This is a genomic window from Kitasatospora sp. NPDC057904, from assembly GCF_042887925.1.
Lineage (GTDB): Bacteria > Actinomycetota > Actinomycetes > Streptomycetales > Streptomycetaceae > Kitasatospora.
In genome coordinates this window covers 1-115,343 of the sequence record NZ_JBHVOL010000006.1, presented here as the reverse complement: position 1 = coordinate 115,343, position 115,343 = coordinate 1, and the positions used below count along the sequence as shown (strand labels likewise).

Annotated in this window: 95 protein-coding genes (1 of these 95 running past the window's edge); 62 read left to right on the top strand and 33 right to left on the bottom strand. The window is 73.7% G+C overall.

Annotated elements, in window-relative coordinates:
* Window positions 1-1,304, top strand: the 3' portion of a protein-coding gene (locus ACFVSN_RS17370) for a GAF domain-containing protein (RefSeq protein ID WP_387955763.1). The gene continues 433 nt to the left of window position 1, outside the view; only the last 1,304 of its 1,737 coding nucleotides appear in the window; the start codon falls outside the window, past its left edge; it ends in the stop codon at window positions 1,302-1,304.
* Between the two features lie 82 nt (window positions 1,305-1,386).
* On the top strand, window positions 1,387-1,986 hold the full coding sequence (locus ACFVSN_RS17365) for a cation transporter (RefSeq protein ID WP_387955761.1): 600 nt from the start codon (window positions 1,387-1,389) through the stop codon (window positions 1,984-1,986).
* A gap of 66 nt (window positions 1,987-2,052) precedes the next feature.
* On the opposite strand, the gene ACFVSN_RS17360 is transcribed toward ACFVSN_RS17365, so the two are convergent.
* Both ACFVSN_RS17360 and ACFVSN_RS17355 read right to left on the bottom strand, forming a co-directional pair.
* The gene (locus ACFVSN_RS17360) at window positions 2,053-3,030 is read right to left on the bottom strand and encodes an Acg family FMN-binding oxidoreductase (protein ID WP_387955759.1); all 978 of its coding nucleotides are present in this window, start codon (window positions 3,028-3,030) and stop codon (window positions 2,053-2,055) included.
* Window positions 3,031-3,138: 108 nt separating this feature from the next.
* Complete coding sequence (locus tag ACFVSN_RS17355) at window positions 3,139-3,816, bottom strand: response regulator (protein ID WP_387955757.1); 678 nt, start codon at window positions 3,814-3,816, stop codon at window positions 3,139-3,141.
* Between the two features lie 393 nt (window positions 3,817-4,209).
* Here ACFVSN_RS17355 and ACFVSN_RS17350 point away from each other — a divergent pair, with 393 nt between their 5' ends.
* Both ACFVSN_RS17350 and ACFVSN_RS17345 read left to right on the top strand, forming a co-directional pair.
* On the top strand, window positions 4,210-4,626 hold the full coding sequence (locus ACFVSN_RS17350) for a GNAT family N-acetyltransferase (RefSeq protein WP_387955755.1): 417 nt from the start codon (window positions 4,210-4,212) through the stop codon (window positions 4,624-4,626).
* Between the two features lie 322 nt (window positions 4,627-4,948).
* Window positions 4,949-6,361 (top strand): MBL fold metallo-hydrolase RNA specificity domain-containing protein, encoded by a 1,413-nt coding sequence (locus ACFVSN_RS17345; protein WP_387955753.1) that lies wholly within the window; start codon window positions 4,949-4,951, stop codon window positions 6,359-6,361.
* Between the two features lie 7 nt (window positions 6,362-6,368).
* Here the strand turns inward: ACFVSN_RS17345 and ACFVSN_RS17340 are convergent, their stop codons facing one another.
* From ACFVSN_RS17340 to ACFVSN_RS17325, 4 genes are all read right to left on the bottom strand, one after another.
* Entirely contained in the window at window positions 6,369-7,928 is a 1,560-nt protein-coding gene (locus ACFVSN_RS17340) for an HNH endonuclease (protein ID WP_387955751.1), read from the bottom strand.
* A gap of 110 nt (window positions 7,929-8,038) precedes the next feature.
* Complete coding sequence (locus ACFVSN_RS17335) at window positions 8,039-8,725, bottom strand: HPP family protein (protein WP_387955749.1); 687 nt, start codon at window positions 8,723-8,725, stop codon at window positions 8,039-8,041.
* A gap of 5 nt (window positions 8,726-8,730) precedes the next feature.
* Window positions 8,731-11,448 (bottom strand): GNAT family N-acetyltransferase, encoded by a 2,718-nt coding sequence (locus ACFVSN_RS17330; RefSeq protein WP_387955747.1) that lies wholly within the window; start codon window positions 11,446-11,448, stop codon window positions 8,731-8,733.
* Between the two features lie 571 nt (window positions 11,449-12,019).
* Window positions 12,020-12,187 carry a hypothetical protein gene (locus ACFVSN_RS17325; protein ID WP_387955745.1) on the bottom strand — a complete coding sequence of 56 codons (168 nt, stop codon included), beginning with the start codon at window positions 12,185-12,187 and terminating at the stop codon, window positions 12,020-12,022.
* A gap of 155 nt (window positions 12,188-12,342) precedes the next feature.
* Here ACFVSN_RS17325 and ACFVSN_RS17320 point away from each other — a divergent pair, with 155 nt between their 5' ends.
* The 3 genes from ACFVSN_RS17320 to ACFVSN_RS17310 all read left to right on the top strand — a co-directional run bounded on the left by ACFVSN_RS17320 (window position 12,343) and on the right by ACFVSN_RS17310 (window position 14,134).
* A complete protein-coding gene (locus tag ACFVSN_RS17320; RefSeq protein WP_387955743.1) occupies window positions 12,343-12,519 on the top strand; it encodes a universal stress protein in 177 nt (58 codons plus the stop codon).
* 11 nt (window positions 12,520-12,530) lie between these two features.
* Window positions 12,531-13,508, top strand: a complete 978-nt coding sequence (locus ACFVSN_RS17315; RefSeq protein ID WP_387955741.1) for a universal stress protein — start codon at window positions 12,531-12,533, stop codon at window positions 13,506-13,508.
* Between the two features lie 92 nt (window positions 13,509-13,600).
* Complete coding sequence (locus tag ACFVSN_RS17310) at window positions 13,601-14,134, top strand: flavodoxin family protein (RefSeq protein WP_387955739.1); 534 nt, start codon at window positions 13,601-13,603, stop codon at window positions 14,132-14,134.
* 164 nt (window positions 14,135-14,298) lie between these two features.
* On the opposite strand, the gene ACFVSN_RS17305 is transcribed toward ACFVSN_RS17310, so the two are convergent.
* A complete protein-coding gene (locus ACFVSN_RS17305) occupies window positions 14,299-15,051 on the bottom strand; it encodes a hypothetical protein (RefSeq protein WP_387955737.1) in 753 nt (250 codons plus the stop codon).
* A gap of 451 nt (window positions 15,052-15,502) precedes the next feature.
* On the opposite strand from ACFVSN_RS17305, the gene ACFVSN_RS17300 reads away from it, so the two are divergent.
* The 3 genes from ACFVSN_RS17300 to ACFVSN_RS17290 all read left to right on the top strand — a co-directional run bounded on the left by ACFVSN_RS17300 (window position 15,503) and on the right by ACFVSN_RS17290 (window position 17,504).
* The gene (locus tag ACFVSN_RS17300) at window positions 15,503-16,471 is read left to right on the top strand and encodes a helix-turn-helix transcriptional regulator (protein ID WP_387955735.1); all 969 of its coding nucleotides are present in this window, start codon (window positions 15,503-15,505) and stop codon (window positions 16,469-16,471) included.
* Between the two features lie 197 nt (window positions 16,472-16,668).
* Window positions 16,669-16,833: a hypothetical protein gene (locus ACFVSN_RS17295; RefSeq protein ID WP_387955733.1), complete on the top strand. Its 165-nt coding sequence runs from the start codon at window positions 16,669-16,671 to the stop codon at window positions 16,831-16,833.
* Window positions 16,834-17,231: 398 nt separating this feature from the next.
* Window positions 17,232-17,504 (top strand): dsRBD fold-containing protein, encoded by a 273-nt coding sequence (locus tag ACFVSN_RS17290; RefSeq protein WP_387955731.1) that lies wholly within the window; start codon window positions 17,232-17,234, stop codon window positions 17,502-17,504.
* A 23-nt stretch (window positions 17,505-17,527) separates the two neighbouring features.
* Here ACFVSN_RS17290 and ACFVSN_RS17285 read toward each other — a convergent pair whose 3' ends face one another.
* The 7 genes from ACFVSN_RS17285 to ACFVSN_RS17255 form a co-directional block, all read right to left on the bottom strand.
* A complete protein-coding gene (locus tag ACFVSN_RS17285; RefSeq protein ID WP_387955729.1) occupies window positions 17,528-18,322 on the bottom strand; it encodes a universal stress protein in 795 nt (264 codons plus the stop codon).
* Between the two features lie 38 nt (window positions 18,323-18,360).
* Complete coding sequence (locus tag ACFVSN_RS17280; RefSeq protein ID WP_387955728.1) at window positions 18,361-19,158, bottom strand: universal stress protein; 798 nt, start codon at window positions 19,156-19,158, stop codon at window positions 18,361-18,363.
* Window positions 19,159-19,297: 139 nt separating this feature from the next.
* Complete coding sequence (locus ACFVSN_RS17275) at window positions 19,298-20,068, bottom strand: HPF/RaiA family ribosome-associated protein (protein ID WP_387955726.1); 771 nt, start codon at window positions 20,066-20,068, stop codon at window positions 19,298-19,300.
* Window positions 20,065-21,009: a carbamate kinase gene (locus ACFVSN_RS17270; RefSeq protein WP_387955724.1), complete on the bottom strand. Its 945-nt coding sequence runs from the start codon at window positions 21,007-21,009 to the stop codon at window positions 20,065-20,067. The genes ACFVSN_RS17275 and ACFVSN_RS17270 overlap by 4 nt, the downstream gene beginning before the upstream one ends.
* 2 nt (window positions 21,010-21,011) lie before the next feature.
* The gene (argF, locus tag ACFVSN_RS17265; RefSeq protein WP_387955722.1) at window positions 21,012-22,016 is read right to left on the bottom strand and encodes an ornithine carbamoyltransferase; all 1,005 of its coding nucleotides are present in this window, start codon (window positions 22,014-22,016) and stop codon (window positions 21,012-21,014) included.
* A 22-nt stretch (window positions 22,017-22,038) separates the two neighbouring features.
* Window positions 22,039-23,262, bottom strand: a complete 1,224-nt coding sequence (locus ACFVSN_RS17260) for an arginine deiminase (RefSeq protein ID WP_387955720.1) — start codon at window positions 23,260-23,262, stop codon at window positions 22,039-22,041.
* 41 nt (window positions 23,263-23,303) lie between these two features.
* Complete coding sequence (locus ACFVSN_RS17255; protein ID WP_387955718.1) at window positions 23,304-24,698, bottom strand: APC family permease; 1,395 nt, start codon at window positions 24,696-24,698, stop codon at window positions 23,304-23,306.
* Window positions 24,699-25,059: 361 nt separating this feature from the next.
* Here ACFVSN_RS17255 and ACFVSN_RS17250 point away from each other — a divergent pair, with 361 nt between their 5' ends.
* The 4 genes from ACFVSN_RS17250 (at window position 25,060) to ACFVSN_RS17235 (ending at window position 28,028) form a co-directional block, all read left to right on the top strand.
* Window positions 25,060-25,692, top strand: coding sequence for a hypothetical protein (locus tag ACFVSN_RS17250; protein ID WP_387955716.1), 633 nt, complete (start codon window positions 25,060-25,062; stop codon window positions 25,690-25,692).
* A gap of 63 nt (window positions 25,693-25,755) precedes the next feature.
* Window positions 25,756-26,748, top strand: coding sequence for an Acg family FMN-binding oxidoreductase (locus tag ACFVSN_RS17245; RefSeq protein WP_387955714.1), 993 nt, complete (start codon window positions 25,756-25,758; stop codon window positions 26,746-26,748).
* Window positions 26,749-26,863: 115 nt separating this feature from the next.
* The gene (locus ACFVSN_RS17240) at window positions 26,864-27,541 is read left to right on the top strand and encodes a response regulator (RefSeq protein WP_387955712.1); all 678 of its coding nucleotides are present in this window, start codon (window positions 26,864-26,866) and stop codon (window positions 27,539-27,541) included.
* Between the two features lie 91 nt (window positions 27,542-27,632).
* Window positions 27,633-28,028 (top strand): pyridoxamine 5'-phosphate oxidase family protein, encoded by a 396-nt coding sequence (locus ACFVSN_RS17235; RefSeq protein ID WP_387955710.1) that lies wholly within the window; start codon window positions 27,633-27,635, stop codon window positions 28,026-28,028.
* Window positions 28,029-28,044: 16 nt separating this feature from the next.
* On the opposite strand, the gene ACFVSN_RS17230 is transcribed toward ACFVSN_RS17235, so the two are convergent.
* Window positions 28,045-29,730, bottom strand: coding sequence for a GAF domain-containing protein (locus tag ACFVSN_RS17230; protein WP_387956218.1), 1,686 nt, complete (start codon window positions 29,728-29,730; stop codon window positions 28,045-28,047).
* 249 nt (window positions 29,731-29,979) lie between these two features.
* On the opposite strand from ACFVSN_RS17230, the gene ACFVSN_RS17225 reads away from it, so the two are divergent.
* The 4 genes from ACFVSN_RS17225 (at window position 29,980) to pflA (ending at window position 36,745) form a co-directional block, all read left to right on the top strand.
* Window positions 29,980-30,840, top strand: coding sequence for a universal stress protein (locus ACFVSN_RS17225; protein WP_387955708.1), 861 nt, complete (start codon window positions 29,980-29,982; stop codon window positions 30,838-30,840).
* A gap of 185 nt (window positions 30,841-31,025) precedes the next feature.
* On the top strand, window positions 31,026-33,656 hold the full coding sequence (adhE, locus tag ACFVSN_RS17220) for a bifunctional acetaldehyde-CoA/alcohol dehydrogenase (RefSeq protein ID WP_387955706.1): 2,631 nt from the start codon (window positions 31,026-31,028) through the stop codon (window positions 33,654-33,656).
* Between the two features lie 14 nt (window positions 33,657-33,670).
* On the top strand, window positions 33,671-35,935 hold the full coding sequence (pflB, locus tag ACFVSN_RS17215) for a formate C-acetyltransferase (protein WP_387955704.1): 2,265 nt from the start codon (window positions 33,671-33,673) through the stop codon (window positions 35,933-35,935).
* A gap of 75 nt (window positions 35,936-36,010) precedes the next feature.
* Complete coding sequence (pflA, locus tag ACFVSN_RS17210) at window positions 36,011-36,745, top strand: pyruvate formate-lyase-activating protein (protein ID WP_387955702.1); 735 nt, start codon at window positions 36,011-36,013, stop codon at window positions 36,743-36,745.
* A 75-nt stretch (window positions 36,746-36,820) separates the two neighbouring features.
* Here the strand turns inward: pflA and ACFVSN_RS17205 are convergent, their stop codons facing one another.
* The gene (locus ACFVSN_RS17205) at window positions 36,821-37,495 is read right to left on the bottom strand and encodes a CBS domain-containing protein (protein WP_387955700.1); all 675 of its coding nucleotides are present in this window, start codon (window positions 37,493-37,495) and stop codon (window positions 36,821-36,823) included.
* A 74-nt stretch (window positions 37,496-37,569) separates the two neighbouring features.
* The gene (locus ACFVSN_RS17200) at window positions 37,570-38,019 is read right to left on the bottom strand and encodes a universal stress protein (protein ID WP_387955698.1); all 450 of its coding nucleotides are present in this window, start codon (window positions 38,017-38,019) and stop codon (window positions 37,570-37,572) included.
* Between the two features lie 242 nt (window positions 38,020-38,261).
* Here ACFVSN_RS17200 and ACFVSN_RS17195 point away from each other — a divergent pair, with 242 nt between their 5' ends.
* The 3 genes from ACFVSN_RS17195 to ACFVSN_RS17185 all read left to right on the top strand — a co-directional run bounded on the left by ACFVSN_RS17195 (window position 38,262) and on the right by ACFVSN_RS17185 (window position 41,765).
* On the top strand, window positions 38,262-39,206 hold the full coding sequence (locus ACFVSN_RS17195) for an ABC transporter ATP-binding protein (RefSeq protein WP_387955696.1): 945 nt from the start codon (window positions 38,262-38,264) through the stop codon (window positions 39,204-39,206).
* Window positions 39,203-40,024, top strand: coding sequence for an ABC transporter permease subunit (locus ACFVSN_RS17190; protein WP_387955695.1), 822 nt, complete (start codon window positions 39,203-39,205; stop codon window positions 40,022-40,024). Before ACFVSN_RS17195 ends, ACFVSN_RS17190 begins: the two co-directional genes overlap by 4 nt.
* Window positions 40,025-40,196: 172 nt before the next feature.
* A complete protein-coding gene (locus ACFVSN_RS17185; RefSeq protein ID WP_387955693.1) occupies window positions 40,197-41,765 on the top strand; it encodes an oleate hydratase in 1,569 nt (522 codons plus the stop codon).
* Window positions 41,766-41,870: 105 nt separating this feature from the next.
* On the opposite strand, the gene ACFVSN_RS17180 is transcribed toward ACFVSN_RS17185, so the two are convergent.
* The gene (locus ACFVSN_RS17180) at window positions 41,871-44,255 is read right to left on the bottom strand and encodes a phosphoketolase (RefSeq protein WP_387955692.1); all 2,385 of its coding nucleotides are present in this window, start codon (window positions 44,253-44,255) and stop codon (window positions 41,871-41,873) included.
* A 454-nt stretch (window positions 44,256-44,709) separates the two neighbouring features.
* On the opposite strand from ACFVSN_RS17180, the gene ACFVSN_RS17175 reads away from it, so the two are divergent.
* Window positions 44,710-45,786 carry a hypothetical protein gene (locus tag ACFVSN_RS17175; protein WP_387955690.1) on the top strand — a complete coding sequence of 359 codons (1,077 nt, stop codon included), beginning with the start codon at window positions 44,710-44,712 and terminating at the stop codon, window positions 45,784-45,786.
* A gap of 11 nt (window positions 45,787-45,797) precedes the next feature.
* Window positions 45,798-47,696 (top strand): WD40 repeat domain-containing protein, encoded by a 1,899-nt coding sequence (locus tag ACFVSN_RS17170; protein ID WP_387955688.1) that lies wholly within the window; start codon window positions 45,798-45,800, stop codon window positions 47,694-47,696.
* Window positions 47,697-47,763: 67 nt separating this feature from the next.
* Here ACFVSN_RS17170 and ACFVSN_RS17165 read toward each other — a convergent pair whose 3' ends face one another.
* Window positions 47,764-48,480 carry a flavodoxin family protein gene (locus ACFVSN_RS17165; RefSeq protein WP_380494723.1) on the bottom strand — a complete coding sequence of 239 codons (717 nt, stop codon included), beginning with the start codon at window positions 48,478-48,480 and terminating at the stop codon, window positions 47,764-47,766.
* A gap of 111 nt (window positions 48,481-48,591) precedes the next feature.
* On the bottom strand, window positions 48,592-49,554 hold the full coding sequence (locus tag ACFVSN_RS17160) for a helix-turn-helix transcriptional regulator (RefSeq protein ID WP_387955686.1): 963 nt from the start codon (window positions 49,552-49,554) through the stop codon (window positions 48,592-48,594).
* A gap of 226 nt (window positions 49,555-49,780) precedes the next feature.
* On the opposite strand from ACFVSN_RS17160, the gene ACFVSN_RS17155 reads away from it, so the two are divergent.
* Window positions 49,781-50,308, top strand: coding sequence for a hypothetical protein (locus tag ACFVSN_RS17155; protein WP_387955684.1), 528 nt, complete (start codon window positions 49,781-49,783; stop codon window positions 50,306-50,308).
* A 46-nt stretch (window positions 50,309-50,354) separates the two neighbouring features.
* On the top strand, window positions 50,355-50,756 hold the full coding sequence (locus tag ACFVSN_RS17150) for an SsgA family sporulation/cell division regulator (protein WP_387955682.1): 402 nt from the start codon (window positions 50,355-50,357) through the stop codon (window positions 50,754-50,756).
* A gap of 56 nt (window positions 50,757-50,812) precedes the next feature.
* Here the strand turns inward: ACFVSN_RS17150 and ACFVSN_RS17145 are convergent, their stop codons facing one another.
* Together ACFVSN_RS17145 and ACFVSN_RS17140 are read right to left on the bottom strand one after the other, a co-directional pair.
* Window positions 50,813-51,121, bottom strand: a complete 309-nt coding sequence (locus ACFVSN_RS17145) for a WhiB family transcriptional regulator (RefSeq protein ID WP_380444706.1) — start codon at window positions 51,119-51,121, stop codon at window positions 50,813-50,815.
* Window positions 51,122-51,296: 175 nt separating this feature from the next.
* Complete coding sequence (locus ACFVSN_RS17140) at window positions 51,297-52,289, bottom strand: Lrp/AsnC family transcriptional regulator (protein WP_387955680.1); 993 nt, start codon at window positions 52,287-52,289, stop codon at window positions 51,297-51,299.
* A gap of 258 nt (window positions 52,290-52,547) precedes the next feature.
* Here ACFVSN_RS17140 and ACFVSN_RS17135 point away from each other — a divergent pair, with 258 nt between their 5' ends.
* From ACFVSN_RS17135 to ACFVSN_RS17055, 17 genes are all read left to right on the top strand, one after another.
* A complete protein-coding gene (locus tag ACFVSN_RS17135; RefSeq protein WP_387956217.1) occupies window positions 52,548-54,101 on the top strand; it encodes an MFS transporter in 1,554 nt (517 codons plus the stop codon).
* Window positions 54,102-54,520: 419 nt separating this feature from the next.
* Window positions 54,521-57,520 carry a BTAD domain-containing putative transcriptional regulator gene (locus ACFVSN_RS17130; protein ID WP_387955679.1) on the top strand — a complete coding sequence of 1,000 codons (3,000 nt, stop codon included), beginning with the start codon at window positions 54,521-54,523 and terminating at the stop codon, window positions 57,518-57,520.
* A 376-nt stretch (window positions 57,521-57,896) separates the two neighbouring features.
* Window positions 57,897-61,883 carry a type VII secretion protein EccCa gene (gene eccCa, locus ACFVSN_RS17125; protein ID WP_387955677.1) on the top strand — a complete coding sequence of 1,329 codons (3,987 nt, stop codon included), beginning with the start codon at window positions 57,897-57,899 and terminating at the stop codon, window positions 61,881-61,883.
* Between the two features lie 74 nt (window positions 61,884-61,957).
* Complete coding sequence (gene eccD, locus ACFVSN_RS17120) at window positions 61,958-63,355, top strand: type VII secretion integral membrane protein EccD (RefSeq protein WP_387955675.1); 1,398 nt, start codon at window positions 61,958-61,960, stop codon at window positions 63,353-63,355.
* 13 nt (window positions 63,356-63,368) lie between these two features.
* Window positions 63,369-64,706 (top strand): type VII secretion protein EccB, encoded by a 1,338-nt coding sequence (gene eccB / locus ACFVSN_RS17115; RefSeq protein WP_387955674.1) that lies wholly within the window; start codon window positions 63,369-63,371, stop codon window positions 64,704-64,706.
* 2 nt (window positions 64,707-64,708) lie between these two features.
* A complete protein-coding gene (locus ACFVSN_RS17110; RefSeq protein ID WP_387955672.1) occupies window positions 64,709-67,270 on the top strand; it encodes a hypothetical protein in 2,562 nt (853 codons plus the stop codon).
* Complete coding sequence (locus ACFVSN_RS17105) at window positions 67,267-70,587, top strand: right-handed parallel beta-helix repeat-containing protein (protein WP_387955670.1); 3,321 nt, start codon at window positions 67,267-67,269, stop codon at window positions 70,585-70,587. The genes ACFVSN_RS17110 and ACFVSN_RS17105 overlap by 4 nt, the downstream gene beginning before the upstream one ends.
* A gap of 66 nt (window positions 70,588-70,653) precedes the next feature.
* The gene (locus ACFVSN_RS17100; protein WP_380444696.1) at window positions 70,654-70,995 is read left to right on the top strand and encodes a WXG100 family type VII secretion target; all 342 of its coding nucleotides are present in this window, start codon (window positions 70,654-70,656) and stop codon (window positions 70,993-70,995) included.
* 71 nt (window positions 70,996-71,066) lie between these two features.
* Window positions 71,067-71,354 (top strand): WXG100 family type VII secretion target, encoded by a 288-nt coding sequence (locus ACFVSN_RS17095; RefSeq protein WP_380444695.1) that lies wholly within the window; start codon window positions 71,067-71,069, stop codon window positions 71,352-71,354.
* Window positions 71,355-71,358: 4 nt separating this feature from the next.
* Window positions 71,359-71,961: a hypothetical protein gene (locus ACFVSN_RS17090; protein ID WP_387955668.1), complete on the top strand. Its 603-nt coding sequence runs from the start codon at window positions 71,359-71,361 to the stop codon at window positions 71,959-71,961.
* A gap of 150 nt (window positions 71,962-72,111) precedes the next feature.
* Window positions 72,112-74,997 carry a hypothetical protein gene (locus ACFVSN_RS17085; protein WP_387955667.1) on the top strand — a complete coding sequence of 962 codons (2,886 nt, stop codon included), beginning with the start codon at window positions 72,112-72,114 and terminating at the stop codon, window positions 74,995-74,997.
* Between the two features lie 113 nt (window positions 74,998-75,110).
* Window positions 75,111-75,572, top strand: coding sequence for a YbaB/EbfC family nucleoid-associated protein (locus tag ACFVSN_RS17080; RefSeq protein ID WP_387955665.1), 462 nt, complete (start codon window positions 75,111-75,113; stop codon window positions 75,570-75,572).
* Window positions 75,573-75,574: 2 nt separating this feature from the next.
* Window positions 75,575-75,940 carry a WXG100 family type VII secretion target gene (locus ACFVSN_RS17075; RefSeq protein ID WP_380444688.1) on the top strand — a complete coding sequence of 122 codons (366 nt, stop codon included), beginning with the start codon at window positions 75,575-75,577 and terminating at the stop codon, window positions 75,938-75,940.
* The gene (locus tag ACFVSN_RS17070; protein WP_387955663.1) at window positions 75,937-80,760 is read left to right on the top strand and encodes a hypothetical protein; all 4,824 of its coding nucleotides are present in this window, start codon (window positions 75,937-75,939) and stop codon (window positions 80,758-80,760) included. Before ACFVSN_RS17075 ends, ACFVSN_RS17070 begins: the two co-directional genes overlap by 4 nt.
* An 85-nt stretch (window positions 80,761-80,845) precedes the next feature.
* Entirely contained in the window at window positions 80,846-80,983 is a 138-nt protein-coding gene (locus tag ACFVSN_RS17065) for a serine hydrolase (RefSeq protein ID WP_387956216.1), read from the top strand.
* A gap of 194 nt (window positions 80,984-81,177) precedes the next feature.
* Window positions 81,178-81,303 (top strand): hypothetical protein, encoded by a 126-nt coding sequence (locus ACFVSN_RS17060; protein WP_380444684.1) that lies wholly within the window; start codon window positions 81,178-81,180, stop codon window positions 81,301-81,303.
* 36 nt (window positions 81,304-81,339) lie between these two features.
* Entirely contained in the window at window positions 81,340-81,849 is a 510-nt protein-coding gene (locus tag ACFVSN_RS17055) for a hypothetical protein (protein WP_387955661.1), read from the top strand.
* Between the two features lie 31 nt (window positions 81,850-81,880).
* Here the strand turns inward: ACFVSN_RS17055 and ACFVSN_RS17050 are convergent, their stop codons facing one another.
* The 5 genes from ACFVSN_RS17050 to ACFVSN_RS17030 all read right to left on the bottom strand — a co-directional run bounded on the left by ACFVSN_RS17050 (window position 81,881) and on the right by ACFVSN_RS17030 (window position 84,903).
* Window positions 81,881-82,339, bottom strand: coding sequence for a hypothetical protein (locus ACFVSN_RS17050; protein ID WP_387955659.1), 459 nt, complete (start codon window positions 82,337-82,339; stop codon window positions 81,881-81,883).
* A gap of 81 nt (window positions 82,340-82,420) precedes the next feature.
* Window positions 82,421-83,185: a YqjF family protein gene (locus ACFVSN_RS17045; protein ID WP_387955657.1), complete on the bottom strand. Its 765-nt coding sequence runs from the start codon at window positions 83,183-83,185 to the stop codon at window positions 82,421-82,423.
* Window positions 83,186-83,295: 110 nt separating this feature from the next.
* A complete protein-coding gene (locus ACFVSN_RS17040; protein WP_380494829.1) occupies window positions 83,296-83,649 on the bottom strand; it encodes an arsenate reductase ArsC in 354 nt (117 codons plus the stop codon).
* Window positions 83,650-83,779: 130 nt separating this feature from the next.
* Window positions 83,780-84,526, bottom strand: coding sequence for an aquaporin (locus ACFVSN_RS17035; protein ID WP_387955655.1), 747 nt, complete (start codon window positions 84,524-84,526; stop codon window positions 83,780-83,782).
* The gene (locus ACFVSN_RS17030; protein ID WP_387955653.1) at window positions 84,523-84,903 is read right to left on the bottom strand and encodes an ArsR/SmtB family transcription factor; all 381 of its coding nucleotides are present in this window, start codon (window positions 84,901-84,903) and stop codon (window positions 84,523-84,525) included. Before ACFVSN_RS17030 ends, ACFVSN_RS17035 begins: the two co-directional genes overlap by 4 nt.
* Window positions 84,904-84,992: 89 nt before the next feature.
* Here ACFVSN_RS17030 and ACFVSN_RS17025 point away from each other — a divergent pair, with 89 nt between their 5' ends.
* The 10 genes from ACFVSN_RS17025 (at window position 84,993) to ACFVSN_RS16980 (ending at window position 98,236) form a co-directional block, all read left to right on the top strand.
* Window positions 84,993-85,409, top strand: coding sequence for an ArsI/CadI family heavy metal resistance metalloenzyme (locus tag ACFVSN_RS17025; protein WP_387955651.1), 417 nt, complete (start codon window positions 84,993-84,995; stop codon window positions 85,407-85,409).
* A gap of 156 nt (window positions 85,410-85,565) precedes the next feature.
* A complete protein-coding gene (locus ACFVSN_RS17020; RefSeq protein ID WP_387955649.1) occupies window positions 85,566-86,192 on the top strand; it encodes a hypothetical protein in 627 nt (208 codons plus the stop codon).
* Between the two features lie 76 nt (window positions 86,193-86,268).
* Window positions 86,269-87,279, top strand: coding sequence for a DUF1996 domain-containing protein (locus ACFVSN_RS17015; RefSeq protein WP_387955647.1), 1,011 nt, complete (start codon window positions 86,269-86,271; stop codon window positions 87,277-87,279).
* 57 nt (window positions 87,280-87,336) lie between these two features.
* Window positions 87,337-87,897 carry a sigma-70 family RNA polymerase sigma factor gene (locus tag ACFVSN_RS17010; RefSeq protein WP_380444671.1) on the top strand — a complete coding sequence of 187 codons (561 nt, stop codon included), beginning with the start codon at window positions 87,337-87,339 and terminating at the stop codon, window positions 87,895-87,897.
* Window positions 87,894-88,661 (top strand): anti-sigma factor family protein, encoded by a 768-nt coding sequence (locus ACFVSN_RS17005; protein WP_387955645.1) that lies wholly within the window; start codon window positions 87,894-87,896, stop codon window positions 88,659-88,661. Before ACFVSN_RS17010 ends, ACFVSN_RS17005 begins: the two co-directional genes overlap by 4 nt.
* Window positions 88,662-89,240: 579 nt before the next feature.
* Window positions 89,241-89,471: a DUF5988 family protein gene (locus ACFVSN_RS17000; RefSeq protein WP_387955643.1), complete on the top strand. Its 231-nt coding sequence runs from the start codon at window positions 89,241-89,243 to the stop codon at window positions 89,469-89,471.
* 30 nt (window positions 89,472-89,501) lie between these two features.
* On the top strand, window positions 89,502-94,763 hold the full coding sequence (locus ACFVSN_RS16995; RefSeq protein WP_387955641.1) for an SDR family NAD(P)-dependent oxidoreductase: 5,262 nt from the start codon (window positions 89,502-89,504) through the stop codon (window positions 94,761-94,763).
* Between the two features lie 69 nt (window positions 94,764-94,832).
* A complete protein-coding gene (locus ACFVSN_RS16990) occupies window positions 94,833-95,855 on the top strand; it encodes an SAM-dependent methyltransferase (protein ID WP_387955639.1) in 1,023 nt (340 codons plus the stop codon).
* Window positions 95,856-96,067: 212 nt separating this feature from the next.
* Window positions 96,068-96,910 (top strand): spirocyclase AveC family protein, encoded by an 843-nt coding sequence (locus ACFVSN_RS16985; protein ID WP_387955637.1) that lies wholly within the window; start codon window positions 96,068-96,070, stop codon window positions 96,908-96,910.
* Window positions 96,911-96,946: 36 nt separating this feature from the next.
* Window positions 96,947-98,236 (top strand): NAD(P)/FAD-dependent oxidoreductase, encoded by a 1,290-nt coding sequence (locus tag ACFVSN_RS16980; RefSeq protein ID WP_387955635.1) that lies wholly within the window; start codon window positions 96,947-96,949, stop codon window positions 98,234-98,236.
* A 14-nt stretch (window positions 98,237-98,250) separates the two neighbouring features.
* Here ACFVSN_RS16980 and ACFVSN_RS16975 read toward each other — a convergent pair whose 3' ends face one another.
* Both ACFVSN_RS16975 and ACFVSN_RS16970 read right to left on the bottom strand, forming a co-directional pair.
* A complete protein-coding gene (locus ACFVSN_RS16975; protein WP_380444668.1) occupies window positions 98,251-99,444 on the bottom strand; it encodes an SPFH domain-containing protein in 1,194 nt (397 codons plus the stop codon).
* A 37-nt stretch (window positions 99,445-99,481) separates the two neighbouring features.
* A complete protein-coding gene (locus ACFVSN_RS16970; protein ID WP_380444666.1) occupies window positions 99,482-99,721 on the bottom strand; it encodes a hypothetical protein in 240 nt (79 codons plus the stop codon).
* A gap of 256 nt (window positions 99,722-99,977) precedes the next feature.
* Between ACFVSN_RS16970 and ACFVSN_RS16965 the strand changes: the two genes are divergently transcribed.
* The 5 genes from ACFVSN_RS16965 to ACFVSN_RS16945 all read left to right on the top strand — a co-directional run bounded on the left by ACFVSN_RS16965 (window position 99,978) and on the right by ACFVSN_RS16945 (window position 104,192).
* Window positions 99,978-100,181, top strand: a complete 204-nt coding sequence (locus ACFVSN_RS16965) for a cold-shock protein (RefSeq protein ID WP_359959873.1) — start codon at window positions 99,978-99,980, stop codon at window positions 100,179-100,181.
* A 369-nt stretch (window positions 100,182-100,550) separates the two neighbouring features.
* Window positions 100,551-102,083 (top strand): DEAD/DEAH box helicase, encoded by a 1,533-nt coding sequence (locus ACFVSN_RS16960; protein ID WP_387955633.1) that lies wholly within the window; start codon window positions 100,551-100,553, stop codon window positions 102,081-102,083.
* Between the two features lie 218 nt (window positions 102,084-102,301).
* Window positions 102,302-102,967, top strand: coding sequence for a hypothetical protein (locus tag ACFVSN_RS16955; protein ID WP_387955631.1), 666 nt, complete (start codon window positions 102,302-102,304; stop codon window positions 102,965-102,967).
* A 77-nt stretch (window positions 102,968-103,044) separates the two neighbouring features.
* Window positions 103,045-103,491 carry a hypothetical protein gene (locus tag ACFVSN_RS16950; RefSeq protein WP_387955629.1) on the top strand — a complete coding sequence of 149 codons (447 nt, stop codon included), beginning with the start codon at window positions 103,045-103,047 and terminating at the stop codon, window positions 103,489-103,491.
* A complete protein-coding gene (locus tag ACFVSN_RS16945; RefSeq protein ID WP_387955627.1) occupies window positions 103,488-104,192 on the top strand; it encodes a hypothetical protein in 705 nt (234 codons plus the stop codon). The genes ACFVSN_RS16950 and ACFVSN_RS16945 overlap by 4 nt, the downstream gene beginning before the upstream one ends.
* Before the next feature lie 20 nt (window positions 104,193-104,212).
* Here ACFVSN_RS16945 and ACFVSN_RS16940 read toward each other — a convergent pair whose 3' ends face one another.
* On the bottom strand, window positions 104,213-106,969 hold the full coding sequence (locus ACFVSN_RS16940) for a LuxR C-terminal-related transcriptional regulator (protein ID WP_387955625.1): 2,757 nt from the start codon (window positions 106,967-106,969) through the stop codon (window positions 104,213-104,215).
* 115 nt (window positions 106,970-107,084) lie between these two features.
* On the opposite strand from ACFVSN_RS16940, the gene ACFVSN_RS16935 reads away from it, so the two are divergent.
* Complete coding sequence (locus ACFVSN_RS16935; RefSeq protein ID WP_387955623.1) at window positions 107,085-107,450, top strand: iron chaperone; 366 nt, start codon at window positions 107,085-107,087, stop codon at window positions 107,448-107,450.
* A gap of 40 nt (window positions 107,451-107,490) precedes the next feature.
* Here ACFVSN_RS16935 and ACFVSN_RS16930 read toward each other — a convergent pair whose 3' ends face one another.
* Entirely contained in the window at window positions 107,491-107,913 is a 423-nt protein-coding gene (locus ACFVSN_RS16930; protein ID WP_387955621.1) for a DUF3592 domain-containing protein, read from the bottom strand.
* 271 nt (window positions 107,914-108,184) lie between these two features.
* On the opposite strand from ACFVSN_RS16930, the gene ACFVSN_RS16925 reads away from it, so the two are divergent.
* On the top strand, window positions 108,185-109,648 hold the full coding sequence (locus ACFVSN_RS16925) for a glycosyltransferase family 39 protein (RefSeq protein ID WP_387955619.1): 1,464 nt from the start codon (window positions 108,185-108,187) through the stop codon (window positions 109,646-109,648).
* A 242-nt stretch (window positions 109,649-109,890) separates the two neighbouring features.
* Window positions 109,891-110,913 (top strand): polyprenyl synthetase family protein, encoded by a 1,023-nt coding sequence (locus ACFVSN_RS16920; protein ID WP_387955617.1) that lies wholly within the window; start codon window positions 109,891-109,893, stop codon window positions 110,911-110,913.
* A 110-nt stretch (window positions 110,914-111,023) separates the two neighbouring features.
* Here the strand turns inward: ACFVSN_RS16920 and ACFVSN_RS16915 are convergent, their stop codons facing one another.
* Window positions 111,024-111,668 carry a hypothetical protein gene (locus tag ACFVSN_RS16915; protein WP_387955615.1) on the bottom strand — a complete coding sequence of 215 codons (645 nt, stop codon included), beginning with the start codon at window positions 111,666-111,668 and terminating at the stop codon, window positions 111,024-111,026.
* A 418-nt stretch (window positions 111,669-112,086) separates the two neighbouring features.
* Between ACFVSN_RS16915 and ACFVSN_RS16910 the strand changes: the two genes are divergently transcribed.
* A complete protein-coding gene (locus ACFVSN_RS16910; protein ID WP_387955614.1) occupies window positions 112,087-113,991 on the top strand; it encodes a glycosyltransferase in 1,905 nt (634 codons plus the stop codon).
* A gap of 11 nt (window positions 113,992-114,002) precedes the next feature.
* A complete protein-coding gene (locus ACFVSN_RS16905) occupies window positions 114,003-114,764 on the top strand; it encodes a polysaccharide deacetylase family protein (protein ID WP_387955612.1) in 762 nt (253 codons plus the stop codon).
* A gap of 63 nt (window positions 114,765-114,827) precedes the next feature.
* Here ACFVSN_RS16905 and ACFVSN_RS16900 read toward each other — a convergent pair.
* Window positions 114,828-115,343: IS5 family transposase (locus ACFVSN_RS16900; RefSeq protein WP_387955611.1), on the bottom strand; the 516-nt coding region annotated here is incomplete at its 5' end.

Sequence of the window (115,343 nt, the reverse complement as noted above, 5' to 3'; positions counted from 1 at the left end):
CGATGAACAGCTTCCTGGGCGTGCCCATCCGCATCCGGGGAAATGTGTTCGGCAACCTCTACCTGACCGAGAAGCGCGGCGGCGGCGGCTTCGACGCCGAGGACGAGTCGGTGCTCGCCACCCTCGCCGTCGCCGCCGGCGTGGCGATCGACAACGCCCGGCTCTACGCCAGGGCCCGGCAGAGGGAGCACTGGCTGGAGGCGAGCGCCGAGGTCACCAGCAGGCTGCTGTCGGGAAGTGCCGAGCAGGAGGTGCTCGACCTGCTGCTCGCCCGGGCCACCGAGATCGCCGGCGCCGACCTCGCCGTGGTCGCCGTACCGCTACCCGGTTCCCACGAGCTGGAGGTCCGGATCGCCGTGGGCCTCGGTGCGGAGGAGCACCGCGGGCTGGTGCTGCCGGTGGAGGGGTCGTTCGCCGGCGCGGCCGTCCGCACTGCCGGGCTCGTGGTGAGCCCCGATGTCCAGAAGGACCCGAGGATCACCGCCGGGCCGCCCCGCTGGGAGGGGCTGGGGCCCGCCGTCGCGGTCCCCATCGGCACCACCGAGCGGGGGGTGCGCGGTGTGCTGATGCTCGCCAGGGCGGCCGGCGCACCCCTGTTCGACGAGGGCGAGTCGGGCCCCCTGCTGGGTTTCGCCAACCAGGCGGCGGTGGCGATGGAGCTCGCCGAGCGCCGCCGCGACTCCGAGCAGGTCGCGCTGCTCCAGGAGCGCGACCGCATCGCCCGTGACCTGCACGACCTCGCCATCCAGCGCCTCTTCGCCACCGGCATGACCCTCCAGGGCGCCACCCGATTCATCGAGCACCCCGAGGCGACCGACCGGGTCCTGCGGGCGATCGACGACCTGGACGAGACCGCCAAGACCATCCGGGCCACGATCTTCGGCCTACGCCTTCGCGAGTCCGGCCCGGCCGCGGTCGGCCTGCGCGCCCGGCTCGTCGTGGTCGTCGAACGCGCCGCCCGTGCCTTCGGCTTCACCCCGGCGCTGCGGATGACAGGCCTGCTCGACGTCGCCGTCCCCGCCGAGATCGCGGACGCGACCGTCGCCGTCCTGGAGGAGGCCCTGTCCAACGCCGCCCGCCACGCGGAGGCGAACGCCGTGGAGGCCTCGATCGACGCGGGCACCTCGCTGACGCTCACCGTGACCGACGACGGTGTCGGTCTGCCCGAGGGCGGCCGCCGCAGCGGCCTCGCCAACCTCGCCGACCGTGCCTCCGCCCTGGGCGGGACCTTCACCGCCCGCACGCGCCCCGAGGGCGGCACCGAGCTGGTGTGGCGGGTCCCGTTGCCCGCCGGGGAGCGATGACACCGCATCCGGCCGGGTGCCTGCCCGTGCCCGCGGGCGCCCTGCGAGGCGCACCCGGACGGACTGCTGCGACAATCCTCCGGTGACCGATCTCGACACGACCTCCCGCCAGAGCCTGCTCCGCCGGGGTTTCGCCCTCGAATACACGACCCTGGGCTGGAACGTGGTCGGGATCGTGGTCCTCGCGATCGCCGCGATCGCTGCCCGCTCCGTCGCCCTGGCCGGTTTCGGCCTGGACTCCCTGATCGAGATCGGTGCCTCCACCGTGGTCGTCTGGGAGCTGTCCGGCACCGGCGAGGAGCGGCAGAAGCGGGCGCTGAAGCTGATCGGTGCCGGCTTCGCGCTGCTCGGCCTCTACCTCCTCGTGCAGTCGACCGCCGTCCTGGTCAGCGGCTTCCGTCCGCACCACTCGCCGCTCGGGATCGCCTGGACCGCCGTCACCGCCGCCGTGATGTTCGCGCTCGCCTACGGCAAGGCCCGCACCGGCGCCGCCCTGGACAACCCCGTCCTGAGGACCGAGGGCCGGGTCACCCTCATCGACGGCCTGCTCGCCGCGGCCGTCCTGCTCGGCCTCGTCCTCAACACCACCCTCGGCTGGTGGTGGGCCGACCCGGCGGCCGGCTACGTGCTGGTCTACTACGCCGCCCGCGAGGTCCGGGAGATCTTCTTCGGCGAGCACTGACCCCGGCCGGCCGACCGCCACCGGACATGGATCCTCCCGACCCGGAACGCCCGGGCCGCCCCGCCGCTACGGCTCCAGGACCTCACGGGCCGTGAGGCGGGGAGTGGGCGCGCCCTCGGGGCCGTAACCGAGGCGGACCAGCATCTGGACGTAGCCGGGGCGGTCGCGCGGGTCGCGCGCCTCCCAGCGGAGGTTGGGCCACTCCATCGCCTGGTGCAGGAGGGAGGCCCGGACGCCGTGGATCGTGGCGGCCAGGAGCACGTGCTCCAGGGCGAGGCCGGCGCGCAGCCAGTCCTCGGGCGTGTCGCGGTCGGTGCCGAGGACGGCGATGCGCGGCTCGTGCTCGAAGAGGGCGGGCGCCTGGTGTTCGGCGGCGTGGATGGCGGAGAAGTCGCGCATCGGAACGTGGCCGGCCAGGTCCTGCGGGCCGAGCGCACCGACCGGGATCCCGTACGGCGGCGCCTCGCCGGAACGGATCCAGCTGCGGCTCTCCGTCCGCTGGGCCTCGTCGGTGGTGTTGCGCCGCTCGGCCTCGGCGGTGAGGTGCAGCAGCCGCGCGGTCTCCGTGTGGTCGGGCAGGTGGAGCCCAGCGCCTTCGGCGTGGGCGACGGTGACGAGCTCGTCCAGGACGGCCTTCGGAACCGGCTCGCCGGTGAACGGCAGACGGCTGGAGTGCCGGCGCCAGATCGCCTCGTACAGCCGGTCGTTTCCCGGGGCGGGTGCGGCTGCCGCGGCATCGAGCTCGACGGCCGCGAGGAGGTCCGGCTCGGCCGGGTCGGGCAGCAGGCGCACCTCGGGTGCCCAGCCGAGGTGACGGGCGGCGACGCGCAGGTTGAGGACGGCCGCGCCGACGGAAACGTACAGCGCCCGTCCCTGCGGATCGGCGGCCGGGACGGCGCGGGTCCGGTCCGCCCGGACCTCCACGGTCGAGGTGGCCGGCTCCAGGCGGAAGCGCCAAGGCTGGCTGTTGTGGATCGACGGTGCGGCAACCGCGGCGGAGACGAGCTTCTCCAGTGCGGCGGCGTCGATGGCGAGGGTGGTCATGACCGCCTCCCGGGTGGGTTGGTGGATCACCTCCACGGTGCGGCCGGCGTGCGGCACGGCGCTTGGGCCGTTCGGCCCGGACCCCGGGACCGTCCGGGCCACGGCGCCTCAGTGCGGGCGCTGGTGGTGCTGCTGCCCGGGATCGGCGTGAGCCGCCAGCACGGCGGCCTGGAGCCGGCGCTCGACACCGAGCTTGGCGAGCAGGCGGGACACGTGGTTCTTCACGGTCTTCTCGGCGAGGTAGAGCTCATGGCCGATCTGGCGGTTGGTCTTGCCCTCCCCCACCAGCACCAGGATCTCGCGTTCTCGCGGCGTGAGCCCGGCGAGGACGCCGTCGGTCCCGCTCTCCTCGTGGTGGCGCAGGCTCTCCATCAGCTTGCGGGTGGTGGCCGGGTCGAGCATGGACTGGCCGGAGGCCACCGTGCGGACGGCGCTGACCAGGTCCGCACCCTTGATCTGCTTCAGGACGTAGCCGGCCGCCCCGGCCATGATCGCGTCGAGCAGGGCGTCGTCGTCGTCGAAGGAGGTCAGCATCAGGCAGTTCAGTCCGGGCATCCGGTCCCGGAGCTCCCGGCACACGGTCACGCCGTCGCCGTCCGGGAGGCGCACGTCGAGCACGGCGACGTCCGGGCGCAGCGCCGGCACCCGGGCGAGGGCCTGGGCACAGGTTCCCGCTTCGCCGACCACCTCGATGTCCGGCTCGGCCTCCAGGAGGTCGCGGACGCCCCGGCGGACCACCTCGTGGTCGTCCAGCAGGAACACCCGCACGGGCTGGGGCGTGTCCATGGCCTGCTCCCTGCGGTGCGCGCTCGGTGACACCCCCGATTCTGCGCGTCCGCGCCGCCGGGCGCACCAGCTCGCCCAACGGCCGGCGGCGGCCACGACGGACCGGCCCACGCGGGTCGCCACGCTCAGGCCGGCCCGGGGAGCCGGAGCTCGACGCCGACGGGGAGCCTGCCCTTCCGCGTGACGACGCCGCCGTGCACCGCCACCTGGACGTCGCCCGGGGCGAGCCAGAGCGTCTGGCCTAGTGCCGAATCAGGCAACGTTCGCCCTGCCGAGAAAGCGGTAGGGGTCGGAGCGGTGGGGTTCCGAAGGCCGTGGAGCCGGATTCGGCGTCAGGATCGCTCCACGGCAAAACGGCCGCCACCCGATGCCGGAACGTGCCAGGATCCTCGAATGGAGATCCGTCGTGTCACTCAGGTCGAGGCGGTCAACGCCGCTGGACATCTCTTCGACACCGCCCCAGGGCGGGAGGCCACTGAACGCTTCCTGGCGGACGAGTGCCATCACCTCCTGATCGCCTATGTGGACGACGTCCCGGCGGGGATGGTCACCGGTGTCGAGATGACCCATCCGGACAAGGGAACCGAGATGTTCCTGTACGAGCTGGGCGTGGACGAGTCGTTCCGTGGGCGTGGCGTCGGCCGGGCTCTGGTGTCGGCGCTTGCGGACCTGTCACGCGAACGGGGCTGCTACGGCGTGTGGACGATCACGGACGAGGAGAATGCGGCGGCACTGGCGACGTACCGCCGCGCCGGCGGCGTCCCGGAAACGGGACAGGTGGTACTCACCTGGACATTCGATCAGCTGTAGACCGGTGCAACGGATCCCCTTCCCGCACCGGATGGTTGGCGACCCGGCGTCCGGTCGACTACCTGGGATGTGCGGGTTTCCGTCAAGCTGTCCTGGTGGCTGGACGCGTGCAGGTCCGCGAGGTCGATGATGACGAGGGCAGACGGCTGCTGCGGATGGTCCGCCGGGGCACCGGGTCGGTGGTGACCTGGCGGCACTGGCCGCCCTCCGGAAGCCGGCGCGCAGGGCCGGATGGTCCCCGTCACCAGGTCCTGTCCGGCCCAGGACAGGACGCCTGCGCGGCGCGACGATGGGGGGACCCCGAACCGTCCCGGAGGCGGCCATGACCACGGAGACCCCGACGCCCCGCCCGGGCCTGCTGACCTTCCTCGGCGGCGTGGGAACCGTCACCGGCAGCAAGTTCCTGGTCGAGACCGACCACGCCCGCCTGATGATCGACTGCGGGCTGTTCCAGGGTGTCGCCGAGCTGCGCCGCCGCAACCGGCGCCCGCTGCCGCTCGACCCCGCCGACGTGCAGGCCGTCGTGCTCACCCACGCCCACCTGGATCACTGCGGCTACCTGCCACGGCTCGTCCGCGACGGCTTCCGCGGCCCGGTGCTCACCACCCCCGACACCGCGCGCATCGCCGAACTGATCCTGCGCGACAGCGCCCACCTGCAGCAGGAGGAGGCCGACCACGCCAACGAGCACGGCTGGTCCAAGCACCGCCCCGCCCAGCCGCTCTACGACGACAAGGACGTCGAGAACGCGCTGCGCATGTTCGACCCGGTTCCCCTGGACACCGACGTCGAGGTGACCGCCGGCACCGTGCTCCGGCTGCGCCGCGGGGGACACATCCTCGGCTCCGCCTGGGCCCACCTGACCCTGGAGGACGGCCACACCGTCGCCGCCAGCGGCGACCTCGGCCGCCCCGTCCACCCGCTGCTGCGCCCGCCCGAGCCGTTCACCGGCGCCGACGTCCTGCTCATGGAGTCCACGTACGGCCACCGGCACCACGAGGAGACGGCCGCCCGTGAGTGGTTCGCCCAGGCGCTGGAGCGGACCCTGGCGCGCGGCGGCACCGTCGTCATCCCGTCCTTCGCCGTCGACCGCACCGAGGTCGTCCTGCACCAGCTCGCCGAGCTCCGCCGCGCCGGACGGCTGCCGGCCCACGTGCCCGTCTACGTGGACAGCCCGATGGCGCTGGCCACCCTGCAGATCTACCGGGAGGCCTTCGCGGCGGGCTCCGACCAGCTGCGCCCCGACGTCCTCGCCGAGGGCCCGGCTGCCCTGGACCCCGAGCCGTTCACCCTCGTCCACTCGCTCCAGGAATCACTCGCCCTGGGCCGCGCCCACGGCCCGGCCGTCATCGTCTCCGCCTCCGGCATGGCCACCGGCGGCCGTGTCGTTCACCACCTGCGCCGCCTCCTCCCGGACGCCCGCAACACCGTCGTCGTGGTCGGCTACGCCGCCGAGGGCACCCGCGCCCGGGACCTGGTCGACGGCGCCCGCACGCTGAAGATGTACGGCACCTACGTCCCGGTGCGTGCCGAAGTCGTCAACGTCCCCGCGTTCTCCGCGCACGCCGACGCCGCCGAGATCATCGAGTGGCTCCGCCCGGCAGCACCGCCGAGCACCGTCTACCTCGTCCACGGCGAGCCGGAGGGCTCGGAGGCGCTGCGCGACCGCATCGACCGCGAACTCGGCTGGACCGCCGTGGTCCCCCGCTCGGGCGAGCGGGTGCTCATCCGCTGAGCGGCTGTCAGGCGCGCAGAGCCCGTTCGTGCCGCTCTCCTGCGACACTTCGGAACACCTCGCGCAGTTCCTCCCGCCGTGTTCCACGCGTCTTGACCGCATGACAGTTGGGGCAGAGAGCGATCATGTTCGCCGGGTGATCCGCCCCGCCGGCGGCGTGGTCGTCCACGTGATCCACGTCGAGGATCGGTTCCCCCGTGCGGCTGGATTCCCGGAACGACGGGTTCGCGCAGTGCGGGTTCTCGCAGTGGCCGCCGTTCTGGGCGAGGCACTGTTCGAGGACCAGAGTTCGAGCGAGCGCGTAGCGCCTGCGCCGGACCTGCTTGGACATCGTGCGATCCGCGACTCCCTTGACCTCCAAGGCCTCGACGCGGCTGCGATAGTCCGCGGTCCTCCCCGCGGTGTCCTGTGTGTCGGACGGGTGCACCCCGTCCGCGACGGCGCGACCGAGAGTGTCGGATGCGGGCTCCTGGGACCGCCCGGCAGGGGCGTCACGGCGGGCCCGTTCGCAGCGCTGATGGCGTATCAGGCCGTTGCGGACGGGATTTCGGCAGATCGCGCACAGCACCTCCGGCCGTACACGATCTTCTTCCGGTCGTGGCGATGAATCGCGGACCTCCTCGGCTCGGCCCGGGAGCGATGTCGTCGACGGGGCCGGAGCCGGAGGCGCACCGGCTGCCTCGGGAACCACACGAGCACGGGCGGGATTCTCCTCGGCGCTGCCCGTCGGATCGGTCTGTGCCAACCACACGGACACGTCCACCCCGGAGTGCGCGGCGGCACGAAGCGGCGCCAGGACGTGCCGGCGGAGGTCCCCGGCGGTGGCGACGGCCCAGTCCCTCGCTCTCTCGTCGATCCTGTCCCAACGGAACGGCGGGAAGGGACAATCGGCGCGCAGGAAGGACCGTTTGCCGGTCCACACCAGATCACACCCCAGCTGTCGCGCGATCAGATCCTTGTTCGCGCGCAGGACGGGAAGGTGTCGCCCGCAGGCGCCGGTGGCAGCCACCTCGACCGCGAGACTGTTCGAGCCCGTGAACATCACCAAGAGCAGCCCGTCGGGGTGCGGGGCGATCGACACACCGTCCACCGTGTCGACGGAGTCCGGCAGCGCGTCGGACACCGCACGCATGAACTCCCGGCGTTCGGCCTTCGAGACCGAGAGCGTGCGGACCCAGTTCCCCTGTTCCCCACCGTTGTTGTAGTCGACCGATCCGAGGACGATCCGACGGAACACGTTGATGACGCGGGCCGCCCACTCGACCGCCTCGGGGGCGACCTCGCCCGGCGGGTACGTCGCCCGCACGCACAGCGTGAACCTGTTCCAGTACAAGGCGCTGCCGATGGCCAGCGTGAGGCCTCGCGTCGCACGCGAATGCAGCCGTTCGTAGAGCAGAGTCCCCTGCTCGTCGGCGGCGAATCGGAACTCCACGATCGGATGGCCGCGTTCGCCTACGGCTACCGTGATCCAACCACGAGCCGCGCGGTCCACCACCACCATGTGGTCACCCACGTCCGCGCCCGCATGGAGTCGGGCGACGGCCCGAAAGAACTCGCTGTGCTCCACTGCCGTGCGGCCTCCTTCGTCAGGAAGCGCACGGTACACGCAGCGTGGACCAGCTGACAGGGATTCTACGCGCGATCCGCTGGCCCCGACTTCGATGAGTCGGCGCGCTGTCAGCCGTGCGGCTGCGGGGCGGTGTCGTCGAGGTCCCAGGTGAGGTGGTCGACCACCTCGGCGAGGCCGTCGATGCGGGCGATCTGGAGGCAGAGGGCGGCGGCGTCGCCGCGGGTGCGGGTGCGGCCGGCGATCGAGACCCGGCCGCGCTCGCACCGGACGTGCAGCGAGGTCGGTACTGCGCCGCTTCCGGGGGTGAGGGCGAGGGCCAGTACTTCGGAGCGGATCGCCTCGTCGTCGCGGCGCAGGGCGTCCAGCAGGTCGTGGGAGGACAGCAGGCCGGTCAGGCGGCCGTCGGCGTCGACGACGGGCAGGTGGTGCAGGGAGTGCTCGGCGAGCAGGGCCGCCGCCGCGGCGGCGGTCGTCGTGTCGGTGATGGTGACCGCTGGCGAGGTCATGAGGTCGCGGGCGGACAGCTCGGCCTCGGTGTCCTCGTCGGCGTACGCGGCGAGGAGGTCGGACACGGCGACCGCCCCGGCGACCGATCCGTCCGCCGTGACCACCGGCACGATGCCGCGCCGGGAGGCACTCAGCACGGCGGCCACGGTGGCGAAGTCGGTGCCGGGGGTGACCGCGACACCGGGGTGGCTCACGCAGTCGCGGACCAGCGTCCGGCCCGGTGGGCGGGCGGACTCGGTGTCGGGGAAGGTCAGGGCGGGCGCTCCGTCGAGGATGCTGTGCTTCACGGGGTTCACGTCCCTTCGGCCGCCGCCGGTCGCCGGAGCCGCCGCAGGTAGGGGTCGAAGGAGGGCCGGGGTTCGAGGCGGACCCGGGCGTCCACGCAGACCGCGCCGTCGGGGCGGACGATCACGGGGTTGAGGTCGGCCTCGACGAGCTCGGGGACGTCGTCGGCGAGCCGGGACAGCCGAGCGAGGACGGACCGGACGGCCGCCAGGTCGACGAGCGGTGTCCCGCCGTCGCCCGACAGCAGGGGTGCGCTGCGCAGTTCGGCGGGCATGGTGGTGAGGTCGCGCTCGCTCAGCGGGGCGAGCCGCGCGACCCGGTCGGCCAGGACGTCGGCGGCGGTGCCGCCCAGACCGAGGACGACGAGCGGACCGAAGACCCGGTCCTGGACCACTCCCGCCAGCAGCTCGACCCCGGGGGCCGCCATCGGCTGGACCACCGCGCCGGCCAGTTCCGCGCCGAAGCGCCGGGTGAAGTCGCGGTAGGCGGCGCGTACGTCGTCGTCCGTGGCGAGGCCCGTGCGGACCGCGCCCGCCACGCTCTTGTGGACCTGGCCGGGCCAGTACGCCTTCAGCGCCACCTCGCCGGCGTGCCCGCGGCCGCGCAGCCCGGCGGCGGTGGCGACGGCCGCGTCCTCGTCCCTGGCCCAGACGGACGTGGTCAGTGGCAGCCCGTAGGCCGTGAGGAGGTCGGCGGTGCTCAGCGGGTCCAGCCAGCCGCCCTCCGGGTGGGCGGTGAGGTAGCCGTCGACCAGGCTGCGGGCGGTGCGCCGGTCGCAGTCCGGGGCGTCGGCGGGGGCGGAGGAAGGTTCCGCGAGTCGGCGTGCGCGCTCCCGGGCGTGGCCGAGGGCACGGGCTGCCGCGACGGCGTCCGAGTAGACCGGCAACGCGCCGCCGAAGGCGCAGTCGCGCAGGCGGACGGGCACCTGCTGGTCGAGCAGCACGGCGGCGATCGGGACGCGGCGCCGGGCCGGGCCCTCCAGCAGGGCGTGCGCCGGGTCGCCGTCGCGCGTGAAAAGCGCGGTCGGCACCAGGCACACAAGAATGGCGTCGATGGCCGGATCGCGCTCCAACGCCCGGAGGAAGTGGGTGAGTTCGACCGGGCCGATCGCCGCCGTGGTGTCCACCGGGTTCCGGACGGAGGCGCCGGCGGGGAGCAGCCCGGCCAGCCCCTGCGGGAGTTCGGGCAGTTCGAGGCCGGCTTCCGCGCAAGCGTCGGCGGCCAGGATGCCAATGCCCCCCGCGTTGGACACCACGGCGACCGCCCCGCGCGGGGCGATCAGCGGCTGTGTGTGCAACAGAGCTGCGGCCTGGACGAGTTCGTCGATACTGTGGACGGCGGTGATGCCGGCCTGCCGGAACAGGGCCTCGCGGGTGACTGTGGGGGTGGCGGCCGCCGCGGTGTGCGAGGCCGCGCCGCGGCGGCCCGCGACGGAGCGTCCGGCGTCGACCGTGAGCACCGGGATCGTGCGGGTGACGCGGCGGGCGGTGCGGGCGAAGGCGCGCGGGTTTCCGAAGGACTCCAGGTGGAGCAGGGCGAGGTCGGTGCGGCCGTCCGACTCCCACCACTGGAGCAGGTCGTTGCCGCTGACGTCGTACTTGTCGCCGAGCGACACGAAGCTCGACACCCCGATGCCCAGCCACGCGAGCCGCTGCAACAGGGCGATCCCCACGCCGCCGCTCTGAACGGCCAACCCGGCCGTTCCGGTGCGCGGGAACGCCCCGCCGAACTCGGCGTCCAGCCGGACGGCGGGATCGGCCTGGGCGAGGCCGAGGCTGTTCGGGCCGACGAGGCGCATGCTGTGGCGGCGGCAGGCGGCCATCAGCCGACGGGCCTCCTCGGCCCCGAGCCCCGCGGCGAGCACCACCAGCGCGCGGACCCCGACGGCACCGCACTCCTCCGCCACGCCCGGGACGGCGGCGGCCGGCACGGCGAGCACCACGAGGTCGGGCACCGCGGGCAGGGCGGCGACGGACGGGTACGCGGGCACGCCGTCGATCTCCCCAGCGTGCGGGTTGACCGCCAAGAGCGTGCCGGTGAAGCCGCCCCGGCGGATCTTCCCGAGGACGGTGCGGCCGACCGAACCCTCCCGCCGGGAGGCTCCGACCACCGCCACCGACGCGGGCCGGAGCAGCGCCGCGAGACTGGCCACGTCGGCGCGGCGGCCGCGCTCGTCCACCGCGGCGCGGTAGCGCTCGTCCGTCTCGTCCAGCGGCACCCGGAGGCGGACCTCGCCCTGCTCGAACCGCCGCTCGACCGGCAGGCCGAGATCGGCGAACACCTGGAGGACGGCCCGGTTGCCGAACAGGACGTCGGCCTCGAAGAAGCGGACGCCGTGCGCCCGGGCAGCGTGCACGAGGTGTTCGAGGAGCAGCGTGGCCGCGCCGCGGTGGTGCCACCGGTCGGCCACCGCGAGCGCCAGCTCGGCCGTCTCCGGCGGGTCGTCCAGCAGCTCGCAGTCCGCCTCGCCGATCAGTTCCTCCCCGGCCCAGGCACCGATGGCCAGGACGCCCGGACACTCGCCGCAGAGCCGGTCGGCGGCCTGTGCCGGCGCGTTGCGGCTGACTCCGAAGAACCGCATCCGGCGGCTCTCCTCGGACATCCCGTCGGTGTGCAGGCCGAGGACGGCACGGTGGTCGTTCGGGCCGAGCGGCCGGATCGAGACCGTGGTGCCGTCGGCCAGCAGGGCCTCGGCGGTGGTCCGCGGAAGGTGGACGGTGGACATGGCTCATCTCCTCGGCCGTCGCCGTTCTTCCCTCCAGCCTGCGCACGCCACCGCCTGGACGCGAGGGCCGACCGGCCCCGACCGCCGTGCCGTTCGGCGTGGCGGGCGGGCCCGGAGGGCCTCGGGCATAGGCCCGGTCGAGCGGGCGGCAGAGCGGGTTGTGGTCGTGCCCGGCGGCCCGCCGGAGGTGCTGCCGCAGGGACGCGCCCGGGGCCGGGTGCGGGTGCGTGGTGGCTGTGGCGGACATGGCGCGCCTCCTGGGCTTCCGGGGTGGCCTACGGGCTCGTACCGCCAGCGTTCCTCCGCCGGGGCCGGGGCCCCAGGGCCGGGCGGACCCCACAGGCGGGACCGTCCGGCCCCTGCCACGGATCACCGACGACGGCGTCAGCGACGGCCCCGCTCTGCGCCGCACGGACATCGGCGTGGCCATGGGCCGGCGCGGCACGGAAGTCGCCCCCAGGCCGCCGCACCCGTCCTCGCCCGCCTCGCCGGGTTCGCGGTGGCCCGGCTACGCAAGCAGGGATCTGACTCCCCCATCCAGCTTCCTGGCTGCCGACGGCGGCGGCCGCGATCACGAGCGCTTCAGGAACCTCAGGTAGAACGCGAGGAACACCAGGACGATCCCGGCATTCACCATCAGCCGCGCCCAGAACTGGTGCCTGAAGAACAGGACGTCCACACCGACCACGACGGCCACCATCGCGAGCACGTAGAGCACGGCGACCCACTGTCTTCCCATCCTTTCGTTCTACTACGTGCGGTCGCGACGGGGGAGTGCCGTGGCGCCACCGTTCCCCAACGGACTCCGCCGTCTGGGCCGGTCGGCCCTCGCGCCGGGGGCACCGCCTGCCTAGCGTGGGAGCAGGGTTCGATCGTCCGGCCCGAGGAGGAGCCATGACACCCGTGCGTCCGGACGGCCCGCGCCGTCCCGTCGTCCTCGGCGTCGACGCGCTCGACACCGGCCGGATGACCGCCGCCTGGGCCGCCGACGAGGCCGACCGCCGCGGGCTGCCGCTGCGGCTGGTGCACGCCGTGCCGCCCCTGTTCCGCGAGTTCCCCAGGAGACGCTGAGCACCTACTCGGTGACCGTCCCGGTGAGCGCCCAGTCCCACTACCCGGTTGTGGTCTCCCGCGATCCCGAGCACGTCATCCAGGACCCGGTACCCACTCCCCCGCACCGAACCCGGGCACATCCTGAGGAGGAAGCCGTGGTCGTGAACCCTCCCGTCGTCGTCGGATTCGACGGCTCACCCGAAAGCCTCGCCGCCACCGAGTGGGCCCTCCGCGAGGCGCAACGCCGCGCGTGCCCCCTCACGCTCCTCCAGGCCTGGCCATGGCCACGGCGGGACGTGGTGGGGAGCGACGAGACGTATCACCGTAGCGTGGAACAACTCTCCGTTCGTGAAGCCGAGTTGCGCACCCTGGAGCTCGAGGTGCCGATCAGTTCCTCGCACGTCCGCGCCGAGCCGGCCGAGGCGCTGGGGGACGCCGCGCGCAGCGCCGCCGTGCTGGCGCTCGGCTCGCGGGGGCTGGGTGCCGTACACGGCTACCTGACCGGCTCGGTGAGCCAGGAGGTGCTGGGCCGCGCGGCCTGCCCGGTGGTGCTCGTCCGGGCCGGGGAGAGCGAGGGTGAGGGCGCCGTGCTGACGGGCCTCGACCTCGCGCACCCGGCGGACGAGGTACTGGCCTTCGCCTTCGAGGCCGCCGCCGGCCGCGGCGCGCCGCTGCGCGTCATCCACGCCTGGACACCGCCGCCCCTCCGCGACTACCTGACGTTTGACGCGATCGGCGGGCTGGAGGATGGGCTCTCCGAGGCCGAGCACGCCCGGTTCACCGCGATCGTCGAACCCTGGCGGGCCCGTCATCCGGAGGTGGACGCGACCTGCGAAACGATCCTCGGCAACGCGTCCGCCGTCCTCGTCGCCGCGGCCGGGACGGCCCGGCTGCTCGTCGTCGGCCGACGCGCCCACCACCATCCGCTCGGCTCCCGCCTCGGCCCGGTGGCCCACGCCGCGGTCCACCACGCCCACTGCCCGGTGGCGGTCGTCCCGCACGGCTGACCCGGGGCCGTCCGGCGTCCGGGTCCGGGCCGAACGGCCCGCGCACGACCGGCCGCCCGGCGCGAACCTGGTGGTGACGAAAGGTGGAGACCATGCACACCGTGATCGTGTACGAGAGCATGTACGGCAACACCCGCGAGATCGCCGAGGCGATCGCCGAGGGCGTCCACCAGGCTGACCCCGCCGCGGACGTCGACTGCCTCCCGGTGGCAGAGGCCGGCCCGGACGTGACGCGCACCGCGGACCTGCTGGTGGTCGGCGGCCCGACCCACATGCACGGCATGTCCTCCGGGCTCAGCCGCCGCCTGGCCGCCTCGGCCGAGCACCGCAAGGAGGGGTACGAGGACGCGGCCGCCGAGGCCCGGGAGACCGTCGAGGGACCGGGCCTGCGCTCGTGGTTCCACGGCCTCCCGAAGAGCGAGCCCGGCGCCCATGCCGCCGCGTTCGACACCCGCGGCGCGACCGCCGGCTCCGGCGGCGCCGCCAAGGGCATCGCCCAGCGGCTCTCCCACCACCGCTACGACGTGGTAGCCGAACCCGAAGGCTTCATCGTCGACGGCGTCGACGGCCCGCTGCACACCGGCGAACTCGACCGCGCCCGCGCCTGGGGCGCGGCCCTGGTCTGACGGGTAGTCGGATTCGCGGGCATCGCGCCCCTCACCGAGGGCGTCCGCGAGCCGCAGCTCGTGATCCCCGCGCGATGCGGCTCGCGATCAGCCGCTCGATCTCCGTCACCCCGGACCGCTTCGCCGCCGTGAAGCGGCGGTGGCCGCCAGAGGGGGCGGGAGCGTCAGCGGCGGGCGGCCCGGCGGCGGGCGGCCGCCAGGGTGCCCGTGCCGACGGCGAGCAGCGCCGCGCCGCCGACGCCGTAGGCGAGCGTCCGGCCGCCGTCACCGCCGGTCTGGGCCAGGTTCCCGCCGCCCGGCGCGGGCGGAGCCGTGGACGGGCCCGAGGGGGTGTCGGCGGAGGCGGACGGGGAGGGGGACTCCTCGTTGCCCGGTGCCGTCGACGGGGCTCCGGTGGCCGGCTCCGAGGGCTCGGGGGCGGTGGACGGGACCGGATCCGAAGTCGCGGTCGCGGTCGCGGTGGCCGTCGGGCTCGCGGTGGCGGTCGGGCTCGACGTGGCGGTGGGCGTCGGGGTGGCGCTGGGGATCCCGGTGGGGTCGGTGGTGGGAGTCGCCGTCGGTGACGCCGTCGGCTCCGGCTCGCACCGGGCCCCGCCGCCCCAGCCGGAGATCAGCTGGTCCGCGATGACGGCGTGCGGAAAGCTGGGCAGCGGATTGTCGACGCCGTCGAACTTCTCGTCCCCGGCGTAGAGGTCGATCTGGCCGTAGCACTTCGGCAGGCGGGCCGACACGTCCAGGGTCGCCCCGCGCTTGTCCAGGTCGAGCGTGGCGGTGGCCCACCCGAGGAAGGTCTGGTGGCCCGAGGTGGGCCACGTCGGCCCCTCGGTGTCGTACGAGGCCAGCGAGACCTTGTAGACGCAGCCGGCCCCGGGCTCCCCCGCGAGCCGGACGTCGATGACGCCGTGCGGCTCGCTCATCCGGCGGGCCGCGCTCCAGGTGCGGCCACCGTCCGTTGAGTATTCGACCTTGGCCCCTGAACAGTCGCCCGCGGTCTCGGCGTGCGCAGCGCCGAGGGAGAGGAACGGGGTTCCCGCCGCCACGGCGAGAGCGGTGAGACCTGGAATCGTTCGGCGAAAGGCGTGATGCACGGGGGATGACTTTCTGGTGTTGTACTGCGTGGAATTTCGCGCCTCCATCCATGAAGGCCCGTCAAACCTATCCGTGCACGTATGGGAATACTGGCGGGATACCCCGTCACTTCCTGCAGAACCGGGCCGCAGGCTCCTGCAACGTCCGGGACATTGGTCCTGACCAATACGAGGCGGAGGCCCCTGGGGCCGCTCGGCGCGCCGGGGCACGATCTTCCGGATGGCGGGCCCCACCAGGGCCGCCGCACCTCGCCTCGTCCACGCCGCACCCGGGGGTCCCATGGAAGGCAACGCACTCGCGGTGCTCGGCCTGAGCTCACAGGAGGAGGCGGTCTACCGACTCCTCCTGCGCTCCCCCGGTATCGGACTCGCGGTGATCGCCCACGTCTGCGGGACGGACGAGGACGAGGCAGCCACCGCCGTGGCCCGGCTGCGGGACCTGGGCGTGGTGCGGGCGGCCACCGACCGGAGCGCCTTCAGCGGCGTCGACCCCGCGACCGCGGTCGACCGGCTGGCGCGGCTGCGCATCCACGGACTGCAGGGCGAGATCCGGCAGGTCGCCTCCTCCCGCCACCTGATCGACGCGCTGGCCGAGGACCAACAGGCGGGGCAACGCGCGGCGGTCAACGAGTTGCAGCAGGTCGATGGCCTGGACCAGGTGATCGCCTGCGTCGACGAGCTGTCCTTCTTCGCCCGGGAGGAACGGCTCACCACGCACCCGGGGCCGATCCTCACCGCGGCTCTCGACGCCGTCAGGACCTCGGATCTGAAGTACCTGCGTCGAGGGCTGCGGATGCGGACCATCCTGCACACCAGCGCACTCGACTGCCGGCAGGTCGACCGCTTCGTGTCGGAGCTCGCGGAGCGGGGCGCCCAGGTGCGCGGGACCGCCGGCCCGCTGGAGCGGATGGTGATCTTCGACCGGCGGACCGCCCTGGTGGCGACCGACCCGGACGACATCACCCGCGGCGCCCTGATCGTCCGCCAGCCCGGACTGCTGGCCCACCTCCTGAGCCTGTTCGAACGCCGCTGGTCACAGTCGTGCGCGGTCACGGACGAACTGCCCTCCACGGCCGAGCGACAGGTCCTCCAGGTCATGGCGCGGGCCGACAAGGACGAGGCCGGCGCACGGGAACTGGGCATGTCACTGCGCACCTACCGCGGCCACGTCGCCTCCCTGCTGCGCCGACTGGACGCGCCCAACCGGTTCCAGGCGGCCCTGGCGGCCCGCGACCGGCGTTGGATCTGATCCCCCGCACGAACCTGCAAGGGATCGGACGGCCCCTGCACGAAATTCCGCAGGACCAACGAACCCATTTAATTCCGGTACGGATAGATTAATTCACCGGCGCTCGCTGCCGATGGGTCGGCGAAAGGAAAGCGCTTGACCCAGGCCCTCCACCACAGAACGGCGGGCAGGGCCCGCACATGACTCACAGGGGACGCATGAGGACCGCAATCATCCTGATCTCGTCAGCACAGATCACGCTGGCGGTGGTCGCGGCCAGCACAAAGCGGCGAGTCGATGCCTACCCGAATTGGTACCCCTTGTCGTTGATGGTCACCTGTGTCGGACTCCTCGCGGCCCTGGCCGCGGAGGAGTGGATCTGAGAACCGCCGGGTTCGGTGAGGGCGAGCAGTTCGCGCCGGACAGTCAGCGGCGCGAAGTCGAACCCGGCCACCCAGCGGCATGCTCACCGTCGACGACCTGCTGGGCGACGTCGTCCAGCGACTCTTCGACCTGCTCGTCCCCGTTTCCCGCAGTACGCTGCCCGAAGCGGCGGCCTGACCCACCCCGGAAGTCCGCCTTCATGTGGAGGCTGCCACGGCCGGCTGCCTTCGCAGGACAAGGACGTCACGGTCAGCGTCGACGACCGTGTACTGACCGTCCAGGCCGAACGCGGCAGGGAGAAGTCTGCCTGCAAGATCAAGATCAACCGGGGCGTGGGCTCCTGGCCACCGGCCCGGGGTCCACCGCCCAGGGCCCGACCGGACCCGGGAGGCCCGGCATGACCACGAACTCCACGATGCGCACCAAGCAGTGGAAGCTGCGCATCGACCTCTTCGAGGAAGCCGACGAGACCAAGGTCCACGCCGTCCTCGACACCGGCGACAACGTGCTGGAGAGCCGCACCGCCGCGCGCCGCAGCCCGCACGACCCGCCGGTGCCCGAGATCGGCGACGAGTTCGCCGCCGCGCGCGCCCTCATCGACCTCGGCCACCAGCTCCTGCGTGCCGGGCTCAACGACTCCGCCGCCAACGCCCCTGCCGACGCGGACTGACCGGTGAGCTCACGGGTCGGGGCTCACGGGTCCGGGAGGATCGCCACCGGGCCGTGCGCGTGGTGGATCACGCCGTGCGCCACCGGGCCCAACCTCAGTGCAGCGAAAGCGAGTCGAGGCGAGCGGCGGCCGAGGACGACCAGGGCCGCCGTGCGCGAGGCCTCGACCAGTCGGCTGACGGCCGGCCGGCCGAACACCTCGGTCGTGGTGAGGACGTCCGGGTACCTGTCCCTACCGCGGGCCAGGGCGTCCGCGAGCCGCGACTCCTGCGCGAGGGCTCCCTCGCTCCCGCCCGCCAGGACCCTCAGCCCGGCCCCGCACCGGGCCGCCTCCGCGAAGGCGAAGTCGAGCACGGCACCACACGGCCGGTCCGCCTCGACGCCCACCACGATCGGCCCCTGCCCGGCCTCCGCGTCCTCGGCGCCGGGGCGGACCAGGACGACGGGGCAGTGCGCCTCCGCCGCCGTCCGGAGCGCCACCGAGCCGGCGAGCGGCCCGGCCAGACGGCCCGGACCGCGCGAGCCGAGCACCAGCAGGCCCCTCCGCCGGCCCGCGGAGGCCAGCACGCTCCACGGTGTTCCCGGGACCGCCTCGCAGGTGATCTCCAGTTCCGGGAGGAGGTCCGTGAGGCGGTCGCGGAGCACCGGCACGAACGCGGGCATTCCCTGCGGCGCGTCTTCACCGAAGGCGCGTGTGTCCCGGATGACGGCGATCAGCCGCAACCGGACGCCCCGGCGGTACGCGTCGTACGCTGCCCAGCGGGCGGCGGCCTCGCTCGGCGCGGAGCCGTCGACGCCCGCCACGACTTCGAAGGACATGATCCGTCTCCTGTTCGTCCGTCGGCACTCCGGCCGGTTCATGCCTCGGGCACGACGGCGACGGCGCACTCGGCGTGGTGCAGCGCCGCGTGGGCCACCGGGCCGAGCCGGCCCACCGGTGCGCACCGCCGTCGGCCCAGGACCAGGAACCGCGCCTTCGCCGACGCCTCGACCAGCACCTGCCCGGCGCCGCCCGGTTCGCAGTCCCCGGTCAGCGGGACGTCCGGGTACGCGGCCCGCCAGGGTTCGAGAGCCGTCGAGAGCAGTTCGCGCTCCGACCGGCCCGGTCCCCCGGGTGGCCACGCGTGGAGCACGCGCAGCGCCAGATCGTGGCGGCGCGCCAGGTCGAAGGCGAAGTCGAGGACGGCCTCGGCCGGGCGACGGGCGTCCACCGCGGCGAGGACGTGGTCCCGGGGCACCGGGTCCTCCGCGACGGGTGCCACGATGACCGGGCACCCGGCGCGGGCCGCGACGTGGAGGGCGGTCGCGCCGACCCGCAGCCCGGGGAAGCCTCCGTCCCCGCGCGCGGCCAGGACCAGCAGTTCGGCCGCCTCCCCCGCGGCCACCAGGGCCGCCGTGGCGACGTCGTGCACCTCCTCCGCCCGCACGCGCAGCTCCGGGTGACGGACGGCCAGCACGTGCCGCACCTCCGCCAGTGCGCCCCGTTCGCCCCACCGGGGGCGGGTGTCCCTCCCCGAGACCAGGTGCGGCATGAGCGGCAAGGCGTGCAGGACGCGTAGCCCGCGCCCCCTCGACAGGGCTTCCTCGGCGGCGAGGCCGGCCGCCCGCAGACTCGCGGACGAGCCGTCGACCCCAACCGTGACGGGCAGTTCCATGACGGCCATCTCCTTCCGGTTCGACGAACGGCCGCACTCATCGTCCCGCCGGCCGCGCGCCGGCGACAGGACCGGGCAGGCCCGGCCGGGCCGGGACCAGCGGCCCCTCCACGAGGGGCCACCCGTCCCGGCCGGGCGCTCACACCGCCGTGGGGGTGACGAGGCCGTAGTGGCCGTCGTACCGGCGGTAGAGGACGTTGCCCCGCCCGGTGGCCGCGTCGGTGAAGAAGACGAACGGCGCGCCGCTGAGACCGAGGCGGTCGGCCGCCTCCGGGACCGTCAGTTCCGGGACGGCATCGGTGCTCACGCCGAGTCCGGGGCCCCCCGCCGCGACCGCTCCGGCCGAGGCGATCCGGTGGACGCCGTCGCGCTCGTCGCGGTAGACGACGCTGTCGGCACCGGTCGCGGCGTCGGTGAAGAGGTGGAACGCGTGGTCCATGGCCTCCAGGTCGAGCACCGCCGCCGACGGGCTCTGCCGGCCCGGGCCGTAGGACGTGCGCCGCACGATCCTCCGCTCCTCCGGCGGGCGCGCGGCGTGCTGCGGGCGGTGGTGCTCCCGGCCGCGCTCGGTCCGGGCTCCGTGCGGGGCGTGGTGGCGCCGGCCGGCCCTGGTGAGCCGGGTGAGGAGGCGGTCCTGGAGCAGGTCGACGGCCTCCTGCATGGTGGCGGCGGCCACCTGTGCCCGGACCGGACGTCCGTCGAGGTCCACGACGGCCCGGGCAACGGCCGGACGGGCGATCGCGTGGTGGGCCTCCTGGGTCAGCTTCACGCGGACCCCGAGCACGGGCTCGTGGATCCGTCCGAGCACGGCCCCCACCTTGGCCCGGGCGTAGCCGGGCGCGGCCTGGGACACGGCCCCTCGCGTCGTCACCTCGACGTCGACGGCGGGCCGGCTCTGCGGCGGGTTCATGCGCGTGCTCCTGTCGGGACGGCGGTCGAGGAGGGCTGGACCGTGGTCCCGGTGGTGCCCAGGAGGATGCCCAGGGCGTTGTCGAGCGGGCCGATGGCGGCGAGGCCGCCGGTCCGTTCGACGAAGGAGGCGGCGGCGTCGGCCTTGGGCCGCATCGAGCCTTCGGGCAGCTCCAGCCCGCGCAGCAGCGCCGGGGTGGCGGTGAGCAGGGGGCGGGGGCGGGAGGTGCCGAAGCCGGTGAACACGTGGGTGACGTCGGTGAGGATCAACAGCGCGTCCGCGTCGAGCTGTTCGGCCAGCAGGGCGGCCGTGCGGTCCTTGTCGACGACCGCCTCGACGCCGGTCGTCCGGCCGGTGTCGCGGTCGCGGACCACCGGCACTCCGCCGCCGCCCGCACAGACCACGATCGTGCCGCTGCCGAGGAGCTGGCGCACGACGGGTGCTTCGAGCACGTCCCTCGGCTCGGGCGAGGGCACGACGCGGCGGCGCACCGGCCCGTCCTGCGCGGTGGCCCAGCCGAGTTCGCGTCCCAGCCGGACGGCCTGGCGGTCGGTCAGCGGCTGTCCGATGAACTTCGCGGGGTGCTCGAACGCCGGGTCGTCCGGGTCGACCTCGGTGTGGGTGACCAGCACGGCCACCGGTCGTCCCGGCAGGCGGGCGAGGAGCTCCCGGGCCAGGAGGGTGCCGATCATGCCCTGGGTCTGGGCGCCGAGGACGTCCAGCGGGTAGGGCGCGGTGAGCGCCGGGTCGGTCTCGCTCTCGACGGCGAGCAGGCCGATCTGGGGCCCGTTGCCGTGGGTGACGACGACCTCGTGCCCGGCCTCGACGAGTTCGGCGAGCGACCGCGCGGCCTCCCGCACGTGGTGCGACTGGACGTCGGCGTCGGGGTGTTCGCCCCTGCGGAGCAGGGCGTTCCCGCCGAGTGCGGCGACGATGCGCATGATCAGTTCCTCCCGAGCGTGGCGACCAGGATCGCCTTGATGGTGTGCATCCGGTTCTCGGCCTGCTCGAAGACCAGGCTCGCCGGCGAACGGAAGACGTCGTCGGTGACCTCCAGTCCGTCCAGGCCGTGCTCCTCGGCGAGTTGCGCGCCGAGGTCGGTGCGGCGGTCGTGCAGGGCGGGCAGGCAGTGCAGGAACGCGGTGTCCGGGTTGCCGGTGGCGGCGAGGGTCTTGGCGTTCACCTGGTAGGGCAGGAGCAGCTCGATCCGCTCCCGCCACCTCTCCGGTGCCTCGCCCATCGAGACCCACACGTCGGTGTAGAGGTAGTCGGCGCCGCCGACCGCCTCCTCGACGTCCTCGGTGAGGGTGATCCGGGCGCCGCTGCCGAGGGCGAGCTGCCGGCTCGCCGCGACCACCTGCGGCTCCGGCCACAGCGCGCGCGGCGCGGCGATCCGCACGTCCATGCCGAGGAGGGCGCCCATCGTCAGCAGGGAGTTGGCGGTGTTGTTGCGGGCGTCGCCGAGGTAGCAGAAGGAGACGTCCTCCAGGGGTTTGCCACTGTGCTCGCGCATGGTGAAGACGTCGCACAGGCTCTGGGTCGGGTGGCAGGCGTCGGTCAGGCCGTTGTAGACGGGGACGCCGGCGTGGGCCGCGAGTTCGGTGACGGCGTCGTGCTCGAAGCCCCGGTACTCGATGGCGTCGTACATCCGGCCGAGGACGCGCGCGGTGTCGGCGATGCTCTCCTTGTGGCCGATGTGCGAACCGTCCGGACCGAGGTAGGTGGTGGTCGCGCCCTGGTCGGCCGCCGCGACCTCGAAGGCGCAGCGGGTCCGGGTGGAGTTCTTCTCGAAGATCAGGGCGATCCTGCGGCCGGTGAGGCGGGGCGTCTCGGTGCCCGCCCGGCGGGCGGCCTTCAGCTCGGCGGCGAGGTCGAGGAGGTGGTGGATCTCGGCAGCGGTGTGGTGGAGTTCGCTGAGGTAGTGGCGGCCGCGCAGGTCGACGGTCATGGCTGTGGCTCCTCGGGTGGGGTCAGTGGACGGCGTCGCGCTGGATCGGGCAGCTCATGCAGCGCGGGCCGCCCCGGCCGCGGCCGAGCTCGGACCCGGCGATGGTGACGATCTCGACGCCCTGCTTGCGCAGGTGGGTGTTGGTGGTGGTGTTGCGCTCGTAGCCCACGACGACGCCGGGTTCCAGGGCGAGGAAGTTGCTGCCGTCGTCCCACTGCTCGCGCTCGGCGGCGCGGCCGTCCTGGTCGGCGGAGAGGAAGCGGACCTCCTCCAGGCCGAGCGCCTCGGCCAGGGAGCGGGCGAGGTCGGGATCGGGACGCACGTCGAGGCCGGTGGGCCGGTCGGGGGCGGGCACGAGGGTCCACGAGCGCAGCGGCTCGGCCAGCCCGGGGTAGCGGACGAAGGTGTCGCGGTCGATCATCGTGAGCACGGTGTCGAGGTGCATGAAGGCCCTGCTCTCGGGCAGCCGGACGGCGATGACCCGCCGGGCGGTGCCGTACTGGAAGAGGGTCCGGGCGAGCTGTTCGACGGCTTGCGGGGTGGTCCGTTCGCCCATGCCCACCATGACCACGCCCTCGCCGACGACGTGGACGTCGCCGCCCTCGATGCTGGTGCCCGGCTCGGGGGCGGTGCCGTCGAGCAGGGGCGGGGCGGTCTCGGCGAACAGCGGGTGGAAGCGGTAGATCGCGGCGGTGTGCAGGGTCTCGCGCCGCCGGGCCGGGCGGGCCATCGGGTTGAGGCTGTAGCGGGCGCCGATCCAGCAGGAGTTGTCGCGCGGGAACAGGTGGTTGGGCAGCGGTGGGAGGGCGAAGTCCTGCGCGCCGAGGGTGTGCCAGAGCAGGCTGTGCGGGTCGCGCAGCGGCAGGTCGTCCTTCAGGACGCCGCCGATGAGGTACTCGGCCAGCGTCCGGCCGTCCAGTTCCCCGAACAGCTCCCGGACCGGGTCGGCCAGGGCCGGGCCCACCGTGGCCGGGGTGACCACCCGGCCCAGCAGCCACGCCCGGGCCGGCGGCAGTTCGAGCGTCTCGCCGAGCAGTTCGGCGTAGTGGTGGACGCGGACGCCGTGGTCGCGCAGCACCTGGGCGAACGCGTCGTGCTCCTCGCGGGCGCGCTTGGCCCACAGGATGTCGTCGAACAGCAGCTCGTCGACGTTGCGCGGGGTCAGCCGGGACAGTTCCAGGCCGGGGCGGTGCAGGATCACCTGGCGCAGGCGCCCGGCCTCGGAATCGACTCGCAGAGCGGACATGGGCGGTACTCCTCCGTACGGGGTGCTGGTGGAACGCGCGTTCAGTTCTGGGTGGCCGGGTCCTGGCCGGCCCGGACGGGGTGGGGCCGCTTGAGCCAGATGTAGCCGGGGATGCCGAGCAGGACGGTGAACAGGCCGTAGTAGACGGTCTGGTAGCCGCTGCCCTGGATCGACCAGTAGGAGAAGGCCATCGCGAGGGCGGCGACGGTGACGTCGCGGGCGAACCTCCGGCGGTCGAGCTCCGCCCGGCCCCGCACGGCCAGCCAGTACAGCTGGGCGGCGGCCGACACCAGGTACGGGATGACGGCGGTGAGCACGCTGAGCAGCACGATCTCGGTGAAGACCCGGGTGAACCGGGTGTAGCTGACGACGGTGAGCACCGACGCGAGGACGGTCGCGGAAATGATGCCGAAGGCGGGCACCTCGCCGCGGCTGCGTCCGAACGCGGCCGGGAAGAGGCCGTCGCGGGCCGCGGCCATCGGCATCTCGGCGCAGATGAGCGTCCAGCCGTTGAGCGCACCGAGGCCCGAGACGATCGCCGCGGCGGCGACCAGGTTCCCGGCCCACGTGCCGCCGGCGATGGCGTTGAAGGCGTCGGTGAACGGCGCGGTGGAGCCGACGAGCCGGGCGTGCGGGACGGTCCCGAACACCGCGAGGGTGCCGAGCAGGTAGATCACGGCGCAGGCCAGTGTGCCGTAGAGGGTCGCGCGGGGCACGTTGCGCCGCGGGTCACGGACGCGCCCGGCCGCCACCGAGGCGGTCTCCAGCCCGATGTAGCTGAACAGGGCGATGGCCGCGGCCGCCGAGACCGCCCCGACCGCCGGGGTGCCGGAGGCGTTGAACGCACCGAGGTTGCCGGACCTGACGAACAGCAGTCCGGCCGTCGCCATGAACGCCAGCGGGAGGAACTTCAGGACGGTGGTGACCACTTGGACGGCCCCGATGCTGCGCACGCCGGCGAGGTTGACGGCGGCGGGCAGCCAGAGCCCGGCCAGGGCGATGGCGACGGACCCCCAGGTGTGGTGGCCCTTGTTCACGAACACCTCGACGTAGCCGACCCAGGCCACCGCGATGGCCGCGTTGCCGGCCCAGGCGGTGATCCAGTACGACCAGGCGGTGAGGAAGCCGGCGAACTCGCCGAAGGCCTCCCGGGCGTAGACGTAGGGGCCGCCGCTTCCGGGAACGCGCCCGGCCAGGCGTCCGAACGTGGCGGCGAGTGCCAGGGCGCCGAGGGTCACCAGGGCGAAGGCCACCAGCGAGATCGGCCCGTAGGGCGCGAGGGCGGAGGGCAGGGCGAACACCCCGGTGCCGATGATGCTGCCGACGACCAGCGCCGTCGCGGCCGGCAGTCCGAAGGACCGGCCCCGGTCCGGCGGCGGGCCGGCCGACGGTCCTCCGCTGTCGGCCGGTGGTATTCCCTGGTCGGCTGTGGGCATGGGGGCGCTCCTTCGTGACGGTCCGGGAGAGGTGGTGCGGCACCGAGGGCCGCGTTCGCTGAGGTTGATCCTCGAAGGGCGGAGCCCCGCGCAGCAGGGGACAACGGTCCCTCCCCCGTCGCCGCTCGTCCCTGGGTGGGCGTCCCGAGGGTCCCGGGGGCGCACCGGCCTGTGGTGCACGCCCGGCGCGAGATGCGTCCGCTCCGCGCTCACCAGCGCTACGACGCGACCCCCCAGGACCAGTGGCCCCCTCCCCGGTCCCGTCGGTCCCTGGGCCGTCGTGAGGTCCGGCCGGGAGAGTGGCGCCGGGCCGCACCTGGAGCGCCACCGCCCCCGGCCCCCGACGAAGGAGCACACGGACATGGCCGACACCTCCGCATCCGCACGGTCCACCGCGATCGCACGGCCGCTTCGGCACCACCTCCACCGCGCCGTCGGCATCGAGCACAACCCGCTGTCCCGGCCGCTCGACCGGTCGCGCAGCCGCGCGCTCCTGCTCGCCGTCCTCGGCCTGGCGCTGGCCGCGGTCGCGGGCGCCGGCATCTCGCTCGCCGACCTCGCCTCCGCGCAGCGCACCGCCGCCCTGACGGCGGCCCACCGGCACCGGGTGGACGCCACGCTGCTCTCCCCGTCCCGGCAGGTGGCCGGGCTGTCGGGCTACAGCCGGGTCCGCTTCCAGGCAGCCGCCACCTGGGCCGCGCCGTCCGGCCGAACCACGACCGGGCAGGTCGACGTCGACCGCCCGATGCCCTCCGGCAGCGTCAGCCGCGTGTGGGTGGACGACGACGGCCGACCGGCCGCCGCGCCGCCCACCACCGGCTCCGTCGTCATGGACGCCGTGTTCCTCGGGCTGGCCGTGCTCGCCGCCCTCGCGGTCCTGATCGGGACGGGTCTGGGCATACGGCTCCGCAGGCTCGATCACTGGGCCGACCGGCGCTGGCAGCTGTCCTGGGCCCGGCTCGAACCGGTCTGGAGCGGCCGCAGCGCACAGTGACCGCGCACCGGCCGGGCAGCACCACCACCCTCACCCCGACCAGCCCACCGGAAGGATCCCGCCATGCCGGGTCAGCCCCTCGACGACGGCACCGCGCACGCCCTCGTCGCCGCGGCCGCCGCCGCCCCGTCCATCCACAACACCCAGCCCTGGCGGTTCCACCTCGACACCGTCCACCGGACCTTCGAGGTGCACGCCGCGCGGCGGCACCCCCTGCCGCACACCGACCCGGACGGCCGGGCCGTCCACCTCTCGATCGGCGCCGCCCTGTGCAACCTCGCGGCGGCGGCCGTCCACCTGGGCTGGGAACCCGTCGTACGCCTGCTGCCCCAGCCGGACCTCGCCGGCCCGCTCGCCACCGTCCGGCTCGCCGGTGCCCCCCGCGCCGCCCTGCTGCGCCGCCCCGACCTCTACCGGGCCATCTGGCGCCGCCGCTCCAGCCAGCTGCCGTTCCTCCCCGACCCGGTGCCCGGCCCCGTCCTCGCCGAACTCGCCGAGGCCGCCCGGTCGGACGGCGCCCGGCTGCGCCACCCGGACGCGGCCGAACGCGCCCGGCTGCTCGCCCTCACCGCCGAGGCCGAGCAGCGCTCCGCCGCCGACCCGGAGCGCCGGGCCGAGAGCCGCTCCTGCCTCGCCTCCCCCGGCGCGGCCGAGGGCCTGCCCGTCTACGCCCTCGGCGCGCAGGACAGCAGCGGACGCCTGCCGATGCGCGCCTTCGCCGGCCCCGCGGACGGGGTGCCCGGGGAGCGCGCCCCCTTCGAACCGGAGCCGCAGCTGCTCCTGCTCACCACGCGCCACGACGGACCGGCCGATCGGCTGCGCGCCGGCCAGGCCCTGCAGCACGTCCTCCTCCTGCTCACCCTCCACGGCCTGCGCGCGTCGTTCCTGCACCAGGCTCTGGAATGGCCGGACCTGCGCGACCGCATGACCGGTGCCGGACGCGGCGCCGCGCAGATGCTGCTGCGGATCGGCTACGGCCCGGCAGGCTTCCCCACCCCGCGACACCTCACGACCACGCTCCTCCGGCACTCCGACGTCCTGTCCCCCACCCACTGACCCCGTCCGGGACAGCGGGGCCGTTCGGCCCTATCGGAAGCGGCGCCCGCGGTGCACGATGTCCCTCGGCCCATCCACTCCGCCGGCCCGGCGGACCCAGGATCCCGGAGATGTCATGACGGACACCGCGACGGCCCGCCCGGCCCTCCCCATTCGCGTGTTCCTGCTCGACGACCACGAGGTGGTCCGCCGGGGCGTGCGCGAACTCATCGAGACCGAACCGGACCTGACGGTGATCGGCGAGGCCGCCACCGCCGAGCAGGCGCTGGCCCGGGTGCCCGCGCTGCGCCCCGACGTCGCCGTGCTCGACATGCGCCTGACCGACGGGGACGGTGTCACCGTCTGCCGCGAACTGCGTTCGCGCATGCCGGACCTGGCCTGCCTGATGCTCACGTCCTTCGACGACGAGGACGCCCTGCTCGACTCGATCATGGCCGGTGCCGCCGGCTACGCGCTGAAGCAGATCAGCGGCACCGACCTGATCGCCGCGATCAGGACCGTCGCCTCCGGCCAGTCCATGCTCGACCCCGGCGCCACCAGCCGCGTCATGGCCCGGCTGCGCAGCGAGCGCGCCCCGCAGGAATCCGGACTGCCCGAACTCACCGAGCGGGAGCGGGAGATCCTCGCCCTGGTCGGCGAGGGACTGACGAACCGGCAGATCGGCGGACGGCTGTACCTCGCGGAGAAGACGGTCAAGAACCACATCTCCAGGCTGCTCGCCAAGCTCGGCGTCGAGCGGCGCGTCCAGGCCGCGCTCATCGCCAACCGGACCCTCTCCCCGACCACCCGGTAGGCCGACAGGGCCCCGGCCGGGACCACTCGGCGCGCGGGCGGGGACCGAACGGCCCTCGCCCCCGACGGAGGCCACGCGAACAATCGATTCCATGGAACCCGCCCACACCTCCACCACGAACGCCCCGCTGGACGAGCGGCACTGCCTCCGGCTCCTGGCGGGCGCCTCGGTCGGCCGCGTGGTCTACACGGTCGGCGCCCTGCCGGCCGTGCTTCCGATCCGCTACCGTCTCGGAGCCGACGGCAGCGTGCTGCTGCACGCCACCGCGCACTCCGAACTGGTGCGAGCGGTGTCCGGCGCACTGGTGGCGTTCGAGGCCGGTCGGGTCGACGAGGCGGACGGAACCGGATGGAGCGTCACGGTGCTCGGACGCGCCGACGTCTCGCCGGGCCCGGCGACCGACGGAACCCCGCTCGCCCCCCAGGTCTCCATCCGGATCCGGCCCGAACTCGTCACCGGCCGACTCCTGCCGGGCACCCCGCCCTGACCGGACGCGGGCCCGGTCAGAGAGCGAGCGGCGCCGACCACACCAGCCGGGTCCCTCCCTCCGCGAGGCGCTCGACCTCGAACGACCCGCCCAGCGTCTCGGCCCGCTCCGCCAGGTTCCGCAGACCGCTGCGCCGCCCCTGTTCGGGGATGCCGACCCCGTCGTCCTGCACGGACAGCGCCACCCGCCCGCCCGCCGCCTGGAGCGCGACCTCGACCCGGCCCGCCCGCGCGTGGCGGGCGGCGTTGCTCAACGCCTCGGCCAGCACGGCGAGGACGTGCTCGGCCACCTCCGGGGGGACGTCGGTGTCCAGCAGGCCCTCCATGCTCAGCCGCGGCGCGAACCCGAGCACCGCCTGCGCCTGCTCCACCGCGCGGACGGCCCGGGACCGCAGCCCGCGGCCGGTGGCCTCCTCGCGGGCCCGGAGGCCGAAGATCGTCGACCTGATGATCTTGATGGTCTCGTCCAGGTCCCCCACCGCGCGCAGGACCCGGTCCGACGCGCCGGTGTGATCGATGAACCGCGCCGCGCTCTGCAGCGTCATCCCCGTGGCGAACAGCCGCTGGATGGCCAGGTCGTGCAGGTCCCGGGCGATCCGGTCGCGGTCCTCCAGCATCGCCAGCTGCTCGGCGTCGCGGCGCCGCTCCGCCAGCTCCAGCGCGAGCGCGGCCTGGTCGGCGAAGCCCAGCAGCGGGCCGATCTCCCGGTCGGTGAACTCGGATCCACCGGCCTCCCTGGCCAGCAGGAGCACACCGTCGATCTGCCCCTCGGCCCGGCCCAGCGGTACCGCGACCGCCGGCCCGAGCCCGTTGAAACGACTCGCTCCTGCGGCCAACCGCGGTTCACCGGCCAGGTCCGCCGTCGTCGCCGGCACCCCCGAGGCACAGGCCTCGCCCGAGAGGGAGCCGTCCAACGGCACGGCCAGGCCCGCCCGGCCCGCCGTGTCCCCGCCCAGGGCCAGTTCCACGCGCAGCGTGTCCGTCCCGGCCACCGGCACGGACACGTCGGCCAGATCGGCGCCGGTGATCTCCCGCGCCCGCTGTGCGATCAGCTCCAGCACCTCCGAGCGCGAGCCCCCGGACAGCAGGGCCCGGGTGATCTCCCCGCTCGCGCTCAGCCAGCGCTGCTGGCGCTGGGCCTCCTCGTACAGCCGGGCGTTGTCGATCGCCACCCCCGCGGCCACCGCGAGCGTCGAGATCACCGCCTCGTCGTCCGCGTCGAACTCCTCGCCGCCCTGCTTGTCGGTCAGGTAGAGGTTCCCGAAGACCTCTTCGCGCACGCGCACCGGAACGCCCAGGAAGCTCCTCATCACGGGGTGGTGCGCCGGGCAGCCGAACGACGAGGGGTGCGCGGACAGGTCCTCCAGCCGCAGCGGCTCCGGGTGGCGGATCAGCTCGCCCAGCAGTCCCCGCCCGGTCGGGTACGGACCGATCCGGGCGATGTCCTCCGCCGTCAGGCCCACCGTGAGGAACTGCGACAGCGACTCCCCGTCCGGCCCGATCACCCCGAGCGCCGCGTACCGCGCGTCCACCAGGACGGCCGCGGCCTCGACGATCCGCCGCAGCACCTGCGTCAGGTCGAGCTCGCGGCCGACCGACAGCACCGCCTCCAGCAGGCTGTGCACCCGGTCCCGGGTGCCCCGCGCCGCGTCGATCCGCGCCTGGAGCTCCTCCAGCAGTTCGTCCAGCCGCAGCTGCGGCATCCGGGACCGCCCCACCTCGCCACCCACCGACACCCTCCTCGCCTCTGCCGACGGGCCAGATTCTCGCAGACGACGGCGAACGACCGGGTGGCCTCCGCCGCACCCCGCCCCGGCCGCACCGGGACCTTCGGTACCGAAGCGGGGCTGCTCGGCCCCTGTGGCGGGACCGGAGCACGGCGGGACGCTGGTCACCGGCCGGACCGCGCACGACGGTGCCGCGGACGGCCCACGACCAGGGAGGTCACGGAGATGACGCACAACGTGGTGGTCGGGATCGACGGCTCGACGGCGAGCGCGGCGGCGGCCGAATGGGCCGCCGCCGAAGCCCGCCGCAGCGGCCACGGGCTGCGGTTGGTCCACGTCGCAGGCACCGAGGCCGACGCCCTCGCCCGCGAGCTCGACGGTGTGGGCGGTGTGCCCGAGCACGTGGCGGCGATCCGCGACCGGATCGCCGCCGCGCTGCCCGGCCTGGAGGTCACCTGCGAGGTCCTGCCCGGGCACCCCGTGCCCGCACTCACCGCCGCCGGCCGGCGGGCCCCGCTGCTGGTCCTCGGCTCCCGTGGACTCGGCGGCTTCGCCGGCCTGCTGGTCGGCTCGGTCGGACTGCGCACCGCCGCCCACGCCGACTGCCCCGTCGTCCTGGTCCGCGCCGGCGCGGACGGACGCGCCGGATCGCCCGGCGACGTGGTCGTGGGTGTGGAGGGCGACCGGCCGTGCGACGCCGTGCTCGGCTTCGCCTTCCGGCACGCGGCCGACAGCGGCGCCGCGCTGCGGGCGGTGGAGAGCCGCCGCCCGTCCCAGGGCCCGTACGTGACGGAGGCCCCGCTGGACGACCGGGAGATCACGGAGTCGCTCCGGACGGCGGCGGAGGTACGGCTCCGGGACGCGCTGGCTCGCTGGCGGGACAAGTACCCCGAGGTCCCCACGCGGGTGGACGTGTGCACCTGGAACGCGGGCCGGACGCTCGTGGAGGCCTCCCGCAGCGCGTCGCTGGTGGTGCTCGGCCGGCGCGCGCCCCGGCACCCGCTCACCGTGCCCCGGCTCGGACCGGTGGCCCACGCGGTCCTCCACCACGCGCACAGCCCGGTCGCGATCGTGCCGCACGCCTGAACCGCCGTCGTCCCGGGCCCGGGACAGGGACCAATCGCGCCCCGTCCCGGGACCTTCGAACCGCCGGACGTGCCCCGATGGGCCGCTCCCCGGAACCCCCTCAGTAGGAAAACCTGGAGGCGGAGGCGCATCCGAGACCCGCCGACGCCCCGATCCACGACGATGCCCCGGAAAGGCAGACCGGCATGCCACGCCACCCGCAGAACGAGGGCCCTCGTGACGAGGAGCCGACCGCCGTCGACCGCCTGGTCGCCTCCGCCCTGACCGCTCTCCAGGAGTACACCGGCTTCACCCAGGAACAGGTCGACCACATCGTCAAGAAGGCCTCGCTGGCCGCCCTGGAGCGGCACACCGCCCTCGCGGTGCTGGCCGTCGAGGAGACCGGCCGCGGGGTCTTCGAGGACAAGGCGGTGAAGAACGTCTTCGCCTGCGAGAACGTCACCCACGTGATGGCCCGGACCAGGACCGTCGGGGTGGTGCACCGCGACGAGATCGACGGCATCGTGGAGATCGCCGAACCGGTCGGCGTCGTCGCCGGCATCACCCCGGTGACCAACCCGACCTCGACCACGATCTTCAAGTGCCTCCTGGCGCTCAAGACGCGCAACCCGGTCGTCTTCGCCTTCCACCCCTCGGCCCAGCGCTGCTCGGCCGAAGCGGCCCGGATCGTCCGCGAGGCGGCGGTGGCGGCCGGCGCACCGCGGCACTGCATCCAGTGGATCGAGGAGCCGTCGATGGCGGCCACCCACGCCCTGATGAACCACCCGGACGTCGCGACGATCCTGGCCACCGGCGGCAACGCGATGGTCCGGGCCGCGTACTCCTGCGGCAAGCCCGCCCTGGGCGTGGGCGCCGGCAACGTCCCCGCGTACATCGAGAAGAGCGCGGACCTGGAACGGGCGGTCAACGACGTCGTCCTGTCGAAGTCCTTCGACAACGGCATGATCTGCGCCTCCGAGCAGGCGGTCGTGCTGGACGCGGAGATCCGCGGCGCCGCGCTCGGCGAGTTCCGCATGCTCAAGGCGCACCACGCGAGCGCCGAGGAGAAGGCACTGCTCGAACGGCACCTGTTCGGGGCCGGCGACGGCACGGCCTGCGCGGGCGGCCGGCTGAACGCCTCGGTGGTGGGCCGCTCGGCCGCGCAGGTCGCCGAGGCGGCGGGTTTCCGGGTGCCGGCCGACACCTCGGTGATCCTGGCCGACTGCGAGCGGGTCGGGCCGGCCGAGCCGCTGACCCGGGAGAAGCTCTGCCCGGTGCTCGCCGTCCTCACCGCGCACTCCCGCCGCGAGGGCGTCGAACTGGCCGCCGCGATGGTGGAGTTCGACGGGCTCGGGCACTCGGCGGCCGTGCACACCGAGGACGCGGCGTTCGCCGAGGAGTTCGGGCACGCGGTCAAAGCCTGCCGGATCATCTGGAACGCGCCGAGTTCGCAGGGCGGCATCGGCGACGTCTACAACGCGTTCACGCCCTCGCTGACCCTCGGCTGCGGCAGCTACGGGCACAACTCGGTCTCCGGGAACGTCTCGGCGCTGAACCTCGTCAACATCAAGCGGATCGGGCGGCGCAACACCAACATGCAGTGGTTCAAGGTCCCGCCGAAGATCTACTTCGAGCGCAACTCGGTCAAGTACCTGGCGAGCATGCCGAACGCGCACCGGATCGTCGTCGTCACGGACCGGACCATGGTGGAGATCGGCCACCTGGAGCGGATCCGGGGCGTCCTCGGGCGCCGCCGCGATCCCGTGGAGGTGCGGGTGGTCGACGACGTCGAGCCCAACCCGAGCATCGACACCGTCCGCAAGGGCGCCGCCCTGATGCGGGAGTTCGAGCCGGACACCATCGTGGCGCTCGGCGGCGGCTCGCCGATGGACGCCGCCAAGGTGATGTGGCTGATGTACGAGCACCCGGAGGTCGAGTTCGCGGACCTGAAGGAGAAGTTCTTCGACATCCGCAAGCGCGCGTTCACCTTCCCGGACCTCGGCGAGAAGGCCAAGCTCGTGTGCATCCCGACCACCTCGGGCACCGGCAGCGAGGTCACCCCGTTCGCGGTGATCACCGACACCGCCACCGGCCAGAAGTACCCGCTCGCGGACTACGCGCTCACCCCGAGCGTGGCGATCGTGGACCCGGCGCTGACCACCGGGCTCCCGAAGCACGTCACCGCGGACACCGGCTTCGACGCCCTCACCCACTGCATCGAGGCCTACGTCTCCGTCTACGCCAACGACTTCACGGACGGGCTCGCCCTCCAGGGCGTCCGGCTCGTCTTCGAGAACCTGGAACGCGCCGTGACCAAGGGCCCGGACGACCCGGTGGCCCGAGAGAAGATGCACAACGCGGGCACGATCGCCGGCATGGCCTTCGGCTCGGCCTTCCTCGGCGCCGTGCACGCCATGGCGCACACCCTCGGCGCGACGTTCCACATCGCCCACGGCCGCACCAACGCCCTCCTGCTCCCGCACGTCATCCGCTGGAACGGCTCGGCCCCTGCCAAGGTGACCGGCTGGCCCAAGTACCGGAGCTACGTGGCCCCAGATCGCTACCAGGCCATAGCGCGGATGCTCGGCCTGCCGGCCGCGACCCCGGAACAGGGCGTCGAGTCCCTCGCGGCGGCCGTCGAGGACCTGCGGGACCGGGTCGGCATCCCGCGGTCGTTCAAGGCGGCCGGCGTGGACGAGGCGGCGTTCCTGGCGGCCCTGCCGCAGCAGGCGATGAACGCCTACGAGGACCAGTGCGCACCCGCCAACCCCCGGATGCCGATGCTCGCCGACATGCAGCGGCTGATGCGCCAGGCCTACTACGGCGACCAGGCCTGAGAGAGGACACCGAGATGACCACCTCGCAGCAGGAACACACCACGAGCGCCTGGGACGGGTTCAAGGGCGGGCTCTGGCGGGACGCCATCGACGTCCGCGACTTCGTCCAGCACAACTACACCCCCTACGAGGGCGACGCCTCCTTCCTGGCGGGCCCGACCGACCGCACCCTCGCCGTGTGGCGGCAGATCACCGACCGCTTCCCCGAGGAGCGGGCCAAGGGCGTGTACGACGTCGCGTTCGACATCCCGTCGAGCATCACCGCACACGCACCCGGCTACATCGACCGGGAACGGGAGTTGATCGTCGGCCTGCAGACCGACGCCCCCCTGAAGCGCGCGATCATGCCCAACGGCGGCTGGCGGATGGTCGCCGGAGCGCTGCGGACCTACGGCTACCCGGTCGACCCGGAGCTGGAGAAGATCTTCACCCGCTACCGGAAGACCCACAACGACGGCGTGTTCGACGCCTACACCCCCGAAATCCGGGCCGCCCGCAAGGCCGGCGTCATCACCGGCCTGCCGGACGCCTACGGGCGCGGCCGGATCATCGGCGACTACCGCCGCGTCGCCCTCTACGGCGTGGACCGGCTGGTCACGGCCAAGCTCGCCGAGAAGGCCGGCCTGGACGCGGCACCCACCGACCCCGCGCGGATCGAGGAGACCATCCGCGAACGCGAGGAACTCGCCGAGCAGATCAGGGCCCTGGGCGAGCTCAAGGAGATGGCCGCGGCGTACGGGTACGACGTCTCCGGGCCGGCCCGGACCGCCCGGGAGGCCATCCAGTGGCTGTACTTCGCGTACCTGGCCGCCGTCAAGGAACAGAACGGCGCGGCGATGTCGCTCGGCCGCACCTCGACGTTCCTGGACGTCTACCTCCAGCGCGACCTGGAAGCAGGCGTTCTGACGGAACGTCAGGCTCAGGAGTTGATCGACGACTTCGTCGTCAAGCTCCGGATCGTCCGCTTCCTGCGCACCCCCGAGTACGACGAGCTCTTCTCCGGCGACCCGACCTGGGTCACCGAGTCGATCGGCGGCATGGGCGTGGACGGCCGCACCCTCGTCACCCGCACCTCCTTCCGCTACCTGCAGACCCTCTACAACCTCGGTCCGGCGCCCGAGCCGAACATGACCGTCCTCTGGTCGCCGCGGCTCCCGCAGGGGTTCAAGGAGTTCTGCGCCCGGGTGTCCATCGACACCTCCTCGGTGCAGTACGAGTCGGACGAGCTAATGCGCCCGCGCTTCGGCGACGACACCGCGATCGCCTGCTGCGTCTCCGCGATGGAGGTCGGCCGGCAGATGCAGTTCTTCGGCGCCCGCGTCAACCTCGCCAAGACCCTGCTCTACGCGGTCAACGGAGGCCGGGACGAACTCTCCGGTGAGCAGGTCGGCCCCGCCACCACCCCGGTCCACGGGGACGTGCTCGACTACGAGGAGGTGCTCGCCCGCTTCGACGAGCAACTGGAGTGGCTCGCCGGGACGTACGTCCACGCGCTGAACGTCATCCACTACATGCACGACCGGTACGCCTACGAGCGCCTCGAAATGGCCCTGCACGACCGCGACGTCCGGCGCACCATGGCCTGCGGCATCGCCGGTCTGGCGGTCGCCGCCGACTCCCTGTCCGCGATCAAGTACGCACGGGTCCGGCCCGTGCGCGACGAGACCGGGCTGGTCACCGACTACCTGGTCGAGGGCGGGTACCCCGCGTACGGCAACAACGACGACCGGGCGGACGGGATCGCCGTACGGCTCGTCGAGGAGTTCATGCACAAGGTGCGCAAGCACCCCGCCTACCGGGGCGCCGAGCACACCCAGTCGGTGCTCACCATCACCTCCAACGTCGTCTACGGCAAGAAGACCGGCAACACCCCGGACGGCCGCCGGGCCGGTGCGCCCTTCTCCCCCGGCGCCAACCCGATGAACGGGCGCGACGCCCACGGCTACGTCGCCAGTGCGCTGTCCGTCGCCAAACTGCCCTACGAGCACGCCGAGGACGGCATCTCGCTCACCAACACCGTCACCCCCGACGCGCTCGGGCGCACCCCCGAGGACCGCGTGCGCAACCTGGTCGGCGTGCTGGACGGCTACACCGCGTGCCGCGGCTTCCACATGAACGTCAACGTCCTCGACCGGGACACCCTGCTCGACGCGATGGACCACCCGGAGAAGTACCCGCAGCTGACCATCCGGGTCAGCGGCTACGCCGTCAACTTCGTCCGGCTGACCCGCGAGCAGCAGCTCGACGTGATCGGCCGCACGTTCCACGACGCGCTGTAGCCCACCTCCACTCGCGGTGCCGGCGTCTCCCCGACCGAGGACGCCGGCACCGCGCCGCACTCCGAGGGACACCCGATGACCGCCACCGGCATGCTGCACTCCTGGGACCTGTCCACCGGCGTCGACGGGCCCGGTACCCGCTTCGTCACCTTCCTGGCCGGGTGCCCGCTGCGGTGCCTCTACTGCCACAACCCCGACACCTGGTCCATGCGCCACGGTCGGCCGTGCTCGGCGGACGAGATCGTGCGGGAGGCCGGGAAGTGCACCGGCTTCATCCGGGCCGCCGGCGGCGGCGCCACCATCAGCGGCGGCGAGCCGCTCCTCCAGCCCGCCCTCACCGGCGAGCTGCTGCACCGCTTCAAGCACGAGCTCGGCCTGCACACCGCCCTGGACACCTCCGGCTTCCTCGGCGCCCGCGCCTCCGACGCACTGCTCGCCGACACCGACCTCGTGCTCCTCGACATCAAGTCCTGGGACCGCGCCCTCTACCGGCACCTGACCGGCCGTGAGCTCGCCCCCACCCTGGCCTTCGCCCGCCGCCTGGCCGGCCTCGGCACCGAGGTCTGGGTCCGCTTCGTCCTCGTCCCGCACCTGACCGACCCCACCGCCAACATCGAGGGCGTCGCCGCCTTCGCCGCCTCGCTCGGCAACGTCACCCGCGTCGACGTCCTCCCCTTCCACAAGCTCGGCGCCCCCAAGTGGCGTGCCCTGGGCCTGGACTTCGCCCTCGCCGACACTCCGGTCCCCACCCCCGACCAGACCGCCGAAGCTCGGGCGGTCTTCACCGCCCACGGCCTGTACACCGTCTGACCGGCCGGGCCGTGACCGCGGACACCCGACCGGCCGGGTGTCCGCACCCGGCACGTGGACGCGCACGGCGGCGGGTCAGCCGGAGCGGTGGCGGGCCGCGGTCGGGACGGTGTGGTGGCCGAGGTGGGAGGTGACGTCGACGACGCCGTCCACGCTGCGGCACAGGCGCTCGACCACCTCCGCCGGGCCTCCGCCGTCGAGCGTGCCGGCGAGGGTCACGCGGCCGTCCCGCACCGTGACGTCCACGGTGTCCGGATCGACGCCCAGGACGCGGCGCAGGACCTCGGCCCGGATCTCCTCGCGGATGGCCGAGTCGTGGCGGAGGAACACGCGGAGCAGGTCGCCGCGGCTGACGATGCCCACCAGGCGCCCGGCCTCGTCGACGACGGGCAGCCGCTTGACGTGTTCGCCCTGCATCACCCGGGCCGCCTCGACGACCGTCCACTCCGGACGGGCGCACACGGCCGGGCGGGTCATCAGGCCCACCGCGGTGGCCGCCCGGCTGCGGGCGCGCTCACGGGGCGGGAGGTCCGGGGCGGGCATCAGTCCGGCCGGGTCCTCCTGCGCCGCCTCGTTGACCAGCAGGTCGGCCTCGGAGACCAGGCCGAGCGGCCGGTCCTCGTCGTCGAGGACGGGGACGGCGGTGATGTCGTGCTCGGCGAGCAGCCGGGCGATCTCCTTGAATCCGGTGTCGGGCCGTACGTGCACGACGGCCGGGGTCATCAGTTCTCCCACGATCCGGTGTCGCATGGTCGGTTCGTTCCTTTCCGGTCGGCGGCACGGCCGCGCGGCGGGGACGGGTGTGCGGGGACGGGTGTGCGGGGTCAGGCTTCGGGGTGGCGGATGACGACGACCGGGCAGGTCGCGTGCTGGACGCAGTGCTGGCTCACCGACCCGAGCAGCGCACCCGCGAAACCGCCGTGGCCGCGGCTGCCGACGACCAGGAGTTCCGCACCGCGGGCCGCGTCCAGCAGGCACTGCGCGGCGCCGCCCTCCTGCACCCGGGTCAGGACCTCCACGGGACCGCCTTCGACGACGGCCTCCCTGACGCTGTCGTCCAGGATCTTGCGCGCGATGCCGGGCAGTTGCTCGTAGGCGGTGACCGGCACCGTCCACCCGGTGGCCACCGGGTGCTGCCAAACCGTCAGGGCCTCCACGACGGCCCCCTGCATGCGGGCCTGGTGCACGGCCCACCGCAGTGCGTCGACCGACGCCGGTGATCCGTCGACGCCGACCACGATCCGCCGCTGCCTCGATCCGGTGTGCTCGCTCACGGGTTCCTCCTCGGTGTTCTCGTTTCCCCAACCATCCGCGTCGCCGGAGCCGTTGCGAAGGACCGAACGGGACCGCCCGTCCGGGACCTTCAGCCCGGCGGGCGGGACCACCGCGGCCCGGTCCGGCGGCTCGGCCCGACCGGCCCGGCCGGCAGGGCCGTACGCCCCTGGAATCCGGGTCCGGGGTGCGGTGCAGTCGTGGTGCCGGCGGGAACCGCGGGCACCCGATCACGGAGGCGGACATGGGCGGTACGGGCGGGGACGGCGACGGGCCGGCGATCGAGCTGGCCGCGCTGAGCAAGTACTACGGCCGCAAGGCCGGCATCGAGCACCTGGACCTGACCGTTCGGCGGGGTGAGGTGTTCGGGTTCCTCGGCCCCAACGGCGCCGGGAAGACCACCACGATCCGCTGCCTGGTGGGCCTGCTGCGCCCGAGCGCCGGACGGATCCGGCTGCTGGGCCTCGACCCGGTGGCCGACCACCGGCGGCTCGCCCCGCGACTGGGCTACCTGCCGGGCGAGCTGCGGCTCTACCCGGAGCTCACCGGCGCGCGGACGCTGCGGCTGCTCGGGGACCTCCAGGGCGCCCCGACCCCCCGGCGCGGCGAGCTGTGCGAGCGGCTCGGGCTGACGGCCGCCGACCTCGCACGACCGGTTCGCGAGTACTCGCGCGGGATGAAGCAGAAGCTGGGCCTGGTCCAGGCGCTCCAGCACGACCCCGAGCTGGTGGTCCTGGACGAACCCACCGAGGGCCTGGACCCACTGGTCCAGGAGGTCTTCTTCCACCTGCTCGACGAGGCCTCGCGGGCCGGCCGCACGGTCCTGCTCTCCAGCCACGTGCTGCCGGAGGTGCAGCGCTCCTGCGCCCGGGTGGCCCTCGTGCGGGCCGGGCGGCTGGTCGCCGTACGGGCCGTGTCGGCGCTGCGCGAGGAGCGCGCCCGGCGGGTGCGGCTGGTGCTGGCCGACGGCCTGGGCGCCCGTGACCTGGGGCGGGCGCAGCGGTGGTCCCCGCAGTGGCACGGTGACGAGGTCAGACTGCTCGTCCCGCCGGACGAGCTGGTCGCGGGCGTCGGCGAGCTCCTGGCCGGCCTGCCGGTGGCCGACCTGTCGGTGGAGGAGGCCGGACTGGACGAGGCGTTCCTGGATCTGTACCGGCAGGACGCCGGAGCGGTGGAGGTGCGGTCATGAGGGCACGGTTCCCGCTGTTCCGGCTGGCCCTGCACCGCCGGCGGAGGATGCTGGCGTTCCTGGCAGCGGGCATGGTCCTCTTCGAGGTCCTGATGGTCGCCGTCGTCCGCGCGGTGCCGCCCGAGCAGTTGTTCTCCGGTGCCGGGCGGGGCGTGCCGGACACGCTCAGGGCGTTCTCCGGCTCGACCGGGGACGTGTCCATCGCGAGTTACGCCGGCCTGCTCGGGGCCGCTCTGGTGCACCCGTTCTGGATCGCGATGCAGTTGACGGCGATCGGTTCGCTGGCCGCGGCGGCCGTCGCGGCCGACGTCGAGGCGGGCACCGTCGAGCTGCTGATGGTCCGTCCGGTCTCGCGAACGCGTCTGCTGGCCGAACGCGCCGGAGCCGTCGTCGCGGCCTCGATCCTGCTCAACGCGGCCGCCACCCTGACGCTCACGGCCGGCGTGGCCCTGTCCCCCGCCGTGCACCGCGCGGTGCCGCTCGACGGCGTCCTCGCGGCCGGGCTCCAGGGATGCGCCTTCACTCTCTGCCTCACCGGGCCGGCGCTCGCCGTCTCGGCCGCGGCGCGGCGCCGGGCCCCGGTGATCGGTGCCACGATCGCGCTGGGTGCCGTCGGATTCGCCGCCAACTTCGTGGCGATGGCCTGGCACCCGGCCGCAGCGCTGCGCTATCTGAGCCCCTTCCACTACTACACGCCGGGCGACGCCCTCGCCCACGGCACCCTCGGCTGGGGGCAGTCGGCCGTCCTGGCCGCCGTCGGCGTCGCCGGGGTGTGCGCCGCCCTCCCGCTCCTGCGCCGACGGGACCTCGCGCCCTGACCCTCCCCGGGGCCGAAGGTCCCTGGCCGGCCCCGGGACCCTCGTTCCGCCACCGGCGACCAATGGCCCGCAGACCCGCCGCCGGACGCGGGAGCACGCTGGGTCCGAGGCCGGGGACCCGGCCTCCCCGCCGGAACTCCGGCTCGGTACACGACAGTCGAGGAGACGTCCGATGCCCAAGGCCCACCTGGTCGGCGGCGGTATCGCCGCCCTGTCCGCAGCAGCGTTCCTGATCCGCGACGGCGGCTTCGCCGGCGACGACATCCACCTCTACGAGGCGCAGGAGGTGGTCGGCGGCAGCCTCGACGCGGGCGGCACGCCGGAGACCGGCTACACGATGCGCGGCGGCCGGATGTTCGAACCGCAGTTCCGCTGCACGTTCGACCTGCTCTCCGGCATCCCGTCGCTGGACGACCCGTCGAAGTCCGTCACCCAGGACATCCTCGACTCGCACGCGGAATCCCCCTGGGACGACGCCGCCCGGCTGGTGGACGCGAAGGGGCGGATCTCCGACGGCCACGCCATGGGCTTCTCCGAACGTCACCGGCTCGACCTCGTCAAGTGCCTGGCCACGCCCGAACGGCTGCTGGACGGCAGGCGCATCACCGACTGCTTCGACGCCGGTTTCTTCACCACCGACTTCTGGTACATGTGGTGCACCACGTTCGCCTTCGAACCCTGGCACAGCGCCGTCGAGTTCCGGCGCTACCTCAAGCGCTTCGTCCACCTCTTCCCGGAGTTCGGCGCGATGTCCGGGATCCGCCGGACCCGCTACAACCAGTACGACTCGATCGTCCGCCCGCTCACCGCCTGGCTCCTGGCCCGGGGCGTGCGCGTCCACACCGGTCGGCCCGTCGCCGACCTCGCCTTCCGGCACGGGCCGGGGACGAGCGTCGAGCGCATCCACTTCGGCGGTGCGCACCCCGACCTGGCCGTCGCCGAGGACGACCTCGTCCTCGTCACCAACGGATCGATGACCGCCGACTCCGTCCTCGGCTCCCACACCGCCCCGCCGGAGGAGCCGAACACCTCCCGCAGCCCGGACGCCTTCCTCCTGTGGCACCGGCTCGCCCGCGGCCGCGAGGACTTCGGCCGGCCCGCCGTCTTCGACCACCACGCGGACGAGTCCACCTGGGAGTCCTTCACCGTGACCGAGCGGGGCGGGACCTTCGCGCAGTGGATGGAGGAGTTCGGCGGTCGCCCCACCGGCCGCGGGGGCCTGCTGACACTGACCGACTCCCCGTGGCTGCTCACCCTCGTCGTCAACCGCCAGCCGGTCTACCAGCACCAGCCCGAGGGCGTCTGTGTGTGGTGGGGCTACGGCCTCCGTCCCGACGAGCCCGGCACCTTCGTCAAGAAGCCGATGCGGGAGTGCAGCGGTGCGGAGATCCTCGACGAGGTCCTCCGGCATCTGGCCGTCGCCCCCGTGACCGCCGAACGGATCACCGCGGCCTCGACCGTCATCCCCTGCCTGATGCCCTACATCACCAGCCAGTTCCTGGTGCGCCGCCACGGCGACCGGCCCGAGGTGGTGCCGGAGGGATCCGCCAACCTCGCCTTCATCGGCCAGTACGCCGAGGTCCCCGACGACGTGGTCTTCACCGTCGAGTACTCCGTGCGCACCGCCTGGACCGCGGTGTCCCGGCTCCTCGGCCTCGACCGCCGGCCCCCGGCCGTCCACAAGGGCCACCACGACCCGCACGTCCTGGCGGAGGCGCTGCACGCCATGCACCGCAGGTGACCCACTCGCGCCCCGCCTGATCACGCCCTGTGGGGACCGGAAGCACCGGTCCCCACAGGGCGTTCCGGCCGGTACCGGTCCGACCGACGGGACCCCGCCTGCCGGTCAGTCGCCCCAGGTCCAGTCGGTGACCTCGGGCAGGTCGGTGCCGTGCTCGCGGATCCAGTCGTGGTGGCGAGTACGCCGGTCGGCCATCTCCTGGCGCAGGGCGGCGGCGCGCACGGCCAGGCCGGGAACCCGGTCGATGACGTCCATGACCAGGCGGTAGCGGTCGACGTCGTTGCGCACCACCATGTCGAACGGCGTCGTGGTCGTACCGGACTCCTTGTAGCCGCGCACGTGCAGGTGCGGGTGTACGGCCCTGCGGTAAGCCAGCCGGTGGATCAGCCAGGGGTAGCCGTGGTAGGCGAAGATCACCGGGTGGTCCCGCGTGAACAGGGCGTCGAACTCGGCGTCCGGCATGCCGTGCGGGTGCTCCTCCGCGGGCATCAACCTGGCCAGGTCCACCACGTTGACCACCCGGACCCGCAGGTCCGGCAGGTGCCGGCGGAGCAGGCCCGCGGCGGCGAGCACCTCCTGGGTGGGGACGTCGCCGGCACACGCGAGGACGACGTCGGGCTCGCGGGTGCCGTCCTCGGTGCCGGCCCACTCCCAGATCCCGGCGCCGCGGGCGCAGTGGTGGCGGGCCTCGTCCAGGGTGAGCCAGTCGAAGCAGGGCTGTTTGCCGGCGACGACGACGTTGACGTAGTCGCGGCTGCGCAGCACGTGGTCGGCGGTGGCGAGCAGGGTGTTGGCGTCCGGCGGGAAGTAGACGCGGACGGCCTCGGGGCTCTTGTTGAGGACGTGGTCGACGAAGCCGGGGTCCTGGTGCGAGAAGCCGTTGTGGTCCTGGCGCCAGACGTGCGAGGTGAGCAGGTAGTTGAGCGAGGCGATCGGTGCGCGCCAGGGCAGCGTGCGGGTCGTGCGCAGCCATTTGATGTGCTGGTTGACCATCGAGTCGACGATGTGGACGAACGCCTCGTAGCAGGAGAACAGGCCGTGGCGACCGGTCAGCAGGTAGCCCTCCAGCCAGCCCTGGCAGGTGTGTTCGGAGAGGATCTCCAGCACGCGCCCGTCGCGGGCGAGGTGTTCGTCGACGGGCAGCGTGTCGGCCTGCCACGCCTTGCCGGTCGCCCGGTAGACGGCCTGGAGGCGGTTGGACGCGGTCTCGTCCGGGCCCACCAGGCGGAAGTCCCGGCGCCCGGCGGTGGCGGCCGTCAGGTCGGCGAGCAGGTCGCCGAGGACCCTGGTGGGCTCGTGCAGCGTCGCACCGGGCTTGTCGACGGTCACGGCGTACCGTTCCAGCGGGGGCAGCGGCAGGTCGCGCAGCAGCAGGCCGCCGTTGGTGTGCGGGTTCGCGCCGAGCCGGCGCGCGCCCTCGGGGACGTGTCCGAGGACCAGGGGCACCGGGCGCCCGTGCTCGTCGAAGAGCTCCTCCGGCCGGTAGGAGCGCAGCCAGTCCTCCAGCTGCCGCAGGTGCGCGGGGTCGTCGCGGACGCGGTCCAGCGGCACCTGGTGGGCGCGCCAGGTGCCCTCCACGGGCAGTCCGTCGACCTCGGCCGGGCCGGTCCAGCCCTTGGGCGTGCGCAGCACGATCAGCGGCCAGTGCGGTCGGCCGGTGCCGCCCCCGGTGCGGGCCTCGTCCTGGATGGCCGCGATCCGGTCCAGGGCGGTGTCCATGGCCTCGGCCATGGCCCGGTGGACCGTCAGCGGGTCGTCGCCCCCGACGTACAGCGGGAGGTGGCCGTAGCCGCGCAGGAGGGCGTCGAGTTCGTCCTCGGGCAGGCGGGAGAGCACGGTCGGGTTGGCGATCTTGTAGCCGTTGAGGTGGAGGACCGGCAGCACCGCGCCGTCGTGGACGGGGTCGAGGAACTTGTTGCCGTGCCAGGACGCCGCCAGCGGTCCGGTCTCCGCCTCGCCGTCCCCGATCACGCAGGCGACCAGCAGCCCGGGGTTGTCGAAGGCGGCGCCGTAGGCGTGCGAGAGCGCGTAGCCGAGTTCGCCGCCCTCGTGGATCGAGCCCGGGGTCTCCGGCGCGACGTGGCTGGGCACGCCGCCGGGGAAGGAGAACTGGCGGAACAGCCGGGCCATGCCGGCCTCGTCGCGGGTGACGCTCGGATAGGTGTCGGTGTAGCTGCCCTCCAGCCAGGAGTTCGCCAGCACGGCCGGTCCGCCGTGCCCCGGGCCCCACACGCAGATCGCGTCGAGGTCCCGGGCCTTCACCACCCGGTTGAGGTGGGTGTGCACCAGGTTCAGCCCGGGCGAGGTGCCCCAGTGGCCGAGCAGGCGGGGCTTGATGTGCTCGGGACGCAGCGGCTCGCGCAGCAGCGGGTTGGCCATCAGGTAGATCTGGCCGACCGCCAGGTAGTTGGCGGCCCGCCAGTGGGCATCGAGTGCGCGGACCTCCTCCTCGGGCAGAGCGCCGGGAGCCGGGCTGGGGGTGACGGACATCGTTGCGGTCTCCTCGGATTCGGTGGGACGCCTCGGCCGCCGTGACGGGCGGCCCCGCCTTCATCGTCACGTCGCGGTCGACCCAGCCGCAGGGCCGAACAGGCCACAATCCGCCTACCGGCCAGGGCCGGTAGTCCCACGCCGGACCTCCGCGCCGGGCCGAGCACCGGAAAGACCGTCCCCGTGGATAACCAGCCGAACACAGAGATCACGACCGGCAGGACCACCCTGTCGTGAGCATGCGCCGGAAACCCGACCAACGCGGTTCTCTCAACGTCAAAGGTCGGAAACCTTCGACGTATTTCAAGATCACCCGCTATCAACTCGCCATCAACTTCTGCTACTGAAAAGCCTGGTGAGAATTCACGGCAGAATTCGACCCTCCAGGGAAGGCGGCGGCTACAGTTGTTCCGACGGCTAGGGGGTCCGTATGGCTCGTTCGGTCCGATGGATCGTGGCTGTTCTGGTGGCGGCCGCTGCCTATGTGTTGGCGATCTGGCTGGCCGCCTGGGTTCAGGTGCCCTTCGGCCCGAACATGGAGGCCGACCGCTGGGTGGTCGACGCCGGTTTCGCCACGGTGGTGTCGGCCGCCGCGCTGGCCTGGGCGGGCTGGTGGGCGGGGCGGGAGCCCGGGCCGGGCGGGTCCCAACCGGGCGGGTCCTACGCCGGCCGTGACAGCTTCATCACCAAGAAGAACCGGTTTCACGGTCCGGCGAACACCGGCAGCGGGCCTCAGACCAATTACTTCAATGCCTCGCCGCGGTCGTGGATCATCGGCATGTCCTCCGTCGCCGCCATCGCGATGGTTGTGGTGGTTGTGGTGTACCTGACCCAGCCGCGCCCCGGGGTGCCGGAGGCGAAAGACCTGCCGGCCTCGTCGACGAGCACGGCCGAGGGGCTGAGCTCGAACGCGGCCTGGTGCTGCGCATACACCTCCGTCCCGGTGAGCACCGGCTTCTACTGGCCCGGAACGGTGGACGCCCTCAACTCCGCGCTGGCGCCCACCGGTCCCGGCACCAATCCGGCGACCCTCACACCGGGCGGGCTGGGGCTGATCGAGATCCAGCTGCAGACCTCCGACCCCGAACCGATCCTGGTCGAGCCGCCGAAGGTGGTCGTCCAGGCCCACGGACCGAACCTGACCACGGGTATGCTCGCGATCCTGCCACTGGGTGGTCAGGGAGGCGGCACGGCAGGCCAGTTCGAAGCCGACGTGGACGCCGTCGCGCCGGTCACCCGACCAGTCGGCGCGACCAACAGCACGGCGGCGAACTACCAGTACGTGTCGGCCGGCAGCGCCGAGGTGATGACACTGTTCATCAGCGACACCAACTGCGACTGCACGTTCGATGTCGAACTGACCTGGTTGGAGCGGGGCGTCACCCACACCTCGCTCCTGACCAACGGTGGCCGGCACTTCCGTGTGGTCGGTTCCGAAGGTCTCCCCTGGTACGCCGGAGACCCGAGAGGCGGCGGCAAGCTCGCCCGTGTTTCAGGGCAGCCCTTCTCCTCCTACGCCCCCACCGGCTGAGAGGAAACCCGATGGCCCTGAACGCGCGCAGAGGCCGACTGATCGCCGTGGTCTGCATCGGAGTCGCCGTTGCCGTCCTTGGCGCGGTCCTCGGCCTCCGGCTCCTCACCCCCGGCGAGGCGAAGGTCCGGCTGGGCCTCGTCGCGCAATTCCCGGTCGACGACCGGGTCAAGGACGTGGAATTCAGTCCCGACGGCAGGCTCCTGGCCGACCGGCTGGCGACCGGCACGGTGCAGGTGCGGGCCACCTCCGACGGCGCGCTGATGAGGTCGGTGCCGGCCACCGAGGCCGAGGGCATAGCCGCCGACCCCGCGCTCGCCTTCAGTCCGGACAGCAGCAGCATCGCCCTCGGCACCCGGCCGAAGTCGACGGGGCCGACCGAGATCGACCTCGTCAGTGTCGCCACCGGCGAGGTGACCGCGTCGATCTCGGTCGGCGCAGCCATGGTCCACACCCTCGCCTTCAGTCCGGACGGCGGGACGCTGGCCATCGCCGGCGGCAACGATCTGATCCTCTGGGACCTCACTACCCGGGCGACGATCTCCGTGGCCACACAGCAGCACTCGGCGATGACCGGGGACTCCTGGTACGTCGGCTACAGCGCGGACGCGAAGTCCCTCGTCGACGTGGACAGCCAGGGGTTCGCGAGGCTCTGGGACGTCGGAACCCGCACGTTCACGAAATCCACGACACTCGGCCCGGACGGGAACGGCGAGTCGATCACCGTCGTCGGCGTGGCGATCAGCCGGGACGGCAGCACCGTGGTGATGTCCGGCACCGCATCACATCCAGGACCTGACGGGTCCGACCGGTCGGACCCGAAGGTCTGGTTCTGGCACCCGGCCACCGGAGTCACCACCTCCTTGTCGGCCGGGGCGGCCCGGACCCAGCCGAGGGACGAGGTGCTGGCACAGGCCGTCAGCCCCGATGGAAAGCAACTGGCGCTCGGTTTGGCCTACGGCTCCGTCTCCCTGTGGAGCGCCCCGTCCGGTCCACTGGTCGCCGAGGTTCCGCCCCTCGCGCTCGTCAGCTCGGTGTCGGCGCTGGCCTACGCGCCGGACGGCCGGTCCCTCGCGGCTGCCCGGACCACGCCCGGCCCCCGGGGCACCACGACAACCGTTCAGCTCTGGGCCCTCGGCACCACGGCCGGACGCACCCCCGGGCCCCCGACCTCGGGGAGCGCCGCCCCGACCGGGGCGGCGCTCCCCGCAGGGGACTACAAGGTGGGCCGGCGCATCGAGATCTCAGGCAGCTGGACCAGCACGCTGGACACGGTCCGGGTGGCGGCAGACGGACGGACGACCTTCCTCGTCGTCATCACGAACAAAAGTACTGCGAGCGGCCGACTGTCCTGTACCGGAGCCGCGAGCCCGGCCGGGGGTTCCCTCGGCCTGTCCACCGGCGAGGTGGTCGACTCCGTCTCCACCTCCTGCCCGGACGCACCCGGCCAGCCGAACATCGACATGCCACCGCAGAGCGTGCTGCTGTCCGGTACCGTCTTCGCGAGTTCCCGGGGCCTGGACCGGCCCTTCACCTTCGACTGGCTCGGGCCGAGCGGCTTCTCCGGAGAGCTCCTCGACGTGACGCTGGGCTCCCCCGTCCCCGTCAGCCCGCCCCCGGGTTCTTCCCCTTCGGCGTCAGCCACCGGTACGGCCTGCGGCAACGTCGGCACCGGCCCGGACGGCCGCCCGGTGCGACTGGTCATCGCCTCGGGCTCGATCACCTGTCCGCAGGCCGAGCAGGTGTTGAAGGACTACGACACGTCAACCGACCACCAGGGATCGGGAGGCTTCGCGACCGTGGACGGCTGGACCTGCGACCACAACAGCGCTGCCGGGTACGACCAATCGGGCGACTACATCGCCTGCACCCGTGGCAGCGACCAGTTCGGCACCCACCGGACTCCTTAGCCTGACCCTGAAGCCGCTCCAGGTCGGTCGCTCCTCTGGGCAAGCGGTTTCCCAGGAGCCCGACGGTTCAGCGGTGTTCGGGGTTCTCGAAGTCGAAGCGGCAGCCGGCGTCCCACTCGGATCGCTGGTTGCCGTGGGCCGGAATGCCGCCGGCGTCCTTGAGCATCCTCGCCAGGTGGAGCTGGTTCCACGTCATGAAGGTCGTGTTGCGGTTGGTGAAGTCGTTCTGCGGGCCGCCCGAGCCCGGGTCCAGGTAGGACGGACCCGGGCCCGCCTCGCCGACCCAGCCGGCGTCGGCCTGCGGGGGGATGACGTAGCCCAGGTGCTGGAGGCTGTAGAGCACGTTCATCGCGCAGTGCTTCGCGCCGTCCTCGTTGCCCGTGATCAGGCAACCGCCCACGCGGCCGTAGTAGGCGTACTGGCCCTCGGAGTTGAGGATCGACGAGCACGCGTACAGTCGCTCGATCACCTTCTTCATCACCGAGGAGTTGTCGCCCAGCCAGATCGGGCCGGCCAGGGTCAGGATGTCGGCGGACATCACCTTGGAGTAGATGACCGGCCACTCGTCGGTCTCCCAGCCGTGTTCGGTCATGTCCGGCCAGACGCCCGTCGCGATGTCGATGTCGACGGCGCGCAGGACCTCGACCTCGACGCCCTGGCGTTCCAAGATGCCGGTGCTGACGTCGATGAGGCCCTGGGTGTGGCTGCGTTCCGGGGAGCGCTTGAGGGTGCAGTTGATCACCAGGGCGCGCAGGTCGGCGTAGGACGTCGTCGGGTCCGGCACGGGGTCCTCCCTCGGGGTGGCGGGGAGGCCGGTTCGGGTGGCGGACTCCCCGCACAGCTCACCAGGCCGGGTGCACGACCGCGCGCGGGGCTGGGCCGGTTGACTGAAGGCTCAGAGGTGCAGGCGCAGGGTGTCGCTCGGGGGGCGCCGGTAGGCGTCGCGGTAGAGGCCGGCGAAGTGGCCGGGGTGGGCGAAGCCCCAGCGCATCGCGACCTCCGTCACCGTCGTGGTGCCCGGATCGGCGGCCAGGAGGTCGCGGTGAGCCGCGTCGAGGCGGACGCGGCGCAGGTAGGCGAGCGGGGTGGTGTCCAGGTGGCGGCGGAAGGCGTACTGGAGGGCCCGCGGGGTGACGAAGGCGGCCGCGGCGATGTCGGCGAGGGTGATCTCCCGCTCGGCGTTCGTCTCGATGTACGCGATCGCCTTGCGCAGCGTGGTGGACGTGGCATCGGTCCGGTCGGCGGGGGCCGAGTCGGTGCGGGCGGTATGCGGCAGGGCGGCCAGGGTCGCGGCCGCCAGGTGCTGGGCGGCGGTGGCGACGAGCAGGCCGTTGGCGCAGGCGGCCGGGTTGTCGAGCACGTGGTCGCGGACGTAGGCGACGGCGGCGCCCAGTTGCCGGTCGGCCGCCTCGTCGACCGCGCGGAGCCCGGTGAGGCGCACCGGGCCGCGTCCGTTGGCGCCGGTGGGGGCGAAGGCGTCCAGCAGGCTGCTGTCGAACATGGCGATCGTGTAGCGGGCCGACTGGACCTCTCCCCGGTAGGGGGCGTCCGGCGGGGCGACCAGGAAGGTCTCGCCGGGGCCGAACACCGTCTCGCAGCCGCCGGTCCGGTCGGCGAGCGTGCCGGTGTGCATGCTGAGCAGGCACACCCGGCCGAGGCTGTCGGCGTCGTAGGTGAGGTCGTAGCCGAAGGAGATCCGGTCCACGGTGAGCCCGTTCACCGCCCGGCGGCTGATGCTCGCCCGGGCGTCCGCCACCGACTTGGCGATGCGCATCGGCGTGTAGGCCGTGGAGAGGAACTCCTGCGTGGCCTCCACGCTCGCGCTCTCGAAGGACAACGTCTCGACCATCATCACCATCAGCCCCCGTCGGCGCGGCGGCCTCGTCCCCGCACCCCGGCGCCGAGGCTACGCGTCCAGGGGTGTTACGGAAAACCCGGCCGGTCCTGACAAGGCCTGTTTCGTTCCGGCGGCTGCGCGGGCGCGGGGTACTTCGTTCCCGGAGCTGTGGGCGGTCGCCGTGGTGTACCAGCGTTGGACGTGCACCCGTCCCGGGGTGCCCGTTGCTCCACGGGGAGGGACCGCTTTGACCGCGCACGCAGCCCCGCCGGATCGTCCCCCGCGTTCCGGCGCGGAGCTGTGTGCGCAGGTCACGGAGCTCGCCGAGGAGGCCGAACGGCAGTCCCGGGACGGGGTGTCGGAATCGGCCCCGGTGGACGCGGCGCCGGTGGACGCGGCACTGGCCGGGAAGATCGCCGACGACCTCGCGGAGGCGGTGGGCCCGGCCGCCGAGCAGGAGCGGCTCCCGGTCGTCGACCGCCTGGAGCGCCTGCGCGAGGCCCTCGCCGCCCTCGCCCTCGGGATCGCGCGCTCGCACGGCCGCCTGGCGTGGTTCCTGGCCCGGGCCGGCATCGTCCTCGCGCCCGTCCTGCAGTGGCGCGCCCCGGGCGCAGACCAGGTGCAGGCCTCCGGCGGCATCGTGCTGCCGACGCCCGACGAGATCTCCGACGCCGAGGACGCCGTGCGCCGCCTGCACTCCGCGCTCACCCGCACGAGCACGGCCGCCGTCGGCCCGCAGGCCGGTCCGCCACCGGGGCCGACGGCCGTCACCTGAGCATCACCGGCCCGCTGCTGTTCGACCGCATGGAGAGCCCCACCGCATGACCTCCGCCACCTGCTGGTCCACCTCCGTGACCCTGCCCGAGGGCGCGTTCCCGCATGTCGCCCTGGAGGCGCAGCTGCGCTTCGACTCCTCGCTGCCGTACGCGGTGTGCCTGGCCTTCCCGGCGGTCGGCGACGGCGAGGAGCGCCGGTGGTTCTTCGCGCGGGACCTGCTGAACGAGGGACGCCACGGTCACGTCGGCCGGGGGGACGTCACCGTCGCGCCCGGGCCCGAGGGGCGGGTGCTGGTGACCTTGTGCGGCCACGACCGGCGGGCGGTGATCAGCATTCCCTCCGACGTCGTGACGGCGTTCCTGCTGGACTCGTTCAACCTGGTGCCGGCCGGCGGCGAGTCCGGTCACCTCGACATCGACGCCGCGGTGGCCAGGCTGCTCGCGTGAGCGGTCGCGCCCTCACCCCCGATGGACGCCACAGGACGTGACGGACGCGACGCCCGTCACGCCGCCCTGGGCCCGGAGTCGCTGGTGAACAACGAGCGGCGTTCCTCCTCCGCCAGCCCGCCCCACACGCCGTGCGGCTCCCGTGCGGCGAGCGCGTGCCGCCGGCACTCCACCCGGACCTCGCAGCCCGCACAGACGGCCTTCGCCGCCTCCTCCCGGTCCTTGGCGGCAGCTCCGTGCTCCTGGGCGGGGCGGTCGAAGATGCCGCGGTCGGCGGTCCGGCAGGCTCCGTCCTCCTCGCGGCTCCAGTGGTGCTCGGGCGTGTCGGGCAGGCGGGATTCGGGCAGGCGGGCGGCGTCGGCCACGGCGGGTCCTTCCAGTCGGGGCGGCCGGTCGGGGCGATCGGCTGTCCCACTCGTCTAACCCCGTCCCGCGCGTTCATGCCTACCGATTCGTCCGGGTTCGGGCTCCGGGCGGAGCTACGCCGCCCAAAGCCGTGCGACTCGGCGTGGCAACCCGCTGAGCCCGCGACCATCGACCTCACGCGAGCGCCGGGTGGATCAGGCGGCCGTGGTGGATGAGGGAGGCGGCCTGCTTGAGGCGGCGGACGCGGACGCTGATCTCGTAGCCTTTGATGCCCTCGACGTGGGCGAGCCGGGTGCTGAGGTAGCGGTAGAAGTCCGCGGTGTCCTTGCAGATGGCGATGGCCATGATGTTGTGCTTGCCGCTGGTGGCCGCGGCGAAGGCGCATTCGTCGTGCCGGCTGAGCTCCTCGCCGATGGCGTGGAGGCGGGGCGGGTCGACCTGGAGCCAGAGGGCGGCGTTGAGTTCGTAGCCGAGGCGTTCGGGCAGGGTGTCGACGTCGTAGGTGAGGGAGCCGCTGGTTTCGAGGGCCTCCAGCCGGCGGGCGACGCGGGGTTTGGACCAGCCGGTGACCTCGGCGAGGCGGGTGTGGGAGACGCGGCCGTCCTCCGCCAGGGCTTCGAGGAGCGGCAGGTCCTCGTCGGTCGGCGGGAGCGGGGGCCCGACGGGGACGGCGCGTTCCGCGATCAGCTCGCGCGCCTGGTCGGCGGTGAGGGAGCCTTCCCCTCCCGTCCAGCCCGTCGGGCCGGGGACTCCGAAGGCGTGCATGATCAGGTCGACGCTCATGTCGAGGACCGACGCGGCCCTGGGGAGTTGCCGGAGGAGGACGTCGTCGCGGGCGGTGCCGGCGGGTGAGCGGATGATGCAGATGATCTCCGATCCGCCGGAGGCGAGGCTGGCGTAGGCCACCTCGGGCCTGCGGGCGAGGGAGTCGGCGAGGGGGCCGACGGCGTCCGGACGGCAGCGCAGGCGGGCGATCCACTCGGCCTGGCCGTGGGCGGCGGGGCTGCTCAGGCCGACGACGCGGACGAGGCCGCCCCGGCGCAGGGCGTTGTAGCGGCGGGCCACGGTCTGTTCGGACACGCCGACGACCTCGCTGAGGCGCCGGAACGAGACGCGCGGGGCGCAGTGGAGTCCGTGGATGATTTTGCGGTCCAGGTCGTCGGTCATGGGGGAATCGTCACACATGCGGAGGCCACTACGGAGGTTCCATCACGGTTCACGAGATCGGCTGGGGATTCCTCGCACCCGGGCGCGAAGCTGATCGGCGGCTCCCCCGGTGCGACCGGTCCGGGAGCCGGGCGTGCGCCGGACGGCGGCGCCCCCACCGCAGCCGGTGCCCGTGCGGCACCTCCGCAGTCGAAGGAACGTCTCGTGAAATCCGCAACGGTGCAGGGCCCCACGGCCGGACGGGGCGTCACGCTCGTCATGGCCTGCCTGGGCGTCTTCGTCGCCTACCTCCCCGTGACCACCGTGTCGGTGAGCCTGCCCGCGATCCAGCGGGCACTGGGCGCCTCCACGTCCCAGCTGTCCTGGGTGTCGGACGCGTTCGTGCTGCCGATGGCCGCGCTGATCCTCACCACGGGCGTGTGGGGCGACGTCCACGGCCGCAAGCGGGTCTTCCAGGCGGGCATGGCCTTCTGCGCGCTCGGTGCGGCCGTGTCGCTCTCGTCCGACTCGGTCGGGTCGGTGTGGGTCGGGCAGGCCGCCTCCGGGCTGGGGGCGGCGGCGCTGCTGCCCACCACGCTGGCGATGATCAGCCACGCGGTGCCCGACCACCGGGAGCGCGGGAGGTTCATCGGCCTGTGGGCGACGTCCCTGCTGGCGTCGCTCGCCGTGGGCCCGCTGATCGCCGGGGTGCTGCTGGAGCACGTCGAGTGGCGCTGGATCTTCCTCCTGCCCGTCCCGGTGTCCCTGATCGTGCTGGTCGTCGCGGCGTTCCTGCTGCCGGACTCGCGCGCGCCGCACGGCCGCCGGCTCGACTGGCCGGGCCAGATCAGCGCGGCGGTCGCGGTCACCGCGGTGGTCTACGGCGTGATCGAGGGCGGCGCGAACGGCTTCGGCGAGCCCGCCGTGGTGGCGGCCCTGGTGCTGGGCGCGGTGAGCGCGGCCGCGTTCGTGGCCGTGGAGCGGCGCAGCGCGAGCCCGATGCTCGACCCGGCGCTGTTCCGCAGCCCCGCCTTCACCGCCACGGCCCTGGTGGCGATGATCAGCTTCCTGGGCCTGATCGGCTTCTTCTTCGTGCTGAGCCTGTACTTCGGTCTGGTGCAGCACCTGACGACGATCCAGGCGGCGCTGCGGATGGTGCTGGTGACCGGGGCGGCCATCGTCGCCGGCGGGCCGGTCGGCCGGCTGATGCACCGGGTGTCCGCCCGGGTCCTGATCACCACGGGCCTGGTGGTGACGGCGGGTTCGCTGCTGTCGCTGACCACGCTGGACGCCCACACCTCCTTCGGCTCGATCGCCTGGCGGCTGGTCCTGCTCGGCCTGGGCCTGGGTGCCGTCCTCACCCCGATGACCGCCTCGGCCGTCGCCTCCGTCCCGCACCACCTGGCCGGCATGGCCGCGGCCGGGAACAACGCCTTCCGCCAGGTCGGCGGCGCGCTCGGCCCCGCCGTGCTCGGTACCCTGCTCACCACCCGGGCCCTGCACACCCTTCCCGCACACCTCGCCGACACGGGTGTGCCCGCCGCGACCGTCGACCGTGTCCTCGCCACCGCGCACGGCCAGGGGCTCGGCGCCGTGGCCGCACTCCACCTGGAAGCCGCCACCGGACCGGCCCTGACCGCCCTGAGCGGCTCGTTCCTCGACGGCCTCCGGCTGTGCCTGGTCGTGTCGGCCTCGCTCGCCCTGCTGGCCGCGCTCACGTGTGCCGTGCTCCTGCGTCCGGCCGCACGTGCGGGCCGCACCGCGCCGGTCGCCGGAGGCCGGGGCACCGCCCCTGAGGGCACGTCCGACCGGGAGCCGGCGCCCACCTCGTGACGCCGCCAGGACCGAAAGCGCCCCGGTGACACCGTCCTCGTGACGCCGCCAGGACCGACGCCGCCCCGGTGGGATCGACCTCCCGCCGGGGCGGTGTACGGATCCGGCCGCCGCGAGATTCAAGCCTTGGTCAAATTTCCCGCGGAGCAACCCGATCCGGTTTTCCCACTGCGCCTTTCCGGCCCGATCGGCGCGCATTCCCGGAGGCCTGCGGCAGCGCGGCCATCGATCGTGAACGAACGCTGACGCCGCGTCAAGGGTCACGATCACCGAGATGCAGTGCCATGACAAAGGTGTGCTAGTAATACGAATAATGACGCCCCTCGGGGAGGCGGGGAACCCGGGACCACACATCGGACATGGCGGCCACGGGCCCTCACCGGGACGCCTGGGCGTCACGCACGAGGGGACCGCAGTCCATGATCCATCCCGTCCGGTTCTTCCTGCTGGGCACGATGCGGGCACAGTACGGGGACGAGGGGCTACCGGTCGGATCGCCGCTGCAGCAGGCGATGCTGGCCGCACTGTTGTTGCGCGACGGCCGGGCGGCCGGCGCCGGGGAACTCATCGAGGCGCTGTGGGGCGACGAGGCGCCCGCCAGCGCGTCCGCCATGCTGCGCACCTACGCCTGGCGGTGGCGCAAGGTCCTGGAGCACGACAGCGACGCACCGGTGATCCTCACCTCGGTGGGCGACGGCTACCGCACCGTCGTGCCCGCCGGGGCCGTGGACGCGCTGCACATGGAGAAGCTGGCCGCCGCCGCGATGGGCGCGGCGCGCGGCGGCGAAGAACCCGCGCAGGTGCGGCGGCTGTTCGCCGAGGCGCTGGAGCTGTGGGGCGGCGAACCGCTCACCGGGGTGCCCGGACCGTTCGCCGAGCAGCAGCGCACCCGGCTCGGGGAGTTGCGGACCAGCCTGCTGGAGGAGCGCTGCGGCCTGGACCTGGAGCTGGGCGACACCGCCCTCGCCATCCCGGTGCTGCGCGACCTCACCGCCGAACACCCGCTGCGCGAGCGGCCGTACGCGCTCCTGATGCGGGCGCTCTACCAGAGCGGCTGCCAGGCCGACGCGCTCGCGCTCTACGACCGGGCCCGCCGGCTGCTCGCCGAGGAGCTGGGCGTCGACCCGGGCCCGGAGCTGCGCGAGATCCACCAGCGGATCCTGCGCAACGACCCCACCCTGCTCGGTACGGCCGCCACGCGTCCGGCACCGGCCGTGCAGCCCGGCCCGGTGCCGGCCCAACTCCCGGCCGACATCGCCGACTTCACCGGGCGGGAGGCCGAACTCGAGGCGCTGCACACCGCGCTGACCGCAGCCGTGCGCGAGCCGGCCGGGGATTCCGCACTGCCCATCGCGGCGGTCTCCGGGATGGGCGGGGTGGGCAAGACGGCGCTGGCCCTGCGGGTCGCCCACCGGCTGCGCGCCGGCTTCCCCGACGGCCAGCTGTACGCGGACCTGCGCGGCGACCAGGACACGCCGGCCGACCCGAACGTCCTGCTGGCCAGCTTCCTGACCGCCCTCGGCATCGCGCCGGGCGCCGTCCCGGAGGCACTGGAGGACCGGGCCCGGCTCTTCCGCTCGCTGCTCGACGTCCGCCGGGTGCTGGTCGTGCTCGACAACGCCAGGGACGCCGCCCAGGTCCGCCCGCTGCTGCCCGGCTCGGCCCGCTGCGCCGTCCTCGTGACCGGCCGCGCCCGGCTGTTCGGCCTGGCCACCGCCGTCCAGGTCGACCTGGACGTGTTCAGCGTCGCCGAGGCGCGCAGACTGCTGGCCCGCACGGCCGGCGCCGAGCGGGTCGCCGCCGACCCGGCGGCCGTCGGCGAGCTGATCCGCCACTGCGGGCGGCTCCCGCTGGCGGTGCGGATCGTGGCGGCCCGGCTGGCCTCGCGCCCGGCCTGGACGGTGGCCCGGCTGGCCGACCGGCTGGCCGCCGAGCAGGACCGGATGGCCGAGCTGCGCCTGGGCGACCTGGCCGTGGCGGGCGCCTTCGAGTGGGGCTACCGCCAGTTGACGGCGGAGCAGGCCGACGCGTTCCGGGTGGTCGCCGCGGTGTGCCGGCCGGACATCGGCGCACCGGCCGCGGCGGCCGTCCTCGGGACCGGGCCGCGCCGGGCCGAGGACCTGCTGGAGTCGCTGGTCGACGCCGGCATGCTCACCGCCCCGCGGCCCGGCCGCTACCGCTACCACGACCTGCTGCGGGTCTTCGCCCTCCAGATCACCGGCCCCGACGGCGCCGGGGAGCAGGCCGAGGAGCAGGCCGCGGCGCAGCGCCACCACCTGCACTTCCTGCTGGCGAACGCCAGTGCCGCCTTCCAGCGGCTGGTGCCCGGCGATCCGATCGGCACCGCGCTCACCCCCGCGCTCACCCCGGGCCCCGCCTTCGAGGACGCCCAGGCGGCGGCCGACTGGGTGGCCGAGGAGTTCGAGGCGGCCATCACCGCGGTCCTCGCGACGGCCGGCCGGGCGGCGCCGGTCGAGGACGTCCGGGCCGCCGCCGACCTGCTGGTCGCGCTCAGCCCGTTCGACGCCGACCCGCGCTACGGGCGTCTCACCGACGCCGCCGCGGCCGTCGCCCAGGCGGCCGACGCGCTCGGCGACCAGCGCTCGCTGGGCCGCGCCGAGTTCGTCCGCGGCAACCTCGCCGTCCAGGCGGCCCGGCTGGACGAGGCCGCCGAGCACAGCCGCCGCGCGGCCGACGCCTGCCGGGCCGGCGGCGACGTGGTGGTGCTGCAGCAGGCGCTGAACGACCTCGGCCTGCTCGCGCAGTTCCAGCACCGCTACCAGGAGGCGATACGCCTCTATGACGAGGCGAACTCGCTGGCCCGCGCGCTCGGCCACCGCGACGGGCACACGGCGACGGCGCTCAACTCGGCGCTCGCCCAGGTGCGCGACGGCCGGCCCGCCGAGGCCGCCGCCGCCTGCCGCCGGCTGCTGCCGGGCCTGACCGACGCGGAGGAGTGGACCGGCCTGTCCTACGCCCTCTACGTGCTCGGCCTGGCCTCGCACGAGCTCGGCGAGCACCAGCAGGCCGTCACCGCGCTGGAGGAGTGCCTGCGGATCTGCCGGGCCGCGGGGATCCCGCTGCGCGAGGCGCAGGCCCGCTACCGCCTGGCCGACACGCTGCGCCTGCTGGACCGTCACGAGGAGGCCCTCGACCAGGCGCTGCGGGCCCTGGCCGACTGCCGGGAGCTCGCCGCCGAGCGGGACCGGGGCCACGCCCTGGTGATCGTCGCCAGGACGCTCGACGGCCTCGGCCGCACCGAGGAGGCCGTCGACCGGCTGCGCGAGGCGCAGGAGCTGTTCGACGGGCTCGGACTGCCCGACGCCGATGACGTGCGGCGGGTGCTGGCCCGGCTGGACGGTTCGGCCGACGCACCCGAATCACCGGCGAAGACCGGTTACGTCGTGGGCGTCGCGTAGGACACACCCCGGCCCGCCGGGGCCGGAACGGCGACCCCGGCGGGCAGCGACCCGCCGGGGTCAGGACCCGGTGTTGTTCCAGACCTTCATGTCGCCGGCCCTCCTCGCTGCTCCCACGCGCATCTTCGTGAGCGCCTCGCTGCTTCCGCGCGCAGCTCCGTGAGCGCGGATTCCCCTCGCGGTGGCCGCGTGCACGGCACCGCTTGCGGCCACAGCCTCCCAGCCCCCGATATCCGTCCGATATCCGGCGCTCTTCGCCGCACCGCAACCCGCCGCCGGGGCGGCCCCCGGCCGCGTAGACCACGCGCGTATCCCACGTTGATCGACTGGGGGCAAGCTCGTTCCTCCGCGGAGAAGAGGAAACGGAGTACGGGATTTGAGCACGGTCCTCGTCAAGCGCCCGCCTCGTGCCGACGGCCCCCCGCTCCCCGAGGGGCAGATCGAACTGGCCGAGCCCCCGGTGCTGGGCGAGCCCGCCACCCCCGACCTCGGCTCCGCGCTGATGTACCTGCCGATGGGCCTGGGCGCCGGCGCGATGGTGCTGATGTTCTCCATGCGCGGCGGCGGTGCGTCGACCTACATGATGTCGGGGATGATGGGCGTCGCGATGGTCAGCATGACGCTGACCCAGATCGGCCGCCCGGGCGCCGAGCGCCGGCGCCGGATGCGCGCCGAACGCCGCGACTACCTCCGCTACCTGACGCAGAAGCGCGTCCAGGCCCGCCAGGCCGCGGCCGAGCAGCGCGCCGCCGTGCTGTGGGACCACCCGGACCCGTCGGAGCTGTGGGCGCTGGCCCGCGGCACCCGGCTGTGGGAGCGGCGCCCCGGGCACGAGGACTTCGCGCGGGTGCGGATCGGGCTGGGCGCGCGCCGCGCCGCCCTGGAGTTCCTGCCGCCGCGCACCAAGCCGGTCGAGGACCTGGAACCGCTGTGCGCGGTGTCCCTGCGCCGCTTCACGCACGCCCACCAGAGCGTCCCCGGGCTGCCCGTCCCGGTGGGTCTGCGCCGTTTCAGCAGCGTCGAGTTCGCCGGCACGGCCGAGGACGCGCTGGGCCTCGCGCGGGCGATCGTCGGGCAGCTGGCGGTCCTGCACTCCCCCGACGAGCTGCGGGTGGCGTTCCTCGGCGACGAGGGCGCCCGCGCGCAGTGGGACTGGCTGAAGTGGCTGCCGCACAACGCCCACCCCGGCGAGGAGGACGCCGCCGGCCCGGCGCGCCTGGCCGCCGAGGACCCCGAGACCCTGCTGGACCTGCTCGGCCAGGAGGTCCGCGACCGCCCCGAGCACGACCCGGCGGCCTCGCCCAGCGTCGCCGAGCCGTTCGTCGTGGTCGTCGCCCAGGGCGTGCGGATCCCCGCCAACTCCCGCCTGGCGGGCGGCGGTCTGCGCAACGTCGTGCTGCTCGACGCCACCGGCACGATGCCCGGCGGCCCCAAGGTGCTGCGGCTGACCGTGAACGACGGGAAGGTCGAGTTCGCCTCCGGCGAGGACACCGACTCGGCCGACGCCGACGCGCTCAGCGCCACCGCCGCCGAGGCCCTGGCCCGCTCGCTGGCGCCGATGCGCACGAGCGGCAGCGTGGACCTGGCCGACCGTCCGCTCGAATCGGACCTCGACCTCGTCACCCTGCTCGGCCTGCGCGACCCGCACACCTTCGACGTCGCCGCCAAGTGGCGGCCCCGGCAGGTGCAGTCCGCCCGCCTGACCGTGCCGCTCGGCGTCACCGACGACGGCGAGGTCGTGGAGCTGGACCTCAAGGAGTCCGCGCAGGGCGGCATGGGCCCGCACGGCCTGCTGATCGGCGCGACCGGCTCCGGCAAGAGCGAGCTGCTGCGCACCCTCGTGATGGGCCTGGCCGCCACCCACTCCTCCGAGGTCCTCAACCTCGTCCTGGTGGACTTCAAGGGCGGCGCGACCTTCCTGCACATGGACCGCCTGCCGCACACCTCCGCGGTCATCACCAACCTGGCCGACGAGATCCACCTCGTCGACCGCATGCGCGACTCCATCAACGGCGAGATGATCCGCCGCCAGGAGCTGCTGCGCGAGGCCGGGTACTCCTCGCTCTTCGACTACGAGAAGGCGCGGGCCGCCGGCGCCGGCCTCGCCCCGCTGCCCTCACTGCTGATCGTGGTCGACGAGTTCTCCGAACTGCTCGCCAGCAAGCCCGAGTTCGTGGACCTCTTCGTCTCCATCGGCCGGCTCGGGCGCAGCCTCGGCGTGCACCTGCTGCTCGCCTCGCAGCGCCTCGACGAGAGCCGCATCCACAAGGTGGAGGGCCACCTCTCCTACCGGATCGCGCTGCGGACCTTCTCCGCGATGGAGTCGCGCAGCGTGATCGGCGTCGCCAGCGCCTACGAGCTGCCGTCCTCGCCGGGCAACGGCTACCTGAAGATCGACACCACCAACCTGGTGCGGTTCAAGGCCGCCTACGTCTCCGGCCCGGCGCCCGAGCCGCTCGCCGCCGACGAGCAGCCCGCCCAGGAGGCCGGCGCGTCCGGTGTGCTGACCGACTTCGGCCTGGCGCGGCAGGGCGCGCTGCGCTCCGAGAGCACCGACGAGTCGCTGGCCGCGCTCGCCCCGACCGGCCGTCCCGAACCGGCCGCCGCCGCAGCGCCCGACGAGCAGGCGAACGCCGAGAGCCTCCTGGAGGTGCTGGTCGGCCGTCTGGAGGAGAGCGGCCCGCCGGCCCGGCAGGTCTGGCTGCCGCCGCTGGCCGCCTCCCCCAGCCTGGACGAGCTGCTGCCCGGCATCGTGCCGGACCCGGTCCGCGGCATGAGCGCCGCCGGCCACCCGTCGCTCGGCACGCTGCGCGTCCCGCTCGGCGTCGTCGACCGCCCCTACGAGCAGCTGCGCGAACTGCTGGTCGCCGACCTGTCCGGGGCCGACGGCCACGTCGGGCTCGCCGGCGCCCCGCAGACCGGCAAGTCCACCATGCTGCGCACCCTCATCCTGTCGCTGGCGCTCACCCACACCCCGGGCGAGATCCAGTTCTACTGCCTCGACTTCGGCGGCGGCGGCCTCGTCTCCACCGCCGGCCTGCCGCACGTCGGCTCGGTCGCCACCCGGCTGGAGCGCGACCGCGTCCTGCGCACGGTGGAGGAGCTGACGCAGCTGCTGGAGCGCCGCGAGCGCGAGTTCACCTCGCGCGGCCTGGAGTCGATGGCCGCCTACCGCGCGCTGCGCGCGGCCGGCGAGATCGACGACCCGTACGGCGACGTCTTCCTCGTGGTGGACGGCTGGTCGACGCTGCGCCAGGACTTCGAGGACCTGGAGGCCAGGGTCATCGACCTGGCCGCCCGCGGCCTGTCCTTCGGCCTGCACCTGCTGGCCTCCGCGGTGCGCTGGTCCGAACTGCGGCCCCGCCTGCGCGACCTGCTCGGCACCAAGTTCGAACTGCGCCTCGGCGACGCGCTGGAGTCCGAGGTCGGCTCGCGGATCGCCAATGCCGTCCCGCACCAGCCCGGCCGCGGCCTGAGCGCCGGCGGCCACCACTTCCTGTCCGCGCTGCCGCGCCTGGACAGCTCCGGCGGGACCGCCGACCTCACCCCGGCCACCAAGGCGGCCGTCGCCGAGATCGACGCCTTCTGGACCGGCTCCCCCGCCCCCGGCGTGCGCCTGCTGCCCACCCGGCTGCCGGCCGACCAACTGCCGCCCGCCGAGGGCGACCTGCGGCTCTGCCTCGGCTGGGACGAGCAGCGCCTGGAGCCCACCTGGCACGACTTCTCGACCAGCCCGCACCTCATGGTGTTCGGCGACGGCGAGACCGGCAAGACCAACGCGCTGCGCCTGGCCGTCCGCGCGATCACCTCGCGCTTCAGCACCGACGAGGCCCGGATCGTCGTCGCCGACCCGGAGCGCGGCCTGCTCTCCTCCGTCCCCGAGGAGTACCGGGCGGGCTACGTCGTCGACCGCGACTCGCTCGCCCAGCTCGCCGCGAACGCCGCCCACTCGGTGGGCAAGCGGGTGCCCGGGCCGGACATCACCCCGGAGCAACTGGCGCAGCGCGACTGGTGGGAGGGCCCGCGGCTGTTCGTCGTCGTCGACGACTACGACCTCCTCGCGGGGGCGCCCGGCGCACCCACCCCGCTGGCGCCGCTCGTCCCGCTGCTCGCGCAGGGGCAGCACATCGGGATGCACGTGATCATCGCCCGCAGCACCTCGGGGGCGATGCGCTCGATGACCGACCCCGTCCTGCGGCGGATGTGGGAGCTCGGCAACCCGGCGCTGCTCTTCTCCTACCCCAAGGAGGAGGGCAAGTTCCTCGGCGAGGCCAAGCCGCGCACGCTGCCCGCCGGGCGCGCCCAGCTCGTCACCCGCCGGGCGGTGCGCCTCGTCCAGACCGGGCTGGTGACGCCCGCGTGACCGCCGCTCTCCCGTCCGCCGCCCCGTCCACCGTGCCTTCCGCCTCTTCCGCCTCTTCGCCGTCCAGGAGCAACATGTCGACCCCCGCGCCCGCCGGTGCCCCGCCGGTCACCGAGGTGTGCCGGCTGACCGTCGTCCACACCGACGGCCGCTTCGACGTCTCCGTCCCCGTCTCCACCCCCGTCTCGGCCCTGCTCCCCGTGCTCCTCGGCAGGCTGACGCTGAGCCCGCAGGAGCGCGGCACCGTGCAGGTGCTCCAGCGGCTCGGCGAGAACCCCCTCGACCCCGACGGCACCCCCGAGAGCCTCGGGCTGAAGCACGGCGACGTGCTCCACCTGCGGCCCGCCGAGGCGGCGCTGCCCGCGCTGCACTTCGACGACGTCGCCGACGGGGTGGCCCAGGTGATCGGCGGCCGCACGGACCGCTGGCAGCCGGTGGCCACCGTCCGCCTCGCGCTGGCGGCCGGGGCCCTGATGCTGGCCGTCCTCGCCGCCGCCCTGCTCAGCGGCGGCCCGGGACCGCTCACCGCGGCCACCACCGGCGTGAGCGCCGCCGCGCTGCTGGCGGCCGCCTGCCTGGTGGGCACCCGGCCCGGCGCGCGGCGCGGCACCGTGCTGACCGCCGCCGTCGGCGCCATGGCCCTCGCCGCCCTCGCCGGGCTCGCCTTCCGCGGCGGGCCGGACCACGCGTTCCTGCTCGGCCCGGCCGAGGTCCTCGCCGGCGCCGTCGCCACGGCCGTCGTCTGCGGCGTCCTGCTGATCGTCCGTCCGCTGCCGTTCCTGCTGCCGGGCACCGCGCTGCTCACCGCGGTCGCGGCGGCGGCCGGTGCCGGCCTGGTCCACGTCGCGCACTGGGACGCCGCGCAGGCCCTCGCGGTGGTCACGGCGGCCCTGTTCGTCCTCGGGCAGCTCGGCCCGCGGCTGGCGCTGCGGCTGGCCGGGGTGCGGGTGCCCGCCCTGCCGCACGACGCCGAGGAGCTCCAGCAGGACATCACCCCCGAACCCCAGGCCCGCCTGGAGCGCGCCGCCGGGGCGGCCAACGACTACCTGGACGCGCTGGCCCTGGCGTCGGCGGTGCTGTACGCGGCGGCCTTCTGGTTCCTGGTGCGCGAGCCCGGCTGGATCAACTGGGTGCTGCCGCTGGTCCTCGCCGGCGCGGTGCTGCTGCGCTCGCGCGGGCTCACCGGCGTCCTGCAGCGGGTCTCCGCCGTGCTCGCCGGCACGCTCGGCCTGGCGCTGCTCCTGCTGGCGCACGCCGCCTCCCACGGCACCGCCGCCCGGATCCTGGTGCCCGCCGTGCTGCTCGCCGCGGCCGTCCTCCTGCTGGTCCGCGCGCCCCGGCTGACGGACCGGCTGCTGCCGATCTGGGGGCACGCCGGGGACATCCTGGAGACGGCCACCGTGATCGCCCTCCTGCCGCTGGTCCTCCAGGCCCTGCACGTCTACAGCGCGCTGCGCGTGCTGGCGAGCTGAGCGGGGGCCGGGCATGCAGACACGACGCGACCACCTCCAGGCGTACCGCTTCGCCATGGCCCGCCTGGCCACCGCCCTCGTCCGGGGCGACGTCGGCCGCGGCGAGGGACCGACCGGGCGGGCCACGCTCGCCACCGTGCTCGGCGCCGGAGTCGTGGTGCTGCTGTGCGTCGGCTTCGCCGTCTACGGGCTCATCGCGCCCGTGGCGGACACCCGTTGGCGCAACCCCGGGTCGATCATCGTGGAGCAGCAGACCGGCAACCGGTACCTGCTCCTCGACGGACAGCTCCGGCCGGTGCGCAACTACGCCTCCGCCCTCCTCCTCGGCGGCAAGGGCAGCGCCGTCCACACCGTCTCCGGCGCCGAACTCGGCACCACCCCGCACGGCGCCCCCGTCGGCATCCCCGGCGCCCCCGACTCGCTGCCCGCGCCCGCGGGCCTGCTGCCCGGCCCCTGGACCTGGTGCCTGCGGCCCGACCTCGCGGGCGGCCAGCTGCTCGACCTCGCCCCCGACGGCCAGACCGCCGCGTTCCCCGACGACCGGCAGGTGCTGCTCGCCGCCCCCGACGGCTCGCACTGGCTGCTCTGGCGCGGCGTCCGCTACCCCGTGCCCTCCGACACCGCGCTCATCGCGCTCGGCCTGGACGGCGACCGCCCGGTGCCCACCCCGCAGAACTGGCTCGGCGCGCTGCCCACCGGCGCCCCGCTGGCCGCCGCCGTCCCGGACGCCGGGAAGCCGGCCGGCCGGGTCGCCGGGCACGACGTCACCGTCGGCCAGCTCTTCCGCACGGCCACCGGCGGCGTCCAGCACTCCTACGTGATGACCGACGCCGGCGTCGCCCCGGCCAGCGCCACCGCCGCGGCCCTGCTGGCGGCCCGCCCCGGCGCCCCGGCCGTCCTGACCGTCGGCGCCACCGACATCGCCGCCGCCCCCGTCTCCCCCGACCAGTCGCTGCTCACGGCGCTGCCGGACGTCCTCGGCGCCCCCGGCCTGGACGCCGGCGCCCAGACCGCGTGCCTGCGCCAGCGCGCGGACGGCACCAGGCTGACCAGCCAGCTGGTCGTCGAGGGCGGCCAGGCCGCCACCGGGACCCGGACCGTGCTCGTCCCGCCGACCCGCGGCATGCTCGCCGTCGACCTGGAGCAGCTCGCCCGCCAGAACGGCAACGCGCAGACGTTCCTGGTGACCGATCAGGGCATCGCCTACCCGCTCGGCGACAGCCGCGCCGGCACGGCCCTCGGCATCACCGGCGCCCCCGCGACCGCGCTGCCGGAGGACCTCCTCAAGCTCCTCGGCCACGGCCCGACGCTCACCGCCCGGGCGGCCGCCGACACCGTGCAGGGAGGCTAGCCGTGCGCCTCGCGATGAAGCCCGCCCGCGCCGCCGGCCCCGCCCTGCGGATCCGGACCGCCGGGCACGCCCTGCTGGTCCACCCCAAGGGACCGCCGGAGCCCAGCGCGCTGGCCTTCGCCGGAGCGCTCACGCCCGACCCCGAGCACACGCTGGTCGTGGTGGACCTGCTGCCCGCCGACCTCGACACCGCCTGGCCGGCACTCGCCGACCTGCTCGCCCGCCGCCCCGGCAGCCTCCGGCTGGTCTTCCACCCCTCGGTGGAGGGCCCGCCGGTCGGCCAGCGGATCGCCGACCAGCTGCGGCGAACGGTCCTCACCCCCGACGGCGAGGCACTGCCCACCGCCGGCGGCGGCCTGTTCGTCCCCGCCGACAGCGGCACCGGCTGGCTGCGCCTGCGGCCCGGCCGCGCGGCCGAACGCGACTCGCACCGCTACCCCAAGCCGCTGTGGGAGTTCGCCACCTACGACCGCATCTGGCAGACCAGCCCGCTCGGCGTCGTCGAACCCGTGCCCGGCGGCGTGTGGGTGCGCAGCGCCCGGCCCGCCGAACTCGCCGCCGGACGGCGCCGGCTGATCGCCGCACTGCCCGGCCACCCGAACGCGCTCACCGTCGTCCTCGGCAGCCCCGGCGGACCGGCCGTGCCGCTGGCCGACGTGACCCGCTTCTGGGGCACCGTGCTGCCCTCGGCCCGCACCGGGGTGCGGTTCGTCCACTTCGGGCCGGTCGCGCTGCCGGAGGGCAGCGGCGCGCTCGGACAGGTGCTGGCGGACGCGCTGCGCCAGCGCGTCGTGCTGTCGCCGGGGCCGGCGGCCGCCGAGGCCGTCGGCGGCGGGCCGGTGCTCCAGGGCGAGGTGGTCTACTCGCCGGCGCCCGGGTACCTGGCGGAGCCGCCGGCGTGGAACGCGGAGGCGGACGCCCCTGCGGTGCGGGTGGTGGAGCCGCCGGTCGCGTCCATCGAGGCGCCGGCGCCGGTGTCGACGGCGCCCGTGTCGACGGCGGCTGCGGAGGGGGTCGTCGAGCTCGGCCCGGTGCCGGTGAGTACGCCAACGCCGGCGGCCGGGACGGTCGTCGAGGTGGAGCCGGTGACGGTGGGCGCGCCGACGCCGGCTGCCGGGACAGTCGCCGAGCCGGACCCAGTGACGGTGAGTGCGCCCACGCCCGCCGCCGGGACGGTCATCGAGCCGGACCCGGTGCCGGTGAGCAGCCCGGAGGCGGCGGCAGAGCCCGTCTCCGCACCGCCGCCGCTGCCGACGTCGCTGGTGACGTCCTCCCCGGGCCCGGTCGCCGACTGGCCGGCTCCGGCCTTCGAGCCGAAGGTTCCGGTGCTGGAGACGGAGTCCGAGGCCCTCCCCGAGCACGCGCCCGCCCCGACGAGCCCCCCGGTCCTCACGTCCCTGCTGGAGTCGGCTCCGCCGGAGCCCGTGGCGCCCGTCGCGCCGGTCCCACCCGCCGCGCCCGTCCCGCCGCAGCTGCCGTCCATCGAGCCGTCGAACGCCCCTGCCGTCGCCCCCGAGGCAGCGCCGACGGCCCCGCCCGCCGAAGCCCCGGTGGCGCCCACTCCCACCCCCGCGCCCCTCCCTGCGATGCCCCGGATCCGCCTGGAATCCGGCGCCCCCAGCGCGCCGCCCGTCGAGCCCGCGCCTACCGTCGACGCCCCGGCGTCCCCGCCCGCGGCGCCCACCCCGTCGGCCGCTCCCCCGGCCGCCACCCGCGCGACCGCCGTACGCGTGCAGCCCGTCCCGTCGGCCGCCGCCCTCGCGCTGCCGCCCGAGCGCGGGCTGGAGCGCGAACGCGACTGGGTGCGCCGCAAGTTCAGCGCCCAGTACCACGCCGTCGCGGGCACGGTGGCCCGGGTGATGTCCGAGTCGCCGGGCCTGCGCAGCTCCTCGCGCGCGCTGGACGGCGACGCCCTCACCGACCTCGTCGCCGTACGCCTCTACCTCTCCGGCGACAGCGCCGCCGTCGACGCCGCCGTGCGCGCCGGAGCGGCGGGCCCGCACGTGCCGCTGGCCCGCTGCGTGGCGTCCGGGCTGAACCGCCTGCCCTCGTACCGGGGTGTGGCCCTGCTGCGGGCCGCGGTCTCCGGTCCGGAGCTCGACTGGTACGAGGAGGGCAGGGCCGCCACCGAGTGGGCGTTCTGCACCGCGCGGATCACCGTGCCCGAGACCCCCGGCGACGGCACCACCGACTTCCTGATCTGGTCGATGACCGCACGCCGGACGAGCCTGCTCGACCCCTCCGACCCCGACCGCGTGCTCTTCCCGCCCGGGACGGCCTTCAAGGTGCTGCGCGCGGGCTCCGCGACGGAACCGGTGCTGCTGCGCGAGCTGCTGCCGTCCGAGGGCGACGAGGACGCCGACCCGGACGCGCCCCGGCTGCCGCTGGACGAGATCGCCCTGGAGGGCCTCACCCAGGCCGCCGAGCAACTGCCCACCCACGGACGCCCCGGGCCCGGCGGCCCGCCGCTCACCGCCCCGCCCGGACTGATCACCGCCCCGCCCGAGCCGTCGGCCCGCGCCGCCCAGGGCACCCGTGCACCTATCGAGGGAGCAGAGAAGTGACCCGGCAAGTCCTCCTGGTGTCCGGCGACCGGCCGGGCGCCCACCGGTCCATCGCCGCCGCCCTGGCCGACGCCGTGGACGGCGCGCTGATCACCGTCGCACCGGGCCGCTACGACGAGGCGCTGACGGTCACCAAGGCGGTGACGCTGGCCGCCGAGGGCCCGGCCGGCACCGTGCGGATCCACTCCGCGGCCGGCAGCACGGTGGTGCTCGACGCGGAGGCCGTCCAGCTGTCCGGCCTGCACCTGAGCGGCGCGGACCGCGAGGCGCCGGTCCTGGACGTGCGGCGCGGGCAGGCCGCGCTGGACGGCTGCCAGGTCGCGGGCGAGGCCTGGGCGGCGGTCCTGGCCTGGCACGAGGGCGTGCTCGGCCTGCGCGACTGCACGGTGACCAACACGCAGGGCGCCGGGATCGTCGTGACCTCCGGCGGCGGCAACGTCGTGGAGCGCTGCGAGATCACCGACGTCGGCTCGTCGGCCGTCGTGGTCGCCGAGCACGGGCGGCTGACCGTGCGCGAGTGCTCCGTCCGCGGCGCCCGGGGCAACGGGATCTGCGTCAACGGCCACGGCACCGCGCTGGTCGAGTCCTGCCGCATCGACGGCAGCGGCAAGCCCGCGATCGCCGTCGAGCAGAACGGCCGCGCGGACCTGCGCAAACTCACCGTCACCGGCAGCGCCGCCCTGGACGCCTACCTCACCAGCGCCGTCCAGACCCTGCTGACCGACTGCACGTTCACCGGCTCGGGCGGCCAGGCCGTCCACGTCAGCGGCGGCGCGGCCCCGGTCCTGCGCGACTGCGTCATCGAGGGCGCCACGAGCGGCGGCGTGCAGGTCACCGCGGGCTCGCGGGCGCAGCTGGAGCACTGCCGGATCGCCGGCACGCCGGTGGGCCTGCTGGTCGAGGCCGGCGGCGAGGCGGACTGCGCCGACCTGACGGTGACGGGCGCGGGCGTGGCCGCCAGGGCCACCGGCGAGGCCAGACTGACGGTGCGGCAGGGCGAGTTCACGATGGACGGCGGACCGGGCGGCATCGGCCTGGACCTCGCCGACCGCGCGCAGGCGTCGCTCACCGGTCTGCGCCTGCGCGCCACCGCGGGCACCGGCCTGGCGATGGCCGGCGGCGCCCGCGCCGAGCTGACCGCCACCCTCCTGGAGGGCTGCCGGACCGTCGTCGGCCCCGACTGCGAACTCACCGCCCGGGACAGCGGGTTCGCCGGTTCGGACGCCGACGGCATCAAGGTCTCGGGCGGCGGCGCGGTGACGGCCGTCGGCTGCCGGATCAGCGGCGCGCGCGGCCACGGCCTGAACGTCCAGGCGTCCTCCCGCGCGGAACTGGACAACTGCGCCGTCTTCGACAACTCCGGTGACGGCGTGCGCTGCAACACCGACGAGCCGGTGCGCGTGCACGACTGCGAGATCCGCGACAACGGCGGCACGGCGGTCCACCAGCTCAAGTCCGGCGGACGGGTCTCGGTCGAGCGCCTCGACACCGGCGGCGACGAGCGCACCGCGCCGGCCGGGGGTGGCGGGCACGGACCGGCCGACCCGGCGGGCGCGCCGCGCCACCTGGGCACCGGGCCGCTCGCCGAACTGGAGGCCCTGGTCGGCCTGGAGAGCGTCAAGCACGAGGTCACCGGCCTGATCAACGTCAACAAGATGGCCCAGCGGCGCCAGGAGATGGGCCTGCCGATGCCGCCGATGAGCCGCCACCTCGTCTTCGCCGGTCCGCCCGGCACCGGCAAGACGACCGTCGCCCGGCTGTACGGCGCCGTCCTCGCCGAGCTCGGCATCCTCAGCCAGGGCCACATCGTCGAGGTCGCCCGCGCCGACCTGGTCGCCCAGATCATCGGCGGCACCGCGATCAAGACCTCCGAGGTCTTCACCAAGGCGCTCGGCGGCGTCCTCTTCATCGACGAGGCGTACACCCTGACCAACCAGTCCCGGGGCAGCGGACCGGACTTCGGGCAGGAGGCCGTCGAGACCCTGATGAAGCTGATGGAGGACCACCGCGACGAGATCGTCGTCATCGTGGCCGGCTACTCGGCGCAGATGGACCAGTTCCTCGCCTCCAACCCGGGCATGGCCTCCCGCTTCGCCCGGACCGTCGAGTTCCCCAACTACAGCCCCGCCGAGCTGGTCACGATCGTCCGCGGCCTGTGCGCCAAGCACTTCTACGAACTGGACGCCGGCGCCCTGGAGGCGCTCAACCGCTACTTCGAGGACGTGCCGAAGGGCGCCACGTTCGGCAACGGCCGCGTCGCCCGGCAGGTCTTCGAGGAGATGATCAGCCGGCAGGCGTCCCGGCTGGCCGTCCACCCGCCGACCGACGACAGCGAACTGAGCCGGCTGAGCAGCGAGGACGTCATCACCGTCCCCGGCGACCAGGCGGGCGTCCACGCGGCCACCCAGCCGGCCGCCCAGCCGGCTGCCCGGGCCACCGCGCCGTCGGCGCCCGCCGCGCAGGTCCCCGTGAGCGAGGGCACTCCCCCGCTCGACACGCCCGCGCTGCGCCGCATCGACGGCCTCGTCGGCCTGGACGGCGCCCGGCGGACCCTGCGCTCCCGCCTCACGCAGCTGGCCCGCCTCCGCGACGCCGGCGAACCGCTCGCCGGCCTGGGCAACATCATCCTCCAGGGCCCGCCCGGCGGCGGCCGTCGGGCGATCGCCGGACTGTACGGACGCGGCCTGGCCGAACTCGGCCTGCTGTCCACCGGCGTGACCCACCGGCTGGCGCTCTCCACCGTCCCGGCCCGGTGGGCCGAGCAGCCCGGGTTCCGGTTCGCCGCCGCCTGCGCCGAGGCGGAGGGCGGGCTCCTCCTGCTGGACCTGGACCCGGCCTTCGCCGAGCGCGCACCCGCCGCCCGCACCGCCGTGCTGACGTCGCTGACCCGGCTGGTCGCCTCGGGGCCGGGCGTGGTGCTGGCCCTGAGCGGCAGCACGGCGCACGTCATGGAGGTGCTGGGCGAGCACACCGACCTGATGGAGGCCTTCGCCGAGAACGTCGAACTCGCCGCGTACCGCGCGGAGGAGCTCGTGACGCTCACCGACCGCCGCCTGCGCTCGCTCGGCTTCCAGCTGGGCGAGGCGGCGGGCACCGAGCTGGTCGCGCGGTACGCCGCGCAGCCTCCGCAGGGCGGCGCGTTCGCGGCGCACCGGCTGGGCGACGCGCTGGCCCGCTCGGCCCGCGCGCGCACCGTCGCCGTCGAGGACCTGCCGCCCGTGCCCACCGCACCGGAGACTCCGGCCGCGCCGCCGCAGGCCGTCCCGGTCCCCCAAGAACCCCGGACGCCGGGCACCGCACCCCTGGTGCACTCCTGACCCCGGCTCCGTGACCCCGCACGGTGCGCGAGCGCCGTGCGACCCCCGAAATGAAAGGACGTACCCATGGCACTGACCTCCGTGGAAATCCAGGGCATGACGGCCGCCCAGGGCACCTTCCAGACCGCCCTGGACGAGGCCAGCGGCTCGTACGCGCAGATGGAGGGCCAGATCGACGGCCTGCGCGGCAGCTGGAGCGGCGAGGCCGCGCAGGTCTACCACCAGGCGATGCAGGACTGGCTGACCGACTTCCAGAAGGTCAACCAGGCGCTGACCACGATGCTGGAGAAGCTCGCGGCCAACACCAACGTGTACGCCAACACCCACGAGAACACCCAGCAGATCGCCGGCCAGGTGGCCTCCGCCATGGCCTCCGGCGTCACCGGCCTGCCCGGCTTCCCGGTCTGAGCCACCCCCTTCCACCGCCGGCGGCGGTCCGCACCGCCCCGGCACCCCGTCCCAGTCGAGGAGAACGCAGCATGAGCACGTACACGGTCCAGATGGAGCAAGTCGACTACATCGTCGGCGAGATGAACGCCATCACCCAGAAGCTCAACCAGACCCTGGCCGAGCTGGACAGCCAGGCCAGGATCAACCTGCAGGCGTGGACCAGCGACGCCCAGGCGACCTACACCCAGGTCAAGGCGCAGTGGGACCAGGCCGCGGCCGACATGACGGCCAAGGCCGCCACCGCCGTGCAGATGCTCGGCACCATCAACGAGTACTACTCCCACGGTGAGCGCCAGGGCGTTCAGCTCTGGGGCTGACGGCATGCCGGGCTACATCCCCCCGAACCACTACAAGCCGAAGCCGAAGCCCCCGATCGACCCGTACCACGGGAGCACCAGCGTCCCCGACGCCACGGGCACCGGGACGGCGACGGCGCACACCACGTTCACCGCGCCGCCGGTGCCGCCCCCGGACGGCCAGCACAGCGGGACGTCCGTGGACACGGCCTCGATGGAGACCTTCGCGAAAAACATCCAGCTGCTCATCCAGCCGACCAATGACGCGCGGAAGCTCCTGGACGCGGTCAACATCGCGCCGGGCGCCTTCTACCACGCGAACAAGATGCGCATCGCGGTCAACGGCCCCAACGGGGACGACGGGCTGAAGAAGCAGTTCGAGAAGGTGCTGGACGACCTGGCCAAGGGTCTCACCGACCTGCACCAGGGCGTCATCGACCTGGCGACGAAGTACAAGACCATCGAGGACGCCAACCACATGGCGTCGACCGAGCTGCAGACCTTCATGGGCAACTCGTCGGCGGACTTCGGCGGCCTGGTCACCGATGCCGGGGGCAGCCCGGCCCCCGGTGGCGGCGGTGGCGGCGGAGGCGGGGGCGGCGGCAAGCCGGGCAACGGCAACACCTGACGACCCCGCGCAGGAACCCCGTCCGGGTCCCCCGCACCACACGCGGGGGACCCGGCGGGACCGCCGGGCCCGGACACCGGGCCACACACCGGACACCACACCGGGCGGGACGGCCGACGGACGGCGGAACGACAGGAGGGAGAGGGCGCGATGGGCGACCCGAACTACAACGGCAACGGCTTCAACCAGGGCAACGACGGCGCGGTCTACGGCGCGCCCGGCAGCGACCCCGGCTCGACGGGCGACTACGAGACCTGGGACTGGAAGCAGATCGAGGCCGCCATCAACGGCATGGCCGCCGGCACCGGCGACGACAGCGGCCACGGCAAGTCGGTCTCCGACCCGCAGTCGCTGCAGAACGCGGCCGACACCTTCTACCAGGTCCAGCTGCTCCTCGCCGGCGTCGCCAAGAGCCTCGTCGACCAGGGCAAGGCCCTCGCCGGCGAGCACGGCCCGTGGAAGGGCGACGCGGCCGACGCCTTCACGACCATGCTGACCACCTTCTCCAAGCAGGTGCAGGCCACCGCCGACGTCCTGTCCGGCGGTTCGACCCACACCTACTCCGTTCCCCAGCAACTCGCGGACAACGCGGTCAACCTGGTCAACGCCCAGAACCTGATCTCCCAGATCGACACCTGGTACGCCAACCAGGCCATCGCCCAGGGCGTGACCGCGATGTCCAACGGGCTCATCCCGATCAGCCAGAAGCCCGAGCTGGTCAAGATGATGACCGCCGACATGCGCAAGGTGCTGAAGAGCCTGGCCGGCGAGTACCAGGTCACCATCGACTCCGTCCGCGCGCCGGCCCCGATCACCCCGCCGGTCAACCAGCCCAAGCTGACGGACACCAACGCGCCGAACACCAAGCTGCCCGACCTCAAGGACTTCGAGCACGGCGGCCCGAACCAGCTCGGCCCCGCCAAGAGCTTCAACATGCCCGACCTGAAGAAGTTCAGCGGCGCGCCGCAGCCCTTCCCCGGCGACCTGGGGACCGGCCACGGCCCCGGCGCGGGCGGCCTCAAGAACTTCTCCGCGCTGAGCGACGGGCCGGGCGCCGGCGGCCTGCACTTCCCCGGCGGCCTGGGCACCGGCGGCCCCGGCACGGGCCTGCCGGTCAGCGGCCTGCCGACCACCGGACTGCCGTTCCCCGGCAAGCTCGGCACGGGCGGGCCCGGCACCGGCGTGCCGGAGACGGCCGGCCTCGATCCGCTCGCCTTCGACCACGCGATCAACCCGGGCACCGGCAGCGGGGTCCGCTTCCCCGGCAGCACCGGCGTGGGCGAGTTCGGCAACCTGCCGGGCGTCGCGCCGGTCGGCCTGCCGGGGACGACCACCAACGCCCGGGGCGCCCGGTTCCCCGGCCAGACCGGCACTGGCAGCGGCGAACTCTCCTCCCCGCACGGCACGTTCGGCACCGGCAAGCCGGTGGCCTTCCCCGGCGCCACCGGCGTCGGCTCCGGGACCGGCTCGCACGGCCTGGGCGGCGGGCTCGGCAGCGGCCTTGGCGACGGGCTGGGCAGCGGCATCGACGCCGGCTCCCCGGCCGCCTTCCCCGGTCTCACCGACGGCCTGGGCACCGGCACCGCCTTCCCCGGCCAGACCACGACGGAGTCCGGCCTCCCCGGTGCCTTCTCCCCGGCCGGCGGCACCGGTCTCATCTCCGAGGGCCCCGGCGCCGGCATGGGCGGCGCGGGCATGGGTGGCGCAGGCATGCCGATGATGCCCGGCATGGGCGGCGGCGCCGCCGGGCAGAACGCGCCCGGCGAACGCAGCGACGCCTCCGGCCTGCTGGACGCGAACGGCGAGCCGTGGGCCGGCAGCCCCGTCACCGGCGAGGAGGTCGGCTCCCCGCTCGGCACCGCCGCCGGTGGCGCGGCCCTGGACCTCCCGCCGGTCAAGACCGCCGATCTGGACGGCCCGGGGCTCGGCCTGCCCGACGCCCAGGCCGCGCCAGGCGCCACCGTCCTTCCCGGCTTCGGCGAGGCCGGGGGCGCAGCGGGCGCAGCGGAGGCGCCCGGCATGGGGATGCCGATGATGCCCGGCATGGGCGGCGGCGCCGCCGGGCAGAACGCGCCCGGCGAACGCAGCGACGCCTCCGGGCTGCTGGACAGCGACATCGAGCCGTGGGCGGACGAACTGGACGCGGCGGAGGAGGAGATCACCGCTGGTGCGCTCGCGGGCGGCCCCGGTCTCACCACGGCGGGCGGGAGCCCCGTCACCGTTTCCGGCGACGCGCCTCTCGGCGCCGAACCCGCTGCGACCGCCGGGCAGGAGGCTCCGGCCGAGCAGGCCGTCCTCGGCTCGGACGGGCTGCCGCTGCCGGTGGCACCGACCGCTCCGGCCGCACCTGCCTCGCCGGTCGTCGTGCCGGAGTGGGAGGAGCCCGCAGCCCCGGTCGCGCCGGTCGCCCCGGTCATCGTCGCGGCGGCCGCTGTCGCCGTTGCCGCGGTCGCCGCCACCACCGTCGAGGAGAAGAAGAGCGAGACCGAGGCGGAGGCGGAGGCACCCGAGATCGCCGTGGTCGAGCCCGAGCCCGAGCTCGAAGAGGTGGCCCCGGCGGCGGCCTCGCCTGCCGACCCGCTGTCCGCGCCCCTGCCGCTGCCGACCGAGAGCGGCGAGCACGAGGAGCACGAAGCCTGGGAGGCGGCAGGCTCGGCCTTCGTCCCGCTGCTCTGGACGGTGCCGACCGAGGACGAGGAGGAGGTCATGGCCCCCGGCTACACCACGGAGGCAACGGCCACCTGGAGCGGGGAAGCGGGACGACCCGAGCCGGAGGAGCCGCAGTTCGCGGTCTGGCGGCCGGACCGTTCCGCACCGGCCGCCGCCGCAGCGGGGCAGTCGGCGTTCGCCTTCGACCCCGCCACCGTCTCGTGCGGGGCCGGCGCCGCCGGGGACGAGCCGCTCCTCATGGAGGACGAGTCGGCCGAGGAGCCCGAGGCCGAACCGGAAGCTCCCCGCGGCATCGCCGACCTCCTGGTCCAGGAGAGCGACGCCTGGGGCAGCGCACCCAAGGAGGGCTTCTCGGCCCTCGGCTGACGGAGCACCCGACCCACTCGGGCGTGTCCTCCGGCCCACCGACCGGAGCCGGAAGACACGCCCTGGGCCCCCGCCGGCCCGCGAGACCGCACGACACCCCCGAGGAGGGGCGCATGAGCACCACACCGTACGACCAGGGCATCGAGGACCTGCTGGCGCTGTACCACCGGCAGCGCGAGGAGGCCGTCGAGACCCGCCGCAGGATCAACGAGGTCACCTCGACCGCCACGGCCCCCCGTCAGACCGTCGAGGTGACCGTCACCGCGCAGGGCGAGGTCACCGCCATCGACTTCCCCACCGGCGCCTTCCGCCGGATGGCTCCCAAGGAGCTGTCCGAGCTCCTGCTGGCCACCATCCGGCAGGCCCGCGCCCAGGCACTCCAGCAGGTCGCCGAGCTGACGTCGCTCGGGCTGCCGCCCGGCGTCTCGGTCGCCGACCTGCTCCAGGGCAAGGCCGATCCGACAGCCATGCTCGCCGAGGACCCGACGATGCCCGACTCGGTGCGGGACTACCTCGCCGCGGGCGGCCCCTCGGCGACCCGCGGCAGCGCCCGGCGCGGCGGAACGGAGGACTGACGATGGCGAACGAGTCGTTCTCGGTCGACACCGACGGACTGCACCTCCAACTGCCCTACGTCCAGCAGCTCGCGGCCCGCTTCAAGGGGATCGCCGGCGGGCTGGAGGGCCGGCTGTCGGACCTCGGCCCGTGCTGGGGCGACGACGCCACCGGCGAGGAGTTCTTCAAGCAGTACGACGCCCCGCACCAGGAGATCCACAAGGGCATCGGCGGCATCGGCCAGGTGGTCCACAGCACCGCCGAGGGCATCCGCACCATGGCCGTCAACTTCGAACGCCTGGAGGACAACAACATCGAGTCCGTCCGCCGGATCAACACCGGCGCCGGCGAGCACCGGCCCGCCCCCGAGAGGCCCGTGCACGGATGAGCATCGACATGCCCCCGGAGCTCGCCTGGGTCGCCCGGCTGGCCGTCGGCCAGTCCTGGCCCAAGGGCGACGAGGACAAGCTGCGGGCACTGGGCGCCGCCTGGTACGACACCGCCCAGCAGCTCGACTCGATCACCAAGGAGATCGGTCCGGCGACCCTCGGCGTGCGGAACAGCATCAGCGGCCCGGTCGCCGAGCAGTTCAACGCGTTCACCCAGCAGCTGCAGACCAACCTGCCGCAGATGGCCGAGGCCGCCAACCAGATCGGCGACCTGGGCGACAACACCGGGGTGCAGGTCGAATACGCCAAACTCATGGTCCTCGCGCAACTCATCTGGCTCGCGTATGAGTTGAGCACCCTCTCGTTCGCCGCACCGGAGGCGATCCCGGCCGCGATCACCTCCGCGCGCCTGATCGTCCAGATGATCCTGCGCCGGCTGCTGGTGTCGGTGATCTCGGGCGTCGGGTTCATGGTCGGGATGGACGCGCTGATCCAGAGCATCCAGATCCTGCTCCTGCACGACCGCACCAAGTGGGACACCGACAGCACCATCCAGGCCGTCGAGGGCGGCGCGATCGGCGGCGCCATCGGGGGCATCCTCGGTGGCGGACTCGGCGCGTTCGCACCGAAGTTCGGCGGCTCGCTGCTCGGCAAGCTCGCCGTCGGCGGCGCCACCGGTGTGATCACCACCGCCACGATGACCGCCGCCTTCGGCGGAGACGCCGACTACACCTCGGCCCTCACCTCCGGCCTGATCGGCGCCCTGGGCGGCGGGAAACACGGGCACGGCGGGGAGGAGGGGAAGACCAAGATCGACCCCGTCAACCTCAAGGAGATCAAGGCCCCTGACCTCCACCTGCCGGACGTCCACCCGGTCGACGTGCACACGCCGGACGTCCACACGCCGGACGTCCACACGCCGGACGTCCACACGCCGGACGTGCACACACCTGCCGTCCACCCGACGGACACCGCGCCCGCCCCGATACGGACCGGATCGGGCGACAACACCGCCGGGGTCAAGGAGACGACGACGCCCGACACCCGGCCCGTGACGGTCTCGGAGGACAGCGGTACCCACACCGACACCCACTCCGTCGGCACGCCCGACGTGCGCACCGTCAACACGCCGTCCGTCTCCGAGAGCCACACGACGAACGAGGCCACCCACGGGCAGCCCGGCACCTCCGTCGGCACGCAGGAGCGGACCAGCCCCCGCACCACGGACACCACCGTCGAGACGCCCGCCCGGACGACGGCATCGCGAGGCGAAACCGGCAGCACGACGGGATCCGGCCTCCACGGCAGCGAAACCACGACCTCGGCCCCGACGCCCCACCAGGAGTTGGGCCTCCCCGGCTTCGAGACCAAGCCGACCGACACGACCGCCGGAGCCACCCGCCCCGCCGATTCGTCCGGAACAACCGGTACGCCCGGTACAACCGGGATCACCGGACCCGCCGTCGCCGACAAGCCGACGACGACCGGCGCCGACGTCTCGCGCACCACCGACTCCCCCGCCACGAGCGGCAACAACACCACGGCCACGGCAACGGCCAACCAGCCCCGTCCCGGCGAAGGACAGGCACAGGCCCCGGCGCAGACATCGGCGCAGTCCCCCCGGGTCACCACCGAAACGAGCAGCACCAGCACCTCGACGGACAGCCGAACCGCCGCCCCCGTGCGAACCGCCGGCGAGCCGGCCGTCACCCGCACGGAGAGCAACCCCACCGCCCAGGCCCCGGTCGACCAGCCCCAGTCCGTCCATGCACCGGTCGATCACACCACGGTCGAGCACACCCCGGCCGATCACGTCTCCACCGGCCCGGTCGACGTCCACCACACAACCCCCGAGCACACCTCCACGGCCCCCGACGTCCCACCGCCGCTCCCGCCCCACACGGCACCGCCCGAGCCCCCGCTGCCCGCCGCACCGCACGAGCCGGTGCGGGTCGACCTCGGCCCCATCGCTTTCGACGGCGGCTCCGCCGACCTCACCGCTCCCCGGCAGCAGGCCCTGAGCTCCACCGCCCGCCAGGTCGCCGACCTCGGGGTGCGCAACGCCCGCGACGGCGGCGGCCCGCCGGTGGTGACCGTCGAGGGACGCGCGAACGTCCTCGACCAGGGCCTCCCCCACTTCGGGAAGTCCCTCAAGCTGGGGCAGGAACGCGCCGAGGCGGTCGCCACCGCCCTGCGCAGCGAGCTCAAGGACCGGCTGGAGACCCTCCAGAGCGACGGCCCGGTGGTGCTGCACGGCGACGACGTCACCGTCATCCCGCGCTCGCGCGGCAACCAGGACTTCGAACCGGGCTCGCCCGATCACACCGGCGACCACGTCGCGGTGAGCGTCGAACTGCCGCCGCCCCCGCGTCTCGAAAGCGACCCCGGCACCCCGCACGAGACCCACGAACAGCCCGCTTCCGTCGTCGTCCCGCAGGTCCACGTCCCGGAGCCCACCCCCGAACCGGTCGCCCGCCCGGTGCGGCAGCCGGCCTCGCCCGACTGGCGCTCCCGCCTCGACGGCGCGCCGACCACCCGTGTGCACACCGAGCGCTTCGACCCCGCGCGCGACCCGCTCAAGGGCAACGCCCCGCACTCGCTGGCCGGTTCGCAGACCCTGGTCCGCTCCGTGGTGCGCCGCGTCCAGGCCGAGAACGGCACCTGGGTCCGCCACCACACCGTCGAGCTGCCGGTGAACCTCGGGCACAGCGGCATGTCGGCCGGCGAGCTGGCCGGCGTGCACGAGCGGATCCAGCGCGCGATCGACCACCACCTCAACGGCGGCCTCGAACTCCCGCGCTCCGGCGACCAGTTCCACCTCGACCTGAAGCTCGTCGCGGGCGACGACCACCCCGAGGCCATCACCATCGGCCGCAACGACCAGCGGGTGCCGCTCGACCAGCGCTCCTGGAACGTGCCCGTCGACCCGGCCCACGACGACACCCACATGCCCCGCGTCGTCCACGAGGTCCTGCACTACCTGGGCCTCAAGGACGAGTACCAGGACTCCGACAGCCTGTTCCGCCGCAACGGCGACGGCCCCGGCGTCCACCGCGACGGCCTGATGGGCCACGACGTCAGCAGTTCCGCCGAGGTGCCCCACCGCTACCTGGAGACCATCGAGGACACGGTGGACCACACCGCCGTCGTCAAGGACCACCCGCACGGCGCCCCCGACGCACCCGAGACCGCCACCCGCACCGACCTGCCGCACATGGACGCCGACGACCTGGCCCGCTGGGACGCGCCGAAGGTCCTTGAGGTCGGGAAGACCGTCCAGGAGGACGCGGAACGCAGCTACCACGACATCGGCGCCGGCCTGGAGGGCCACCCGGACCTCCATCGGCGGTGGTACGACCCGGCCCAACGACCCTCGATCGTCAAGGTCCTCACGGAGTGGGTCACCGCCCCCGCACCGCCGTCCATGCCGACGGCGAACGGTGGAGGCCGGAGCGCGGAATCCAGGGACGCCCTCTCCCGCGTCTACAAGACGAAGGACCAGGCGGCCTCGGCGGTCCTCGACCGGGTCAAGTCCCTGCCGATGGCCGAGATCGAGCGCGACCTCGCCCTGTCCGTCCGCCAGGACTCCGACATCCACACGTCCAACTCGAACTTCGTGCAGACGAAGCTGATCCCGTGGCTGGCGGCGAACACGACGGGCAACGCCGAGTTCACGCAGCACCTCGGGAGCAGCAGCGCGGACCTGGCCGCCCTCAAGCGCCTGTACCTCCCGTTCGTCGAGCACGGCACGAAGACGATCAACGACATCCTCGGCTCGCCCCACACCGAGTCGTTCTCCACGCTGATCTCGACCATCCACGACGTGGCGGAACTCATGTACATGGTGGAACCTAAGGACCTCGCGCACCACGTCACCGTCAAGGAGATCAAGCCCACCACCGAGCCCGACGCGAGGGCCGCGCAGCAGGATTCCGACATCGAGTTCAGGGGCTACGTGCTCGGCGACGTCCCGGACCCCGCGTCGGAACGCACGTATCCCAACTGGACGAGCACCACGGCCGATCCGCCTCCGAACCCCCCTCTGGACCGGACCCCCGTCGAGCGGACCTTCCGCGGCGCCGCGGCCACCCCCAACCAGTTGGACCCGCACGTCGCGACCGCCGGCCGGCTGGGCTACCCGGTCTCGCTCGGCCCGTCGCGCACCACCGGCAAACTGATCAGGCTCGCCCACGAGGCGGGCGCCACCCCGGAGGAGAAGAAGGCCCTCGCCTTCTCGCTCCTCAGCCTCTGGTACACCGACTACCGCCGCGACCTCACCGACATCCACCGCTACCACTTCGTGATGGACATGGCCGCGAACTTCGGCGTCGACTACGACCCGTTCTCGCGTCCCGTCCACCCGGTCACCGGCAAGGACGACTACCGCGACCTGATCGACAACGCCCTGAAGCGCCACCGCGACACCACGGCGGACCTCCAGCGGGACTACGTCCCGACGGAGCCCCCGCCGGTCGTCACCGAGAGCGCCCCCGCAGAAGCCTCCTCGTCCGCCGCGGCAGCGCCGGCAGAGGGGCACGCGCAGCCGGAGCCCAACCTCAACATCCCGCAGAAGTGGGAGAACGAGACGGAAGTGCTGGACCTGGTGCGCCGGCTCGCGAAGGCTCCCGGTTTCATGATCCAGGTTCCCGGTGATCCCGACTCGCTCGGCCGGGACACCCCTGAAGGGAGCGCCTGGGCAAGGGTGCTGGAACACGAGAGCGTCAAGGCCCAGCGGCTCCTCGGGAAACAACGACGGCCAGACGGCACGTGGTACATCTCGATCCCCCCGAAAATCCAGAAGATGCTGGGCCTCAAGTGAGCGACGCCGGACCGGCCCGAGGGATTCCGCCTCGGGCCGGCACCCGGCACCCGTCCGCTGACAACAGTCGACAGCCGATTGACCGATCACGCTCTCGTGCACGGCGCGCATCGTCGACGAGGGCAAGGTCTCCCTCGACGCACCCATCGAGCGCTACCTTCCCGGCGTCGTGGACGGGAACGGCTTCGACGGCAACACCATCACCGTGCGCCGGCTCCTCTAGCACACCAGCGGCATCAAGGAATCGCAGAATCCGACCTCGCAGAATGCCGACGGCACCTTCGACCTGGCCGCGGTCGTGCGCGACGGACTGAGCTATCCGCCGGTCTCCGCTCCGGGAGCGGCACGAGCTACGGCCTCGGCCTGCAGACCTTCCCGCTGCGCTGCGGCGGCGCTGCCTGGGGCCACAGCGGCGGAGTGCCCGGCTACACCACGATGACCGTCTTCGCCCCCAACGGCCGCCACGCCTCGCTGGTCTCTAACACGATGACCGTCTCCGGCTCCAAGATGCTCGACGTCCTCAGCTCCGCCCTGTGCGACTGACCCCGCTGCCCGGCCACCCGGTGCGATCATGAACGCATGACGACAGCAGCGCTCGTGGACCTCCTGACGCGGTACGGCTCGACCGGGGACTTCGCCGGCCTGCGCCCGCTCGGGCCGTACCCGGTGACCGAGCGGGGAGAAGCCGAGGATTCGGGGCGCGTCGCCGACGAGTTGCCGTGGCCGCAGTGGTTCCGGTTCGGCTGCATGTCGGTCGACGTGTGCCGGTGCGGGATCGTCAACACGGTCTCCGTCCGGACGTGGTACGACGACGTCGTCCTTCCGGCCGGCGGGCCGGGTGAGTACGGCTCCTTCCCCGGCCCGCCCGGCTTCCGGGAGCTCTCGGACGCCTTCGCCGCCGCCGGTGTGCACTGGGAACGCGTCCCCGAGACCCACTCCCTCCCGCAGTTCACCATGCGGACCACCGTCGCCGATCTCCCGGACGTCACGGTGGACTTCATCTTCATCACCGACGAGACCCCGGACCGGCCGACGCTGTACAGCGCCCACGCACACGAATACACCCACCTCTGCCCCGACGGGCCCTGACGGGCCGTGATGCTGGGCGGCCGGGCCGAGTTCACCCGGCCTCGGCCGGCATGATCACCACCGTGAAGCTCGCCGCGTTCCCGGCCTCCGCGCGGAGCGAGCCCGTGTCGCCGTCGACGTGGTCCAGCAGGTACTCGGCCATCTCGCCGGCCAGGCTCGCGCTCCGGGGGAAGCAGAGCGGGCGGCGGGCCTTCTCGTCGTAGCGGGGCAGGGGCAGGTCGTCCGAGCCCTTCCGTTCGTGGAACGGCTTCGCGTCCGCCGCCACGACGACCCGTACGCGCTTCCGCTCGCCCCAGCCCGAGGGGACCTCGACCACCGTGAGCCGGACGTTCCCGACGCCGTCGTCCATGCCCCACGGGAGCGTCCACTCCAGCAGGCCCTCGATCCCGCCGGCGACGCGCCGCTCGCGGTACTCCTCGATCAGGGGCGGTAACGCGGCGAGCAGCACGCGCAGGTGCCGCAGGACGTCGGCGAACCAGATCTCTTGCACGGGAACCCCTCCCATTCCTCGCTTACTCGCATCGAAGCGGGGGTCGGGCGCGCCTGGCAAGGGGTCGGCGCGGAGGAGCGCTCAGGGGGTGGGCAGGCCGCCCGGGCGGGTGGGAGGCCCGAAGCGGACGGGCACGCCCGGGGAGTACAGCACGCTCACCGGCGGCCCGGGCTGCGCCGGCAGGCCGGCCGCGGCCACCAACTCGTCGTCGCACTCCAGGAGTTCGGCCCGGTGCAGCGGCCAGCGCGGGTGGACGTTGGGCAGGTGCATCGTCCGGCCGAAGAAGGCGTTGTGCAGGCCCCAGCGGGCGGTCAGGAAGTGTTCGAGCGCGGTCGGCTCCTCGATCCGCCCGCCGACGCGGACGGCGATCCGGGAGCGGGCGCCGCGCGGTCCGGGCCAGCGCCGCCTGCTGGTGTAGGTGAGGGTGTCCGCGTCGCGGCGGATCTCCATCCTGGCCCACATGTAGGGCAGCCGGAAGGCGCTGCGGGCGATGGCCACCGGCAGCAGCCGCGAGGCCTCCAGGGAGCGGAACACCACGCCCCGCCGCCCGTGCCGGTCCACCGAGTAGAGCCGCACGTTGGTCTCGGGGAAGGTGCCGAGGTACGGGACGCCCGGCACCTTGAACCAGCCCACGCGGTGCATCCGGAAGGCCACCAGGCCGATGTAGGTGAGGCCGTCGTGCGTGTCCGGCACCGTCCCGGGCGGGAGGAGCGGGGCCACGTCCGCGGGGTCGGCGGCCCAGTGCAGGAACGACAGGTCGAGCCAGGACTGGGTGAGCAGCGGGCTCGGCACGTCGCCCACGGGATCGGGCGTTATCGGCTCCGCGGGGGCAAAGACGGGCGGCATCGTTCCAGCGTCGCACGGCCTGACATCGATCTTTCCGGCGGGGCCGGTGCTCCACTGCCCGCCGCGCGGGGCAGCAGCTCGCCCGAGGCCCCGCCCGTTCGTCGCCGCCGTCAGCGGGGCTCGATGCCGAGGTCGGCGAGCAGGCCCCGGATCCGCCGTTCGATCTCGTCGCGGATCGGGCGGACCGCGTCGACGCCCTGGCCGGCCGGGTCGTCGAGCTTCCAGTCCAGGTACTGCTTACCCGGGAAGTAGGGGCAGGCGTCGCCGCAGCCCATGGTGATCACGACGTCGGAGGTCCGAACCGCTTCCGTGGTGAGCACCTTCGGGGTCTCGGCGGAGATGTCGATCCCGACCTCGGCCAGGGCCTCGACCACGGCCGGGTTCACGGCCTCGGCCGGGGCGGAGCCGGCCGAGCGGACCTCGACCCGGTCGCCGCCGAGGCGGGTGAGGAAGGCGGCGGCCATCTGGGAGCGGCCGGCGTTGTGCACGCAGACGAACAGCACGGAGGGGACGGACGGGACGGCGGGAGTGCTCACGAACGGGATCCTCGGGTTTTCGGGGCGGGCAGGAGAAGGCGGTGAGGGGAAGGCGGGGTCAGCGAGCCGCCGGGGCCGGGTGGTGGTCGCCGTGTGGGACCACGACGTCCTCGGCGGTCGGCGTCGGGCGGCCGAACAGCACCGCGACCAGGGCGACGCCGACGGCGGCACCGACGAGCTGGGCGGCGATGAACGGCAGCACGGAGGCGGGGGCGATGCCGGCGAAGGTGTCCGTGAAGGCGCGGCCGATCGTCACGGCCGGGTTCGCGAAGCTGGTGGAGGAGGTGAACCAGTAGGCGGCGCCGATGTAGGCGGCGACTGCGGCCGGAGCGAGGTGCGCGCGGCCGATGCGGGCCAGTCCGAAGATCAACAGGATGAGACCGGCGGTGGCGACGACCTCGCCCAGCCAGAGGTGCGGCGCCGACCGGGCGTGACTCGACCAGCGCGCGAGCGGCTCGGCGAACATCGCGTCCGCCAGCATTGCGCCGCCGATCGCCCCGGCGACCTGGGCCGGGACGTAGGCCGCCGCCTCCCGCAGCGTGGGCCCGTCCCCGTCGCGGCGGCCGGTCCACCAGGCGGCCAGCGTGACCGCGGGGTTGAAGTGGGCGCCGGAGACCGGGCCGAGGAGCAGGATCAGTACGCCGAGGCCGAACACGGTCGCGAGGGAGTTGGCCAACAGTTGGACGCCGACGTCCTGAGAGAGCTCGGTGGCCTGGATCCCTGAGCCGACCACGACGGCGACCAGCACGCCGGTGCCAGTGAACTCGACGGCCGCCCGGCGGCCCAGCGGAGCCATCCCGGTCATCTGGACCCTCCCGCGGTGGCCGGGGCCTGGAGCAGGGCGGACAGCTTGGCCAACGCGGCGGGCAGCACCCAGTAGTAGACCCAGGTCCCGCGGCGCTCGGAGCCGACCAGGCCGGCCTCGCGCAGGACCTTGAGGTGGTGGGAGATCGTCGGCTGGGAGACGTCGAAGGGACCGGTCAGGTCGCAGACGCACGCCTCGCCGCCCTCGTGCGAGGCGATCAGCGACAGCAGCCGCAGCCGCACCGGGTCGGACAGGGCCTTGAACATCCTCGCCAGGTCGACGGCGGCCTCTTCGTCCAGCGGCTCGCGGACCATCGGCGAGCAGCACGCGACTGCCGTCCCGTCCTGGTCGAGCACCTTCAGCTCCAGATTCGACATGTGTCTATGTTGACGCTCATCTAATCCGGTGGCAAGCTCGCCTGTATCGATATCCATCGAAACAGGAATCCGGATCAGGGAGGATCGCCATGTCCCGCGTCCAGCTCGCCCTGCGCGTCGCCGACCTCGAAGGCTCCATCGCCTTCTACGCCAAGCTCTTCGGCACCGAACCCGCCAAGCGCCGCCCCGGCTACGCCAACTTCGCCATCACCGAGCCCCCGCTCAAACTCGTCCTCGTCGAGGGCGAAGCGGACGAGGAGACCCGCCTGGACCACCTCGGCGTCGAGGTCGCATCCACCGAGCAGGTCGCCGCGACCACCGTCCGGCTCAAGGAGGCCGGCCTGGCCACCTTCGAGGAGAACGACACCTCCTGCTGCTACGCCCTCCAGGACAAGGTCTGGGCGCACGGCCCCGGCAAGGAACCCTGGGAGGTCTATGTCGTCAAGGCCGACGCCGACACCCTCGGCAGGGGCTCCGCCGCCGTGGGCTGCGCCTGCAGCTGCTGATCCCGCTCCGACGATGCCGGTACCGGCACGGGCGGATAGTCGGTCAGGAAAATTTTCCGACGGCGTTGAACCGATCCCGCTGCGGATCCGTGTGGAGGGTGCACAGGGCGACACCGCCCGAATCCACAACCACACCTGCTCCAGGGGGAGTTCAGCATGCCCACGTTCACCGTCCCCGCCTTCGCCGCCCGCCGCCTGGTCGCCGTCTCCGGCGTCGCCCTGCTCGCGCTCGCCGCCACCGCCTGCGGGCCCGACACGAGCAACGGGTACGGCGGGAACAGCTCCAGCACCGCCGCCGCCCCGGCGGCCACGGCGTCCGCCCCCGCGGCCGGCGGCTCCTCCGGGGTCCGGATCGTCGCCGCGAACTCGCCCGCGCTCGGGCCGATCGTCACCGACTCGGCCGGCCGGACCCTGTACCGCTTCGACAAGGACACCGCCAAGCCGTCCGCGAGCACCTGCGCCGACGCCTGCGCGGCGAAGTGGCCGCCGCTCACCGCCCAGGACCCGGTGAAGGTCACCGGGGTCGACTCCGCCCTGGTCGGCAGCGTGACCCGGCCGGACGGGACGAAGCAGGTGACCCTCAACGGCTGGCCGCTCTACCGCTTCGCCGGCGACACCGCGGCGGGGCAGACCAGCGGGCAGGGCGTCGGCGGCACCTGGTTCGCGAGCACGCCCGAGGGGAAGAAGGCGGCGGGCATGCCCGGCCAGGCCTCCGCCCCGGCCCCCGCCCAGACCCCGTCGGCCGCCTCGTCGCAGGGCGGCGGCTACTCCGGGGGCTACTGACCCGCCCCGCCGCGCCCGACGGTCCGGGTGATGGGCCGCCTTGCCCGGGCGGCGGCCCGTCGCCCAGACTGTCGCGGTGCACCGGGAACGTGATCACCACCGGCTGGGCGGCGTCGCGCTCCCGGTCGGCGTCCTGCTCTGCCTCACCCTGGGGCTGTCGCTGCTGGCGGTCAGGTACTGGCCGGCCGAACGGGACCCGGCGGCCGGGTTCGTCGACATCACCGCCGTGGCCGTCGCCGCACCCGCCCCTCCGTCCGCCGCCGGACCGGACGCCTCCACCGGCTCGTACGCGCAGGACTGCGGGCGCAACCAGGAGGGGCACCGCAACGCGGACAACGTGGTGATCTCACCCGGCACCGTGGGCGGCGCCCACCACGTGCACGACTACGTCGGCAACCTCTCCACGGACGCGGATTCCACCGACGACAGCCTCGCCGCCGCCGCGACCACCTGCACCAGCGGCGACCGCTCGACCTACTACTGGCCGGTGCTGCGCCGCACCGACGGCGCCGCACCGCGGACCGCGGCCGGGGCCCCCGACGACGACCCGCACGGCAACACCGGCGAGATCCTCACCCCCGACACGGTCACCATCGAGTACCTCGGCAATCCATGGGCCAAGGTCGTGCCGATGCCGCGCTTCCTCCGGCTCCTGGAGGGCGACCCGACCGCCGCCACCGACGGCGGCGCGGACGCCGGCGCCCGCTGGGGCTGCACGGGCTTCGCCGGCCGCACGACCACCGATCGCTACCCGCTCTGCCCCGCCGGGAGCCTCCTCACCCGCACCCTGGACTTCCCCAGCTGCTGGGACGGACGCGGCACGGACAGTTCCGGCCACCGCTCGCACGTGCGGTTCCCGGACCCCGCCGGCGTCTGCCCGCACGACACCTTCCCGATCCCGCACCTGCGGGTGACCGTCGGCTACCGCCCGCCGCCGCCCCGGGAGTTCGCCCTGGACGCCTTCCCCGAGCAGCACCACAGTCCGCTCACCGACCACGCGGTGTTCATCGGCCTGATGACCGACCGGCAGATCGCCGCCATGGTGGCCTGCCTGAACCAGGACCGGACCTGCCGCGAATCCGGTTGAACCGAACGGCCCCCGCGTACGTGCTGGACGTGGCACCCGACGACGGAGGAATGGCGGATGGCGAGGACACGATCAGCCGGGCGGCAGGACGCCGCCGACGAGGCACTGATCCGGACGCTCTACGAGCAGCACGGCGCCGCGCTGCTCGCCTACGCCGTCCGGCTCACCGGCGACCGCGCGGCGGCCGAGGACGCCGTCCAGGAGACCCTGATCCGGGCCTGGCGCAACCCCGAGGCGCTGACCGAGGCCCGCGGGTCGGTGCGCGGCTGGCTGCTGACCGTGGAGCGCAACCTGATCACCGACCGCTTCCGGGCCCGGGCCGCCCGGCCGGCCGAGGTGGCGGAGGTCTCCGAGGCGACGGCCACCGTGCCGGTCGAGCACGACCACGCCGAGGGCGTGGTGGAGGCGCTGGTGATGTCGCAGGCGCTGGAGCGGCTCTCGCCCGAGCACCGCGACGTGCTGCGCTCGATCTACTTCCAGCGGCTGTCCGTCAGCGAGGCCGCAGAGCAGCTGGGGGTGCCGGCCGGAACGGTCAAGTCCCGCGCGCACTACGCGCTCCGGGCGCTCAAACGCTCGTACACCGGCAGGTCGGGGACGTGGCAGGAGGTGTCGGCGTGACCAGGGACGACTGGAACGGGAACGACGCGAACAGGAACGACGTGAGCACGACGCCGCACGAGTGGAGCGCGGAACTCGTCGGCGCCTACGTGCTGGGTGCGCTCGATCCGGCCGAGGCGGCGGCGGTCGAACGGCACCTGGCCGACTGCCCGGCCTGCCGTCAGGAGGTGACCGAATTGCGCGAGCTGGAGACCGCCCTGGGCGAGGTGCCGCCCGAACTGCTCGTGGACGGCCCGCCCGAGGGCGGCGACCTGCTGCTGCAGCGCACCCTGCGCCGGGCCCGGGCCGAACGCGGCTCGGCGCTGCGCCGCCGTCGGACCCGGATCGGCGCGGCCGCCGCCGTCGCGGCGGCAGCGGCGCTGCTCCTCGGGGTCGCGCTGGGCCGCACCACCGCGCCCGCACCACCGGTGGCCGCCGGCCCGGCTCCGAGCACCGCCGTCGCCACCCCGCCCCCCGCCGGCACCAGGACGGGCTCCGCGACGGACCCGGCCACCGGCGCCCGGATGACGCTGACAGTCACCCCGGCGATGGGCTGGGTCCGGGTCAACACGGCCGTCACCGGCATCCCCGCCGGCCAGCGCTGCCACGTGGTGGTCAACGGCAGGGATGGGACGAAGGCGGACGCGGGCGGCTGGCTGGTCTCCACCGTCGGCGCCAAGTACGGCACCACGCTGGACGGTTCGGCCATCGTCGCACCGGAGGACGTGGCCTCGGTGTCGGTCGTGAACGAGTCCGGCCAGACCTTCGTGACGGTCCCCGTCTAGTGCCGTGGTGCTCCCGGTGTGTCCGCCCCCAAGAGCCGGCGGACCCACCGGGATGGCCGCGACGAGAGCGCCCGCAACAGTCGAGACGGTGCAGCCTGGCGGGACGAATGGATCTTCAATCGAAGATTTCCGGCGGTTCGACCCCATTTGTACTAAGCCCAGCCCACGTCGGCTCACCATCAATGCCAGCCGTCAAGGGGCGCATCGAAGCATTGGGCAGGCGCATCGCAGCGCGAAGAGGAGTGCAGGGGCGCATCATCGGGGCTTTCCGAGGCGCCCCCCTTGCCAGGTCCGCTTCCATCGGGCTGGATGGTGGGGAAATCACGCTCCTCGATGGCACTCCCATCAGGTCGCTGAACCAGTCCCACGCGAACTCGGCTGCCGCCAATGGCCGTTGACGGTCCTGGGGCCCCGGTTCACGCAGCAGGCGGGTGCCGCATCACCGCGGCCCCGCCCACAGCCCCGGCGGTCTGCCCGGCGGCCGCGCCTCGACCAGCGTGATCCGATGCGTCGCGGCTGCGACGCCGTGACCGCCCGCGCGATTCGCGGGCACCCAGTCGACTTCCCCGTGGTGGTCCCATGTCTGCCCACATCACGCCCGAACCAGGAGAGCTGGTAGCGCTGCGCGGCGGCCCGTCCGGATCGGCACGCCTGTACCGCATCCCCCCTGGTGACGCCGATCCGTCCCGGGTGGTCGTCACCCTCTACGGGCGGCACCAGCACTTCGAGCGCACTTCCGCGACCGAGTCCGTGTCCGGCGCGCGGATACCGGTCTTCCAGTGGTCCTACAGCACGGCGGTCGCGGAATAGGGCGACCGCGCCGAAAGGCGGGACGGATTCATGTCAGCATCGCACGATGAACCGATCGCGATCATCGGGATGGGCTGCCGGTTCCCCGGCGGCGTCGAGACCCCTGGCGCGTTGTGGCAGCTCACGGCGCAGGGCCGTCAGACGGTCGGCCCCGTCCCGCCCGCCCGGTGGGACGCCCGGCGACTCGCGGCCCTCCACGACCCGGCCCTCAAGGACCGGGCGGCCGTAGGTTGCTTCCTCGACGGGGACGTCTGGGCCTGGGAGCCGGAAGCCCTGGCGGTGGGTCCTGCGGAACGGTCCTCGGTCGACCCCCAGTCGCGCGTCATGATGGAGGTGGCCTGGGAGGCGGTCGAACATGCCGGCATCCCCGTGGACCGGGTACGGGGCTCGCGGACCGGGGTGTACATCGGCACCTACGCGCCGGACAACCTGTTCCGGGAGGTCCGGCCGGTGGAGGACTTCCCCGACAGCCCTTTCCTGTTCGGAAACTTTCCCGCCGGGACGGCGGGCCGGGTCGCGTTCTCGATGGACCTGCGCGGTCCGGTGATGGTGATCAGCACCCACTGCTCGTCGGGCCTGGTGGCCCTGGACGCGGCGTGCGGCGCGCTGTCGCTGGGTGAGTGCGACATGGCCCTGGCAGGCGGGGTACTGCTGATGCTGTCGCCGCTGACCCACCTCATGGAGGCGCCGCTCCTGCTCTCCGCGAGCGGAGCCTGTCACGCCTTCGACGCCGGGGCGGACGGGTACGTGCGCGGCGAGGGCGCGGGCGCCTTGGTGCTGAAGCGACTTGCGGACGCGCGGCGGGACGGCGACCGGGTGCTCGCGGTGATCCGGGGCAGCGCGGTCAACAACGACGGGCAGTCCACGCGGCTGACCGCACCGTCCAGCGAGATGCAGCAGCAGTTGTTCCGGTCCGCCGTCGGACTCGCGGGCATCGATCCCGGCGAGGTCGGCCTGGTGGAGGCGCACGGACCCGGGACCGCGGTCGGGGACCCGGTCGAGTACGCCTCGATCCAGGCGGTCTACGGGCGCCGCGGCCGGGGCCGGTGCGCGCTGGGCTCGCTGAAGACGAACATCGGGCACACCGAGCCGGTGTCCGGGATCGCCGGACTGGTCAAGGCCGTCGAGTGCCTACAGCGCGGGATGGTCCCGCCGAACCGCAACTTCACGCAGTGGAATCCCGGCATCGACCGGACGCAGGACTCCCGGCTCTTCGTCCCGACCGGCGTGACCCGCTGGCCCGTTCCCGGGCGCGGGCGACTCGCCGCCGTGTGCTCCTACGGAGTCAGCGGCACCAACAGCCACGTCATCCTGGAGGCTCCGTCGGCGCCCCGCCGAAGACCGCCGGCCGCGCGGGCGGCCGAACCCCCGGCGGGCACGCGCGTGTACCTCCTGTCCGGCACGTCACGTGCCTCTCTGCTGGGCGCGGCCCGACGGTTGGCCGACTGGGCCGAGTCGGAGGGTACGTCGGTTCCGCTGGACGACATCGCACACACCCTGGCACTGCGCCGCCGCCACGCCGAGTTCCGCCTGGGGATCGCAGCCGACGGGATTCGCCAACTCGGCGAGCGGGCACGTCGGTTCGCCGACGAGATGGAGACGGAGGGCGTGGTGAGCGGATCCCCGTTACTGCCCTCCGGACATCCGGGACCGGTGTTCGTGTTCACCGGTCAAGGCTCGCAGTACCCGGGGATGTGCCGGGACCTCCTCGGAAGCGAACCGGTGTTCTCCCGCGCGATCGACGGACTCGAACCGCTCGTCCACGCCGAAACCGGCCTGTCGCTCCGCGAGCTCATCCTCCACCCGGAACAGCTCACAGGCGTCGACCGGATCCAGCCGGTGCTCTTCGCGGTTCAGGTGGCGCTGGCCTCGCTGTGGCGTTCGTGGGGCGTGGCACCCGCCGCGGTGATCGGGCAGTCCCTCGGCGAAGTGGCCGCGGCCGTGGTCGCCGGCCTCATCAGCCCCCGGGACGGCGTCAAGGTGATCTGCCGCCGGTCCCGGCTCCTGGCCCGCATCGCGCACGGCGCGATGGCCTCCGTGATGCTCGGCGCCGCCGACACCAGGTCCGCCCTTGCCGCCGCCGGCGCCGACCGGGTCGACATCGGGGTCGTCACCGCCCCCGGCACCACGGTGGTCTCCGGCGACGCCGGCCAGGTGCGCACCCTGGTGGACCGGTGGAACGCGTCCGGCGTGGTGGCCCGGCTGGTCGACGTGGATGTGGCCTCGCACTCGTACCAGGTGGATCCGGTCGTCGACGACCTGCTCGACGCCCTGGCCGGTCTGGAGGACACCCGGGCCACGCCGGTGCGCCTCTACTCCACCGTCAGCGATGATCCCCGTGATCCGGGCCCGCTGGACGCCTCGTACTGGGTGCGCAACCAGCGGGACACGGTTGAGTTCCAGCGTGCGGTGTGCGCAGCGCTGGACGACGGACACCGGCTGTTCATCGAGTGCACCCCGCACCCGCTCGCCACCCGTCCGATCACCGAGACGGCGGCGGAGAAGGCGATCCGCGATATCGTCGCGGTCGGTTCCCTGCTCCGCGACGGCCACGACACCGAGGCCTTCCTGACCCACCTGGCGACCGTCCACAGCGCCGGCTTCGACGGCATCGACTTCGCCTCCCGCTACGGCCGGGGCCGACTGACCGACGTGCCCACGACGTTCTGGAACCGAACCCGCCACGGTGGCAGCGCCCGGCCCTACACCCTCGTCGCCCCCGGACTGCCCGCCGCCACCCAACACCCCCTGCTCGGCGGGCACGTCCAGGACCCCGACCGGAGCACCCGACACCTGTGGCAGACACCGATCGGCCCCGCCCGCCTGCCCTGGCTGGGCGACCACCGAGTGGCCGGCACACCGGTCCTGCCCGGGACCGCCGTCGCCGAGATGCTCCTGGCCGCCGGCTGCGAGGCGCTGCACACGGACCAGGTCGTGCTGGAGGACCTCCGCATCGGGGTGCCGCTGGTCCTCGACCCCGAGCCCGAAGCAGTCACCGAACTCGTCGAGCAGGACGGCGGACTGCTCGGGCGCGTGCTCACCCGTGCCTCCGAAGGCATGGTGGTCCATGCCAGCGCCACCGTTCACGCCGCATCCGCGCACGAGCAGGACCCGCCACCGAAAGCGGACGGCCCGACCGAGGAATGGACCGACGTCACCCCCGAGGACCTGTACCGCCATTTCCGCGATCGCCACGACGTCCTCCACGGCCCCGCCTTCGCCGCCATCGACCGCATCCGTCTGCACCCCGACCGCAACCGCGCCGTCGCCGCGCTGCGCATCGCGGGCAGTGCCCGCGTCTCCGCCTCCGCGCTGCGGCTCCATCCCGCTCTCGCCGACGAGTTCGTCCAGACCGCCGTGGCCGCCTGGCTGGCATTCTGCGCCACCAGCCCGGGTCCGGTGGTGGTCGCCGGATTCGACGCCATCCGTCTCCACGGCCCGACCGGTCACGCCCGGTTCGCGGACGTCACCCTGGAGTACGCGGATGACCTCACCTGCACCGCCTCCGGCACTCTTTCCAGGGCCGACGGAACCGTCGTCGCCGCGATCACGGGTCTGCGGCTCGCCAACATCACTCCGCCCGACCAGCGCTACGCCGACCGTCTGTCCCACCTGGCCTGGCAGGCCCAGCCCGCTCCGTCCCTGCCCACGACCACGGGGCAGCAGTGGGTCGTCGTGTCGCCCGAGGAGACCCGGTGGGGCGAACGGCTGGCGGTCATGCTCCACGAGCGCTCGGCCGGCTGCCGCTTGATCCACCACGCCGCCGGCTCCCCGCTCGACGCCGGTCTCCTCGCGGACGCCCTGGATGACGGTGCCGGAAGACCCGCCACCGACCTCCTCCTCGTCTTGGACACCCCCGACACCGGCCTCACACCGGCCTGCGCACACGGCGCCGTCCACCGCACCCTCGCCGTCCTCCAGGCGCTCACCGAGCGCAGCGCGCCACCGCACCTGTGGGTGGCATGGCGCGGTGATCGACCACTTGCCGCCGCAGGCCTTCACGGTCTCCTGCGCGTCGCCGCCTTCGAACACCCCGAACTTCGCCCCAGCAGTCTGGTGATCTCCAACGACACACCGTTGGAGGACGTCCTCGCCGATCTGCTGGTCACCGACCGGATCACCGAGGTCTCCTGGCGTCAGCGGGTCCGCTCCGTCGCCCGCGTCCGGACCGGTCCGCCGGGCCCCGCACCGGTCCCGGCCGATCCGCAGGTGGTGCGCCGGGACGGCAGCTACCTGATCACCGGCGGGCTCGGCGGGCTCGGGCTGCTCACGGCCCGGCGCTTCGCCGAACGCGGCGCCCGCGGCCTGGTCCTGGTCGGCCGTTCCACCGCCGTCCCCGCCGTCCAGCGTGAGATCGAAGTTCTGCGCACCGTCAGCGGGACGGTGATCGAGACGGTCTCCGGTGACGCCGCCGACCCCGACACGATCCGCCGCGCGACGGAACTCGCCTACGGAATGGGCGAGTTGCGCGGTGTGGTGCACGCAGCCGGTGTCGTCGAGGACGCCGTCCTCACCCGCATCGACGGCCCGCTCGTCGACCGCGTGTGGCGTGGCAAGGCAGCAGGTGCGTGGACCTTGCACCAGTGCCTCCTTGAGGCCGACCTGGACTTCTTCGCCGTCTACTCCTCGGTCGCCTCGTTGCTCGGCTCCCCCGGTCAGGGCGCCTACGCTGCGGCCAACGCCTACCTCGACGCCCTCGTGGCCCACCGCCGCGCCCTGGGCCTGCCCGCCACCGGCATCCAGTGGGGTGCCTGGTCGGAGGTCGGACGTGGACGGCACCTCGCCGAGCGGGGGTTCCTGATGATCAAGCCTGAGGAAGGCATGGACGCGCTCGAACGCATCCTGGCCGAGGGCCACCACCAGATCGCCTACTCCCCCATCGACCCTGCGCTGTGGACCGCCTCCTACCCGGCCCTGCACACCTCCGCCCTGCTGACCGAGCTCCTCGCCGGTACGGCCGTGGACGAAATGAGCCCCTCCCCCGTCCTCGACGAGCTCCGCGCCGCACCGGCCGGACCACAGCGCCACCGCATCCTCGCGGACCTCGTCATCCGCGAGGTCCGGGAACTCCTCGGCGATACCGGCCGCCACATCGGCCCCCACACCAGCCTGGTCCTGCTCGGCCTCGACTCCCTGGGTGCCGTCCAGCTCCAGCAGCGCCTCACCCGCGCCCTGCGCACGACCATCGCGCCCGGTGTCATCTGGACCCGGCCCACCGCGGCGACGCTGGCCGACTGGCTGCTCGACGCCATGTCGCTCGACGACCCCCGGCCGGGCCAAACGGCGGAATGACGCCCTCCCCGGCCCGGCGCGCAAAGGCCACCGGCCGAGCCGTCCCTCATCGGAACCCAAGGAAGAGTCATGACATCGGATCCCAGAAGTCACCTCCCGGAGGACTTCCTGACCCTCGACGGGCAGAAGCGATTCCTCGACGCGTTCCTGCCGGTACGCAACCAGGTGATCCGCGACTTCTACCGTGACGGCGGGAGCGGCCACGACGCCTCCCGGTCGCCGGGACGGAAGTGGCGAGCAGCGCTCCGGCTGCTCGGCACGCGCGGCGACGAGACGGTCCCGGAGTTGTACCGCCTCTACTACAACCGGCTGTTCTCGGCGATCTGGCTAGCGCTGAACTGGGGGCCCTACACTCCCGAGATCCGGGCCGTCGCCGACCCGCTCCTGCGCATCCACCTGTCCCAGGTCAATTCCGTGGACACCTGCTGGAAACCCGCGGTGGAGAGCGCCCCTGCCGACGGTCTCCTGGTCGAGGTCGGCACGGGTCTCAGCGACGGGTGGGCCCGGATCGCGCTGCTGATGCCGCAGGTCCGGATCGTGTCGATCACCATCGAGCGCGACCAGGCCGAGATCGGACGCCGCATCGCGGGAGAACTCGGCCTCGCGGACCGGGTCCGGTTCCGGGTCGGTGACATCTTCTCCCCGGGAACCACCCGGGACCTGGCCGGCCGTGCCGACGCCGTGACCGCCATGGGCGTCATCCCGCACTTCCCCCCGCCCCGCAAGGCCGAGGGGCTCCGTGCCATGGGCGCCATGCTCAAGCCGGGCGCCCCGCTCCTGCTCTTCGATGCCTACCGCACCCGGTCCTTCTCCCGGTTCATGGACCGGGCGCTCATCAGCTCGCTCAGCTGGTACCCGGCCCGCGCGGACTTCCGGAAGGCGCTGGACGAGGCCGGCCTCTCCCCGGTGCGGTTCGACATCCATCAGGCGGAGACCTGCCTCCAGTTCGCGGACGACACCCGCAGCACCGACGTACTGCGGGAGGAGTTCGGCCCGTTCATCGCATGGCTCTTTCCCAGGATCGTCAGCGGTTTCATGCGGGGCCTCCTCAAGCCGCAGGAGTCCGTCTACGTGTCGGCCGTCCGGGACTGAGCACCCCGGCGACCGCCGACCCCACGATCCTCGCAACCACAGGCGGTGTCCCGATCATGTCCCCCTCCGGATCCCGAAGTTCAGCAGACACGGCGAAGCACCTCGCAGCGCGACTCGCCGCGACACGACTCCTCGCAGAGGCGCGGCACCGGTGCGCGCCCGTCACCGGGTGGGCCGCGCTCGGGGCACTCTTCCTGGCCGCGGAAACGTGGGTGCTGTCCCACTGGGCCGTCAACGGCGCGCGGTGGTTCCCCGTCGGCGAGTACGGAATCAGCCCTCGCCGCGCGCAGGTCCTGGACGCCTATCAGGTCCTCAGCATCGCGGGAGCCCTCTCCAGCGTGTGCTGGGCGGTTCTGCCCAGCGTGAGACGACGAGCCCTCGCCGTGGAGACGATGGTGCTCATCGGCTACCTGACCGCCTTCTGGCTGATGCCGGTCGTCAACTACGGCGGCCAGGTGGCAACGTACAGCAAGCACCTCATCGCGAGCAGCGACTGGGGACCCTACCTGCCCGGATGGCACGGGCCTTCTCCCGGCACGCACCCGCAGCCGCTCTTCGTCGGCTGGTTCGCCCTCGCCGAGGCCATGCTGTGGGCGCTGCCGACCCTGTGGGTCCTGGGGCGGGTCCGGCAGCGACGGCCCCGGCTCTCCGGAGCCGGGGTGGTCCTGATCGCCTTCGCCGCGGCCATGGCCGTCGAAGTCGTCCTGGAGCCCGTGATGGTCTTCACCGGCGCGTACGTCTACGCCGAGGCCGTTCCCCGGCTCACTCTCTTCGCCGGGCACTGGTACCAGGTCCCCGTCTACGCGATGGTCATCGCCGCGACGGTGTACGGCGTCGTCCCCGCATTGCTCTGCCACTACGACCGCTACCACCCTGGCGGGGCACCCGTCCTCCGCGGCCTGCGAACGCTTCCCCCGTCGGCGCGTCCCTGGGTCTCCCTGCTGGCCGTCGTCGGCATCGCCCAGAGCAGCTTCCTCGCACTGGCGGTCACCTACGCCGTCATCCCGGCGCTCGCCGGTGCGCCTTCGGTGCCGCTTCCGGCACACCTCCGGTAGCGCGCCGCGCCCGGCCGAAGTCGGAGAGGAACGGCCTTGAGACCCCCCGCAGAACGCGCCGTGGTCATCGGCGGAGGCTTCGCCGGCCTGCTCGCCGCCCACGTGCTCGGCGACACCTTCACCAGGGTCACCGTCATCGAACGCGATCCCCGGTCGAACACGACCGGCCGGCGGCGGGGTGCCCCGCAGACACCCCATCCCCACGGCCTGCTTCAGCGCGGAGTCACCACGCTGGAGACCCTGTTCCCGGGCGTCCGAGACGAACTCCACGACCTCGGCGCCCACGAGTTCGACTTCGGGCAGGGCACCCGCGTCCTCTTCCCCGCCGGCTGGGCACCCGTGGGGGCCACCGGCGTCCGGCATCTCGCCTGCAGCCGCGCCCTCCTCGAAGGCACGCTCCGCGAACGGGTCGCCGAACGCCCGTCCGTCGAGCTGGTCGACGGTGTCGTCGACGCGCTCGTGTGGGCAGGGAGCCGCGCCACCGGCGTCCGCGACTCCGCGGGCCGGACGTTCCCCGCCGACCTGGTCGTCGACGCGTCCGGCCGCACCACCGCACTCGTCGACTGGCTCGTCGGAGCGGGCTTCCCCGCACCGCCGGTCACCCGCGTTCACGCCGGCCTCTCCTACGTCACCCGCGGGTTCCACGACGTCCCCCCGTCCGACTGGCACATGTCCGTCGAACCGACCTACGCGCCGACGATCCGGCGAGGCGGACTCGTCCAACTCGTCGAGGGACAGCAGGCCCTGGTCACCCTCATCGGTGCGGACGGAACACGCCCTCCGCACGACGACCACGGATTCCGCGACTACGCCTCAGGTCTGCGGAACCCCCACCTGACGGAGACCATCACCACCGGGCGAGCCGTCGGAAGGGCCTGCCGCTACGGCGGCCTGGACAACCGCTGGTACGGGTATCACCGGACGCCCCGCTGGCCGGACAACGTCATCGCGCTCGGTGACTCCGTCGCCGCACTGAACCCGATCTACGGGCACGGCATGACCGTCGCCGCCCTCGAAGCCCTGGCGCTGCGCCGGCTGATGCGCCGCTACCCGCAGCCGGGATTCTCCAGGGCGTTCCAGCGCGAGGCCGCGGACACCATCCGGCTGCCCTGGTTGCTCGCGGCGCTGTCGGACGTCGCCTGGCGTCCGGACCACCGGTCGTGGGCCGTGCACACGGCGAACCGGGCCCTTCGCCGCATCCTCAGCCGGGTTCCGACCTGCCCGGACACCTACCGCGAGCTCGTCGCGGTCCAGAACCTGCTCGCGCATCCGCTCATCCTGGCCCCGTCGGCCCTGACCCGTCAGCGGGGAGCGCCGGAAGCGTGAGCTCCCGCCGGGGTTCAGGTGCGCTCCGGGATCCGGGGAGCCGGGTTGGCCTTGCCGTCGCCGTGCGGGCCCGTCGAGTGCTGGAGGGAGTGCAGGATCGCGAGGCCCTGGCTGACGATGCCGGCCGCCATCTGGTTGACGCCGTCGCTCCCGTTGAGGACGGTGAGGTCGGCCCCGGACATGCCGCGGGCGGCCGCGTCGGCGAGGGCCGGGAGGTTCTCCACGATCCGGTTGGCGGCGATGAGCTCCTGGTTCCCGCCGCGCAGCGAGTCGGCCCGGGCCGTGTTGGCGTCCGCCTGTGCCTGGGCGAGGGTCCGTTCGCTGTAGGCGCTGCCGTCCGCCTCGAACTTCACCCGGTCACGGGCGGCCTCGGCCAGCGTCCGCTGCCGGTACGCCTCCGCGTCCGCCGGGCGCCGCACCTCCGCCTCCAGCTGCTGCGCCGCCAGCGCGGCCCGGCGCTGGGCGAGCGCGGTCTGCTCCTCGATGACGTCCTGGGAGGCGCGGGCCTCGGCGAGCGGGCCGGCCTGGGCGGCGCGGGCCCTGGACTGTTCCGTCTCGGCGAGGAAGCCGGCCCGCTTGATCGCGGTGTCCCGCTCGTACTCGGCCTTCAGCGCGGCCGCCTGCTGCTCCCGTTCGGTGGCCTCCTGGTCGGCCTTGGCCTGGGCGATCCGGGCCTGGCTGGCGACCGCCGCCACGTGCGGCGCGGCGAGGTTGTCGATGTAGCCGGTCGAATCCTCGATCTCCTGGATCTGCAGCGCGTCGACCACGATGCCGAGCTTCTCCATCTCACCGTGGCTGCCCGCCATCACCTCTTGGGCGACCCTGCTGCGCTCCCGGATGATCTGCTCCACGGTCAGCCCGCCGATGATCGACCGCAGGTGGCCGGCGAAGATCCGGCCGACGAGCTCCTCCATCTGGTTCTGCTCCGAGAGGAAGCGGCGGGCGGCGTTGGCGATCGACACGGCGTCGTCGCCGACCTTGAACACGCAGACCGCGCGCACGGTGAGCCGGATGCCCTGCTGGGTGACGCAGTCCTCGGCGATCGTCGCCTCCCGGAGGGCCAGGGAGAGCATCCGGACCTTCTGCTTGACCGGCAGGACCAGGCTGCCGTGACCGGTGACGATGCGGAACTGGGTGTCCTGCGACTGGCGCTTGGACCCGGATATGAGCATCGCCTCGTTGGGTGCGGGAACGTGCCAGAAGAACATGACCGACCACCTGACCTGCGGGGATTCCGACACGCGCCTAGGGCGGCAGGAGCTCGACGATCACCGAGCGGGCCGAGATCGCGTCCACCACGACCACCCGGACGTCCCGGCCGACCGGTTCCGAGCACCAGGCCGCGAACGCCTCCGACCCGCCCCGCAGGGCGACCAGGACCTCGCCCGGACCGCCCGGCGGAATGGGCACCGTCACCCTGCCGACAGCCCCGACCGGGCTCTGCGAGGAGTCGTCGGCTGCCGCGCGCATGCGCTCGTGCGCCACGTGTTCCACGGTACTCCGGCCGCGGCACGGGAACCCGTTCCCGGAATCGGGCGTGGAAAATCGACCCGTCGCAGGCCCGAGCCTGCTAGAGTCGTTTTAGTTGCAGTAGTGGTTCCCAAGAACTTTGTGTGCGCCTGCCGATGTTTTGCAGGCGCATTTTTTGTTTTCCCGGCTCTTCCCCGGGTGGGCACTCCATGCGGCGACTCGAAACCCGCACCGTGCGGGCTTCGGACAGCCCCTTGAAGGAGTAATTTTTATGGCTAATGGCACCGTGAAGTGGTTCAACTCGGAGAAGGGCTTCGGCTTCATCGAGCAGGAGGGTGGCGGCCCCGACGTCTTCGCCCACTACTCGAACATCAACGCCAACGGCTTCCGTGAGCTGCTCGAGGGCCAGAAGGTCGAGTTCGACGTCGCGCAGGGCCAGAAGGGCCCGCAGGCCGAGAACATCCGCCCGCTGTAGTACTTCTGCCACGGCACCCGCCTGGTAGCGAGGGGCCCGCACCGCGCACACGCCCGGTGCGGGCCCCTCGGCATCGCGCCACGACGCATCCCCCCGGCCGTTCAAGGCCCTGGCTCCGCCACCGGCGGCCATCCCCACGCGAGACGCACAGCGCCGCGTCGGGATCGGCGCCCTGCCGTGACAGCTCACGGTTCGAGGTTCCCCGCTCCCGCCCTCCGCGGTGAGCGCCGACCGTAGGTGACGTGCCGCACGGTTCCACCGTCCACGCTCCGCCCGTCACATTCTCGGCCCGTTCCCTTGCGGTCTCCGCCCGCGCCCCGCGCCCCGGAGCCTTCCTCGTGACGTGCCGCCCCGAGGAAGGTTCTCCGCATGGCCCGCTCCAGTCGCTCTTCGTACCAGAACGCCAACTCCCGCTCCGCCCGGGGCTCCCGCTCCGGCGGAAGCTCCTTCTACGGCGACCGGCCCGCCGGAGGCCGCCGCCCCGCCGGCCGGAGCGCCCCTCAGGGCCCGTCCGCCCAGGGCGAGTTCGCGATGCCGGTGAGCACCACCCCGGCGCTGCCGGCCGTCGACTCCTTCGAGGAGCTGGACATGCCGAAGGCGCTGCTGTCCGTGCTGGCCCGCGAGGGCGTCACCGCGCCGTTCCCGATCCAGGCCGCGACGCTGCCGAACTCGCTGGCCGGCCGCGATCTCCTCGGCCGGGGCCGGACCGGTTCCGGCAAGACCATCGCGTTCGGCCTCCCCGTGCTGGCCCGCACGGCCGGGCAGCGGGCCGAGCCGCGCCTCCCGCTGGCCCTGGTCCTGGTCCCCACCCGCGAGCTCGCGCAGCAGGTCTCCGAAGCCCTCGCCCCCTACGCCCGCGCCGTACACCTGCGGATGGCGACCGTGGTGGGCGGGACGTCGATGAGCCGCCAGGCCTGGCTGCTGAACCGCGGCGCCGAGATCGTGGTGGCCACCCCGGGCCGGCTCAAGGACCTGATCCAGCGCGGCGACTGCCGGCTGGACCGGGTCGGCATCACGGTGCTCGACGAGGCCGACCAGATGGCCGACATGGGCTTCCTGCCGCAGGTCACCGAGCTCCTCGAACAGGTCGCCGCGGGCGGCCAGACCATGCTCTTCTCCGCCACCCTGGACCGCAACGTCGACCGCCTCGTGCGGCAGTTCCTCAAGGACCCGGTCACGCACTCGGTGGACCCGTCCGCGGCGACGGTCAGCACCATGGAGCACCACGTGCTGCACGTGCAGAACGTCGACAAGAACGCCACGATCGCCCACATCGCCTCCCGCGACGGCGGACTGATCATGTTCGCCGACACCAGGGACAGCGCGGACCGCCTGGTGACGGACCTGCTCGCGAACGGCGTGAAGGCCGCGGCCCTGCACGGCGGCAAGTCCCAGCCGCAGCGCACCCGCACCCTGGACCAGTTCCGCACCGGCGAGGTGACCGCGCTGATCGCGACCAACGTGGCGGCCCGGGGCATCCACATCGACGGGCTCGACCTCGTCGTCAACCTCGACCCGCCGAGCGACCACAAGGACTACCTGCACCGGGGCGGGCGCACGGCCCGGGCCGGCGAGTCCGGGACCGTCGTCACCCTGGTCCTGCCCAGCCAGCGCCGCGCGACGGCCCGCCTGATGAGCGCCGCCGGCATCACCCCCGTCACCACCAGGGTCAGCGCCGGCGACGAGGACCTGGCCCGCATCACCGGCGCCCGCGTGCCCACCGGCGTGCCCGTCGTCATCGCCGACCCCGTGGTCGAGCGGCCGCGCCGCAGCGCGTCGACGAGCCGCGGCCGCCGCGGCCGCCCCGGCGCCGGCGGGGACACCCGCTCCGCCTCCGGCCGCGGCGATCAAGGCTCCGCCGGCCGCCGCCGGCCGCCCAGGACCGCCGCACGCGCCGCGTAACCCGACGCCGGCCCGCCGAGGTCGCGCTCACCCTGGACCGGACCCTGCCGTCCGGACCGAACGGGGTGCGCGCGACCTCGGCGGGCCGTTCCGCGTCCGAGGATTGCGTAGAGGATTACGTAGTCGAACCGCGTAGTTCTACCGATGCCGCGGCACAGCCCGCCTCCCCATACTCGGCCTGGCAACACGAGTGAACGCGGAGAGGTGACGACAAGGCGATGGCTGCACCGCACAACCAGAACGACCCGGATGTCCGGCAACTCACGGACGACACCTGGCAGTTCGGCCAGGAGGACCCGCCCGGCCGGTCGGCCGGGCAGCAGTACGGCCGGCCCGCCACGGCGCCGCCCGGATACTTCGCGCCGGCGAAGCCGAAGCGCCGCCCCTTCCGGACCGCCTACTTCGCGGTCCTGGGCGTGCTGTTCTGCTGCATGCTCGGCCTCACCGGCTTCCTCGTCCTGAACCGCCCCCACCTGGCCCCGGACGCGCAGGTCGACGGCAACGGCAACGTCACCAAGGGCGGTGACCTCGGCCTCCGCAGCCTGACCACCGGCCAGTGCTTCGACGAGCCGAGCGGCGCCGCCCAGCAGCAGGTGGACGGGGTCTCGGCCGTCCCGTGCGGCGACCCGCACGACGCCCAGGTGATCGGCTACTCCATGCTCACCGACTCCTCGTACGACGAGGCGAAGATCAAGGACGAGGCCGCCGCGGCGTGTCAGAAGCTGTCCGCGGGCCCGAACGTCGACCGGACCAAGCTCGGCAGCGGTGCGAACATCGTGGACTTCGTCCCGACCGCAGGCTCCTGGCAGCACTTCGACCGCAAGGTCACCTGTGCCGTCGACAACGGAACCGGCGCCAAGCTCACCGGCTCGGTGCTCAAATGACCCGGCGCAGCGGGTCCCGGCACGGCGAGTCGGAGCATGGCGAATCGCAGCATGGCGAATCCCGCCTCGGCCCTGTCGTGGCGCACTTCCGGGGTACCCTCCGGTTCGGCGGCTACCTGCCCTACATCGGGTCGCTGGCGCTGATCGCGGGAGTGGCCGGAGTCGTCACGGGAGCGCTCCTCAACGGGCTGTACGGCCTGGCGGTGGGCGTCCTGGCCTGGTCGCCGTCCGTCCTGGCGTGGCGGCACGAGGTGGAGGTCCACCAGCAGGGCTTCGTCTGGCGGCGCCCGACCGGAACGCGGAGCTTCCGGTACGCCGAGATCAGGGGTGTGCAACGCACCAGGGTCAGCAGCTTCCTGCTGGGCACCTACGACGCCGTGACGGTGACCCTGCTCAGCGGGCACGAAGTCCTCGTCGGACCGGTCCAGGACACGCCGCGGCTCGCGAGGCTCCTGGCCGGCGCGGAGCCCGCTCCGGTACCCGCCTGGCAGCCGCCGGACACGACCGGACGGAGCGCCCGGTGACCGCCGCCCTGATCATCCCCGCGATCGGCGTCCTGATCGGCGGATTCGTCCTGGCCCGGGGCACGCTGCTGACGCGCGGGAGCAGCCGCACGTACGCCCGGTACCAGGCGGGACACCTGGCCTGGCTGCTCGGGCTCGACCTCGTCCAGGGCGACCCGGCGACGAACCTGGGCGTGCGGATCGCGAACCCCGAGATGCGGCGCGGCCATGCGCCGGACCGGCCCCTGCTCGTCCGGGTCCGGCTGGCCGGCTCACCGCAGGGAGCGCCGGTCGAGCTCTCCTACGAGTACCGGGAGCAGTCGGTCCGGGGCCTCGGCTCGGTCACCCGGGACGAACGGTTCGCCTGCGGGATGACCGTTCGGGCGCGACGGCCGTTCCCGCCCTTCGAGGTGACGTCCCGCAAGGTCCCGCACGGCAGCATCGACCGCCTGCACGAACTGCCCGCGATGGACACCGGACGGCCCGCGGTCGACGCCGCCTACCTCGTCACCACCTCCGCACCCGCCATGGCCGAGCTGCTCGGCGGCCTGTTGGAGGGTTTCGCCCCGCTCGTCCCTTCGGGCGTGCACCTGGTCGGCGACGGGCAGCACGTCACGTTCGTGATGCGGCAGCGGGGGTTCCCGTTCGTCCGCACCTCACTCGACCACGCGGTCACCATGCGGGACCAACTCACCGCCCTCGCCCGGGGCGTGGGCGGCTGAGCGACTGAACCACGACCGCCTCACCCCGCGCCCGGCGCCTCGATCAGCAGGGCGCGGGTGAGGCTCGCCCGGTTGGCGACACCGAGTTTGCGGTAGATCCGGCCGAGGTGACCGTCGACCGTCCGTACGCTGAGGACCAGCGTGCCGGCGATCTCACCGCTCGTCAGACCGGTGCCGGCCAGGCGGGCGATCTCCCGTTCCCGTCCGGTGAGCACGGCCAGCACCGCCGACGGGTCGGGGGCGTCGCGGCCGCCGGCATCCTGCGCCGCACCGCTCAGCCCGGTGCGCGCGGCGAGCCGGCCCCGCTGGTGGCCGATCTCCTCGGCCAACCGGGCCGAGCCGCACTGCCGGGCCGCCACCGTCGCTCGGTCCAGCCAGTCGCCCACCTCATCGGTCCGCCCCGCGTCCAGCGCGAGCGCGGCCACCGCGAGCAGCGTGCGGCACAGTTCGACGCGCTCGCCGCCGGCGGTGAAACCCGCGATCGCGGCCCGGGCGGTGAGCGCCGCCTCCTCAAAGCGCCCGCGCGCCGCGTGGACCCGCATCCGCGCACGCCCTGCGAACCCGCGCCCGCTCGCGGAGGGAAGCTCCGCGACGTCGGCCTCGGCGAGGCGCGCCCAGTGCTCGGCCATCGCCAGGTCGCCTTCGGCCAGCGCGCTCTGCACCAGCAGGTCGCAGAAGCGCGGCCGACGCCACACGGTGATCCGGGGCAGCTCGTGGCCGCCCGCGGCGTCCAGCAGCAGCCGGCCGGCCCCGGCCGGGTCGCCGGTGAGCAGCACCAGTTCGGCGTGGAGGCAGCGGACGTCGACGGCCCAGGCGGTCGGCGCACCGTCGGCGAGCGCCGCGGCGCGATCGGCCAGGGCGAGCACCTCGGGCAGGTCGGGTGCGCCGTTCAGCCACAGCAGGGCCTCGGCGCGGAGCACCGTCAGGACCGCCCGGGTCGCGGGATTGTCGTCGAACTCGGCGTTGCGGGTGGCGTCGTCGAGCGTGGCGAGCGCGCTGCACAGGTTCCCGCCGCGCAGTTGGACGTTGGCCAGCGCCATGAGCAGCGTGGGCCGGATGTAGGACTGCCCGGTGCGCCGGGACAGCGCCGTGCCGCGGCCGAGGTGGCGTTCGGCCGCGCCCGGGCGCCCGAGGATCCCTTCGGTCGTGCCCAGCTGGTACAGGGCCTCCAGGTTGGTCAGCAGGGTGGCGTCGGAGGTGGCGTCGATGAGTTCGGCCGCGCTGTCCGCCGCCCGCTCGGCCGCCGGCAGGTCCGCGGTGAAGAGGTGGGCGAGGGAGGCCTGGGCCAGGGACTTGGCCTCGCCGACCGGGTCGTGGTTGCGGTGCGCGATCGCGGCGGCCGTCCCGGCGTGCTGCCGGCAGCTCTCGTAGTCCCGCGCGTCGTAGGCGCAGTCGGCCAGTTCGGCGTGCAGGGCGGCGGCCGTGGCGCAGTCGCGGCCGGCCAGTGCGGCGAGCCCGGCGCGGGCCATGGCACCGGCTTCGGTGAGGCGGCCGAGCCGCCGTTCGACGCGGCTCGCGTCGGCGATCGCGCCCGGGTCCTCGGTCCCGCGCGGCGGCCCGCCGGCCGGGGACGGGCGCAGCGCGTCGAGCAGGGCCCGGCTCTCGTCGGCGTCCCCGGTCAGCAGCCGGGTCCGTGCGAGCAGCACCCGTGCCTCGTGCCAGTGCTCCTCGCCCTCCCGGAGCAGCGACAAGGCGGCCGAGAGGTACTCGGCCGACGTCGCGGGAGAGGTGTGCAGCGCATTGCGCGCGGCGGCGATCAGGGTCGTGACGTGCTCCGGCGCGCCGGGATCGGCGGCCCGTGCCACGTGGTGGGCCCGCCGGGCGATCGGCGCCGCCCGCTCGGCGAGCGCGGCCGCGGCGCTGCGGTGCAGCGTCAGGCGCCGGCTGGGTTCGAGGCGCTGGTGCACGACCTCGGCCACCGCCCGGTGACGCAGCACCAGCTGCGGCGCGCGTTCGGCCGGGCGCAGCAGGTCGAGACCGGTGAGGGTGTCCACCGCCCGCATGGTCTCGGCCGGTTCCAGTCCCGCGACGGCGGCGAGCAGCTCCGGGTGGAACGGCTCGCCGAGCACCGCGGCGGCCTGGACCGCGGCGAGCGCGGTGTCGTCGAGGGCGGCGAGCTCACCGAGCACCGCCGTGCCGGCCTCGGCGATCGCCTCGCCGTCGGCGGCCAGGATCCGGAGGTACTGCGGGTTGCCGAGGCTCTCCCGGTACAGCGCGTCGAAGCGGTGTACGTCGTCGAAGCGGTGCGCCTCGTCGGGGCGGTTCACGTCCGCGAGGCGGTTCACACCGGGGAGCTCACCGGGCGACAGCTGGCGCTGCCGGTAGGCCAGCAGGCAGAGCAGCGGGCCGGTCGCCGCCGCGTGGATCATCCGCTCCAGGCCCGGGATCTGGTCGGCGGCGAGCTGGTGCACGTCGTCCAGGACCACCACGGCGGCACCGCCTCGCGCCACCTGCCGGCGCACGTCGCAGTTGTCGTCGAGCAGCGGCCGGAAGCCCGGGAGCGCGGCCGCGATCTCGTACTGCCCCTGGGCCGCAGCCACCCGGACCCCCGCGGCCCTGGCGTGCGCGGCCGCCGCGAACATCAATGTGCTCTTGCCGATGCCCGGGTCCCCCACCAGCGCGATCGCCCGCCCGCCGGCCGACCCCAGGCCGTCCAGCACCGCCAGCAGCGCCTCGGTCTCCCGCGCCCGCCCCAGGATCCGGCGCCCTCCGGCGACCGCGTCCCGCGCCGGCAGGCCCCTGATGAGCGGGCCGCCGTTCCGTATCTCGTCCGACATGACCGGCACAGTAGCGGCCCCGGCTGACGCCGACATCGCGCGACCGTGTCCCGGGCCGCCCCGGGGCCGTCTCGCCCTGTTGATGAGGACCTCGAATCCGGCATAACCTCCCGGAATGGTGCAGAGCAAGGCCGTCGACGTCGACGGCTACCTGATCGAGGTTCCCGAGGAGCACCGGGCCGTCCTGGCCGAGGTGCGGCAGCTGTGCCGCGAGGAATTGGCGGGCTTCGACGAGGTCATGGCGTACGGGATGCCCGCGTACGAGCGGGACGGCGCCTGCGAAGTCGCGTTCGCCCGCCAGAAGCAGTACTTCTCCTTCTACCTCATGCGCAGTGACGTCCGCGAGGCGTTCGAGGAGCGGCTGGCCGGGCAGGACATGGGCAAGGGTTGTCTGCGGTTCCGCAAACCGGAGGACATCGACTTCGGCCTGCTGCGGGATCTGCTCAAGGCCACCGCCGCCCGGCCCGGAAGGATCTGCTGACTCCTGCCGGTCACGGGGGCACCGCGCGGCCGGCGTCGCGTCAGCGCGGGGGTACCGGAGACGTGTGGAGCGTGCCGGAGAGGATGAGCAGCGCAGCGGCGACGAAGCAGGTTCCCACCAGCAACCCCATGATCGGGAACTGCCAGCCCAGCCGGCCACCGGCCTCCCGGGCCTGCTGCGGCCGTCCGGGCGGGTAGCAGACGATCACCTCGCTGCCCGGTCCCCCGGGCCGCGACAGGTACACCTCCTGCCGGTGCACCCCGCCCTCCGGCGCCTGGAACCGGACGACGCCCTTCCAGCGAGGTCCTCCCTTGTTCGTGCGCTCGCGGAAGCACTGGAGGAGCATGCCGACGACCCGGGTCCCCCTCTGGGCGCGCACCTGCCGAACGGCGCTCGTGAGGGAGAAGCCCCACACACCGACGCCCATCACCAGAAGGAACCACAACCCGCCGTCGCCGTGCATGGCGCGACCCACCGTCTTCCGTAGCAGGAACGAGGCCGCCCAGGCTACGCGACCGCCGGTCCCCCGCCCGGGGCGGGGCCCGACCGCGCTGGCACGGGCACGGGCCCGTCCTGCAGGACCTCAGGTGCCGGTGGCATAGACCAGTCGGGGGAAGACCGGAGCCCCGAACGGGCGAAAAGCCGAGACCATCGCCCGGCGGCTGGGGCGGGGGCCGCGCGGCGGGCGGTAGGCCTGTGCCATGTCTATTCTCACCCGTCCTGGTCCGGGCCAGGTGACCCATCCGACCGAGGCCCGGCCACCTCGCGCCAGACGGTCGGCCGGCCTGTGGCTGTGGCCGGCGCTGGTCGCCCTCGCCGTGGCCGTGTTCCGGATCAGCGGCCCGCAGCTGGTGACCGACGAACTGGTCACCTGGGACGTTGCCAGGCGCGACCTCGGGCAGATTCTGGCCACCCTGCACAACGTCGACGCGGTCCACGGCACGTACTACATCCTGATGCACGGGTGGATGGCGATCTTCGGCGACTCCGTGCCGGCCCTGCGCCTGCCCTCGGCACTGGCCATGGTCGGGACAGCCGTTCTGGTGGCACTGATCGGACATCGGCTGTTCGACCGACAGGCCGGGATGTACGGCGGACTCCTGTTCGCCCTGATCCCCGCCGTGAGCCGGTACGCCCACGAGGCCCGCAGTTACGCCCTGGTGGTCCTGGCCACCGCTTTGGCGATGTTTCTGCTGCTCCGGGCCTGGGAGGCGCCGCACAGGTGGGGACGCTGGGCGGCGTATTCACTCAGTCTGGTGGGTGTCGGACTGCTGCATCTCGTGGCGCTGACCGTCCTGCTGGGGCACCTGCTCGCCATGGCCGTACGAAGCCGGTACGAGCGCGGGGCGCTGTGGGGCTTCGGCCTCGCGGTGGTGGCCGGTGCGGCCTGTGTGGTCCCGCTGGCACTGTCGGGCAGGTCGCAGGTGGGACGGCAGCTCTGGTACGTCCCCCGGCCGGACGCGTGGGGTCTGGTCGACATCTGGCCGAAGCTGTTCGCCTCGGCACTGTGTGCAGGAGCGGTGATCACGCTGGCCGTGGTGGCGCCGAAGGAGCGCCGCGATGCCTTCGTGCTGTGCGTCGCCCTGGCCGTGCTGCCCCCACTGGTCGTGTGGGTGGCATCCCAAGGGGACATCTCCTACTTCCGCTTCCAGTACCTGCTGATCACCCTGCCGGCCTGGGCCGTGCTGGCGGGGGCAGGACTGGCCACGGCGGCGCCGTCCTGCGCAACGGCCGCGGCAGCCATCGCCGCGATTGCTCTGCTCGTACTCCCCGAGCAGCACAAGCTGAGGGAGCCGTACGCACACCATGACGACGTACCGACGGATTACGTGGCGGCGGCGCGGACCATCATGAAGTACCACCGCCCGGGGGAGGCAGTGGTCTTCAACCGGGACGGGCCTGCGTGGATGCTCGACCAAGGGGTCCGCTACTACCTTCCGCACGACCTGAAGATGCGAGAGGTCTTCCTGAAGGCCTCGGCCGCCGACAACAACGAGCTGTTCCCGACGTACTGCCCGAAGCCGGCCGAGTGCCTGCGGGACGAGAGCCGCATCTGGCTGGTAGTCCCGGGCAACAGACCGGACCCCCTGGACGCCATCCCGAAGGACCAGGCGGATGCGCTGCGCACAAAGTACAAGCCCTACGGCGCGGAACGCGTTCCCGGTGTGACGGTGGCGCTACTGGCACGGATCCCTTGACATCCTCGCCGACACGGGTTTCGGCTCGACGCCGAGGCCGATGACGCGCTGCGGCTGCTCGGGCACCTGCCCGAGCAGCCACTGGGCGAGAAGGCCGCGAACGCGGCCGGTTCCTCGCGCTGGTCGCCGGGCAGGACGCCGAACCCTCCGATGCCCTGGCAGGTCCGGACTGCCGCCTGACCGCGGCAGGCCGGATCGCACCAAGATCTTCATCAGCCCTCCAGAGAACGTCGGAGACCTCCGTGCAGACCGTTCGCACCTCACCGCAGATCACCCGGGACGTCATCGCCTTCATGGAGCCCGCGCTGCGCGCAGCGACGGCCCGGCTCGACGAACCCGTCCGGCGGATGACGGAGTACCACTTCGGGTGGGTCGACGCCGAGGGCCGCCCGACGACACCGGTCGGCTTTCGTCGGCGGCCGGCGCTGGTCGCCCTGCTGTGCGCGGGCAGCGGCCCGCAGGCGTGGGAGGCCGTCCGGACGGCCGCCGTCGCCGGCACCCTGATGTCGGCCGCCGGGACCGTCCACGACGACGTCATCGACCAGGAGATGGTCCGCAAGGGCCGGCCGACCCTCTGGACGGCCTTCGGCGTGCCGGCCGCGATCCAGGTCGGGGTCGCCCTGCACTGCCTCGCGTTCGAGCTCCTCGCCGAGGAGGGCGACCGGGTCTCCACCGAGCTGATCCGGCGCGCCGCCCGCGCCATCCGGGAGTGCTGCTCGGGGCAGATCCGCGACCTGGAGTCGGAGGGCTCGTCCCGGATGAGCCTGGAGCTCTCGCTGGAACTGCTGGAGAGCACCATCGCCCTCCCCACCGCCGGGGTGTGCCTCGCCGGCGCCCTGGTGCGCGGCGCCGGCGAGGAGGAGCTGGTCGCGGCCGAACGGTTCGGCTACCACGCCGGCATGGCCATGGCCTTCTTCGACGACTGGGAGGGCGTCTGGGGCACCTCCCGCGACACCCTCGAGGACCCGCTGGCCGACCTGCGGCGACGCAAGTCCCGGGCCTTCGTCGCGGTCGCCCTCCGGTCCGACGGACCGGCCCGCGACCAGCTCGCCGCCTTCTACGACGACACCGCCGTGCCCACCCTCGACCAGCTCCGGCACGTCGCCGGCCTCATCGAGGAGTGCCGGGGCCGCGCCTGGCTGGAGGGGCGGATCCGGGAACACATCCGGCTGGCCCACGCGATCCTGCCGCAGGCCGTACCGGACCCCGTCGCGCGGGCCGAGCTCGCCGCGTTCGTCGCCGCCATCGCCGACGAACTGCCCTGACGGGCGCACGATCCGGGGTCGGGAGCACAGGGGACCGCAGGAGGAGGGGCGGGGCGCAGCGGTGTTCGCCGTCTCACCGCCGACGATCCGCCGCCTTCTCGTGGAGACCGTCAGTACTGGGCGAGGTCGAGGGAGCGGACGTCCTGCGGGGCCAGCGCCGTGACCGGGCCGAGGGGGATGCACTCCCCGGTCCCGGCGAAGGTGCACAGCTTGGCCTCGTGCAGGTCGTCGCCCTCGGGCACGAACTTCCAGATGTATGCGAAGTAGGCCGTGTCGGCTTCGAGGGGGCGTCCCGGCCACACCGCGCCGAAGGTGTGTCCGGCACGGGCATCGGCCTCGGTCAGGAAGTGCGACTCCCCGTCGACGTTCCAGCAGCCCGTCCCGGGGATGCTCTCGCAGGCGGGGTACCTGATGGCCCAGGCCATGAACATGGGCGACCTGGCGGTACGGCCCTCGGGGTCCGAGGTGACCTTGAGCCGGACCAGCAGGGCGGTCTTCCCCGCGGGGGCCGCGACTCCGGGGAGTGCGGCGCTGGTCCCGACACTGACGACCTGGGCCTTGATCGTGTCACCGTGGATCGCCGGCCCCGTGGGGGACGGGAAGGGCGACGGGCTCGGGGAGACGGCGACGAGCGTTGTCGGGTGCGGTGCTGCGCCTCCCGGGCCGGCACCGATCGGACCACTGCTGCAACCCGCGAGTGCCGTGATCGCGATGCCGAGCGCCGCGACCTGCTTCGTCAGTCGATGAATCGTCATGAATCCCCCGTTACCGTGCCGGGCCGCGTGGTCCCCGGCCCCGTGCGAACCACGGGATCATGGCACACCGGTCGATCACCAGGGCAAGCACTGCCGCCGAGCGGGATTCCACGGGCGAGCGGCGGGCGGACAGCGGGCGGGCGAGCGGCGGGCGAGCAGGTACTCGACAAGCTTCCAGCAGGTACCCGACAAGCTTCTACAGCCCTGTAGACAGTCGTGCCAAAAGCTGTAGAGTGAGCGCCGGTTGAACGACGGCCACCGCCGCCCGGCCGGTCCGGGACGGCCCGTGGGCATCGGCGTTCCGTGCGCCGCATCCCGACGCGCGGTTCCCGCAAGCCCCGACGGCGGCACCAGGCGCCGGAGGTCACCCCGCCTCACCCCGCCCCCTACCCCGCCAGCGCGAGAAGATCGGCCGACCGTGTCGCAACCCCCAGACCTCCGGGAGGCACCGGCGCACCACGCCGCCCCCTCCTGCCCGCCCGGTTCCACCACCGGGCGCGTCGTGATCGTCTCCGCGAGCGTGGGCGCAGGGCACGACGGGGCTGCGGCCCAACTCGCCCTTCGGCTCTCTCATTTGGGCTTCTCGGTCGACCGCCACGACTTCCTGGACCTGATACCCGCCGGCTTCGGGCGACTGGTCTCGGACAGCTACCGGCTGCTGCTGACCATCGCCCCCTCCGCCTACCAACGGATCTATTCGGCCACCGAGAACGCCGGGCGTCCGGGCCTCATGATCCGGCTGATGCAGCGCAGCAGCCACCGGCGGCTCCTGCGCCGGCTACCGCCGGACACCCTCGCGGTGGTGGCGACGTACCCGCTCGCCGGGCAGGTGCTCGGCACCCTGCGCCGCCGGGGACGCCTGGCGGTGCCCGCCGCCGTCTACCTGACGGACTTCTCCGTGCATCCCCTGTGGGTGGCTCCCGGTGCCGATCTGCACCTGGCGGCGCATCCCGTCCCGGCCGGGCAGGCCCGCGAGCACGGCGCCGAGCGGGTGGTGGTCTCCGGCCCGGTGGTCGATCCCCGGTTCACCCTGGCCACCGACGCCCAGCGCAGCGCCGCCCGGGCCCGGTTCGGCCTCCCGGCGGACGCGCCGCTGGCGCTGCTGGTGGCCGGCTCCTGGGGAGTCGGCGAGGTGGCGAAGGTGGCGGCCGAGATCCGTGACACCGGCGCGGCCGTGCCGGTGGTGGTGTGCGGGAAGAACGGCCCCCTGGCGGCGCGGCTGCGGGCGGACGGCATCGACCACGCCTTCGGCTGGGTCGACGACATGCCCGGCCTGATGCACGCCTGCGACGTGCTGGTGCAGAACGCCGGCGGCCTGACCTCCCTGGAGGCCTTCGCCTGCGGCCTGCCGGCCGTCAGCTACCGCTGCATACCCGGCCACGGCCAGACCAACGCCGCCGCCCTGGACGAGGCCGGCCTCGCCCCCTGGATCGAGGACCCGGCCGACCTCAAGCCCGTCCTCGCCGCCATGGTCGACGGCATCACCCGGCGCCGGTACCGCGAGGCCGGGCTGGCCCTGCACCGCGAGGCGACCGGCCCCGCGAACGCCATCGCGGCCGTCGCCGAGCAGTACGCCGCCGAGCGCTCCGGTGCCACCACGACCTCCCCCGCGATCCCCCTGGCCCCCGCGATCCCGGCGCAGCGGCGTCATCCGGGCCGGGCGACCGCACCCGCTCCGCGCCGCCCCGTCCGCAAGCTCGGCATCGCGGCCGCAGCCCTCGCCGCGACCGCCTGGCTGGCCACCGGCGGCACCCAACTCGCCGTCGCCTACGGGGGATTCGACACCGTCGACCCCGACCACACCGGCCGGGCCTACCTCGTCGTCCACCCGCCGCACAACGGTCGCCTCGACGACGCGACACTGCGCACCCTGGTGGCCGAGAAGGCGGCCGTCTCCATCGACGCGGCCGAGGCCGCCGCCGACCCCGGCGAGGTGCGCCGCCTCGCGAGCGCCGGACTCACCGTGGTCAACGCCGGCTACGGCCCGCCGTACGCGACCGGGATCGTCACCCGCCGCGACTCCGTCGAAGCCGGTGCCACCGCCCTGCGCTCGGCCACCGGCGCGGCCGCCAGGTTCTTCCTCTCCGGCACCGACCTGGACGCCCTCGACCTCGGCCTGGCCGCCTACCACCACGAGCACGTGGTGGTCCCCGACGCCCGGATCGCCTGCGGCAGCTCCACCACTCCCGCCGTGCGGCCCGGCCAGGTCGTCCTGGTCGAATGCGGCGACGCCCACCCGGCGGACCTCTCCGCCACCCTGCACCGCCTGGCCACCACCCCACACCGGCTCCCGCGCCTCGGCGCGCTCACCACCCTTTCCTGAGGCCGTACTCGATGAAGCCCCGCACGCTCCTGCGCATCGGCACCGCCGCAGCCGCGCTCACCGCCATCCAGGCGGCCCCCGTCATCTCCACCTTCGGACCGCTGCGCAACCGCCTGATGCCCCGCCTCGCCGGGACCGGCCGCCCCGACCACGTCGCCCTCACCTTCGACGACGGCCCCGACCCGTTCTCCACGCCGCACTTCCTGACGATCCTTCAGAAATACGACGTGCAGGCCACGTTCTTCCTCCTCGGCTCGATGGCCGACAAGTCCCCGGGCCTGGTGCAGGAGATCGCCGACGCCGGCCACGAGATCGCCGTGCACGGCTGGGCCCACCGCCCGCTGCTGCTGCGCGGCCCCCGCGCCACGTACCAGGACCTGCGCCGCGCCCGCGACACGATCGCCGACCTCACCGGCCGGGCACCGCAGTGGTTCCGGCCCCCGTACGGCGTCATGACCACCGCCGCCCACCTGTCCGCACGCAGGCTCAGGCTCACCCCCGTGCTGTGGACGAGCTGGGGCGAGGACTGGACGAGCCGCGCCACCGCCGACTCGGTCCACCGCACGGTCACCGCCGACCTGCACGGCGGAGGCACGATCCTCCTGCACGACTCCGACTGCACCTCCGCCCCCGCCGCCTGGCAGTCCGCCCTCGGCGCCCTGCCCACCCTCCTCGACCACTGCGCCGCCAAGGGCTGGCAGGTCGGCCCACTGCGCGACCACGGCCTCCCGAACACCCCGGGCTGGCCGACCCCCGGCACGGAAGCCGCCTGAACGGGCAGCCCCGGCGCGCCAGCGGGAGCTGCCGCCCCGCCGGGCTAGGTTCTGTACGGCGGATCATCGTCGGAGCCAGAGTCGGATTGATGCGACGGTGACGGTGCCGTGGAAGACGTAGGCGCGCTTGTCGTACCGGGTGGCGACCGCTCGGAAGCCCTTGAGGCGGTGGATTGTGCGCTCGACTTCGTTGCGCCTCTTGTAGGTCTCCTTGTCGAATCCGGTGGGCCGGCCGCCCCGGCTGCCTCGCCGCAGGCGGTTGGCCCGCTGGTCGCGGGGCTCGGGGATGGTGTGGCTGATTGCGCGTCGGCGCAGGTAGACGCGGATGCGGCGCGCGCTGTAGGCCTTGTCCGCGGTGACGTGGTCCGGCCTGGTGCGCGGCCGGCCGCCGCCCGGTCGCGGGACCCTGATCCGTTCCATGACGGCCTCGAACTGTGTGGAGTCGCCGGTCTGGCCCGGTGTGACGAGCAGGGCCAGCGGGCGCCGGCCGCCCTCGCAGGCCAGATGGATCTTGGTGGTCAGTCCTCCGCGGGAGCGGCCGAGGCCTTCGTCGCTCCGGTGCCGCGCCGGGATCCCCCT

What these genes read in the sequence shown, in the direction of transcription:
- ACFVSN_RS17240 (WP_387955712.1), top strand. Translation starts at nt 26,864, where the DNA reads ATGACGGACACCGCGACGGCCCGCCCGGCCCTCCCCATTCGCGTGTTC.
- ACFVSN_RS17295 (WP_387955733.1), top strand. Translation starts at nt 16,669, where the DNA reads ATGAGGACCGCAATCATCCTGATCTCGTCAGCACAGATCACGCTGGCG.
- ACFVSN_RS17055 (WP_387955661.1), top strand. Translation starts at nt 81,340, where the DNA reads ATGACGACAGCAGCGCTCGTGGACCTCCTGACGCGGTACGGCTCGACC.
- ACFVSN_RS17270 (WP_387955724.1), bottom strand. Translation starts at nt 21,009, where the DNA reads ATGCGCATCGTCGCCGCACTCGGCGGGAACGCCCTGCTCCGCAGGGGC.
- ACFVSN_RS16955 (WP_387955631.1), top strand. Translation starts at nt 102,302, where the DNA reads ATGGCTGCACCGCACAACCAGAACGACCCGGATGTCCGGCAACTCACG.
- ACFVSN_RS17300 (WP_387955735.1), top strand. Translation starts at nt 15,503, where the DNA reads ATGGAAGGCAACGCACTCGCGGTGCTCGGCCTGAGCTCACAGGAGGAG.
- ACFVSN_RS17230 (WP_387956218.1), bottom strand. Translation starts at nt 29,730, where the DNA reads ATGCCGCAGCTGCGGCTGGACGAACTGCTGGAGGAGCTCCAGGCGCGG.
- ACFVSN_RS17325 (WP_387955745.1), bottom strand. Translation starts at nt 12,187, where the DNA reads ATGGGAAGACAGTGGGTCGCCGTGCTCTACGTGCTCGCGATGGTGGCC.
- ACFVSN_RS17330 (WP_387955747.1), bottom strand. Translation starts at nt 11,448, where the DNA reads ATGTCCACCGTCCACCTTCCGCGGACCACCGCCGAGGCCCTGCTGGCC.
- ACFVSN_RS17075 (WP_380444688.1), top strand. Translation starts at nt 75,575, where the DNA reads ATGGCGAACGAGTCGTTCTCGGTCGACACCGACGGACTGCACCTCCAA.
- ACFVSN_RS17305 (WP_387955737.1), bottom strand. Translation starts at nt 15,051, where the DNA reads ATGAGCGAGCCGCACGGCGTCATCGACGTCCGGCTCGCGGGGGAGCCC.
- ACFVSN_RS17170 (WP_387955688.1), top strand. Translation starts at nt 45,798, where the DNA reads ATGGCCCTGAACGCGCGCAGAGGCCGACTGATCGCCGTGGTCTGCATC.
- ACFVSN_RS17010 (WP_380444671.1), top strand. Translation starts at nt 87,337, where the DNA reads ATGGCGAGGACACGATCAGCCGGGCGGCAGGACGCCGCCGACGAGGCA.
- ACFVSN_RS17320 (WP_387955743.1), top strand. Translation starts at nt 12,343, where the DNA reads ATGACACCCGTGCGTCCGGACGGCCCGCGCCGTCCCGTCGTCCTCGGC.
- ACFVSN_RS17355 (WP_387955757.1), bottom strand. Translation starts at nt 3,816, where the DNA reads ATGGACACGCCCCAGCCCGTGCGGGTGTTCCTGCTGGACGACCACGAG.
- ACFVSN_RS17135 (WP_387956217.1), top strand. Translation starts at nt 52,548, where the DNA reads ATGGCCTGCCTGGGCGTCTTCGTCGCCTACCTCCCCGTGACCACCGTG.
- ACFVSN_RS17250 (WP_387955716.1), top strand. Translation starts at nt 25,060, where the DNA reads ATGGCCGACACCTCCGCATCCGCACGGTCCACCGCGATCGCACGGCCG.
- ACFVSN_RS17025 (WP_387955651.1), top strand. Translation starts at nt 84,993, where the DNA reads ATGTCCCGCGTCCAGCTCGCCCTGCGCGTCGCCGACCTCGAAGGCTCC.
- ACFVSN_RS17260 (WP_387955720.1), bottom strand. Translation starts at nt 23,262, where the DNA reads ATGTCCGCTCTGCGAGTCGATTCCGAGGCCGGGCGCCTGCGCCAGGTG.
- pflB (WP_387955704.1), top strand. Translation starts at nt 33,671, where the DNA reads ATGACCACCTCGCAGCAGGAACACACCACGAGCGCCTGGGACGGGTTC.
- ACFVSN_RS17030 (WP_387955653.1), bottom strand. Translation starts at nt 84,903, where the DNA reads ATGTCGAATCTGGAGCTGAAGGTGCTCGACCAGGACGGGACGGCAGTC.
- ACFVSN_RS17100 (WP_380444696.1), top strand. Translation starts at nt 70,654, where the DNA reads ATGGCACTGACCTCCGTGGAAATCCAGGGCATGACGGCCGCCCAGGGC.
- ACFVSN_RS17130 (WP_387955679.1), top strand. Translation starts at nt 54,521, where the DNA reads ATGATCCATCCCGTCCGGTTCTTCCTGCTGGGCACGATGCGGGCACAG.
- ACFVSN_RS17255 (WP_387955718.1), bottom strand. Translation starts at nt 24,698, where the DNA reads ATGCCCACAGCCGACCAGGGAATACCACCGGCCGACAGCGGAGGACCG.
- ACFVSN_RS16915 (WP_387955615.1), bottom strand. Translation starts at nt 111,668, where the DNA reads ATGACGATTCATCGACTGACGAAGCAGGTCGCGGCGCTCGGCATCGCG.
- pflA (WP_387955702.1), top strand. Translation starts at nt 36,011, where the DNA reads ATGACCGCCACCGGCATGCTGCACTCCTGGGACCTGTCCACCGGCGTC.
- ACFVSN_RS17070 (WP_387955663.1), top strand. Translation starts at nt 75,937, where the DNA reads ATGAGCATCGACATGCCCCCGGAGCTCGCCTGGGTCGCCCGGCTGGCC.
- ACFVSN_RS17205 (WP_387955700.1), bottom strand. Translation starts at nt 37,495, where the DNA reads ATGCGACACCGGATCGTGGGAGAACTGATGACCCCGGCCGTCGTGCAC.
- ACFVSN_RS16990 (WP_387955639.1), top strand. Translation starts at nt 94,833, where the DNA reads ATGACATCGGATCCCAGAAGTCACCTCCCGGAGGACTTCCTGACCCTC.
- ACFVSN_RS17000 (WP_387955643.1), top strand. Translation starts at nt 89,241, where the DNA reads ATGTCTGCCCACATCACGCCCGAACCAGGAGAGCTGGTAGCGCTGCGC.
- ACFVSN_RS16940 (WP_387955625.1), bottom strand. Translation starts at nt 106,969, where the DNA reads ATGTCGGACGAGATACGGAACGGCGGCCCGCTCATCAGGGGCCTGCCG.
- ACFVSN_RS17190 (WP_387955695.1), top strand. Translation starts at nt 39,203, where the DNA reads ATGAGGGCACGGTTCCCGCTGTTCCGGCTGGCCCTGCACCGCCGGCGG.
- eccB (WP_387955674.1), top strand. Translation starts at nt 63,369, where the DNA reads ATGCAGACACGACGCGACCACCTCCAGGCGTACCGCTTCGCCATGGCC.
- ACFVSN_RS17180 (WP_387955692.1), bottom strand. Translation starts at nt 44,255, where the DNA reads ATGTCCGTCACCCCCAGCCCGGCTCCCGGCGCTCTGCCCGAGGAGGAG.
- ACFVSN_RS17310 (WP_387955739.1), top strand. Translation starts at nt 13,601, where the DNA reads ATGCACACCGTGATCGTGTACGAGAGCATGTACGGCAACACCCGCGAG.
- ACFVSN_RS17080 (WP_387955665.1), top strand. Translation starts at nt 75,111, where the DNA reads ATGAGCACCACACCGTACGACCAGGGCATCGAGGACCTGCTGGCGCTG.
- ACFVSN_RS17085 (WP_387955667.1), top strand. Translation starts at nt 72,112, where the DNA reads ATGGGCGACCCGAACTACAACGGCAACGGCTTCAACCAGGGCAACGAC.
- ACFVSN_RS17040 (WP_380494829.1), bottom strand. Translation starts at nt 83,649, where the DNA reads ATGGCCGCCGCCTTCCTCACCCGCCTCGGCGGCGACCGGGTCGAGGTC.
- ACFVSN_RS17360 (WP_387955759.1), bottom strand. Translation starts at nt 3,030, where the DNA reads ATGACCACCCTCGCCATCGACGCCGCCGCACTGGAGAAGCTCGTCTCC.
- ACFVSN_RS17225 (WP_387955708.1), top strand. Translation starts at nt 29,980, where the DNA reads ATGACGCACAACGTGGTGGTCGGGATCGACGGCTCGACGGCGAGCGCG.
- ACFVSN_RS17235 (WP_387955710.1), top strand. Translation starts at nt 27,633, where the DNA reads ATGGAACCCGCCCACACCTCCACCACGAACGCCCCGCTGGACGAGCGG.
- ACFVSN_RS17045 (WP_387955657.1), bottom strand. Translation starts at nt 83,185, where the DNA reads ATGCCGCCCGTCTTTGCCCCCGCGGAGCCGATAACGCCCGATCCCGTG.
- ACFVSN_RS16960 (WP_387955633.1), top strand. Translation starts at nt 100,551, where the DNA reads ATGGCCCGCTCCAGTCGCTCTTCGTACCAGAACGCCAACTCCCGCTCC.
- ACFVSN_RS16935 (WP_387955623.1), top strand. Translation starts at nt 107,085, where the DNA reads ATGGTGCAGAGCAAGGCCGTCGACGTCGACGGCTACCTGATCGAGGTT.
- argF (WP_387955722.1), bottom strand. Translation starts at nt 22,016, where the DNA reads ATGACCGTCGACCTGCGCGGCCGCCACTACCTCAGCGAACTCCACCAC.
- ACFVSN_RS17150 (WP_387955682.1), top strand. Translation starts at nt 50,355, where the DNA reads ATGACCTCCGCCACCTGCTGGTCCACCTCCGTGACCCTGCCCGAGGGC.
- ACFVSN_RS17160 (WP_387955686.1), bottom strand. Translation starts at nt 49,554, where the DNA reads ATGGTGATGATGGTCGAGACGTTGTCCTTCGAGAGCGCGAGCGTGGAG.
- ACFVSN_RS17290 (WP_387955731.1), top strand. Translation starts at nt 17,232, where the DNA reads ATGACCACGAACTCCACGATGCGCACCAAGCAGTGGAAGCTGCGCATC.
- ACFVSN_RS17280 (WP_387955728.1), bottom strand. Translation starts at nt 19,158, where the DNA reads ATGGAACTGCCCGTCACGGTTGGGGTCGACGGCTCGTCCGCGAGTCTG.
- ACFVSN_RS16975 (WP_380444668.1), bottom strand. Translation starts at nt 99,444, where the DNA reads ATGTTCTTCTGGCACGTTCCCGCACCCAACGAGGCGATGCTCATATCC.
- ACFVSN_RS17285 (WP_387955729.1), bottom strand. Translation starts at nt 18,322, where the DNA reads ATGTCCTTCGAAGTCGTGGCGGGCGTCGACGGCTCCGCGCCGAGCGAG.
- ACFVSN_RS17090 (WP_387955668.1), top strand. Translation starts at nt 71,359, where the DNA reads ATGCCGGGCTACATCCCCCCGAACCACTACAAGCCGAAGCCGAAGCCC.
- ACFVSN_RS17020 (WP_387955649.1), top strand. Translation starts at nt 85,566, where the DNA reads ATGCCCACGTTCACCGTCCCCGCCTTCGCCGCCCGCCGCCTGGTCGCC.
- ACFVSN_RS16930 (WP_387955621.1), bottom strand. Translation starts at nt 107,913, where the DNA reads ATGCACGGCGACGGCGGGTTGTGGTTCCTTCTGGTGATGGGCGTCGGT.
- ACFVSN_RS17275 (WP_387955726.1), bottom strand. Translation starts at nt 20,068, where the DNA reads ATGAACCCGCCGCAGAGCCGGCCCGCCGTCGACGTCGAGGTGACGACG.
- ACFVSN_RS17095 (WP_380444695.1), top strand. Translation starts at nt 71,067, where the DNA reads ATGAGCACGTACACGGTCCAGATGGAGCAAGTCGACTACATCGTCGGC.
- ACFVSN_RS16965 (WP_359959873.1), top strand. Translation starts at nt 99,978, where the DNA reads ATGGCTAATGGCACCGTGAAGTGGTTCAACTCGGAGAAGGGCTTCGGC.
- ACFVSN_RS17035 (WP_387955655.1), bottom strand. Translation starts at nt 84,526, where the DNA reads ATGACCGGGATGGCTCCGCTGGGCCGCCGGGCGGCCGTCGAGTTCACT.
- adhE (WP_387955706.1), top strand. Translation starts at nt 31,026, where the DNA reads ATGCCACGCCACCCGCAGAACGAGGGCCCTCGTGACGAGGAGCCGACC.
- ACFVSN_RS17195 (WP_387955696.1), top strand. Translation starts at nt 38,262, where the DNA reads ATGGGCGGTACGGGCGGGGACGGCGACGGGCCGGCGATCGAGCTGGCC.
- ACFVSN_RS17245 (WP_387955714.1), top strand. Translation starts at nt 25,756, where the DNA reads ATGCCGGGTCAGCCCCTCGACGACGGCACCGCGCACGCCCTCGTCGCC.
- ACFVSN_RS16905 (WP_387955612.1), top strand. Translation starts at nt 114,003, where the DNA reads ATGAAGCCCCGCACGCTCCTGCGCATCGGCACCGCCGCAGCCGCGCTC.
- eccD (WP_387955675.1), top strand. Translation starts at nt 61,958, where the DNA reads ATGTCGACCCCCGCGCCCGCCGGTGCCCCGCCGGTCACCGAGGTGTGC.
- ACFVSN_RS17350 (WP_387955755.1), top strand. Translation starts at nt 4,210, where the DNA reads ATGGAGATCCGTCGTGTCACTCAGGTCGAGGCGGTCAACGCCGCTGGA.
- ACFVSN_RS17185 (WP_387955693.1), top strand. Translation starts at nt 40,197, where the DNA reads ATGCCCAAGGCCCACCTGGTCGGCGGCGGTATCGCCGCCCTGTCCGCA.
- ACFVSN_RS17140 (WP_387955680.1), bottom strand. Translation starts at nt 52,289, where the DNA reads ATGACCGACGACCTGGACCGCAAAATCATCCACGGACTCCACTGCGCC.
- ACFVSN_RS16995 (WP_387955641.1), top strand. Translation starts at nt 89,502, where the DNA reads ATGTCAGCATCGCACGATGAACCGATCGCGATCATCGGGATGGGCTGC.
- ACFVSN_RS17345 (WP_387955753.1), top strand. Translation starts at nt 4,949, where the DNA reads ATGACCACGGAGACCCCGACGCCCCGCCCGGGCCTGCTGACCTTCCTC.